Origin of the sequence: Hymenobacter polaris (assembly GCF_012927305.1) — a bacterium.
GTDB lineage: Bacteria > Bacteroidota > Bacteroidia > Cytophagales > Hymenobacteraceae > Hymenobacter > Hymenobacter polaris.
Genome location: NZ_JABBGH010000004.1, coordinates 115,344 through 198,282, shown reverse-complemented (window position 1 = coordinate 198,282; position 82,939 = coordinate 115,344). Strand labels below are relative to the sequence as shown.

The window sequence follows — 82,939 nt, the reverse complement described above, 5'->3', positions numbered from 1 at the left end:
TAGGGACATATATGTCCCTAATTGCCCGCCCGGCCTTAGCTTTGTACCTATTGCCGTCTTTTCCACTTCCCCCTGACTCCAGCGGCCACCGCTAGTTAGCCTGACTGGTGGTCTGAGCCAGGACCCCACACCTTCTACCGTCGCCATGATAACTGCTGATTTGCCAGCGCTGCCCCCGGGGGCTGGACGCATCCCCTTCGCCTTGGCTTCCGCGCAGCAGGTGGTGCAGGCGCTGGCCTATGCCACGGAGCGGCTAGCCGCGCACTTTCCGACGCTGGACTGGGCCACGTGGAATGACACGTTTCGGCACGTTCAACCCGAGCTAGTCGTGCACGGGCCGGCGGTGTGGCTGGAGTGGCCGGCCCTGGCGCGCTTAGTTCAACAGCTGGCCTCGTCCCTAGCCTGCTCCCTGCTCGACCCGCCCGGGTACAGGCCGGCCGTCACCGAAACGGCAGTGTTACTCACCGCCTATCAGAGCTTGGCCCGGCAGGCCCTGACGCAGTCAACTGAAACCCCGGGGTGTACCCCGCTCCTCGACGAGTTGGCCCCAATGCTGGCCAAGGGGCACGCTATCGCATCGCGGGTCTGTGCGGCAACCCCCGAGCCAGCGGACGAAGCGCCACGGCCGGACCCGCTGGTGCCCGACCAGCAGCCCGCGTCGGCCGCTCCGGAACCACCGACCGTTGGCCTCTCCGCCGAGGAGGCGATAGCACCAAATCCGCCGATGCCCCCAGCACCGGCGCCAGCGTCCGAAGACAGTCCATCAACTGCCCGCCGCACCTTCCGCGACATCGTGCAGCATCACCCGCGGGCCAATGGCAAAGTGGGCTTCACGGTGCGCGAATTATGCCGGGCGATGCGTATCAGCGCGGCCTCGCTGCAGGAAGCCCACGCAAACCCAGGCCGGCTCTCGCTGACTGCGGTAAGTGCCTTAGCCACCTTGATGCAGGAGTCTTTGCTCTCAGTGCTGGCTGACCTGATGGCGGGCGCGGGTACCAGAAAAAAGAGGCGAAATAGAGGACGTGTCCAGTAGGGGTAATGGCTGCCTCCAGCGGGGAGTTAACACGCTAGATATGGGCGCGTGGCCTAGTCAAGCAACTCTTGGTCAACGTCTAACAGGGTAGGTTACTGACCGAACGGGGGCAGTCAGCGCCAGCATACTCGTCTGCTAAAGCAAGGAGCCTTCAGTAGTCGCTTCAGCCAGGTAAAACGCGCACTTATCCTTGTTGTCGAGGCTGATAAGCGTTTTGTAATGCGTCCAGCTGAATTGTGTCCGCATTGCGGACACAATGGGGAAAGTCCGGTAAAACTGCACGTACCAATACAGCTGCCGCCGCGAAAAGCCGCTGCCGAACTGCGGCTGCAACGTGTCGGCTAAGCCTTGCATCAGAAACGTGCCGTAGGCCGCCCGGTTGGCTCCCTGCTGCTCTTCTTCCACTATCATCCGCCCGATGTGCCAGTACAGGTGCACCCGCTTGGCATCGACGGCCTGCACCGCCTCGGCCCGCGCCTACGTGATGAGGTCGCGCACGGCGACGAGTAGTTCCGGTTTAAGAAGCATGCGGCAAAGGCTTGGTGGGGGGACTGCCCGTGGGGTGGTCCACTAGCAACGGGTAAGGCGCTAAAAGTAGGTTGAGTTTGCAGTCGCACCCCGCGTGGCGAGGAACAGGAGTAACCGTAGTCGACCAAAGAGGGTATCCACTCGGTCCTCGCCCGCGGCAAAATGAGTTGCTACCGGATAAGAACTCGCTTGCGAGGGGGGCACCGCGGGCTTTGGGCTGCGCGCTGCGAATTACCTAATCAGCTTTGGTAAGTGCTACTTAACCAAGTTGCTCGTAAGCAGAAGATTGTCAAACAAACCAGGCGGAAAGTTTAGCGTCGGATACTTTCGCCTGGTTTAGTTTACAATCTCCTGTCTTATTGGCTGGTAAGCTTATGAAATAAGCTGTTGGAGCAGGTACTCGACGACCAGGCTACCGGGCGCGGGGCCCCCACCGGGGATGCCCGGGGGTAGTCGGGGGCTGCTAGGTAAACCCCAAAGCTGGGCCTGCACCACCTGCTCGGCCAGCGGGTAGGGCCGGGCGAGGCGTCGTAGCAGCGCCCCGAGGTGAGGACCGCAACGAATGTTCAGCGTGCCGGCCAACTCAGTGAGCGCACTTACCACTAGCTCGTTGGTATGCAGAATGTACTGGGCCAACTGCAGCGCCGACCAACCGTAGAGGGGCGGGTCGAGGACCGGCAGTTCGGGAGCGTTGCCCAGGTACTGAACCAGCTGAGTCAACTCAAGGTGGGTGAACGATACCTGCGTCCCGGTGAGCAGCAGCGTAGGGCGACACTCCGCCAGCGTGCGGACGAAGAGGCGTTCGGGCAGGGTCGGAAAGTGGCGTTGCAAGCGGGCTTGCAGGTAGTGCAGGGCCTGGGCTTGTTGGGTCGCCGTGGCCTGCGCATAGGGCAGGAGCAAGGCAGTGGGGGAGAACATAGCGTAGTAATAAGAGAAAGTGGATGGGGCACGCGGGGGCCAGCCGCTGGGTAGCCAGCAGCGGTAAGGCAGTTGCAGAAGTGGGGGAGCGCCTAGGGCAGGGAGGACCCGGCGGCCGGGGCTGGCTGGTCGCGCAACTGCTCCTCATCCAGCCAGATAAGCAGGAGTTGCCGGGCTTTAGCTTGCAGGGCTTGGTGGCGCTCGTGCAAAGCATCCCGGAGCGTGTCCGTAAAGGGGGCACCCGTGTCGGAGGCGAGGGTAATCGTCACTTGCTGGGCATGCGCGTGGAGCGTGACGGCGGTCAGGCCGGTGAGCTCCAACTTGTCGAGTTGGCGCAGCTGACGCTTCGCCTGTTTCTGGGCGCGGCGCAGGTACTTGAGGTCGCGACGGTAGCTCATCGTGTGTGACGGCTAAGCAGGGTGACTAGCTTCAGCGTATCGGCTGATTGGAAGCGAGCGGCGGCTAGGCGGTCGAAGGTGCCCGCCCGGCGGTCGGCCCGGTCGGGGAAGCAAGCACCGGGTACCCAGCTCGGGGCGGCCTGGCGCAGACGGGAGCGGTGACTGCGGAAGCTGATGGAACCCAGCTGACGTAATGTGGTACCCGTGGCGAGGTCGCGGCGCTGGCGGGCAGCTTCAGCTTGACGCCGGGCGATTTCGGCTAGGACGCTTGCGCTCCAGCGGGTGAGACGGGCGATATCCTCGCTTTCGTGGACGAAATGGTTGGCCCGTAGCTGCTCAGCTTCGCTGAAAAGGGGGTTGCCGATGAGGGGCAAAAGGACGTGCTGGCGAAGCTCGCCAAGAGAAGATGAGAGTACGCTCGTAAGCATACTTATCCCAGTTACATGGTTTGCCATGTATTTTTGAAGTAAGGTTTGTAAGAACCCAACCGTAGTACCTGCGCAAACAGGTGCTATATCGGAGGTCAGTCGTTAGCGCGGCTGACCTCTTTTTGCTTACTAGGGTAAGTTGTTCAACTTGAACAATACAAATGTACCATAAAATTACCATTAAACCGTTTTGCTGGCCTATTATTTTGTGGCGATACGCTAGTGCAACTGGGGTATATTTGCAGTATGAGAGCCGAAAAACAGGAAGCTACAGGCAAGAAACAGCTCAGTGTAGTATTGGAGGCAATTGAATTGGAAACAGCTAAGAAGGTTGCCAAAAAGCGTGGTGTAAGTACATCTTCCTTAGTAAGGATGCTTATTCTCGACGAAGCTCGTCGACTTGATATTCAGTAGCACTACTTCTGTAGACATAAGAAAGCCCAACCGATTGGTTGGGCTTTCTTATGTCTACAAAAATAATACGTTGATTATGGGGCCTTTATTGGAGTATTTTCTATTGATAATCAGTATGTTGTTTAGAAAAAATCGTTTAATCAGTCATGCTGAACAGGAGATTGGAACAGGTTGTTTTTTGTAGTGATCGGGTCGCAGTTGCTTACCGTGACTAGATAAAAATGGTGCGTTAGGTCGCGGCTATGAGCTACCCGCTACTACCCACACAACCTGCTTAAAAACCCCGAAGCTGCTCGTGTCGCTGGCGCTTCAAAAAATAGTAGCCGAAGAAGCCCAAAAAACGGCGTTTTCAGGGTTCGTTACGCACGCGCTTCAGCCCCCACTACTCGGTTCTTTTTGAAGAACGACGTTACCTGTTAGGTTTTTGAGCCACGAGGCGCACGAGGCGTAGGGTCTCTTTCGAAAAGTCGGCGGGGGCGAGCGGCTCTTCGTAACGCACAATCTTTAACCCGGCAGCGCCATAGAGCTTGGGCAGCTCGTTGGTGTTGAAAAACACCCGGTAGTCCCCGTCCGTGACGGGTAGGCGTGTGGTAGCTTCCATGTGAAAGGCTTCCAGTACGACGAGGCCCCCAGGCTTCAAGGCCTGCGCCACGCGCGCGGCGTAGTCGCGGCCGCCAGCATAGCTGAGCACAATCAGGTCCCATTTGCTGGTGCCCCAGTCATAGGTGGCCATGTCGTGAACTTCTATAGTGAGAGGGACGTGCAATTGGTGCGCTCGCTGCTGGGCAAAGGCCAAGGCCTTCTCTGCGATATCAACCCCCGTTACTTGCCAGCCGTGTTGGGCCAGGTAGAGGGCGTTGCGACCTTCGCCCATGTCGGCATCCAGGGCCGTGCCAGGGGAAAGGCCCTGCACCGTCTCTACTAGCAGCGCATTGGGGGCCGTGTTGAAGACCTTGGTGCGCATCAGCGAATCGGTGAGCAGGTAGTTCCAGCGCTGGCGCGTGCGCTCGGCCAGCTGGCGAGCATAGGCGGCCTTTTCGGCCGGCGTGGCCTGGGGCGAGAGCACGGGGGCCGGCCCCAGGCCCGGGGTGGGCGGCAGGCTTCGCGTGTCGGGCGCGGCTGGTTGCTGGGCCCACCCGGGCGCAGTAGCCAGCAGCAGAAGCAGCAACCAAGCACGCCACAGCAGGACAGGTGAATGCGCAGGCATGATAAGGTAAGTATATGAAATATAGTTAGCTACAAGATAAACAATTTCCAGTCAACTCGCCTTTCCAGAAAACTAATCCACTTATATAACGAACCAAGAAGACGTAACGCTGCTTCCTCAGCGGTTTGCCCGCACGTGGCGGGGCGTGCTGCTGGGCGGGTAGCCAAAGTGGCGCGAAAAGCTGGTGGAGAAGTTGGCCGGGTTGCTGTAGCCTACTTGGTAGGCTACTTCCGCTACGGTGGCCGCGCCGCTGGCCAGCAGCTCGTGCGCCCGTTGCAGCCGCACGAGGCGGATAAAATCGCCGGGAGCTTGGTCGGTGAGGGCCTTGAGCTTGCGATGCAGCTGGGTGCGACTCAGGCCTAGTTCCCGGCTCAGGGTTTCCACGTTCAGGGTTTCGTCGTCGAGAAAGCGCTCGACTACTCGTTGTACTTTCCCAAGGAAGGCTTGCTCCATAGACGGTGGGCCGGGGGCGGGCGGGCCAGCCACGCCGCGCCGGTACGCTGCCTGGAGCTGCTGGCGCCCGCGCAGCAGGTTGCGCAACTGGGCGAGCAGCTCGGCCCGCAGAAAAGGCTTGGTCAGGTACGCGTCGGCCCCGGTGTCCAGCCCTTGCAGCTTACTGGGCAAGTCGGTCTTGGCCGTGAGCAGGACGAGGGGGATGTGACTGGTGCGTTCGTCTAGCTTCAGCGCCCGGCACACGCCGTAGCCATCCAGGCGCGGCATCATGGCGTCCGTCAGCACGAGGTCGGGTAGGCGCTCGACGGCGAGCGCAAGGCCGGCGGCCCCATTTTCAGCTTCCAGCAGCTGGTAGTCAGCGGCCAGTATCGTGCGTACATAAGCCCGCACGTCGGCATTGTCTTCTATTACGAGTAGTAGTGGGGCGACTGGTGGTGAAGGAGTTAAGTCGGGCTCCGAGTTGAACGCTGGCGCTAGGCTGGCTGGCTCGCTGGTGGGCGCTTCGGCTGGGCTGCCGCTGGCCGGGGCCAGTGGCAGCCGCACCACGGCCGTGGTGCCGTGGCCCACTTCGCTGGTCAGCCCGATGGTGCCGCCGTGCAGCTCGACCAGCTCTCTCGTCAAAGCCAGGCCAATACCGGTGCCTTCCTGCTCGCGGGTGTCGGAGCTATCGACCTGGTAGAACCGGTCGAAGACGTGCGGTAGTTGCGTAGGGGCGATGCCGCTGCCCGTATCGCGCACCGTCAGCTCTACCCACCTGGGGCTGGTTGGCTCGGGGGACGTTTCCGCGCGCAGTTGCACGGTGACCATGCCGGCGGGCGGCGTGAATTTAAAGGCGTTGGAAAGCAGATTGACTGCTATTTTTTCCAGCTTGTCGGCATCAAAATCGACGGGCAGCGCGGGTGGGTTGGCCTCGAACGTGTACTGGATGTCGCGCTGCCGGGCTAGCGATTCAAAGGAGCCCACCAGCCCGCGCACAAAGCCGACTACCTCGCCCGGCGCTGGGTGGAGCACTTGCTGGCCGGCTTCGAGGCGGCTCAAATCCAGGAGTTGGTTGATGAGGTGCAGCAGGCGCTGGGCGTTACGCTCCACCAGTTCGGCCTGCTGGCGGGTAGCGGGCTCGCGGGTGTCGGCGGCAATTTGGGCGGCGGGGCCCAGCATGAGCGTGAGCGGCGTGCGAAACTCGTGGGTGATGTTAGTGAAGAAGCGGGTTTTTTCCTGGTCCAGTACCCGTAGGCGGTCGGCCTGGGCCAGTATCTCGTCGCGCTGGGTGGCCAGGGTATGGTTTTGCCGGCTGATTTCCGCGGTGCGCGCGTGCACGGTGGCTTCGAGCTGCTCGTTCTGGGCGCTGATGAGCTGCCGCCGCTCAGCTTCCTGGGCCAGGTTTTGGGCGGAGAGGTGCTCGACTTGGTGCAACTGCACTTCGAGGCTGCGGCGCGTGGCGGCAAAGTCGCGGGCCAGGTACACCGACATGGAAAACGGCAGCAGCAGCGCGCAGCCTTGAATGGTGAGCTGCGCGGCCAGAAAATCGGGGCTGTCCAGCCCATGAATGACGTGGAAGGCGCTGCTGGTAGCAAACGGCACCAGCAACGCCCCTAGCGTGCCAAGAATAAGTAGCCCAATGCCGGGCTGCCGCCGCCGCAGGGCTAGGCCTAGTACCCGCAGCATATCAAGCCAGGCGAGTAGAAACACGCCTAGCACCACGGTCGGCACCTGGTTGCCATCCAGGGGCTGGGCCAGCCACCACGCCACTTGCCCCACACTCGTCAGCGCCAGCACCCCTAGCCAGGCCCTGGGCAGGCGGGTATGGCAGATGGTATAGATGAACAGGAGCAGGAGCCCGCTGGTCAGCGACGTGCCCACCTGAAACCCCAGTTGCGTCCACCAGCGCGCCCCTTCGTCCGAGAACGTAGCGCGCAAAAACACCATCAGAAAGGTGCCCGCGGCTACGGCCATGCAGAAGCTAAAATACAGGTTGGCACGCTGGGACCGGTAAAACCAAAACAAGCAAAAGTGCAGCAAGGCCAGCACCGTCGCGCTGGTGACGGCAATAAGGCTGAGGGTATCGGAGCGGGCCTGGCGCACGCGCTCGGCCACCAGGCGCTCGGCCGGGGCCACCCACAAGGCAATGCCCCCGTAGGGCAGGGGCCAGGTAGCGAACCGGGCGTAGCGCACGGCCAGTAAGTGCGGCCCCGGCGCAGTGAGCGTGAAAGGCAACAGGCAGTAGCGCGGCCGCACGGCCTGGGTAGTAGAACCCGACGTGCCAATTTTGCCATAATAGCCCAGCAGGCGCCCGTCGAGGTAGATTTCGGAGGCGCCATCCTGCGCGACGTACAGCCCGAGCGACTTGCCCAGCAGGGCCGAGTCGAGGGTGAACCGGAGCCGGAAGCAGCCCGTGCCGCGCCAGCCCGGCGGTTCTTCCCCCACCCAAAATCCTGGGTTGGCTAGCAGCCAGTCGCGGTCATTAATAACGGCGGTGGCCCAGCCGGCCGGCGCGCCCGGCCGGTAGCGCCACCGCCGCGTGCCCCCTAGCCGCTGCATCGGCTGGGCATCGACTTGCGCGGCCCGCACGTGCACCAGCGCGCTATCGGGCGAAGCCGAAACAAGGGCCGGCCCAGGGCCGGGCTTGGCCCAGGTAGCTGGCCCGCTGAGCAGGCAGCAGCATAGAAGGACAAGGTAGCGGCTAGTCATCGGCAGCGGCGCAACAGCGGCGGGTGTGAGGAATAACGCAGCAGAACAAGCACCGGCGTTTCCCAATATACAACTTATCCCATTGGCTGTATTGGCTTTACCTGCCAGGCGGGCGGCGGCCGACGCGATTTTACCGCGTTGGCCACCGGAAAATTTGCGTGGACAACCTCCGCAAACACCTTTGCCACAAAGGCAAAAGCGCGGGCTGCATCGGCAAATGATTTTGCAACGTGCGCAAAGGCCGCGCCAGGCGACCTACGCTTCCTTTGTAACCGCTTCGGCGCTTCAAATTACGCTAGTTGCCAGCTCCCTACAGTCACTAGCCATTCCGGCGAATGAGCCGGTGGCCCCCGCCCAGTCGGCCACCTTCGGCCTGCCCGCCCACGCTCCTGCTAGTAGTCGCTAGCCCCGCATTTGCTTTCCTCCTTACCCGCCTTCGCTATGGAACACGCAGGTCACTTTCCACCGGCCCTCGGCCGGGTCTTCTACTATGTGGTGCTGGTCGCCTTGGGGCTGCTCGTTCTGCTAGGAATTGCTGGGCTAGCGCAGCTACCGGTCAGCACCGATTCGGTGTGGTGCCTACGTACTCCCCCCGGCAGGCTACTGGCATGAAGCCGCCCGTGCTTACCCGCCTGCTGCTAGGGGCCGCCGCCGTGGGCTGGGCCGGTATCGTGGCCAGCAGCTGCGCCGATAAAGCAGATGAGCCGGCCCCCACCACGGTTGTTAGCCGCCAAGGCATCACGCCGGCCAACGTGAGCTACGACAACTACATCGGCCTGCTGCTCAATACGCGCTGCAAGACCTGCCACAACCCAGCCTCCAGCCTCAGCACCAAGGCCGCCCTCGACGCCTGGACCAACGAGCACACCTACCGCAACGCCGCCGACCATAGCCTCAAGATTGTGGCCTCCATCGAGCAGGATAACATGCCCATCGCCCGGCCCATGGTGGCCGAAGAGAAAGCCTTGCTGCAAGCCTGGCTCGACCGAGGCGCGCCCGAAAAGTAGCGCCGTTTTTTCATAACTCCTTCTCATTTAGTGAGCTTGCTATGCATTGCTTTTCCCTCTTATTGCTTGCCTTGTTCGGGGCGCTTGGCCAGTTGCCCGCCGCTGCCCAAACCCTCTTCGTGACCCGCTCGGCGCAGCTCGCCTTCTTTTCGAGCACGCCCCTGGAAAACATCGACGCGAAAAGCAGCCGGGCCATGTCGGCCCTCGACCCGAAAAACCACACCGTCTATTTTAAGGTGGATAACACGTCGTTTGAGTTTCCGCGCAAGCTGATGCAGGAGCACTTCAACGACAACTACATGGAGAGCGCCAAATACCCGTTTTCGGAGTTTACGGGGCAGTACACGGGGGCCGTGGATACCGAGCACGACGGCAGCTACCCGGTGCTGGTGACCGGTAAGCTGAAGCTGCACGGGGTGGAGAAACCCTACCAAGTGCCCGGTACGATAACGGTGAGCAACCACCAGCTAGCTGTCGCGGCCAGCTTTACCATCGCGCTCAAAGACCATCACATCGACATTCCCACGCTGGTAGTAACCAAGGTGGCGGAGCAGGTACAGGTGACCGTAAAGGCGGTTTACGAGTCTAAACCCTTGGCCTCTAAGCTGTAGCTGCCATGAGTACTTTCCGTTTAGCGGGGCTGGTGGGCGGGCTTATGCTGGCCGGCCTGGGCGCGCAGGCCCAAGACCAAGACCTGAGTAAGCTCTTTGCCGGGGCTTCCGATTCGCTGGCGGCGGCCCGCCAGCCGGTGGCGGCCACGTTCAAGTCGCCGCGCATCGTCAACCTGCGGTCCAACGAGTCGATTGCGCGCCACGAGCTTGACTTTCAGGTCATGCACCGCTTCGGCGATATTGCCGGCAAGGACGGCGGCATCCGGACCTTTTACGGCCTGGATTTTTCGACTGATATCCGTATTGGGTTCGACTACGGCCTCACCGACCGCCTGACGGTGGGCCTGGCGCGGGCCAAAGGCAACACGGCCCAGCGGGAGCTGTACGAAGGAAGCCTGAAGTACAAGCTGCTGGAACAGAACCGGGGCGGCAGCCGCCCGGTGGGCGTCGCGCTGTTTGGCAACGCTGTCGTGTCGGGCATGACGGCCACCACCGACGAGTCGCTGGCCAGCACGTTTCGGCGGCCCGCCGACCGTTGGAGCTTCGTGGGGCAGGTCATCGTCACGCGCAAATTCAACGACCGGCTCTCGCTGGCGTTGCTGCCCACCGTAGGGCACCGCGTGCTGGTGGAGCAACACGACGATAATACGGTGCCCGCCCTGGGGGTAGGCGGCCGGTTTCGGTTTACCCAGCGCCTGAGCTTGATTGCCGACTACGTGCTGGTGCACCGCAGCAGCGCAAGCCGCGCCTACTACCGCACCTTGGGCGTCGAGTTCTACAACCCGCTGGGCGTGGGCCTGGAAGTCGAAACGGGCGGGCACGTGTTCGCCCTGACGTTCACCAACTCGGCCGCCATTCTGGAAAACCAGTTCATTCCCGAAACGCGCGCGTCCTGGACGAAGGGCCAGTTTCGGTGGGGGTTCACGATTTCGCGGCGCTTTGCCCTGGGCAAACACAAAAAATGAGGGCGGCCCGCTGTTGAAAAGCAAGCGTACGCTCTGAGAATTACCATAAATCCACTTTCCTTCAGCCACTTATGAAAGCCTTTTTTGCCACTCTCTGCCTAGCCCTGCTGGCCCTGCCCGGCATCGCCCAACCCGCCCGGCCAACACCTGGCCTGGCCAGCACGGCCGAAGTGCGAGCCTTCACCGCGCAGCTAACCCAAGTGGCCACTGCGGCGCAAAAGCGCGACACCGCCGCGCTGCACCGCCTCTTCGCCACCGAGTACCGCCATTACGCGCCCGACAACGAAGTCATGAATCGCAAAGCAGAGCTGGCGTATGTCAGCTCCAAGGAGTGGCCCTTCGCAACAGTTGCCGTGGCGAGCCCGGTAACGGTGAACGTCTACGGCCCGACGGCCGTGACGGTAGCCGCCGTGAAGTTTAGCGGCCCGGGCCAAGCTGGCAAAGTGTTTACCTCGACCCTGCAAATACTGGCCGTGTGGGTGCAGCGCGACGGGCGCTGGCAAGTGGCCGTGATGCACAGCAAGGAGCTGCCCGCCAAGCGAACCGCTAAAAACTAGCCGTTATGAAAACTGCCCTTCTGGTCCTATTGGGTAGCAACTTAACCTTCGGGGCGGCGGCGCAACAAGGCGATACGCTCACCGCCCGAGCGGCTATCCAGGCCGTACTCGCCCAGTATGAAGCAGCCTGGAACCGGCATGATGCGCTGGGCTTGGCGGCTCAATACCAGATAAACGCGACCTGGGTGAACTGGTTTGGGGCTTACTCTAAAGGGCAAGCCGCCATTCAAGCCCATTATGCCACCGTACATGGTTCTTACTTCAAAACGTCGCACTTTACCACTCGGGCCGTGGAGGACATCAGCTTCCTCAAACCCGATGTTGCGCTGGTGCACGTGCGCACGGCCCTGACCGGCGATACGCGCTACCCCGGCCAAACTTTTGAATTCCGCCGCACCCTCGTCTTCACCCAACGCGACAGCGCGTGGCGCATTAGCGCGGGCCAGAATGCCAAGCTAGAAGCGGGCGTCAAGTAATCGACTAGGCACTGAAAGTCGGCTACTCCGGCTAAAGCCGGTAGGTGCCAATTGGTAGGAAGAACAGGAACTGAACGCCCCAAAACCGCATGAAAAAGCGCCCCTTCGCTCGCAACCTACTCGGCGTACTGGCGTGGGCACCGCTGGCGATGCCGGTGCTGGCCCAAAGCCAGAAAGACGCCCCGCTGCCCGCTACCAACCCAGGTCCCAGTCAGGCCGAGCTAACGGAAGTGGCCACCCCCGACGAAAACCATCAGCTGCTCGCCAGCCTGAGCGGCACCTGGGCGTTTGTGGGCCGGCATACATTGCCTGGCCCGGCGAAAAGAACCTTCGAGTTTAGGGGCACCGTAGTCCGGACAGCCCTGTTGAACGGCCGCTATTTTAGGACGGAAACGACCGGGGCCCCCTTAAAAATGGCGTGGTCTGCGGGCGAGCTGGTGCCCTACAGTGACGTCACCCTGGAAGGCTATGATAAGGTGAAGAAAAAATTTGTGACCGCCAGCTTTAGTAACGAGCTGGATACCGGTATTATCACGACGGAAGGCACCTACGACCCCGCGACCAGGACGATTACGTACGCGGGCGAAACGGTGTCGCATATCCACCGGGATATGCCACTAGGTACGAAATTCACGTTTCAGGACACCGTGCGCATTACCGACCACGACCATTTCGTCTTCACCCGGCACGAGTTCGTGGCCGGGCAAGAGGTGATTACCACCGAGTTGACGTACACCCGCACGAAAAACCAGTAGCTGCAAGGTAGGCGAGTCAGGCTAGGGCTTTCGCCTCTAGTAGGGATGTTCTCAGAAAACGGAAAATACAGCACATTAAGCTATAGCAGTTCGCTCATCACGAGTTAGTTACTGCAAAGCAAAATGACCGGTTTGTGAAGCTTTTACCTGCTGTAACAGGTGGTTTAGCACGGGTGACAAATTAGCATAATATACCAACGATGAGGCCCTTATTGGAGTATTTAATGTTGCTAGTCAATTGATTGCAATCAATGACTTTACTTATCTCATCCGCACTAGAGCACGAACAAAAAACAACGCTGAGACTAGGGAGTCGAATTCCGTCGAGGCGAGGTATTTCAAAAAACGTGGGTATGAACGAGGGAGTAAGGGTTAGTTTAGAGAAAGAGCTTGTAGTTGCTGGAAGTTTAGCAAGTAGCTAAACAGCAATGCGGCGCTTTTTTACTGGTTGCCTGCCGGGGCCGAATTGAAAAAACCCGTCATCTGCGTCAGGCGCCCGTCATCGCCAAAGCGGGCGTAACTCGTGCCGGTCGCCAGCGTGGCCCCGTCCACGCCGCGCATCGTCCACCAGGAGAGCGCTTGGTCGTGATGCACCAGAAACTTATCGTTTTGGAACGTCGCGCCGGGCCGTTGCTGCTGCGACTGTTCAATATGGGCCATGAGCGCGGTCCGGCCCTGGCATTCGGTCGTGGGGTCGGCGTACGTGGCGTCGTCGGCCACGCTACGGGCTAGCAACTGCTCCCGCTCTGCGGCGCTGCTGCCGGCCCAGGCGGCCTGGTAAGCGTTCCAGGTGGCCAGTTGCGCTTCGTTTTGCAAGGGGTTCTTGGGCGAGGGGAAGAAGCCGGTCATGCGCGTGAGCCGCCCGTCGGCCCCGTAGCGGGCGTAACTGGTGCCGGCCAGCTGCTGTCCGTTGGCCTCGAACATGGTCCAATCGGCCAGGCCGTGCCCGTGGTGTGTAGCCAGCCGCTGGTTTTGAAACCAAGTGCCGGGGTAGTCCCGCTGAAACTTATCCAGGTAGGGCATCAGCTCGCCGTAGCCGCTCAGGGGCCGCGTGTCCGGGTCAGTGTAGACGCAGTCGGCGCCCACGCTACTGGTCAGCAGATAATGTCGTTCGCCCGCGCTGATATTGGACCAAGCGGCTTGGTAAATAACCCAAATGGGTAGGTAGGCATCAAATGAAGTAGGGGTGGAAGTTGCCATGGCATATGGGTTAATGAGTAGATGAGCCGGCCGGCTCGGGACAGATATGACCCGGAAAAGCCGCGCAAAACTGGCGGCTGGGACCCGCTACGCTCCTTAAACTAGTTTAAGAAATTAAACCTGCCGGCCGCGCAGCGTGCTCAAGAACTCGGGGGTAATCCCTAGGAAGGAAGCAATATGCTTGAGGGCCACGCGCTGGTGCAGTTGCGGGTAGTGGCGGCAAAAGCGGGCGTAGCGCGCCTCGGCAGAAAGGTGGGCGCGGGCGGTGAGGCGGCGCTGGGCCAGCAGGTAGCCGTTCTGAAACAAGAGCCGAAAGAAGCGTTCAAACTTGGGCACCTGCAGGCAGAGCTCCTCCAATTGGTCGAGGCGCAGCAGCAGCACCTCGGTGTCTTCCAAGGCTTGCAGACTCAGGTAGGCGCGCGGGGCGGACAGGGCGCTGGTAAAGTTGCTGCTCCACCAGCCTTCGGGGGCAAAGGCCAGCACGTGTTCCCGCCCGCGGGCATCCGTGGTGTAGGTGCGCACGCAGCCCCGCACCACGAACGCCAGGTAGCGGACCGGGGGGCCAGCTGGTTGAAGCAGGCCGTGGCGGGCCACGTGCTGCGGCTGGAGCTGGTTTGTAAACGCCTGCTGCTCGGCGGCCGTTAGCGCCACGTAGCGAGCCACGTTGGCTAGAATGGCGGTGTACATAGCTTTCTCGACTAATTTGCTACAAATAGTCAGGTGGGCGAAATGCGCTGCTACCGTAGTTGTTACGTGCGTCGCCGCTCTTAGTGAGCAGTCAGCGCGGCTGGCGTGGCCGCCTGGGCCGCCGCCTGCCGTAGGGCCCGCACAACGGCGCGCCGGGCCAACTCAATCTTGAAGGTATTATGCTCGTAGCCCACCGCGCCGGCCGTGAGTCGGGCCGCTATTTCCGTAAATAATTCCCCGGATGCCGGCTGGCCGGCCAGCAACTGTTCGGCTTTCGGGTCGCGCCAGGGCTTGTGGGCTACGCCGCCCAACGCCAAGCGGGCAGTTTTGATGGTGTTGCCGTCCATCTCCAGTCCCACGGCCACGCTCACCAGGGCAAAGGCGTAGCTGGCCCGGTCGCGCAGCTTAAGGTAGGTGCTGTGCGGCGCAAAGCCGTTGGCGGGCAACTCAAGCGCCGTTATCAGCTCGTCGGGCCCCAGGTTAGTATCCTGCTCGGGCGTGTCGCCGGGCAGGCGAGGAAAGTCTTCGAACTTGATGGTGCGCTCGCCGGCCGGCCCTTGCACGCGCACCACCGCCTCGAGCGCGGCCAGGGCCACGCACATATCCGAGGGGTGAGTCGTGATGCAGCTTTCCGAAGTGCCCAAGATGCCGCAGACGCGGTTGTAGCCGCCCAGGGCGCTGCCAGGTCGTAGAATGCCAGGTCGTAGAAGTAGTAGCAGCGGGTGCGCTGGAGCAGGTTGCCGCCGTTGGTGGCCATGTTGCGCAACTGCGGAGAGGTCCCAGCCAGAATGGCCTGGCTCAGCAGCGGGTATCGGGCCTGCACGGCAGGGTGGTAAGCGGTTTGGGCGTTGGTGGCCAGCGCCCCTAGCCGCAGCCCACCGCTAGGCAGTTCCTCGATGGCGGCCAGCGGCAGTTGGTTGACGCTGATGAGGTGCGGGGGGCGGGCCATGTTTTGCTTCAGCAAATCGACGAGGTTGGTGCCCCCGCCCAGGTAGGCGGCCCCGGGGTGAGCAATCTTCTGCTGCAAGGCCGCCGCCACGGTAGGCGCTTGGGCAAAGGTGAAGCTGTTCATTAGTAGCTAATTAGAGAGTATGAAAAAGGAACCTGGTGGACGAGGGCCAGCCGCTGGCGGAAGGGGTAGAGTGCTTAGCCGTTCGGCCGGCTAGCTGCTTATGCCTAATTCCTTACCCGCTACTTCCAGCACGGCGGCCAGAATGCCTTTGTAGGCCCCGCAGCGGCAGAGGTTGCCGCTCATCAGCTCCCGCACGTCGGCGGCGGTGCGGGCGTGGCCTTCGTGGAGCAGGCCCTGAACCGAGCAGAGCTGCCCCGGCGTGCAGTAGCCGCACTGAAAGGCATCGTGGTCGATAAATGCCTGCTGCAAGGGATGCAGCTGCTGCTCGCTGCCCAGGCCCTCCACGGTCTGGATGGCGTGCCCCTCGTGCAGCACGGCCAGCGACAGGCAGGAGTTGATGCGCACGCCGTCGATGAGCACGGTGCAGGCCCCGCATTGGCCGTGGTCACAGCCTTTTTTGGTGCCCGTCAGGTGCAGGTGCTCGCGCAAGGCGTCGAGCAGCGTGGTCCACGGGGCCAGGGGGAGGGAGTACGCTTGCCCGTTGACGCGCAGCGTGAGGGGTAGGGCGGGGGCCAGCGTGTCCGCCGCAGCCAGCGGATGAGTCACGAGAAGGTACATTTAGAAACTATGGATTGACAAAGCAATAATTTCAGTTGCCTGGCTAAATCAACGAGTTCTGCCTAATTGCCTGGTCCGCCGCGCCTACTGCCAGCCGCGCACGGCGTGGCCGCCGAAGATGCTGCGGTTGACCTCGGGCGTCGCAATCTGGTAGGGATGCACCAGCTCCAGCGTGCTCACTTGGTCGAGGGCGCGCAATTGCTCGGCCGTCAGCTTGATTTCCAGCGCGGCCAGATTGGCGCGCAGCTGCGCTACTTTGCTGGCCCCCAGCAGGATGGAGCTAACGCCCGGCTGGGCCGCCACCCAGGCCAGGGCCACCTGCGGCAGCGGGCGGTCCAGCTGCCCGGCCACGGTGCGCAGCACGTCGAGCACCCGCCAGTTTTGGTCGGTAAACTTGGTGTCGCCCAGCGGTGAGGGGCCGCTGAGCCGCCCCTCACCGCTGCCCTTATCCGCGTCTTGCCGCGCGTATTTACCCGCCAGAAAGCCGCCCGCCAGCGGGCTCCAGGGCACCACGCCCAGGCCCAGGGCGCGGGCGGCGGGCACGTGCTCGCGCTCGATGCTGCGCTCGGTGAGCGAGTACTCCGGCTGCACGGCAATGGGGCCGGGCACGCCGTGGGCCTGGGCCAGCACCGCCACTTGGGTCATAAACCAGGCCGGGACATCGGAGAGGCCGAAGTAGCGGATTTTGCCGGCCCGCACCAGGTCGCCGAAGGTTTGCAGCAGCTCCTCGGCGGGCGTCACCACGTCCCAGGCGTGCAGCCAGTACACGTCCACGTAGTCGGTTTGCAGGCGGCGCAGGCTGCCTTCCAGGGCGCGGTAAATGTTTTTGCGCCCGCTGCCGCCCGCGTTGGGGTTGCCGCGCGAGGCGTTCCAGGTAAACTTGGTAGCCAGCACCACCTGGTCGCGCAGCTGGCGCTGGGCCACGAAGCGGCCCAGCAGCTCCTCGCTGTGCCCGCCGGCGTAGATGTCGGACGTATCTACGAAGTTGCCGCCTGCATCCACGTAGGCGTTGAAGATGGCTTCGCACACGTCATCGGGCGAGCCCCAGCGGGGCGTGCCGAAGGTCATGGTGCCCAGCGCCAATGGGTTGACGATGAGGCCGGAGCGGCCAAGCGTGCGAAAATTGGTAAGGGGCATAAGGGGAAGAATTGAAATTTCAGGAGGGGGTAGGCTATACTTGCGGTAACCCCACTCACTCCCGGGCCTCCTCCCCGAAGGATTCCGCGCAGCAAGCGGCGAGGGGCTGGGGAGGGGGACTACACGTTGAATAACCCACCTTACAACAGCTTATCAGCCGTAATGGGCAGGTCGCGCACCCGGATGCCGGTGGCGTGGTACACGGCATTGGCCAGGGCGGCGGCCGAGCCCACGATGCCGATTTCGCCCACCGGCTTCACGCCTAGGGTCATGTGCGGGTCGGGCAGGTTGAGGAAATGCACGTCGAGCGCTGGCAGGTCGGCCTGCACCGGCACGTGGTACTCGCCCAAGTCCGGGTTCATGAGCCGGCCCGTGCGCTCGTCGTAGGCCGACTCCTCCATCAGGGCCATGCCCAGGCCCATCACGATGCCACCCTGAATCTGGGAGCGCGCCGTTTTTGGGTTCACGATGCGTCCGCAGTCCATGACCGTCACGAAGCGGCGCACCCGCACCTCGCGGGTGTCGGCGTGCACGCCCACCTCGCAAAAGTGCACCCCGTAGGAAGACATTGAGTACTTCGCGCCCTCGGTCGGGGGCGGCGACGAGCCTTCAACCTCGAAAAACGGCTTGTCCTGCCCGGCCAGCAAATCGGCGTAGGCAACCCCGGTAGTTGGGTCGCTGGTCAGGTAGAGGCCGCCGGTGCGCAGCGCCACGGCACCCCGCTCGGCCTTATGCAGCGGCGAATCTTTATCCGCCTGCGCCAGCTTAAACAGCTCGTCGGTCAGCTTATCGGCCGCTGCGCGGATGGCCGCGCCCACGGAGGCCGTAGCCGCCGAGCCGCCCATCGCCCGCCACTGGGGCAGGTCGGTGTCACCCTGCACGTAGTGGGCGCGCTCGAAGGCCACGCCGAAGCGCTCGGCAATGTGCTGGGTTTGGATGGTGGCCGCGCCGACCCCCATTTCTACCGACGAGGTGAAGACCGTCACGTCGCCCGCGGGCGTGAGGCGGGCGCGCACCGTGGCCGGCAGCGGCTGCACGGGGTAGTAGCAGCCGGCCACGCCGGTGCCCACCAGCCACTCGCCCCGCTGGGTGGTGCCGGGGGCGGGGCGCGCGGGGTCCCAGCCGAAAAAGCGGGCGCCCTGGTCGTAGCATTCCAGCAGGTGGCGGCTCGAAAAGGGCGTGTCCTCGGTGGGGTCCCGCACCGGCTCGTTGCGGCGGCGCAGCGCCAGTGGGTCCATCTTCAAGGCATAAGCCAGCTCGTCCATCGCCGATTCGAGGGCGAAGGAGCCGGGCGTTTCGCCGGGGGCCCGCATGAAGGAGTTCTGCACCCGGTCCAGCTCCACCACGCGCTGAAAGGAGTGAATATTAGGCGCGGCGTACTGGTGGCGGGCCATGACCGAAAACTGCTCGGCGTATACGTCCGGGGTGCACATGGAGTAGCCCGAGTGGATAACGGCTGTGAGCTGCCCGTCGGCCGTCGCGCCCAGGGCCACGCGCTGCTCGGTGGTGGTGCGTCCGCCCACCAGGTAGTTGACCGAGGCCCGCGCCAGACTCAGCTGCACGGGCCGGCCCACGAGCCGGGCGGCGGCGGCGGCCAGCGGCGTATTCTGCCACATGGCTACCTTGCCGCCGAAGGCCCCGCCCACGAATTCCGTGATAACCCGCACCTCGCTGGTCTTCAGGTCAAACACTTCCATCAGGGCCTCCTGCACGCCCACGGGGTACTGCGTGGAGTCGTACACCGTCAGCCGGCCCGCCGCGTCCCACTTGGCCGTGGTGGCGTGGGGCTCCATTGCGTTGTGGTTCAGGTAGGGCGTGGTGTACAGGTTATCCACGCGCACGGGGGCTAGCGGCAGGGCGGCCTCGGCATCGCCCTTGGTCACGTCGGCCGGCAGCAGTACCACGTGATCGGGCTTAAACGCCTGGTCCTGGTGGTGGGCCAGCGTCAGGCGCGGGGTCTCCACCTCGTAGCGCACGTGCACTAGGCTGGCTGCGTACTGGGCCAGGGCCAGGGTTTCGGCCACCACCACGGCCACCGGCTGGCCGTTCCAGGTGATGGCGGCCGACTGCATGATGGGCAGCGTGGTGGTGGAGCCGGCCAGCGGGTTGGCCATGCTCACCACGTAGGCGTAAGAAGGGGTTTGCAGGCGCGGGGCATTCAGGTAAGTCATCACCGCCAACACGCCCGGCACGGCCTCGGCCGCCGCCGTGTCGAGGGCCGTAATCTTGCCCTTGGCAATGGGGCTGTGCACCAGCGCGGCGTAAGTCAGCCCGTCTACTGGGAACTCGGCGCTGTAGCGCGCGCTGCCGGTCACCTTCAGGCGGCCATCTACGCGGGGGTAGGGCTGGCTCACGAACTTATCGGCGTGCAGCAGCGGGTCCGGCTGCAGGTCGGGCGTGAGCTTCATGGCCTTGCCCGCCAAGGTGGTAGCGGCGTTGAGCAGGGTGCCGGTTATAGTTGTCATGCGCAGGGGCTGAGCTAAAATGATGGTGGGAGCGGCGGCAGGAGCAGCGAAGCCGGCAAGCAGTGCTTGCTTGGCCACGGGCAGGGGTACAAAGGACATTGCTACGCCTGCGCTTATCCAGCACTATTCAAGCAATTTCTTGACTTATTCAACCAAGTTTGTCGGTTTGGCTAGCTACTTACTTAACCGGCCAACTGGTCAGGCACCCGCTAGTTCTACTGGCTGGTTGCTGGCCAGGTAGCTGCCGCGCAACCAGCGGCTAACTCGCTCCTGGCTTTCCCGTACTGGGTAGCCGTGACCAGTGCTTCCCTAATCCCCGACCGGCTGGACTACGACCAGTTTACAGTGCAGGCCTTCGATACCACCACGATGACGGCCAGCCAGTTGGCGATGCCCTACCGGCAGCGCAGCGCGTATAAAATCAGCCTCTACACGGGGGGCACGGCGCTGGTGCAATACGCGGGGCAGACGCTGACCATCGGCGGCGCTGACCTGCTGTTTTTCAATCCGCTGCTGCCGTATTCGTGCCAACAACAAACCGGCCTCACGGGCTTTTACTGCGAATTCACCAACGCATTTCTGTCCGGCGTTGACCGCTCGGCCTCGCTGCAGGAGTCGCCTTTGTTTCGCCTGGGGGCCAATCCGCGCTTCCACCTAGATCCCGACCAGACTGCCTGGCTAAGCGAGACTTTCCGGCGGATGCTGGCCGATTTAGCCTCGGGCTACCGCCACAAGTACGAGCTGCTGCGTACGCACGTGCAGCAGGTGGTGCACGTGGCCCTGCGGCTGCAATCTAACCAGGACCCGCCCCCGCCACCCGGCCCGGCCACTCGCCTGGCGGCGCGGTTTCTGCAGCTGCTGGAGCGGCAGTTTCCAGTGGCCTCGCCCACGCAGCCCCTGGCGCTGCACAGCGCGCAGGCGTTTGCCGCGCAGCTGGGCGTGCAAGTCAACCATCTGAACCGGGTGGTGCGCGCTGCCACCGGCCGCACAACCAGCGGCCATTTGGCCGAGCGCATCGCCCAGGAAGCGCAGGCGCTGCTACGGCATACCGACTGGCCCATCGCCGATATTGCCCAGGGCCTGGGCTTTGCGGAGGCTACGTATTTCAATCGCTTTTTTCGCAAGCAGACCGGCATATCACCGAAGGCATTTCGACAGCAATGCTAATAAGGCCTTTATTGGATTAAATATTATTGATAATCAATAACTTATATAGTGTTCATAGGAAAGAGAAGCGCTTAAGCCGCGCGCCTTGTGCTGACCGTACTGCGTTAGGGGATAGGCTGTAGCACTACCCGCCGATTGCGGGGGCGTTGTGCGGGCTCCCGGTTGTCAGCCACGGGCTGCGTATCCCCGAACCCTCGGGGCTGCAGGCGACTAGCGGCAATTCCGTGCGCCGTCAGGTACGTGCACACGGCTACGGCTCGTTGGTAGGAGAGGTGCTGGTTTAGCAGCGCGTCTCCCTGGTTATCGGTGTGACCTTGCACCTCCAGGCGCAGGTGGGGGTACTGCCGAAGTACCCCCACCAGGGTATCCAGGCTAGCCGCCACGGCGGGCAGGAGCGTTGCCTGCCCTTGGGGGAAGTATAAGGCGTGCCAGGTAACCGCCACTCCCGAGGCTAGCTGGCGCGCCAGCGTGTCGCGCGCGTTCGCGCGCGGAGCACTAATTAATTGGACTACGTGCGTGCGCTTCACCAGCAGGGGTTCGGAGGGGGTACGCGGCTGAGGCCGGGGCAGTGTCGGGGCTGGTCGCGCGCGGCGTTGGCGCAGGTTTGTCACCAGCTTAGCGGGCGGCCTCGTGCCAGGCCGCGGGCCGACGAGCGGGCGCGGGGCCGGCGACCAGTTGGTAACAAGCGCACGGGCAGGTACTACTTCGCGATAACGGCTACTCAGCAGCTCCGTTGTGAGTCCCCACAGGGTATGCCACGAAGCCGGGGCCTCCGATTGGCGCGGGCGCTCCCAGCTTAGCAGCAGCCGCGTAGTGGCCGAATACTGACAGTAATCCAGCCGCAGGGGGTAGGCATGCCCGGCCTGTAAATCAATGGCTACCTGATACACGCTTAGATACTGGCCCCGCCATTCATTCAGTAGCAGGCGCTGGTCCAGCCAGAGGCGCACGCCATCGTCCACCGTGAGATGCAGGATATACCGGCCCGTTACCGGCGGGACCAGCCAGCCCGTCCAGCGGACGGTAAACGATGTGGCGGGCACCCCCGGCACGGGACTTTGCTCGTGCCAGTCGAAGTCGAGATGAGCATCGCGCTGGGTATGGACCAGGTGCTCAAAATTCAGCCCCTCGTAGTAGTCGCCCCGTAGGCCTGGGCGTAGCCCGGCGGCAGTTTGCGCGCAGCTGAACTGCGGCCCGAGACTGAGCACGCTCAATACTCCTAGTGGCCAAGCCAGCCGTCGCGCGGCGAAGTTGACCCAGTCCACAAGGAAGTAGCTGCCTAGGCGAGAACGTAAGCAGCGTGGCCGCAGATGGGGCCACCCGGATGAGGCAACTGGCAGCAGGGGCATAGAGAAGAAGGTAAAAGGACCGACAAGAGTTGTGGCGTCAACTCCACCTGAGCCACGAGCCACAGCTAGACAGGCACGTCTAAGTAATTGGCGCGGCTGCCCCGGCCGGGCAGCGCGGCCACGGAGCTGGTGTGCCGCTGGCGGCGCAGCAGCTTGCCTATCAAGGCCACGCGCCCACAAAAGCGAGCCGCTACCTGTACTTGTCGGCACCCGGCACAGCACACGCCCGCCCTGCTGCTGTAAAGCCGAAGAATCGGCTCTTAGAGCAACTCCTGCGAAAGCAACGCAAGACCAGCAACATCACTCGCTAATCCGCTCTAGGGCGGGCGCTTCTTACTGCGCTAGCGACTTCCCATCGTAAAAGGCGAGCACCTTTCGGCGGAAGATAAACGTGTACTTGGCTTGCAGCTGGTTGGAGATAGCAAAATTGAGGTTGTTCTTGGTCACGTTAAACTCCGTACCGCTAAGCAGGCCGTTGTTGAAGCGGATTTCGGCGTTGCGCTGCGTAGTGGTGAGGGCAGCCACCTGACGGGTGGCAGCGGCGTACTGCAGCTGGGCGGCGCGGGCGTCGGCGTAGGCTTGCTCAATGCTTTGGCGCAGCGTGAGGCGGGCCTGCTCGGCTTGCAACTGCACCTGCTGGGCGTTGATAAGGGTGCGCTGCACATTGGTGCGCACTTGCAAGCCGTTGAGAATCGGGATGCTGAGGGCGAACTGCACCTGCTGGCCCAGGTTCTGACTGAGCTGGTCCCAGTAGTTCTGGGGCAGCGCGCTGGGCTGGTAGGTAATGACGTTCAGCGGCGTGAGTGCCCCACCGGGCGTGGTAGGGTTTGGCACGTAGAAGGTAAGGCGCTGCGCCGTTGAGTCGCCGCCACTCTGCGGCACCGTACGCGCCGACGAAAAGCCGCTGAAGATGCTCCCGGCCAACAGCAGGCGCGGGTAGTAAGCACCGCGGGCTAGCTTCACGCTGCGGCCGGCGCTGAGCACCCGCAGGTCGGCGGCCTTGATTTCGGGTTGGCGGGTGGCCGCGCCCTGAAACAACTCGCTGGTATTCAGTGCCAGAACGCTTTCTTCGTCGGGGTCGGGTAGGTTGGGCACCTCTAGCTGAAAATTAGGATTGGCAGCTGGGTCCAGATTAAGCAGCTGCAGCAGATTCAGGCGAGCGATGGTGGCCTGGTTTTGGGCATTGACGACGTTCAACTCGTCGGTGGCCAGTTGGCTTTGGCTATCGAGCAGGGTACTTTCCGGAATGCTGCCGGCTTGCAGCAAGAGTTTAGTGCGGGCAATCTGCTCTTGGTCGCGCGTCACGTAAAACTGGTTGGCGCGCACCAGCTCCTGGGCCAGCACCGCCTGCAAGAAAGCCGAGGCTACATTGAGGCTTAGGTCGTTACGTGCCTTCTCTACATCGGCCTGGCTGGCTTGCAGGTCGAGGGCGTTGCGCCGAATGGTATTGCGCAGCTGAAAGCCCTGGAACAGCACCAGCTGCGAGCTGCCCGAGAAGTTGTTCGAGCGCACCGTCTGGAACTGAAACACGAACGTGAGCGGGTTGACGCTGGTACCGTACTGCCAGGCTTGAGTGGCGCTGAGGTTGGCCGTGGGCAGCAGCGCGGCCTTGCTTTGGCGCAGTACCTGAGCATTGCTCTGCACCGTCAGTTGGTTGAGGCGCACCCCAATATTATGCTCCAGGGCGTAGTCGATGGCCCTCTGCAAGCCCCAGGGGCCGGTGGCCGCCGTGCCGGGCGTGGCCAGCGCCGCTGCGGGCGGCGAGGCCGGACGCGCCGGCTGGGGCGCGATTTGAGCCGCCAAGGGCTGAACGGCCAGCAGCATCGTTAGTGCGACCAGCGGAACACCGCCGCGCCGGCCTAGGATACTTGGTGCAGTCACAGCAGAGAAAAGGGCAAGAAAAGGTGGGGTAATCACTTGATTTTCGTTAAAACCAGACCTGTTTGGGGTCGTCACTAGTGTAAAAGCAGAAAATGTCACCAGGCCAATCTATTGAGCGACGCTTCCCGATTAGGGAGGGTGCACGATGAGCGAAGTTGCCTCGCAACAGTGGCCTTGAGAAGGGTGCAGTCAGAGCGTCCAACTAGCTTCCCCTCACTCAGCCCGTAGGCTGAGCACGGGGTCGCGGCGGGCGGCGCGCCAGGCCTGCACGCTCACGGTGAGCCAGGCCACAAGCAGGGCCCCCAGGCCGGCGGCGGCGAAGTACCACCACTGCCACGCCACGCGGTAGGCAAAGCCTTCCAGCCACCGTTCCAGCAGCAGGTAGCTCAGGGGCAGCGCCAGCGCGATGGCCCCAACCACCAGCCAGGTCAGGCTGCCGGTCAACAGCCACACGATGCCCAGCTCACTCGCGCCCAGGGCCTTGCGGATACCAATTTCTTTGCGCCGTCGCTCGGCCGTGAAGGCCGCCAGGCCCAGCAGGCCCAGGGCGGAAATGAGGATGGCCAGCCCAGCGAAGTAGCGGGCGAGTACCGCCACCCGCCGCTCGGCTACGTACTGGGCCTGGTAGTCGGCATCCAGAAATGAGTAGTCGAGCGGAAAGCCGGGGTTGTAGGCGGCGTACAGCTGCCGCAGCCGCGCAAGCGTGGCCTGCTCCGCGCCCGGCTGGAGCTTCACCAGCACCGTATTTATCGAGGGGTCGAGCTGGAGGAGCAGGGGTTTGATTTTTTCGTGCAGGGACTCGAAGTGAAAATCGCGGACCACGCCCACGATGCGGCGCCCGTCGAGCTGTTGGCCCACGGGGTCGGGCATTCCCAGGCCGGCCACCAGGGTTTGGTTGACGAGGATGGCGGCGCTGTCGGCGCGAAACTGCGGCGCGAAGCTGCGGCCGGCTACCAGGTGCAGGCCCATCGTTTCCACCAGGTCATAGTTGATTAGCATTGTTGCCACGGGCAGGCGCTTGCCCCGCCAGCTCATCTCCTCCACGTGGTGCCCCCCCAGGAAACCGCCCAGGACGCTGGACGCCTGCCCGACGCCGGGCAATTTTTTCACCTCGGCCAGAAACGCTGCCTGCTGGCGCGCCGCCTTGCCGCCCGTATCAAAGCGGAGCACGTGGGCCTTATCGTAGCCCAGCGGCTGGCGCTGCACAAACGCCAGCTGCGCGTTGACGACCACCACGGCCACAATGAACAGCACCGAGAGCGTGAATTGCAGCACCACCAGGCCCTGCCGCGTCCACACGTCGCCGGCCCGGGTCGGCAGCTTGCCTTTCAGCACGGCCGCCGGCTGGAAACCCGACAGGTAGAACGCGGGGTAGCTGCCCGCCAGCAGCCCCGTGCCCAGCGCCAGGGCCAGGCTGGCGGCCACCAGCGGCCACTCCCAGCGCAGGGCCAGCGGCTTGCCCGTCAGCGCGCTGAATTGCGGCAGCACGAGCTGCACCAGCCCCACGGCCACGACCAGGGCCAGCAAGGCCATCACCACGGACTCAGTCAGATACTGCCCCACCAGCGCGGCGCGGCTCGCCCCTAAGGCCTTGCGAATGCCCACTTCCTTGACCCGCCGCGAGGCCTTGGCGGTGAACAGGTTCATGAAATTGATGCTGGCAATCACCAGAATGAGGGCGGTAATCAGGGCAAACAGCCGCACGTAGACAATGCGCCCCCCGGTGGCGACGCCATTTTCGTAGGTGCCGTGCAGGTACCCCGCCGCGAATGGCCGCACAAACAGCGTGCGCCCCTGAGCCTGGGCCTGCGCGCTTTTGGTTTTCAGCAAGCCCGCCAGCTTAGCTTGAAACTGCGCGGGGTCGGCCCCCTGCTTCAAGGCCAGGTAGGTGGTGAAGGGGCCGTCGTCGTCCCACTTGATGACCTCGCCCATCTGCATCTGGTCCTTGAAGGCGGCAAAGGGCAGCACGCAGTCAAACTGCTCGGACGAATTACGGGGCACTTCGGCAAACACCCCGGCTACCAGGCAGGTCTGCTTGCGGTCGGCCATTTGCCATTCCACGGCTTTGCCCAGGCTGTTCTGCGGCGAGTGGAAGAGCTTGGTAGCTAGGGCTTGGGAGAGCACAATGCCGTTTTTATCCCGCAGTACCGTGGCGGGGGTACCCACCAGCAGGGGGTAGGAAAACAGCTGGAAGAAGGCCGGGTCCGCGTACTTGGGGACGGCATTGAGGTGCTGGCCGCCCGCCGCCAGCGTGAAGCCGGGGAAGAACGGGACCGGCGTAGTGGTAGCCACGAACTCAAGCTCCGGCATTTCCCGCCGCAGGACCTCGGCCAGCAGCGGGTTGGTGCCGGTTTGGGTCTCGATGCCGGCGGCCGTGCGGCGATTTTCCAGCACCTGGTAGAGCCGGCCGTCCAGGGCGTGGTAGCGGTCGAAGCTGCGCTCGTCGCTACTCCACAAGTAGATGAGCAGCGCGCAGGCCAGGCCGGTCGAGAGGCCAAGCAGGTTGATGAAAAACGTGCTTTTGAACCGCTTAAAGTTGCGGTAGAGGAGCAGCAGGGGGTAGGGAAGCATGGCCGAAAGAGGAGGAGTCGGTTAGAATTGGCTGCGGCTGTGTTCCAGCACCACCTGCCCGTCGAGCAGGCGGATGACACGCCGGGCATACCGCGCGTCGTGCTCGGAGTGCGTGACCATGAGCACGGTGGTGCCCGCCTCGTTCAATTCGGTCAGCAGGCCCAGCACGTCGTGGCCGCTGGCCGAGTCGAGGTTGCCGGTGGGCTCGTCGGCCAGCAGCAGCGGCGGGGCATTGACCACGGCGCGGGCCACGGCCACGCGCTGCTGCTGCCCGCCCGAGAGCTGCAGCGGAAAGTGGTTGCGCCGGTGCAGCAGCTGCATTTTCTCCAGCACCTGCTCTACCCGCTGCCGCCGCTCGGCGGCCCCCACGCCGAGGTAGCGCAGGGGCAGCTCTACGTTCTCAAACACCGTCAGCTCGTCAATCAGGTTGAAGCTCTGAAACACGAAGCCCAGGCTGCGCTTGCGCAGCTCGGCCCGCTGGCGCTCGGAGTAGCGGCTGGTTTCGGTGCCCAGCAGTTGCAGGCTGCCGCCGTCGGGCTCGTCGAGCAGCCCTAGCAGGTTGAGCAGCGTCGATTTGCCGCAGCCCGAGGGGCCCATGATGGCTACAAACTCCCCCTGCTCCACCGTCAGCGAGACGTGGTTGAGCGCCTTGGTTTGCACCTCTTCGGTGCGGTACACCTTTTCCAGGTTTTCGGTCTTAATCATGAGATTTACTTAATTTCTGGTAGTTGTTATGTTCTAACTGGTCTCGTGAGGCGACCCGTCAGGGGGCATCAGGTTGGCGGTTGTCTAGCACCAGTTCTTGTTGGTCAGCGTAGCCTTCGTAACTGGACGTCACGACCCGGTCGCCGGGCTGCAGGCCCGCCAGCACCTCGTAGTAGTCGGGGTTCTGCCGCCCTAGCCGGATGGCTACCCGCTGGGCCCGGGTGCCGTCGGCCGTTAGCTTGAACGCCCAATTGCCCACGGTTTGCTGGTAAAAGCCACCTTTGGGCAGCAGCACCGCCGGGGCCTTCGCACTCAGCGCCAGCCGGATGGGCAAGGTCTGGCCCCGCCGCAGGCCCGGTGGCGGGGTACCGGTAAAGGCCAGGTCGATTTGCAGGCCTTTGGTTACTTGGGCGTAGATTTTGGTCACGCGCAGGGCATACGCCTGGCCATCCACCACCACTTCGCCCACCTGGCCGGCCGCGATGCGGGCAATGTAAAACTCGTCCACCGCGGCGTGTAGTTTCACGCCCGCCAGCGCATCAATCTGCCCCAGGCGCTGGCCCCGGGTTTTGGCCTCGCCCACTTCCGCCGCCAGCGAGCTGAGGCGCCCACCGATTGGGGCCCGCAGCAATAGGTCGTCCAGCTGGCGCCGCATCAGGGCTAGGTTGCTGGTCATGCGCTGCACCGATTCCTGCATGGTGCCCAGCTGCTGCTGCATGGCTATTGAGTCCTGGCGCAGGGTCTGCTGCGTGAGCTGCCGCCGGCGCAGTTGGTAGCGGTAGGCGTTTTGGCTTTGCAGGTAGTCCTGCCGCGCAATCACCTTCTGGTCGTAGAGCACTTTGTTGGTGTTGAACACCCGCCGGGCCTCGGCCAGCTGGAAGTCGATGTCCGCCAACTGGTTTTGGCGCAGGATGCGGTTTTGCAGCAGCTGGGTGCGGGTGTTGCGCAGGTTGTTCATCAGCTCGTACACGGCCGTTTCGCGGTTCACCATTTCCAGTTGCAGGTCGGGGTTGGCCAGCCGGAGCAGGGGCTGGCCCGCCGTGAGGGTCGTGCCTTCTTCCACCAGCACTTGCTGCACCGTACCGGCCTCCGCCGCGTCCAGGTACACGGTGCGCAGCGGCTGCACGACCCCGTCGATGGCCGTAAACTCCTGAAAATTGCCCCGCGTAACGGGGCTGATGGTCAGCCGGCTGGCCGCGACGTGCAGCTGCTGGCCCGGCCTAGGCCAGTAAAGGCCGGCCGCGCCCGTGCCCGCCAGCACCAGGACCCCCAGCCACCACCAGCGGGCAACAAACGACCATTTCTTTTTCGGTATCAGAATATCCATTTGGTTCAGCGCAGGCACTAGCCGCAAAAAGCTATGGACCAGAGATGCCAAGAACGGTGCCTTTATTGCAACGCATTGCTAATCAATAGCCTGCGCCTAAACCTTGTTTATTAGCCGCCATTAAGCGTCCGGTTCTGATATAGTTGACCGTTCGGTTCTGATACAGTCCGAAGCTGTTGCTGGGTCGTGAATAGCCTAGTAAACTGAAAATTAGTATTTTCCAAGGCCAGCACGGTTTATGTGGCCTGCATGGGGCGGGTACTTGCCAGCCCCGACTTTTACGTTTTACCTAGCCGCTTTTTCATGAATCTTAAACACGCCCGCATCCTGGTGGTAGACGACGAGCCCGACGTGCTATTCGCGCTCAAGCTGCTGCTGAAAACCGAGGTGCGGGAAGTGGTGATGGAGCGCAACCCGGAGCTGCTGCTCTCTCTACTCCGCCAGCAACATTTCGACGCCGTGCTGCTCGACATGAACTACCGCAGTGGCCAGGCGACGGGTAACGAGGGCTTCTACTGGCTAAGCCGCATCTTGGAACACGCTCCCACCACGGCCGTTATCCTGATTACGGCCTACGGCGACGTGCGCTCGGCCGTGCGCGCCCTCAAAGCCGGGGCTACCGACTTCCTGCTCAAGCCCTGGCACAACGACCAGCTGCTGCAAACGCTGGCCGCCGCCCTCCAACCCAAGCCCGGCAGCAAAAGCGAGGGCAGCCCGAAAAAACCAGCCGGGCTGGCTGCGGCTACCATGCTCCTGGGCGAGTCAGCCGCCATGGAGGAAGTGCGCGCCATCATTGAAAAGGTCGCCCCGACCGAAGCCAACGTGCTGCTGCTCGGCGAGAACGGTACGGGCAAGGAACTGGTCGCCAAGTCCCTGCACGAGCAGTCGCGCCGTGCTGCCCGGCCCTTCGTAGCTGCCGACGTGGCTGCGCTCAGCGAGGGGTTGTTTGAAAGCGAGCTGTTCGGGCACACCAAGGGCGCGTTCACGGATGCCCAGAACAGCCGCGTGGGCCGGTTTGAGGCGGCCAGCGGCGGCACCTTGTTTCTGGATGAGATTGGCAACATTGCCCTGCCGCAGCAAGCCAAGCTGCTTACGGCCCTGCAAAACCGCCAAGTGGTGCCCGTGGGGAGCAATACCCCCGTCCCGGTGGATATCCGGCTCTTGTCGGCCACCAATGCCCCGTTACACGCCCTGGTGGCGCGCGGGGCTTTCCGCCAGGACTTGATGTACCGCCTCAATACGGTCGAAATTACCCTACCCCCTCTGCGCGAACGGGCCGACGACGTGCCTCTGCTGGCCCAGCACTTCGCGCAGGTGTACGCCGCCTGCAACCGGCAACCCGTGCCGGAATTCAGTGCCGCTGCCCTGCGCAAGCTTCGGGAGCACCCCTGGCCCGGCAACGTGCGGGAACTGCAACACGCCGTGGAGCGGGCCGTTATCCTAGGGGCCGGCCCCGTATTGCACCCGGCCGATTCCCCGTTTCGGAACTCCGAATCGGCCGCTGCTTCTGCGACGGCAGCGCCCGCTATAGCTAGCGCGGAGAATCCGCTCCAACTGCTAGAAGTGGAAAAAAATACCATTCAGCAGGCCATTGCGCGCCACCAAGGCAACCTCACCAAAGCAGCTAAGGAATTGGGTCTTACCCGCACCGCCCTCTACCGCCGGCTCGACAAGCATGATATTTAATAGCCTAGACGTGCGCCTGCTGGGACGGTTGGTACTGCTGGTGGCCACGCTGGCCGGGGGCGGGTACGCCGCGCAGCACCACGCCTATGGGCTAGCCCTGGGAGCCCTGGTGCTACTGTTAGTACTAATTCTGGACCTGGCCCGCTACCTGACGCGCGGCCACAAGGCGCTGGCCGACTTCACTCTGGCCGTCAAGTACCGGGATTTTTCGCGGCAGTACCCGGCGCAGGCCGTCCCGGCGTCGCAGCGGCCCTTGCACGAGGCCTTCAACCAGGTGAACGCCACGTTTCGGGAGCTGCGAGCCGAGCGGGAAGGGCAGTTTCAGTATCTGCAAACCATTCTGACGCTGCTCGATACGGGCATCGTGTCCTACGACGTGGCGGGCACCGTAGCCTGGGTGAACGAGGCGTTCAAGCAGACGCTACAGCTACCGTACCTGAAAAACATCCGGGCGCTGCAAGCCCGCCAGCCGGTCCTCTATGAGGCTATCTGCCGGGCGGTGCCTGGCCAGCCCGTAGTGGTAAAGCTAACGGTAGGTCCCCAAACGGTGCAGCTGCTCGTGTCGGCCACGCAGTTTAAGCTACGCGGCGAGACGTTTACCCTCCTCGCCTGCAAGAACGTGAGCCAGACCCTGGCCGACACCGAAACGGCCGCCTGGCAGCAACTGCTGCGGGTGATGACGCACGAAATCATGAACTCAGTTGCCCCCATTGCCTCGCTGGCTGATTCGCTGGGCCGCCACGTGCAGCGCGCCCGGCAACAGGAAGTTCCCGGTGAGTTGCTCGACGACGTGGGCACCGGCATTCACATCATCCAGCAGCGCAGCGAAGGGCTGCTGCGCTTCACCCAGGTATACCGGGACTTTAGCACCCTGGCCACGCCGCAGCGCACGACTCTCCATGTGCTGGAATTGCTCCAGGCCACCCGACAGCTACTAGCGGAGCAACTGGCCGCGCAAGGCATTACGGTTACCTTCAGCGTTCGGCCCGCGCACCTCACCCTGCACGCCGATGGCCACTTGCTGGAACAAGTGCTTATCAATCTAGTACTCAATGCGGCGCAGGCACTCGCTCAAATTTCCGACCCCCACCTTAGCCTGTTAGCCTGGTCCGATGAGCAGGAGCGGGTGATTATCGAGGTAAAAGACAACGGGAGCGGTATTCCTGCCGACGTGCTAGACAACATCTTTATTCCTTTTTTCACCACCCGCCCCAACGGCTCCGGCATTGGATTGAGCCTAGCCAAGCAAATTATGCAGCTGCACCAGGGCAGCATTCAGGTTCATTCCGTGGAGGGAGCAGGTAGTGCGTTTCAACTGTGGTTTCCCCCTCGATTGCTTGCCAGGGGCCAGACCGAAAATGAGATAGTCGGTCTTCCTATTAATCAGGTGTCAGGAAAACGGGAATGAGTAACGAGGCCCTTATTGGAGTATTTTGACAAGGGCATTTCCAGCGCGTAAAGGCACTTTTTTCGGGCGTATTTCACTGACCCTTATTGGAGTATCTTCAGGGCATGACAACCGTCGCCCTTTACGCTCGTGTCTCGACCAAGGATAAAGGTCAGAGCACTGAGAATCAGTTGCCCGAACTGCGGCGCTTTGCGCAGGCCTACGGCTACACCGTCTACAAGGAGTACGTGGAGCACGAGTCGGGCGGCACGGGCAAGCGCTCGGAATTTCAGGCGCTGTTTGCCGATGCGCACCGACGGCGCTTTGACTTGGTACTGTTCTGGAGCTTAGACCGCTTCAGCCGCGAGGGCGCGCTGCCCACCTTGCAATACCTGAACCAGTTGCAAGGCTGGGGCGTGGGCTATAAGTCACTCACGGAGCAGTATTTGGATTCAGTAGGGCTCTTTCAGGAGGCCATCATTTCTATTCTTGCCACACTGGCTAAGCAGGAACGCATCCGACTGAGCGAGCGCACCAAGGCGGGCATGGCCCGACGCAGGGCAGAAGGGGTGCAGATAGGGCCGCCCGCCAAAAGTGCTGCCGTCATTGCGCATATACGGGAGCTAAAAGCGACTGGCATCTCTAACTATGCCATTAGCAAGAAGTTGCGTCTCTCAGCCAGTACCATAGCAAAATACGTAGCTTAACCTCCTACAACTACCACGCCGCTCTAACTCTACCCGTTCTACTTGCGGCGGCGCAAATATGTAGACTATCGGCTTGAGCTGCACCGCTGCGCGAGCAATCCGTACTTTGTGGGATGACGGCGGAAAACATAGAACGGCTGCTTCGACAAGGAGAGGGCATCAGCATTGAATTCAAACAAGCGCGGCGGGGGCTACCACGCGATGTATTTGAAAGCGTGTGTGCTTTTTTGAATCGGCAAGGAGGACACCTGATTTTGGGTGCTCGCAACGACGGCACACCGACTGGCGTGGAGGAAGCCGAGGCAGACCACTTGCAGCGGGATTTTGCAGCCTTGAGTAACAACCCAACGAAGCTGCAGCCGCCGTTTCTATTGGAGTTGGAGCAGGTACGGGTCGGCGAAGCAATACTCTTGTACGCCTACGTGCCGCAAAGCTCGCAGGTCCACCGCACGGACGGCTTAGTCTTCGACCGCGGGCATGAAGGCGACTTTCGCGTGGTGGACAACGAGCGAATCAGTCAGCTCTACGCCCGCAAGAGCAATTACTATTCAGAAGGACGCATCTTTCCGCGCCTACAACTCACGGATTTTAAGCCGGGTCTCCTTGCTAAAGTGCGGGCACTGCTAGGGGTCGCACTTGAGTTCGAACAGAAAACCCCGCTAAGGAAATGCACTGAACTGTAAAATGCTACTAATCAATATTTAGCAATTTACACGAAATAGGCAAGTGATTAGCCATTCCCAGTTTTATACTCTCTCCATGGCCGCGCGTACTGCTTGTAGAGAGGGCTGATAGCTTTTACAGCAACGCATTTTGTTGCCGCAAGCGGCTTAACGGGGTTTTCTGTTCGAACTCTAGTGCGACCCCCAGTAGTAAAATATAGTACCGTTTGGTAGAAATTTGACCAGCTGGCGCTAGCAAACCAGCTAATGGTAGCGCGACTATTCTCCTGCGCTTGTGCAGCACGCTGCAAGTAGCCCGCAACGGCGACACGAATGGCGCGGGTGGCAAGCTCGACCAGCCCTCGGAAGTGCTGCTGAAAGGCAAGCAATTGATTGTGACCGACTACGACGACCCGGTGAAGCACTTCGTGAATACCAAGGCCGACGCCCCGCATACCGAGTCGGTGCTGGATTTGCCGTAACTTATTTAACCGTAGCCGGTTTAACCGTAACCGGGTTTGGCAAGCATTTTTTTCGTTCTTACTAACGCTAACGTACTATGAATCAACTAGAGAAATTAGCCGCTAAAGGCCTGGAAGTAGTTGGTGCCCACCAGCGCGGCGCGGCGCTGGCCGTGGCTGATAGCGACTTGGCCCGGGCTGCCGTGCGCCAGCTGCTGACCAGGGGCCTGCACCACCTCTCGGCCGCGCACCACCAGGGGGCCGGGCAAGCCGCCCGCAACCGCGACTTGGCTACTAATACCGACTTGCGCGAAACGTTGCAGCAAGGCGTGGAAGCAAACCTGAACCAAGCGCTCCGGCTGGAGAAGGTATTTGCCAGTACCGGCCTCCCGCCGGGCGCCGCGCCCGACCAGGCCATGCAGGGTATCATCGACGACAACCAGGCGGCTAATGCCGAAGCGACTGGGTTGGCGCTTGACTTGCAGCTGGTTTCCTCGGGTCAGCTAGCGGCCTACCTCTATATTTCCACCTACGGCACCCTGCGCAGCTACGCTCAGCTGTTAGGCTTCGGCGAGGCGGCTGACTTGTTGCAACAAACCATCGACGAAACACTACTAGTAGACGCCAACTTTACCAGGCTAGCGCACCAAGTAATCATTGCGGCAGCGTAAAGGCGGGCGTTAAGTTAACTAAAAACCGCCCACTTAGCTGGCGTCCACTTGTCCCCGATTCGACAAGTGGACGCCAGCTAAGTGGGCGGTTTTCATGGAGTGAGGTGGTCTAGACTAGGCGCACAGAAGCAGGACGTATATTTCCTGAGTCATGAGCGCAGAAAAGAGCAAGAAAACGCCAGTTAAACGGCGCAAATACGATGATGCTTTCAAAGCCGAAGCCCTGCGCTTGGCTTCAGAGAGCCGTAGCACGCAGGCCGCAGCCCGGCAGCTGGGCATTAGCCCTAAGCTGCTGTATCGCTGGCAAGAGGCCAAGCTCGTGGCCGAAGTGGGCAGCGTGGAAGTGGCCCGCGACCCGGAAGTGCGCCAGCTGCGCGCCCAGCTCAAACGGGCCGAGCAGGAGCTCGGTATTTTAAAAAAAGCCTTGGTCATCTTCGGCCAGCTGACCCGGTGAGCACCTACCGCTACATCGCCCAGCGCCAGGCGCACGTACCCGTGCGCCAGCTTTGCCAGACGCTACGCGTGTCGGCTAGCGCGTACTATGCGTGGCAGCGCCAGCAGTTGCCTGCCCCGGAGCCAGCTTGGCAAGTAGCTGTCCGCGCAGAGTTTAAGTGGCATTCGGCGCGCTACGGCACGCGTCGCCTGCGGGCCGAGTTGCACGCGCAAGGCTACCAAGTAGGCCGTTGGCGCATTCGACGGGCGTTGGCGGCCGCGGGCCTGCGCGCGCAGCAACCGCGCTCATTTGTGCCCCGCACCACCAATTCCGACCCCAGTGTACGCGCCGCGCCGAACTTATTGCTGGGCCAACCTGCGCCCACGGCGCCTAACCAGGTTTGGGTGGGCGATATCACCTACTTGCCCAAACAGGGCGGCGGCTGGCTCTATCTAGCTACGTGGCTCGACCGTTACTCGCGTAAAATCGTGGGCTGGGACGTGCGCGAATCCATGCCCGAAGCGCTGGTAAGCGAGGCGCTGCGCCGCGCGTTGGCCGTACGCTATCCCCCAGCTGGGCTGGTCGTTCATTCCGACCAGGGCAGCCAGTACTCGGCCACCAACTTTAAGGACTTAGTAACTCGTCACCAAGCCGTGCAGAGCATGAGCCGGCGCGGCAACTGCTACGATAATGCCCACGCTGAATCGTTTTGGAGCCGACTCAAAACCGAGTTACTCGACGGCGGCAGCTTCCGCAACCTTACCGAAGCTCGGCTGGAAATCAGTCACTATCTGGCGTATTATAATAATGAGCGTCGGCATTCAGCCCTCAGCTACCTTGCCCCCAACCACTTCAAAACCCAATTTCAAACTACGTCCCAACTCTGTGCGGCTTAGCTAGACCACCTCAGTGGATTTACCCGTCTCCGCCTTACCCGTCAAAAAGATGCTTCGGTTGGTATTCTCAATTAAATCCAGCGCAAGCTGAAACTCCCGGTTGTCCAGGTCCAGCATCGGTAGGGCTGGCTTTGGTCGGGGCATCGTCGGCTGTACCGGCGCGTTCGGCGCTTGCAGCGCTACCCCCCGCTGCAACAGCGCAAACAGGCACCGGGCACAGGCCGCTACATCGGCCTCCGCCCGGTGCGCTCCCGTCATCTCCTCCGCAAATAAGGTGGTATGCAATTCATGCAGCTTAGGGGGCTTACTACTGCGCTTGTCGGCTGCCGTACCCATGCGCATGGTGCAAACCAGTTGCTTACCCGTCCCAAACTCGGCCCTCCCCAGTCGGTGTAGTTCTGCTCCTATGATAGCGAGGTCATACTCCAGGTTGTGTGCAACCACGTATTGACAGTCAGTAGCCGCCGCTGCCATTCGCTTCAGCACCTCACTCAAGCTAACTCCCTGCGCGCTGGCCATTTCCGTTGTAATACCGTGTACCCTTACTGCCTCCGCCGGAATAGTGAAGCCTTCCGGCCGCACCAGCAGTTGCCCGGTGCTGCGCTCTTGCCCATCTTCTTCATAGATACCCCAGGCCAGCTCCACCAAACGCGGCCAGTTGGCACTGTCTGTTAGGGGGGCGCTGAAGCTGGCGGGTAGCCCAGTCGTTTCGGTGTCGAAAACTAAGTACATAGAAGGCGTGAGGCAGGGAATAATTTTGCCAAATTGCTGGGCGCTTGGTTAAACGCTAGCTTGCGCTCCGGCCCCACCTAGCCGCGTCGCCAGCAGATGCTTAAACCACAGCCGCTTCAACTGCGCGTTGGCTTTATCCTCGCTTAATTTATTGAATAGGTCTAGCTTCTGGTTATATTGGTCAATGCCAAATTCAACTAAGGCCTGCAAAGCCTCATCCACTACTTCGTTGAATTTAGACTCTATATTCTGTACTGAATTTTGAGGCGTGAAGTAGTTCGCCAGGTTGGCGTTCGTTTCAACTGACTTCTTGACCTTCTGAAATTCCTCCAAATCCTCTTCTGTCAAGCCGATACCAAACGTATTGTTCAGCGTTTTGATGATAGCCGAGAGGTAGTCGTATTGCTCCTCCTTGCCATTACCGCTGCCCCCCGGCTGCTGGCCGTATAGCTCACCGTCTTCGCTGACTAGGGTCAGCTTCTGCGTGCCCTGCTCGTGAATCTTGTAGGCATCCAGCTTCACATCGTTCAGCACCTCCTGCGGCAGCTTCGAGCCGGCCACCGGCAATTTCTTTACTAGGTGGTTCAGCAGGTAGTACAGCTTGGCCAGGTCCACGTCCTTGAACGTGAGCAGTTGACTCAGAAACCGGTACAGCCGCACGTAGTCGTTGGCCGCCGCCCGAAAGGCATCCTGCTCCGCCTCCTCCAGCCCCAGAAAGCGTCCCACGCAGCCATCCAGAATCGGCTGCAGCAGGTGCATATTGTCGTGCTGGCTTAGGTAGATGGCCGCAAAGCCGTCCAGGTCCTGCTCCCGCACCACGCCCAGTGCCTGCACCGTGTCCTGCACGTCGTACAGCGCATTCGGGTCGGTTTGCTGGTCCTCGGCCATAAAGTTGTTCTCGTAGTAGCCTTGGAAGTCCTCCTGCACCTGCGCCGGGTCATTCACGAAGTCGAGCACCAGCGTGTTGTCCTTATGCTTGGCAGTGCGGTTGAGGCGGCTCAGCGTTTGCACCGTGCTGATGCCGCCCAGTTTCTTGTCCACGTACATGGTGTGTAGCAACGGCTCATCGAAGCCAGTCTGAAACTTGTTGGCCGCGATGAGCAGCCGGTACTGCGGCAGCTTCAGCGCTTCCTCAATGCTGGCTTTGCCGTCCAGCCCATTCATGCCCACTTCGGTGTAGTCCTCCCCGGTCTCAGAGTCCGAGACGGTACCCGAAAACGCGACCAGCGCCCGGTAGGGCAGGTTCAATTCCTTCATCACCTGGTCAAACTTGCGCTTGTAGCGCACCGCGTGCAGCCGCGAGCGGGTCACCACCATGCCCCGCGCCCGGCCCTTCATGGCCTTCTGCGTGTGCTGCTGAAAGTGCTCTAGCATCAGCCGGGTTTTCAGCTCGATAGCGTGGTCGGTCAGGTCCACGAACTGGCTTAGCAGCCGCACGGCCGGACCTTTCTCGTACTCCTTGTCTTCCGCTACCGTAGCCTTTGTAGCCAGCTTGTAGTAGCGCTTAAAGCTGGTGTAGGAGCCTAGCACGTCTAGGATAAAGCCCTCCGCGATGGCCTGCCGCATAGTGTACTCGTCAAACGGCCGCTTCTCGCCCCCGCCCGCCGGCGCGGTGCCAAACAGCTCGATGGTCTTGTTCTTGGGCGTGGCTGTGAAGGCGAAAAACGACACGTTCGGCTGCGGGCCAGTCTTGGCAATATCGGCCAGCACCAGGTCTTCCACGGTGGGCTCGTCGGCCTCGTTTTGCTCAGCTTCCTCCAGGCTTAGGGCCTTTTTAAGGTGACGCGCCCCCTCGCCGCTCTGGCTGCTGTGGGCCTCGTCCATCAGCACGGCGTAGCGCCGGCCGGGCACCTGCGCGATGGTGGCCGATATCACCGGAAACCGTTGCAGCGTGGTCAGTATCAGCCGCCGCCCGCTCTCAATGGCCTCTTTCAGCTCGCTGCTGGGCGTTTCGTTCTTTACCTGAAACACGACCCCCTTAGTTTGCTCAAAGCCCTTCACATTATCGCTGAGCTGCTTGTTCAGCAGTCGGCGGTCCGTGACCACAATCACCGAATCAAATAGCGGCTGCGCGTCGCTGGGGTGCTGGTAGAAGCCCGCCAGCCGGTGCGCCAGCCACGACAGCGTATTGCTCTTGCCCGAGCCGGCTGAGTGCTTGATGAGGTAGCGCCCGCCCGCCCCCTCGGCCTGCACCGCCGCCAGCAGCCGGCGCACCGCCCGCCGCTGATGGTAGCGCGGAAACAGCAGCCGCGTGGCTTTCTGCTCCACCAGCTCGCCCTTGGCCTCGCTGTACACCAGCTCGGTGGTGGTTTGCTCAAATACGAAGTGCTGCACCAAATCCAGCAGCGAATCCGTGGCCCACACGTCTTCCCACACGTAGGCCGTGGCAAAGCCCGCCGGGTTGGCCGGGTTCTTCACGTCCTGGTTGAAGGGTAGGAAGCGAGTCGCCTTGCCATCGAGCCTGGTGGTCATGTACGCCAGCTCGGTGCTCACGGCAAAGTGTACTAGACAGCGTCGGTACTGAAACAGCGGCTCCTGCGAGTTGCGGTCTTCCTCGTACTGCCGGATGGCGTCGCTGATGTACTGGCCCGTCAGCGCGTTTTTCAGTTCGGCCGTCAGCAGTGGCAGTCCATTCAGCGTCAGCACTAGGTCCACCGACTTGTCGGCATCCTTCTTCACGGTGGCGTAGCGCACCTGCCGCAGCACCCCGAAGCGGTTTTTCTGGTACAGCACCTCGTGCTCCGGGTTGAGGCCGCTGGCGGGTCGGAAGTACACAAGGTGCAGCTTTTGCCCGCTGTCCTTCAGACCCTCGCGCAGCACCGGCAGCAGGCCCTTGTCCTGCACCTGCTTGGCTAGGCGCTGCAAGATGCGCTCGTCCGTCTTCGCGCCGTACTGCGCTTGCAGAGCTTTGTAGGCCGCTAGCTGCGTTTTCTGAATGAAAGCCAGCACCTCTTCCGGTACCAGCCCCAGCGCCCGGTCGTAGCCCTGCGGCGCCACCCGCTCATAGCCTTGGCCGGTGAGGTAGTCTTCGATGTGTTGCTCCAGGTCTTTTTCCTGGGTGCCGGTGGTGGCCATGCGGGCGGGCTAGGAGGTAGGGAGAGAGGAACTGAATGAAGGTTGCGCTAAAACAAGCCAAGCTGCCCCACCGCCACCGGGCGCGCCGGGGCCGGCTGGCTAGCCTGCCTGGTGGGCGAGGGGGTAGAGGCTGTGCCCGCTAGGGCCTTGGCTTCTGTGCGCACGTCCACCTTGCCCGTCACTACTTCCAAAATCAGCGACTGGCGGTAGGCTTTCAGGGTTTTGATTTGAGTAAGAATGGCAGCTGTTGCTTCATCCAAAATGTTAGACTTTTTATGTAGTTCCAGCATAATCTGCTTTTGCTCTTCAAGAGAAGGAATAGGCAGAACAACTTCTTTCAAAGTGCCACTATAGATAACATCGATTACTGTTGAGTTGCTTTCCATCTTAACCCCTTCGACAAAATAGGAGCTGTCATTAACAAAAGCTAACAACCATTCTTGGCTTAATAAATCATGATTAATAGTCGCTTTAATTAAGCATGGATGCAAGATGGCGCGCTCAGATAGCAGGGGCATAACGGCTGCTTTACCGATAGTCCCACGAGTTGTGAAAAGAATATCTCCAGCGTCAATTAAAAAGCTTTTAAGACTTTCGAATTTTTCCTCTGATACAAAACTTAGCCCTTTTTCAAAGTCATTATCAAGTACATTTCGCTGTGTAACGACTTTGATTTCTCCATCATCGCTAAGGTCATCGGCTTTTAATTGAGAACCAAATGGGCCTGTTTTAATAGCGTATTTATCATTGCTTAGCAAGTGCTTCAACCGTTTTACCTCCCAATGCGCTGGCACGTCACCCAGCCATGCCACTCCCGACGGCTTGCGCGGGGCGCCCGGGTCCAGCCCCTGTGTCAAGGCCTCGTTGATGAGGGCCTGCCGCTTCTGTTGCAGCAGCTGAAGCAGTGTTTCCTTTTGGTCCAGCAGCGCGTCGAGTTGGGTGGTTTTGTGGTCGAGGTAAGCGGCAATGGCGCGTTGCTCGGGTAGGGGAGGAACAGGGATGGCTAGCTTTTGAAGACGGTCCGCTGAGAGCCCTGGTTGCGCCGCAGCTTGAGAGTACTGTCCTAGATTCATTGACCGTAGCAATTCGCCTAGCCAAGTAGTTGCAAACTCAACTTTAGGTGTAGCAACTAAAGCATGTTCAGAAGCGAAGAAAGCACCCTGTGCGTAATTGATATTACCACATAGCGCACCTTGCCTGCCAATCAAGACGAAATGGCCTTCATGGGTAAGGGAGTCGGTGTAGCCTCTTAATCCATTACCTCCAAACACAGGATAAGGGCCTTCTGGGTGAATAGTTTCTGCGGTAATAGAATCGCCACTATTCAAGCCAACAACATGCTTTAGTTTTTTGACTTCCCAATGAGCAGGTACGCTACCCAGCCACTCAAGCTCGACGGACTTATAGTTCTCGTATTTCTTCATCCGCTCTAATCAGCTAAGATTTCGTGTAACAATCCCTGAATAGACTCCTCTAGCTTCAAAATTTGAGTTTTGAGGACCTGCGAACCTTTGGGTTCTTTGTATTGATAGAAGTACTTGGTGAAGTTGATTTCGTAGCCAATGCGCGTCTGGCTCAGGTCGGGGTAGGCATCGGGCACGTGGGGCAGTACCTCCTGCGCGAAGTAGGTGCGGATATCCGTTGTGAGTGGGATATTCTCGTAGTCGCGCTTCTTCTTGTCGGGCTTGAGGCGGCCGGTTTTCTTATCCAGCACCACTTTCCCTTTTATGTCGTACTCGGGCTGCTCGACCACTACTTGGTAATAGCCAAAAAAGTCGTTCGGGAAAATCTTCACCAGTGGCCCTTCTTCAAAAGCCGTGTACAGCCGCGTAACCTCCCGAATTTGGTCGTCCGAAATCTTTTTGCGTTTGTTGTTAAGACTCGGCCTCATAGCCACGTGCTGCTCGCGGGCATCAATAAGCTGCACCTTTCCCCGGCGCGTTTCCGGCTTCTTATTGCTCAGTATCCAGAGGTAAGTAAAAATGCCTGTATTAAAGAAGATTTCCGAAGGCAGTGCCACTACTGCCTCTAGCCAGTCGTTCTGAATTATCCAGCGTCGAATCTCGCTCTCGCCCGAGCCCGCATCGCCCGTAAACAGCGGCGAGCCGCTTGTAACGATGCCAATGCGCGAGCCGCCCTGCGCCGGGTCTTCCATCTTGCTCAGCATGTGCTGAATAAACAAAAACTGTCCGTCCGATGAGCGCGGCAGCCCCGCCGAGAAGCGCCCGTCGGGGCTCAACGCCTCGTGCTTCAGGTACAGCTCGTCGCGCTTCCAGCTCACACCGTAGGGCGGGTTGGCCAGCATGTAGTTGAAGCGCTGCCCCGCAAACCGGTCCTCCGTAAAGGAGTTGCCGTGTCGGATGTTGTTCGGGTCCTCCCCCGTAATCAGCAAGTCCGACTTGGCAATGGCATACGACTGCTCATTTATCTCCTGCCCAAAAATGCGCAGCTCCGCCTTCCCCTTCAACTCCTCCTGAATAAATAGCTTTGACTGCGTCAGCATCCCGCCCGTGCCGCACGCCAAGTCATAAATCGTCCGAATGTGGTGCGGGTCGCTCAGCTCCTCCTTCTCCGTACTGAAGATGATAGAAGCCAGCAGCTTAATCACTTCCCGCGGCGTAAAGTGCTCACCTGCCGTCTCATTGCTCTGCTCGTTGGCAATGCGTATCAGCTCCTCGAACACGTAGCCCATGTCGTGGTTGCTCACGGCACTCAGGCGCAAATCCACCCGGCTAATAGCCTGCACCAGCTGGTACAGCAGCCCATTCTTCACCAGTCGCGCCACCACCTTATCCAGCTGGTAGTTTTCCAGAATGTCCTGTACGTTGGGGCTAAATCCATTCACGTAGTGCCTGAAGTTTAGCTCCACGTTGCTAGGGTCTTCCGCCAGCTTGCGCAAGTCATACGCCGAGCTGTTCCAGAACTTCTGCCCCGCCGTCTTCTCCAGTATCGGCCCCAGCTTATCCGGCGCCACCTTGTCCTCAAACTGCTCAAACGCCGCCCGCACCGCCGCCTTCTGCGGCTCCAGGATGCAGTCCAGCCGCCGAAGCACCACAAATGGCAGCATTACGTCGCCTATCTCGTTCTTCTTAAACGTGTTCCACAACACGTCATTCGTGATGCGGTACAGGAAATCTATATTCGGTCGTTGGTCACTCATGTAATAGCGCGGACTCTACGAGTTCGCAAATAAGTTGGGAATAGCGCGAAATAGTTCGCGTATTCGAGTTAAGATACTAGCTCGAGCAGACGGTTATCGCAGAAGCCGAAGACGAGTTGAGTAGGGTCATCGTAGCCAGTTGACGGGTTACGAAGCTTTCGATTCTTATCGCGCTGAATGCGAACCGCTCGCAATTCATCATGCATACTTATCCAGGGCACATCAAAGCCTGGGGCCGCTATGCCGCTGAATAAGCCACTTACCAATAAGTCATTAGGCCATTGAGGTTGGTGGCCTTTGAAACAGGCAAATCCATGGTGGCTGGCTCCGAAATAGTAGTTGCTGACCAATACTCGGCGGTGCTCTGGAGCATCGTCGCGAGTAATTACCCCAATTTCTATTTGATAAGGCCGGTGCAATGCCCTACGCACATCATCAACTAAGCGGTTAAGGTTACGCGCCTTTAAAAAGGCTTTTTCATTATTAGTTACCAGTAGTAAGTGAAAATCAATACTTAGCGTAGGTGGTAGTAGCGTATCTAGTAATGAAATTAAATTTTCTATTCCAAGCGCTAGTTTATCGCCTTTATCGCCAAGTAAATAATTATCTACAATTACCAATGAATTGAGTGGTGCTGTTTGCCATACTTGCAGCCGCGGACTTAAAGCTGAATACCAGCCTAAACGCTCCACGCCGCCTAAAGTGCTTCGGTAACTTTTCGTTATTCTGATTTCTTTCCGAGCTAGCTCTTTAATTAGGTATTCTGCTGCCGCAGGAGCTTGTTTTGATACTATGCATACGCCATAATCAGCACTCCACTGGGCACAAGTTGCCGGGCCATCATCCACCACGAACACGGTGCCAGCTAAATCAGCGCTGGCAGTCATAGCAACGGTTTGCTGATATGGAGTGGAACTATTACTCAAATCGTAGCCCTTGCGTGTACTTGCACGTTTGGCGAAATAACGCAAGCATTCATTGACTGCTAGCTGCGTTTCAAACTCTTCATCGGGCATATTAACGCATATGTGATGATGCGTTTCCAGTAATTGGTGAAGCGTGTCGTAAGGCTGTTCATCTTGAAAAGCATAAACTTCCTCTAGTGCTTCGAGCGAACAATAGGCTTGGCGCATCATAGCTGAGAAGAGGGAGATTGGATACGAGCAGCTTTTTTCTGAGCACGGAACAATTGCATAGCACTATCATCGGCCTCATCAAAAAAACCTGGCCCAAACATCTCGCTCAATTTTCCGTCAGTAAGTATGGTTATTCGACGTGAACTTGGCTGGTTCATATAATGAATAAGTACATTCTCAGATGGCTGGCTGCCTTGCGCAACTAATAATTGCAATTTCCTTATTAGGTATTCAGAATGCGTTTCAATAATGAACTGAAATGGTAGAGCTTGATTTATTCTCGTTCGACGTAGCGTAGTAGTTGGTCGGCGTGTTGACGACAAGTAAGGCTCTGGCTCCATAAATAACTGAGCTAGTAGAGACTGTAAGCGTGGGTGCAGATTAGCCTCTGGTTCTTCTATTAATACAAGAATAGGCCCGTAAACGAGATTTCGGTCTACAAATCGGCGTGCTTCTCTTTGTTGAAGAATAGCAGCTATTTGTAATAGAATAGTCAAGACTTGTCCTGCACCATAACCAAGCTCAACTAGATTTATCTCGCGTTTGCCTTGGGTAACTATCACTTTAAAGGCAACTCCTTCTACCTTTTCAACCGATACAATATCTCCTATTTCGAAAAGTGGTAGCCAATGACTTAAAAACATTTCTGCTCTGCCTCGACTGAAAAAGCCTTTCTCCAAAAAAGGGGCAACAATCGTAGCAAGTTCGCTTCCTTGATACTGATTAAAAATTATTGGGACTTGATAAGTACGATTAGCGCCCAAATGGAATGGCGCAAATCGCATCTGTATATCTAAGGCCTGCTGAAGTCGAAATAAAACCTGTCGTCCAGTAAGATTAGGCTTTGTGATACGAGCCCCCTTTTTGTTTTGCTCTTCGTATGAAAATAGAGCTTGTGTGACTAAAGACGAAATGGTGAAACCACTATAGTTTTTTTCGCCAGCTGTTATTTCACTCTCAATGGGGGCAGTAGTGCTTCTTTTCTTTAAAGCGGCGCGCATCTGCTCAACCTGCTCTAAGCGCTTCGTGATTTCTTGACGCTTTGTAATCAATAATTGATACTGAAGTTTTTCGCCTAGTGGTTGTAGTTTTTTACTCGCTGCATTAGCTAACTCATCTTCTATTGCGGATAGCTCAGCTTTTAATGACTCTCGCTGTTTAGCTATTTCTTTGTCTTCAAAATCAGGTGTCCATTCAATGCCTGGAGTGCCGAAATAATTGATAAAATCTTGGTGCACTGTTAGTTTATAACTTGGCCCACGATTTTGATATTTACTATCAAGTGCAAAATCTATCTCTTCAATCTCAGATAACGGGCTGTCAAGTAATTGTCCTCTCTCTACTCTTGTGAATTTCAAGCACTCATTTGTTGCCAATAGAGTAGCTTTGAATTCAGCTAGTGAAGCAAGCGTTGAGTCCTCATGCTCATCAAATGTAAAATCAAACGATATCAACTCATTTTTAAAACTAAAGGCCACCCGCTGAGCGTAGTCAGCGTCCCAATTATGCAATGCATCATATGAAGTGATTTTATGCTTTGTCGCGCGGCGGCCATCTAATCGCAGTACCGTCTGGTCTTCCTGCTCCAAATAGTCAGCCAGCACTAGAAAAGCCTTAAGCAGCGACGACTTCCCCGAGTTATTCTTTCCTGTCAGCACAGTCACTGGCGCTAGGTCAAAAGTGGCCGGCGTGCCAAATACCCGAAAGTTGTCAAGCGTAATACGTTGCATCGGTAAGGATTTTGCCGCAGTCATGCAGCATGGTAAAGGACATCTTGCCAGAAACAGGCCAATTGGGGAGAACCGCTAATACAACTCGCTGAGGCACTTTATCTGGTTAAGGTACTAGCAATACCTGCGGTAAGCATAGCAAAGCTTGCTATAAATTTGTCTCCGTCAATTGCTCGTAGCTGCGCAGTTTGGCGGCCAGCGTTCGCTCATCAATACCCAGCGCCAGCGCCGCTTGCCGCTTCACATTGTTTTTCAGTGCCAGTACTCGCAGCAAGTGTTCCCGCTCCACGTCAGCTAGCCGCAGCGAGTTGCCCGTAGCAGCCGGCTCGCGCAGCCGCAACGGCAAGTCCCCCGGCTCAATCAACCCTTCGGCTGGGTGAAACACATACAGCGTCTCCAGCAGATTCTCCAGTTCCCGTATGTTGCCCGGAAACTCATAAGTCAGCAGCTGCTGTCGGGTAGAGGAGGCTAGGGTTAGCACCATCGGCCGAGCTAACTCCTCGCGCTTGGCATCCAGCAGATGATTGAGCAATGCCTCCCGCTCCGGCCGGAGCCAGGTACGTAAGGGTGGCAGCTCCAGCTCGGCCACCGCCAGCCGGTAATATAGGTCCCACCGAAACCGCCCCTCGCGGCAACGCGTTTCCAGCGGCGCGTTGGTTGCCGCTACTACCCGCACGTTCACTTTCTGCGGCGGCCCACCCACCGGTTGTATCTCGCCTTCCTGCAGCACCCGCAGCAGCGCCACCTGCACCGCCGGCGACACGTCACCTATCTCATCCAGCAGCAGTGTGCCGCCCTCCGCCAGCTCAAATACCCCCGGCGTAGTCTTCTCCGCTCCCGTAAAAGCTCCCTTCTGGTAGCCAAATAGCCGCGATTCTAACACGCTGTCCGTTAGCGCCGCGCAGTTCAGCGCCAAAAACGGCTTGCCCGCCCGCGCCGAGCGCTCGTGCACGTAGCGCGCCAGCTGCTCCTTGCCCGTGCCACTCTCCCCACGAATAAGTACCGTCACTCGGTCAGTTTGCGCAACCAGGTCAGCCCGCTCGTACACCGCCCGTAAAGCCGCCGGCAGCAGGTGTCCCTGGTAGCGAATAGAATCCGCTGCCCTCGTCGCCAGCCGATTCTCTCGGATAATAGCCGTAACCGGCGTGGCCGAGCGCTCTTCCTGTATTTCCGTTAGCCCGCTCTGGCCCGCCGCCAGGTGCTTAGCCGCCCGAGTCTGTAGTAACCGCGTGTGCAGCCCTAGCGTCGTGTGGCAGATATACCACGCCAGCTGCATAATGCCCGTGCCCGGCGAGAAAAATAAGGCCAGTTCATGCTCACGGTGCGTCAGCAGCCAGGTTTCCACCTTCGTCTTCACCTCTCCCAAGTCAATTACATCGCTCAGCGGCAATAGCTCGGTGCCAATCTCGCGGCCTGGGTGCTGCCGCCGCAGGTAGTTGGCCAAATGCTCGGCGTGGTTCTCCTGCCTGGCGTCCGCATACAGCAGCGTATGCTTCTGTAAGCCCTCTGCCTCAAAATAGTGCTGGTGGAAGTCCGCGTTCGGCCCGTCTGGGTTTACACCGCCAAACCCACCTTTCTCATTCCTCAGAAAATCATTATTGTACGCAATCCATGAAACGAGTAAGCGAGTCATATTCTTAAAACAACCAGGTCCGAGCCTTCCGTAGCCGCCGTGCATTGTCCCACAAGTATAACGCCGAGATAATTATGGCGAGGGTTAGGCTGCAATAAACCTATTGGATTACCATATTAGTAAAAATTGCTTGCCGGATGCTAATTTACTTGGTAAGTTTGAGCGCACTTAATTTTCATTTTGTTCTCGTCATGGCCAAACGTAAAGACTACCAGCTCCGGCTCCAAAATCTGCGCAATCGTCGCTACGATGTGGCGCTCAGCAAAGCCATTGTTTCTGAATCGTTCAGCCGCGAAGCTCGGGCCAGTGTCAAGTACGTGTATGAAACGATGGAGTCTATTGCCGCCAGCTACACAGCCAAAACATACGACGAAGCAAAACGGGTGCAAGCTCAGATTGACACGCTGCCGATGTCTTTTCAGTTTGATTACCAAGGGTCAGTGCCACTGAATACGCACATCAGATTGCACAGTGACCTTGATATTTTGGTAGTTCGCACCGTTGCTAACCTCAAAGAAGGATTTACCAGTGACCAGTTGCTAGCAGCTAATAATCTTCTTAAGGATGCTCGTACTAGCGTAGAAGCCAAATTGCGTAGCGCCTACCCCGCCGCTAAAGTTGATGCTTCAGGCTGCAAATGCCTCAACATCACTGGCGGCTCGCTTAGCCGGTGTTTTGATGTTATCATGTGCAGCTGGTATGACAATGCTACATACACCAGGTCTGGCTTGAAGCAAGACCGTCAAATCTGGCTGCACAACAACTGTAAGTTCGGCCAATTTGATAATCCTTTCAGCCATATGCACCAGGTGAATTTGAAGGATACTCGGGTAGGGGGTGGTTACAAGCGCATCATCCGCCTGCTTAAAACTCTCCGCTCTGATGCTACTCCGCAGATTAAGCTCTCCAGCTTTCTCATTACCAGCGTCATGTATCATATGGCTGATGCGGAATACTCCCAAACCAATTACTCTGTTGCCGCCGCCCGCCGCATGAGTATGCTGGTCAACACCCGTAACCATCTGGATAAGCTGGTCACCAATGAATTGTATCGCCGTAGTCTGAGTAGCCCAAATAATTCCGAGAAGCTATTCGATACAAACGATGCTGCTCATGTTGTTGAGTTGCGCAAGCTGCGGCAGGAGCTTGATGATATTCTAATGGACCTAGCCGAGGAGATTGAAAGCACTTCCTACTTCCAAAAGAGCTTTAGTAGTCCTGCCGAGGCTTTTTCGGCGCTCAACCGGGCTAGTGTTATCTACGGTTAGTCTAATCCAACTATGAAGCCTCGCCTATTTATTGGCTCCTCCGCTGAAGCGTTGCCCACGCTGAATCTAGTTAAAAATGAATTTGCCGCAGTGGCTGACTGCCGGGCATGGCCAGGCATTTTCGAGCAAAATCAGAGTGGGCTGGCTTCACTGCTCAAAGAGGCCCGCGTGTGTGATTTTGGTATCCTTATCGCGACCCAGGATGACCTGCGCGAAAGTCGGGGCACATCTGAGCGCACTCCCCGCGATAATGTCATTTTCGAGTTCGGCCTGTTTCTGGGTGCCGTTAGCCCCAACCGCGTGTTTCTTTTAGCCGAAAAAGGTGCTGCCTTACCTTCTGACCTTAATGGCATCACAATCAACTCATACACCCTAGAGCTAGGGAAGTATAACTCGTTGCCCACAGTTTGTGAAGCACTTAGTCAACGTATTCAGGCGTTGGCTAACCAAAGTGAGTTGGGCTTTCTACCTTCAACAGCGTTGGCCGTTGGCTATTATCACAATTTTGTGCGGCCGCTCTGCAAATACCTGCATCACGACGGGCGCGTGTACTTGCAAAATCAGGATAAACTGATGCACGTTGAGAAGTTTAAGCTGAACGTGCTATTACCAGCTGACCTAAGTAGCAACGGAGTAGATGACTTTGTAGCCCGTTACAATCGTCATCATAAGCTGCAAGCGGCAGCTACAGAACTAGCGAGTTCACAAAAGCGTGGCTATCCCTTCCATTTTCGTATTGACCCTCCCGACCAAGACCTTACCCGTAAAGTAGAAGTGCAGCTTTTCGACGTGCCAACTACCCTCACCACTATTGCAAAATCAATTGACCTTTGTTTGGATTCATCGTCTATCGGTAAAGACGAAAACAAGCAATACCTGAAGACACGCGAATTAGCAAATTTTGCAAACGTGCTGCAAACGCTTGTAGATGATGATGATAATGCGAAGAATAGTGTTGAAATCGCTCTGAATATTCGATTGTGAGGTATACTGAATTCCTTAATAAAATACAGTTATTCTGAGGTGGTCTGACTAGAGCGGACAGAAGAAGTCTTAACTTTCCCTGTCGATGCCCGAAAAGAAAGCAACTGATGGTCAGCCCGTACCTCGCAAAAAATACACGCCCGCTTTCAAAGCCGAATGCGTGCGCCAGGTAGCGGCCGGAGCTAGACCATTCGACGTGGCCCGTGCCCAGGGTATTTCCCCGCCCTGCTCGGCCGCTGACAACGCGTAGCCCTGCAACAAGCCGTGCCCAGCAGCGCCGAACGGGAGGAAATTTAAGCGCCTACGCGCTGAACTAAAGCGCGTGGAAACCGAGCGCGATATGTTAAAAAAAGCGGTGACCATCTTCGCTATGCCTCAGTCGTGAGTAAGTACGTGTTTATCAAGGCAGAGACTGGCACTTGGACGGTCAGCGACCTGTGCCGGGTGCTGGGCGTGAGCCGCAGCGGCTACTACCAGTGGCGGGTGGCCGAGCCGCCGGCTCCGGCCTGGCAGCCGGCCGCCCAGCAGGCGTTTCCGCGCCACGCCGGGCGCTACGGCACCCGCCGCCTACGAGCCGAGCTGCGAGCCGAGGGCTACCAGGTAGGGCGCTGCGCACTGCAGCGCTGGCTGCGGACCAGTGGACAACGGGCGCTCAGCACCCGGCCCCGGCGCCCACGCACCACCCAGCCCGACCCGGCCGCCGTGGTGACCGAAAACCGGCTGCTGGGCCAGCCCGCGCCCACGCGCCCGAACCAGGTCTGGGTGGGGGATATCACCTACCTGCCGCTGGTCGGCGAGCGCTGGGACTACCTGGCCACCTAGCGCGATGCCTGCTCGCGGCGGGTCGTGAGCTGGCACCTGGCCGCGCAGATGCCCACCGGGTTGGTGCTCACGGCGCTGGAGCCGGCTTTGACGCTTCGCCGGCCCGCGCTGGGCCTCATTATCCATGCCGACCGCGGCAGCCAGTACACTAGCGGGGCCTGCCGCCAGCGCATCGCCGACGCGGGAGCCGTGGCCAGCTACGCCCGGCCGAGCAACACCTCCGACAACGCGCAGGCCAAAGTCGGGTGAAGTACCTTGAAAACCGAGTTGCTGCTTCACGTCGGCGTGTTTACCAGCTTAGCAGAAGCTCGGCTGGAAGTAGCTTACTCCCTCGACACCTACTTCAACCTCGACCGCCGCCACTCCGCGCTGGGCTACCGCTCGCCCCACCAATTTGAAGCTGACCTGTTTCATCACCTATCTTGGCTCCCTGTCCGCCACGAGTAGACTGACCCAGTAGTGGCCAAGTTGGCCAAGTTGGCCAACTTGGCCAACTTACTCATTGCTTTAACTGGTAACTGCCATATCGGGTACCAGCTTCAATTAGCCCTGTTTGACGCAGTAATTGCAAGTCGCGTCGAACTGTACGCTGTTCCACCTCTAGCTGAGTTGCTATCTCTGTTGCGGTTAGAGCCTGTGCTACACTAAGTAGTTTAAGCTCTCGCCGTAACCGCTGCTTTACTGCGGCGGTCATTTTTAAGTCAGCTACCATCGCTAAAGTCTCGGCCAGTGTAGGCACGGCAGGACTAGCTACCATATTGCTCACTGGTAAGGGCACGATAGTTCGAAAGACATCCTCTTCTATAAACTCAGCGCTACCTCCCGGCCGGTAAGCCTGCAGGTAGCGCATCACATTGCGCACGCCTGAGCCTAGCTCCTCTACCCTACCCAATTGGGCGAAAAATCGGGCTAACGTCGGGTTTTTAGGAAAAGGCGCGAACCCACGTGGGTCTAGTGGCCCATGGCTGACCGCGTGGTTGGCATTATCCACCTCTACCCGGTCCGCATAAATGATAAAGCGCGCCGATCGGCCATTCAAGTACTCGCGGTGCACCAACAAATTGGCTACAATCTCTCGGAAAATCTTCTCGCGCAAGCTTATCCGCACCTGGCCTTCTAAATGAAAGGGGTCCGGCAAGTGCTTAGCGACAAAATCCATTAACTGGTCATAGGCCTCTATCAAGTTACCGCGAATGTCTACTCGGTCATCGTAGCGGTCCAGGTCCTGCCGCCGTACCAGCGCGTCAATCCGGTAAGCGGGTAGCACGGCTTGTAGCAACTGGTCACTCCCCAGCAGCAACACGGCTGCTAAGGTGTAGCCTTGCTCACCAGTTAGTGGGTCAACTTGGTAGAGGCCGGCACTGCGCAGCATTTCTTCGTCACTGAGCAGTAGCCACGGATGGTCAGCCCGGCGCGCTCGTAGCAGGGGTCGCACTAGAGTTCGAACAGAAAACCCCGTTAAGCCGCTTGCGGCAACAAAATGCGTTGCTGTAAAAGCTATCAGCCCTCTCTACAAGCAGTACGCGCGGCCATGGAGAGAGTATAAAACTGGGAATGGCTAATCACTTGCCTATTTCGTGTAAATTGCTAAATATTGATTAGTAGCATTTTACAGTTCAGTGCATTTCCTTAGCGGGGTTTTCTGTTCGAACTCAAGTGCGACCCCTACTAGTGCTAGTAGACAAAGCAATCAGTGCTGCCTACAGTCCAAGAGCCTGCGCGGCATTGTAGGCAACCACATTGTTAAGCTGGGTGTAGCGCTCAATCATAGCATCCGTTTTTTGCTTGGTCTGATTCTTAATGGCCTTGTGGGACTGGCCGTTGAGTACGGCTACCGTCACAAAGGACACGCGCAGCGAGTGGGCCGAGTAATCTGACCCGAGGCGCTTTTGCACCAGCTTATTAATAGAAATGTCCGAAAGCCGCTTGTCCGAGGGAACCGCCAGCTGCCCGGAGGCCGCCCGCGGAATCTTCACGAACAATGGCCCTGACGTCCGGCCCACCAGATTGAGCCAAGCCCGCAAACAGCGCACAGGGCAGTAGTCGGCGTTAGGCGCATAGAAAATGGCTTTATCCTCGACCGCGCCATACTGGTTGGTTTTGCTTTTGGCTAGGTGGACCAGCAACGCCCGCTCGGTAAACTCCAACTGCTCGATGTTCAGGCCCACGAGCTCGGAGCGCCGAAAAGCTCCCGCAAAACCTAGCAGCAGCAGCGCCCGGTCGCGCAGGCCTGCCGAGGTTTCCAGGTCGAGACAGCGAATGGCCTGCTTCAACTCCTCGACCGTGAACGCCGGCGCTTGGTCCTGCCTCTTGCCCAGGGTCCGGGCAATGCCTTCCATCACGATGTTGAGCGCATCCAAGGTGGCCGGCAACCGGTGACCGGCAAGTTGGTGGGCTTTGCGGATGGCGGCCAGGTGGCGCTTGATGGTGGCCAGCGCGTGCGGCCCGGTGAGCGGTTGCTGGCCTTTTTGCTTCTTCAAATTTTCCCCGGCAGTGGGTGCCGGTTTCTCCGAGGCCAAGTGCGCGACGTACTCGGTGAGCGTGTCCACGTCGGCCGGCACCGCCTGCAACTCATGCTGCGCGCAAAAGGCCACGTAGCTTTTCAGGTCCGACGTGTAGGCGCGCTCGGTGTTGGCCGCGCCCTGGAGACCGACCTCCAGAAAACCCGCGACCTTGGCGGAGGCCCGCGCCAGCTGCGCGCTGACGGTTTGGGTACCGGTTAAGACTGGAACAACAGAAAGCTCTTCGCTCATGAGTAGAGGGTTGAGAGGTGACTTCCGCGAGGTAAACCAAGCGGGCCAGCACTCCTTATATAATAGGCTGCAAAAAGCGGTCAAAAGCTCTCCTTTTTTGCCTTCAAAGATAAGTTATGATAAGTGAAGGTTATCATAACTTAAAATTCCGTCTGTTCAAAAAGACTATTTACTAACGAACGCCTCTTGCGGACCTTGTTTCAACCGGCAACTGGTATACCAGCGGTGTGAGCGTTCCTCCTTACGCCAACGACTGCGAAATGCTTATCTTTCTACATAGGCTGTTTTTGTAAAACCGTCCCAGAACTATCCATTTGGGATTTTACTGGGCCCAAAGCAAATGCGTGCATGAAAGCCTCGTAACCAACTTCCTGTTTAGAGAAGGCCAAACATTAGTCTTCGAGAAATAAAAGCTTTTTGCCTTCCGCATCAACTTGCACATAGCTGAGTGGAAAATGCAGCTCTTGTTGCAGCCGCTGCAGATAGCGACGGGCAGGTAAGGTGAGGGGGTGGGCCGTCGCGATAAGGAGCCGTTGGGCAGTCGGTGGCGACGGGGTTTCCCAGTAGGTGTATTCTAGTAGTTGACCCAACGCCTCTCGAATACATTTGTCGAGCGAGGATAGGGCCTTTATTTCGAAGAAGGTGATGCGGCCTTCGCTGTCGGTAGCCACCATATCAATTTCATTAGAGGCTTTGCCCGGTCCATAATCGATGAGACAGCTGCGCTTCACTTGAGTAAATCCATAGTTAGGTAGCAGCGATTGCAGCAGGTTGCTGAGCCGGCGGTGCTCGTCGTTCGCTTCTAACTCGCGCTGGGCGATGTCGAGGGGAATTTTGCCTGTTCTAAGGGCATCGGTTTTGCCTGGGCCTACTTTAGCGACTTGCTGCCTGGACTTGCCACTTTCCGCCCAGAGCTGATGTAGGACAGATTCGTGCTGCGTAAGGAAATCTACGCTTTCCTGAAGGAGACGAGGCCAAGAGTAGGAAGCTAGCTCGTTGAGGCCGATGCGGCGCCAGCGGGAGGAGAGAGGTAGCTCATCGACCAGGATTCTGCCGGTCTGGCGTGCTTCGGGAGGCAGTGCACTATCGTCCGCTGTATGCACATCTACTTTCAATAGCAGAGCTGGGCCAGCAGGCACGAGGCGCTGGGCAATCAACGCCTGGACCCGCTCCGTTTCACCGGAGTCGACACCTAAAGTGATGTAGAATCCTTTGTCTGGGTACCCTTGTAAAAATATCCGGCCCCAAGAGTAGCGGCGGAAATACTGACCTTGTTCCCACTGCTGGCGCACGACGTGGTGAGTGGAGAAGGGTAGGCGGCTGACTACTTGTTTCACCCAGTAGCCGGTGGGAGCGAAGATGCCGGATTTTAATTGGGTAGCGATTTGAGTGTCAGCTTCGGGGTTGTATTTCGGATTGGTGTGGAGGCGCTGCTGAAAGGCATCGAGGTCGGCGGAGCGGAAGAAGGGGGGAGATTCGGTAAAGGACTCGGCGCGTAGCTGCTCGGCTATGACAAAGGCCTGGAGCAGTTGGGTTAACACGAGGGTTTTGAGTTTCTGGCGGCGGGCGCGGGGCGCGGTCGGGGTCAGGTCTGCCAAAAAGAGACGCGCTAGTGTCAGCCATTCGCCCTTTATAGTTGGATGGGCGAGAGGCGGGTTAAAAAATTTCTGGTGTAGGGCCTGGCGGAGGTCAATGCTGAGTTGCTCTGTGCGGGCTACGCTGCGCGTTTCTTCGGCGCTGCGGGCCCGGCCAAACCAACGGTTTTTGCCGCCTTCCCCATTGCCCAGCTTAAAGCTGAGGTAGAGGTACTGGTCGTCCTGGGGCAGCAGGTAGAGGGGAAAGCCTACAATGCGAGGCTGTTGTGCGGTGCCGAGCATTAGAAAGGTATTGGGCTGCTCTTGACTGGCGTGGGTTCCCCAGGTAGTGAAGTCAAAGCGTAAGGGCTCGGTCTGCGCCTCGTGTTCGTAGTAAAATTGCAGTGGGGACTGGTCAGCCTGATTGCGGACGACGAAGCTGCCGGCCTGCACGACAAGGTTTCCTATGGCTAGCTGGTCGTCGGCTAACAAAGCTTTGAGCTGGGCGAGGGCAGGGGGCTCGATGAGGCGCAACATATGGTGAGAACGGAGCTGTATGCTTGAGGTTAGGGTGAGGGGGCCCAGCTGGGCCGGACAGGTTGAGGTCTCAATCGGAGATAAAAGAAGGCGCTTCCTATACGTGAGGTATTCACCTAGCTTTTGCGGAGACACTGTCAAGTAAGGCCATAAACAGCCGAGTTTATAACCTTAATCAATCCAGCGTTTATGGCACGTTAAAATATTGACTATCATTAAATTGATAGAGTAATATTAAAGCGGTCATGTGACCATACTGCGCACCAATCGTTGTTCGCCACCTATGTCTACATCTAGACGAATAAGCTGTGGCAGCTAAGATGTTAGCGTACAAGCGACTAGTGTGTCACTGCATGGTTTTGCCCTGTTTGTACTTGCCTAGGCCTTTATTACTGGCTAGCTTTCGACATGCCTACTTTGCCCCACTTGGTTCAACTACCGCGTTCCCGACGGTTGCAACGGCGTCGGCGACGTCAACGCCTGTTCTGGGCGCTACTAGCGGGCATCGTCTTCGCCAGCGGGGCTTATTGGCTGCACTAGGCCATATCGGCCAAGCAGCACACCACTTCTTTTTTCACCCGGCCTACAATCCAGCAGCCATGAGCGTAATTGATAAACTGGCGTGGCTAGAAATACAGGATAACCGTATTCTGCTGACTAAAAGCTACGGTAAGGACAAGTTTTACATTCCGGGTGGCAAAAGAGAAAGTGAGGAAACGGATGAGCAAGCCTTGATTCGAGAAATTCAAGAAGAGCTGACTGTCCTTATTGATAAAAGCACCTTGCAGTTTATCGGCATTTTTGAAGCGCAAGCGCACGGACAACCGGAAGGGATTCTAGTACAAATGACGTGTTATACGGGATGCTATCAGGGGCAATTAAAAGCAAGTGCGGAAATCGAAGAAATTACTTGGTTTAGCTACGCGGACAAAGACCAAGTGGTGGGTGTTGATAAATTGATTTTTGACCACCTAAAACAACAGGGCTTATTATTCTAATAATATTTAAAAAATACAGCAAATGCACAACCGGAAGATAAATTTATCTTCCGGTTGTGCATTTGCTGTATTTTTTAATAACTAATTACTCGCTTAATTATAAATCAATTAGGACGCTGCTTTAAGAAGTAAACGCTGGATGCCCATGGGATGAAAAGTTTTCCCCTGCCGGGTGCGGTACCCAGATTGATTAAGTTGGTCGGCAATGGCGCGCAAAGTCGTCCCCGTTGCTCTTAATAACGTAGCGAGCTGCGCGGCCTGCCGATTCTGCAGATTCGCCTGCGCATTCTCCCGCATGGCGACCCAAGACTTCTCTCTTGCTGCTTGGGTCAAATTAGAAGGCGTGCCTAACTGCGCCCCGCGCGCCTTCTTGGCGGCGAGGGCATCGCGGGTGCGGGTGGAAATGGCCGATGCCTCTTTCTGCGCGACGGCCGCCATAATATGGAGGGTAAACTCATCGGCCGCCGGCAAGTCGACGGCCTGAAAGCGCACCCGACTTTCCATCAGGGTCGCGAGGAAAGCCACGTTGCGCGCGAGGCGGTCCAACTTCGCCACCAATAGCACCACTCCCTCCTGCCGGGCCCGGGCAATCGCCGCCGCTAACTGGGGCCGCTCGTTTTTCTTGCCCGACTCGACTTCCGTGAAGGTGGCCACGAGTTGCGCGTCATTGCGCAGGAAGTTTTGCACGGCGGCTTGCTGGGCTTCAAGCCCGAGACCGGATTGGCCCTGGCGGACGGTGCTCACCCGGAAATAGGCGACATAGCTGGTCATCGAGGCAAAACTACCCCCGTTTGGGTGTTTGTCACAAAAGTTAAACGTCCGTTTAACAACTGACTATACCCCCTACCTTTACCTAAAATCCTCCCGCCTTTCTGTCATGCCCGCCTATTTTGCCTACTACCGCGTCTCGACCCAGAAGCAAGGGACCTCCGGTCTGGGGCTCGAAGCCCAGCAGGCGGCCGTGGTCAGCTTCCTCAAGGGCGGCCAGCCGCAAGGCGAGTACGTGGAGGTGGAGAGTGGCAAGAAGAACCAGCGGCCGCAACTGCTCGCCGCGATGGCCGCGGCTCGCGCCGCGGGCGGGGTGCTGCTCATTGCCAAGCTTGACCGACTCAGTCGCAATGCGAGTTTCATCCTCACGCTGCGCGACTCGGGTGTGGATTTCGTCTGCTGTGATATGCCCGACGCGAACACCCTTACCGTAGGCCTTTTTGCGGTGCTCGCCCAGCACGAGCGCGAGACCACCTCGAAGCGGACGAAGGATGCCCTCGCCGCCAAGAAGGCGCGGGGCGCTCAGCTCGGTACGCCTGCCAACCTCACGGCTGCCGCCCGGGAACAGAGTTTACTCGTGCGACGCGCCCAGCTGCAGCAGCACCCGGGCCTGCGGCAAACGGCGGCTTTTATTGCCTCCCGCCGGGCGCAGGGGGTGAGCTTTCGCCAGCTGGCGGGGGAATTGAATGCGCTCGGCTTTACGGCCCCGCGCGGGGGGACCTTCAATCAAAAGCAAGTGCAGCGTCTGCACGAAAAGCTTCCGCTAGTGGGTAAGCACCCAGACGTCTAGTGACCCCTAATAAGAGAAGTTGGCAATAGAAAGCCCCAGACCTTAGCAAGTCTGGGGCTTTTTCGCGCCCACAATCTCAAGCTACTGGAAGCCGTAGTTCCGCTTGCTAGCGGTACTACTGCCTGCCTTTTCGACGCGACGCCAGCAGCCAGATGCCCCCCGCCACCAGGGCCAGCGCGGCTCCCACAACGGCCGCTGTGGGCCAAGCTGGCGCGGCCTTGGCTGGTTTAGCCTGGGCAATGGCCGCATCGGTGAAGGGCTGGCGACTGGTCACGGCCAGAATCAGGCGAGTAGTTTCGGCGGGCTGGTCCCACTGCGGGAAGTGGCCACAGTGCTCGAACCAATACAGGCGCGCATCGGGGAATTTCGCCAGGGCCAGTTTCGCCTGGCTCGGCCAACACACCCGGTCATGCCGGCCCCAGCCGATGACCAGCGGCCCGGGGATGCTGCCCTGGGGCGCGGGCTGCTGTACTTGGCCGTGCGCCAGCTGGTCGAGCAACTCATCGAAGGCGGGCGAGTGGGCGAAGCTGTGCATCTCGTCGCGGGCCTGCTGCGCATCCACGGCCCAGGGCCGGGCCGAAAACTGGGGCAGCAGCAGCGTGCGCCCCACCGCCGAACCGGCCAGGGCGGGCATCACCGGTTGCAGGGCTTTGACGAGCTTGACCGACACGTCCACCGAGTGGTAGAAAAAGGGAATCTGCCAGCCCTGCCAGAAGCCGCCCGGGTCCAGCGAGACCACCGCGCCGAGCACCCCGCCGCGCCGCGCCAGCTCCAGCACCAGGCGCGCGCCCATGGAGCTGCCTACAGCATCAATGCCCAGCAGGCCGTGCTGGGTGAGAAAGTCCGTCACCGCGTCAGCCAGGGTGGCGATCGAGTTTTCGCCGGCCAGCTGGGGAGTTTCGCCGTGGCCGGGCAGGTCTACGGCAATGACGTCGCGCTCGGCGGCCAGGGCGTCGATGATGGTGTTCCAGGACCGCCAGCTGCCGCCGATGCCGTGAACCAGTAAGAGGGGGCGGCCGGTGCCGCGGCGAACGAAGTGCAGGTCCATAAAACAGGAGAAGGAGGAAGTGAAACCAGAAGCAGCCGCCGGGCGGTACCTACCGGCCCGCCGACCCGGCGGGGCCCGGTTCCCCCTCCAACGCAGAACGGCCCCGCAAGGACGAAAGCAGGGAAAACTACTGCCCTTCCAGGACCACTAGCTGACCCGTCGCGTTTGCTGCTCTTCTCGTACTCCTTATCGTACGGCCGGCTATAGTCGGCTTTACCTAACCTCATCCCCGGCTGGCTATCCCTGTCCGTTCCTAGCTTCTGCCTAATCTCTTTCCGATGGAGTTGGCCCAGCTAGGCCGGACAGTTTAAGGTGTTCACCTAACTTTCGCGGAGTCACCGTCAAGTAAGGCCATAAACAGCCGGGTTTATAACATTTGCGGAGCAGCGTTCAACACTGATTAATTAGCTGATTTAAAATAATTTATAAGCATAGTTATTTTGCCGTTCGAGGCTGCTGAAGCCTTAATTAATCCCTGATAGCTACGCGCTGCACAGAGGCTGCAAAGGCACTTGTTTCGTAAGTATCTAGGACAATGACTTTTACTTGGTAGATTACCGCGGGTTGCTACTTTAAAGCTTGCTAGCGCATTAGCTACTGCCTAGCTTTAAGGATGACCACACTGCCCCACCTGATGCTGCAGCCCCGTTCACGGCGGGCGCAGCGCCGCCGCCGCCGGCGCGCGGTCCTGGCCCTATTGCTCGGCGTGGCCTTGGCGAGTGGGGCGTATCTGGTTCGCTGACCAATTACCTGGCTTCGGCAATACGCACGAGCGAACTACCTACTCGCTTTTTCTTTATCAATCAGCACGTTCCATGCTTGCTCCCTCGCCACATGTACTCGTCGTTGGCGCGGGCATCGTCGGGGCCAGTCTGGCCTATGAGCTGGGGCGTCAACGGGCGCGGGTTACCTTACTAGCGAAAGCGCCTCAGCTGACGACCGTGACTGCCAACTCCTTTGCGTGGTTGACGACCGGTTATGGGCAGGACGAAGCTATTGTAGCCTTCCGCCAAGCGGCCCTCGGGGAGTGGCACCGCGTGGAACAGGAGTTGAGTGGCCGTTTAGCCATCGAGTGGTCGGGCGCCTGACGTTGGTTTACGGGCTCCTCCGCCACGGAGCGCTTCGCGAACCGCCTGTTAACGGCAGGCTATCCGGTGCACTTGCTTGCCCCTGCCCAGGTGCGCGCGTTGGAGCCCCAGTTGCAAGCGGTGCCCGCGCACGCCTTGTTTGCGCCCGAGGAAGGCGCGCTGGATGCGCGCCGGGCTACCGAGGTGCTGCTGCAAGCCGCGCAGGCAGCGGGCGCCACGGTGCAGCTGGGCAATGAGGTACGCGCGTTGCTGACCAGCGACTCGCGCGTAGTAGGGGCGGCGACGGCTAGCGGCCCCTTGCGCGCGGACCTGGTCGTGCTCGCCGCGGGGGCTGCGAGCGCCGAACTGACGCACACCCTCGGCTTGACCCTGCCCTTAGCCGCGTCGCCGGCAATCCTGCTGCGGTTGCACACCCCACAGCGCTTCGTGCAGCGGGTGGTCTCCACGCCGGAATGGGAAATCCGGGCAGCTTCGCCCACGCAACTGCTCGCGGCGGCTGACTACGTCGCGGCATCAGGCGCTAATAGCCCGTCGGCCATTGCCCAGCGCACCTTGCGCAACCTGCAAGCCCAGTGGCGCGGGACCGAGCACCTACGCCTGGAGCAGGTAGCGGTCGGCCAGCGGCCCATGCCGCAGGATGGCCTGCCCATCGTGGGGCACGTGGCGGGCGTAGACGGGCTGTATCTGGCCGGCCTGCACGCGGGGGTGACCCTCGCGGCGTTGGTCGGCCGCCTGGCTGCGACGGAAATTGTCCAGCAGCAGGAACCAGCGTTGCTCGCCCCTTATCGGCTGACTAGGTTTACCTGAGTGGACTTCCTGGGCAACGGCATTGGTTTAGTTCACCAAAAATGACAGCAGGTACCCAAAAATTGGCGCAAAAGCCATTTTACAATTTACTACCGATAATTAAGCCGCTTTTTATCAGTACTAAGACCCTTTCACAAACCTAGTTCCTTCGCCGAGTTGTGCTGCCGAACGTTGTCGAGGCGGGTATAGCGGCGAATCATGGCGCTGGTCTTATGCTTAGTCTGGTTCATGACTTTGCTGTCGTCGGCCCCGTTGAGCTTGGACACCGTGACAAAGGAAGCACGCAACGAGTGCGCTGTATACCCGCTGCCGAGGTACTGCTGGGTAATCAGATTTATGTACTTGGTAGTCATGCGCCGCGTGGTCACCTGCTGGTTTTTGCGCAACGAGACGAACACACACCCTTCTGTTCGGTCGAGTACCCGCAGCCAGGCCTGGAGCGAGCGGATAGGACACAGGGCCGGGTCGGGCGAGTAGAAGATAGCTTTTTCCTCCGCTTGGCCCAGTTGGTTGGTTTTGCTGTGGTCGAGCGAGACGACCAAGCCTTCCTCATCGAAAGTTAGGTGCTCGATGTTGAGCGCTTCGAGTTCGGAGCGCCGGAACGCGCCGGTGAAGCCCAGCAGCAGCAAAGCTCGATTGCGCAACCCAGTCGGCGTACTCACATCGATACTTTTGATGGTGCGCTTAAACGTGGCCAGGGTAAAGGCAGCGGCCTGCTTGATGCGCGTTTTCTTTTCGCGGGCGATACCCTTAAGGAGCACCTTGATTTTCTTGTCGGCCGTGGGTGAGTCCAGCCCGGCCAACTCATGGGCTTTGGCGATGGCGGCGGCGTGGCGCTGGATGGTGGCCACCTTCTTGCCCGCGTCGGCCAACTCGGTGAGGAAGCCGGCTAGCGCCTCGACCGGCGCGGGCAGCGAGTCGAGCTGGTTGACTTGACACCACGTCGTGAAGCGTTGCCAGTCACCGGCGTAGGCGCGGATGGTATTAGCCGCCCCGCGTAGGCCAGACTCAACATAGCGGCTGGTCGAGTCGACGAGGTGCGCGGGCACCTGCGCAGCGGGCGATGACGAGACAACGAGGTGACTGCTCACGGTAGCTATATAATAGAGGAGTAAACCGCCGAAAATAAGGTCTACTTTCGGGTGACAAGATAAGGACCGATAAGAGAAGGTTATCAGTCCTTATGCAGAAGCTTTGGGAGTACGACACTTTATTAATTGCTCCTTATATAAGCCGACGATAATAGCGACGTGCGTCGCCTCCTTGCTCGTTGCGCTAGCAAAGAACAAACTCACCGCACGAGCGCCTCCCGAAAAGCGCCACCCTCGTAGTACCCGCTCAGCCCGATGCTCACTGCGTGCTTCGTCCTTTGGTCGGCGCGCAGTCGCCCCTGACAAGAACGTTGCGTAAACAAGTATCTTCGCGGCCCAGTTCTGAACTGATAGGAGGACTACATGCACCATCTTATTTACCTGAGTCAGGCGACGCGGCCGCTGTCGGCTAAGGCCTTGACGTGCTTACTCGACCAAGCACGGCTGGCAAACGAACGGCAGCACCTCACTGGGGCCTTGGTTTATGGCGACAGGCGCTTTATCCAACTATTGGAGGGCGAGCCGGCCGTCCTGGAGCAAGCCTATGCGCGTATTATCCGAGACCCGCGGCATCAGCATCTGAGCAGGGTGGCCGATTACCCCATCACAACCCGTCAGTTTGCTGACTGGCCCCTGGCTTTTCAGGCCCTCTCGCCGGCCCAGTTTACCCACTTAGCAGGCTATCTGGCGCCTACCAAGTCAAAGCAACACTTCCCGGGCTACGGTTCTGTTGCGTCCTTATTCGTTGAAGCTATGCGAGCACTTGTGCAGCCGCCCACTGGCTTCACTACGTAGTCAGCGGCCCGTCTGGCCCGCGAGCCAGCTAGGGAGCAGCAAATGCCTAGCAAGTTTGCCAAGTATATGAAAGGCCGCTGCGGCTTTTCCAGCTTCGCCAGCACAATGAAACTCACGCAAAGGCCCCAGCCCTGGGCAGGGCGCTACCAGCAGCAATTACAGGCGTACGTCGGTGAATATTCCCCCACTGATAGTGCTTATGTCCGGGGCTGTAACGGCACCGGCGAACGAACCTGAATAACCACCACCGCTAGTATTCACCAGCGTATAGCTGGTGGGGCTATAAGTAGTATACTGAGCCCCATTGCGCACCAGTGTGCAGCCTTCTAAATAGAAACTCGACGCTTTTGTAACGCCGGGGGTACCATAATAATTAACGTATAATACTTCCGAACCAATAGCTGGCTGGGGAATGGTAGTGAGGACTACTTCTAAAATATCGTAATAGGTCATGCCTTGTATGGATGGCATACGCACAATCGTCGCCTGGCAGTTGACAGTTTGCCCATCGCGCTGGTAAGTAGCGGTACCAGCTGTAGGGCCAGGCTCAGGCGCCGGTCCTTCCTTCTTCGAGCAGCCGGCAAGGGTAGCAACCTCTCCAATAGCCAATAACAGGTGTTTCATGCCCGCTAAATTAAGAATAGATGAGCTTAAATAAGCGACCCCACGAAAAAGCCCCACCGCTGCGGGGTGGGGCCTAGGGCCACAGAATAACATCCCTTTACAGCGCGGCTTTAATAGCAGAATCCAAATAATCCGCCGAGTTGGTCATGTACGCAATCCGACCGTCTCGCCCCACTACCACGTGCGTAGGGTAGCCGTTCACGCGCAACTTCTCTTGGATTGGATATACTCCCTGGTATGTGGTATCACTGCGTACTGCAAAGGCTGTTGCTGCAAAAACTTCCGTAAGGGGGTAGCCTCGTCGGTAGCGAGGCTAAGGAAAAGCACCTCCTTATTGGAGCGGTAGGTAGCGGCTAGCGCATTCACCTCTGGAAACTCTTTTACGCAGGCTACGCAGTGAATAAACCAGCATTTCACTACCAGGACTTTGCCCCGGGTGCTAGCTGGCGTATAGGAGTTGCCTTGCAAGTCCGTGAAGTGAAAAGCAGGGAGGGGCTTGCCTACTTGGTCCACGAAGAACAAGGCCGCCTGAGCCAGTTGCTGACTGACGCTGCGGAGTTGCGCATCCTTGCCGGCGTAAGCGTAGAGTTGATAAACGGGCTGTAGTGACGCTCCTACATTAGCCAAGGCTACTACCTTACCTGTTACGAGCTGCTGCAAGAAAGTCTTTTTAGTTATCGGTCTACCTGCCTGGTCAAGGGCTTTAAAATCGCGAGTGAGCGGCACGTGGTAGTAGGCGTAGCTGTACCACGTCGCATAATCTTTGGTAAGCGCGTTGACCTGAGCGGGCGTCAATACGACCTGCGCCTGCGCTTGTGCCCCTAGGGCCAGTAGCAGCCCGGCGGCGAGGAGGAGGTGTTTCATGGGTGGCGAAGATAGACAGCGCTTATACTGACTGCCGGCGCTTACGCGCGTAAATAGCCAAGTTTAAGGCGGCTATAGCGGCCGCTAGGCCTGCGTATTCCAGCCGATGGTTGTGCCAGGCAAGCGCGGCGGTGGCTAACCAGAGCAAGCCGATAAGCAGGTATAGTCGCGGATTTTTCATGCCCTCCAAGTTAGAACTAAACCTACCCGCTACCTGCTGCCCACCCGACTGGGGCGCCTAGTGGGGCCCGCGCACCAGGCGCCCGGCGGCGATGTCGTGGAGGACGGACTTCTCTCCCTACTCAGTTCGTCGGCCCCGTATCGGTCTTACTTTCCAGCTGGGCCTGCAAGCTGGTCGAGAGCGCCGAGAGTAGGTCTAGGCCCGTCGCCGCCTCCAGAGCATCAACGCTGGTGCGGTAGCCGCCCCAACTCGAGCTAAGCGAGTTGCTGTTGGGCGTGTTGACAGCTATCACGCGGGTGTTGCTGGTGATGCGATTCACATCGTTACTGCCCACGGGCAGCACCACCACCACTTTCCAACAGTTGCTAGGCACCGTCACGCGCCCACCAGCAATGGTAGAGGCGGGCCCGTTGCTACCCGTGCCGCCCCGGCCATAGCTGCCGCAAATAATGTAGAGTTCGTTGCCCGCGTCCACCAGCAAGCGGCAGTAATTCTCCAGATTGGCCCAGGTCTGCTGGTTGTTGTTCGGGGCCTGGGGCATCATGTTGCTCATCAGGAACGTGGCCGAGTTGTCGGTCACCGAGCCGGTGCGGTCCGCGCTGGGGCAATGGTGCCCGCGGTCGAAGCCGTAGCCAGAGTAGTCGCTGGGCTTGACCTGGTACCAGCCGCCGGGCAGGTCCGGGTCGGCGCGAAAGTCATCTTGCCGAGGGGCGCTGCCTTCCCAGGCGCTGCTCAAGTGCCAGCTCACCCAGTTGGGCTTGCCCTGGTCGCGGTTATAGCTGAGCGTGTACTGGTCTTTGACCAGCAGGTAGTTGGTGGGGCTGCTGGTGCTGGTGACCGCCCCACTGGGATTGCCCAGCGCCAAGTTGTCGTCGCGGCCGGCCGGCGCCGTGGGCGTCGCGTCTTCGGTTTTGGTGCAGGCCGCGGCCAGCAGCAGCAGCAGGCCGGCGCTCGCGCAGCGGGGAAGGTAAGGGGTCATGCCAGGCAAGTAGGCCGCAAAGGTCGGGCGCTAGGCCGTTGCCCACTACAGGCTCGGAAGCGCCTGCTGCAGTTGCCGTTGAACGTGCTGCACGTCGGGCCGAAAGTCCGCGTCATCCAGCAGGCGTTGCAATGGCAGCCAGTGCACCACGTCGACTTGGCGGGTAGGCGAGCGCACCCGGAAGGTCAGCAGCTGGTACTGCCAGCCCGCGGGCTGCCGGCGTACTTGCCCGGCGAAGCGCAGGGCCACGCCCGTGTGCCTCCCAGCCAGTTCGCCTTGGTAAAGCTGCGTAGAATCGGCCTGGGTTTGCCATTCCACCCACTTCGGGCAGGTGCGACTGAGCCAGGCGCGCAGGTGCTCGGCCTGCCACAGCGCGGGGGTGGCCGGGCGGCGGGTGGGCCCGCGAAAGACGACGGTGCCCGTCGGCTGGTCGAGGGGCCAAATGGGACTCGCCGCCGGCGGCGCCTGCTCCGCCGTGGGGCGCTGGGCTAGCGCGGGGCTCGCCAGCAGCAGTCCTAGCAGCCAACCCAGGCGCGTGCGCTTCATGCCGGCGAAGGTAGGGGACTAGCTGCACCTTTGCGGCCATGCTTCGTTTCCTGCTGCGCTGCCTAATCCTAACCCTAGGTCTAGCGCCCCTCCCTCCCGCGCAATCCTCCCACGCCCCGGTACCCCTGGTGTCCGTGCCGTTTGAGTCGGTGGGGGGCATTTTAGTGCTGCGCAACCTAGCCTTCAATGGGCTACGCGGCGACTTCATCCTCGATACGGGTTGTACCTACGCGCTGGTGGTGGAGCAAGCGGCCTTTCCCAGCCAACTACGCCCGAGCAAGTTTTCCGGGCTCAGCGCGGTGGGCGCCATTGCCCAGTATGAGTTGCCCGTCACCCAGTTCGAGTTCGGCGCCGTGCGCCCGCCGCAGGTGGCGCAGGCCACCTCGCTGGCCGCGCTGCGCCCATTGGTGGGCCCGCGGCTGCTGGGCCTCGTCGGCACGGGCCTGCTGCGCCGCTTTGAGGTGGTGATTGACTACGCCCACCGGCGCCTGAGCTGCTATGAGTTGGGCCCGCAGGCCTCCTCGGCGCGGCTGTTTACGCGCCGCGACTCGCTGGCCTTCACCCTCGTCAAGGGCTGGCCAATCACCCAGGCACGCATTGGGGCCGTGCCCGTCTCGCTGCTGCTCGACACGGGCGCCCGCGAGAACCTGCTCGATGCGGACCTGGCTCACGCTTTACCCGCCGCCGTCCGGCCGACGGGCACGCAGTTGGAGACAGTCGTCGGGCCGGCGGGGCGCACGCGGGCCCAGCGCGCCGTGTTGCCCCGGTTGCAGCTTGGTCCCATCGAGTGGCGCAACCTGCCCGTACTGCTGACGGCGCCCGTGCGCTACCAGAGCGGGCGGGCCCTGCCCTACCAAGGCCTGCTGGGCCGCACCTTCCTGGGCCAGGAACCGCTGGTCAGCTTTCACTTCGGTCGCGGTTACCTTTATTTTCTCAGGCCTCGTCCGTAACACGCCATCCTGGCGCGTAGCAGGTAGCACAGAGGCAGAAGCCCTAATAGTGGACAGCGGCAAGCTAGTTACCTGGTGCGGATAGGTCTGGCATGAAGCCTACTTCTTGCCGACAGTAGCTTACCCAGCTACCCAACCAGGGAAGCGTCAGCTATCTTCCCGCATGGCTACGTCAATCACTGCTCGCCTGTGCCACCGTGCTCCCTGGCTGAGCGTGCTGTTACTCGGTTTTTTAGGGAGTCAGTGCGCCGCCCCCTCCCGCCAACTACGAACTACCCGCCAGGGCCGGGCGACGGCTGCCACCCCACCCCAAATGGTCCGCAGTACCGAAGCGACCGAAGTCCAGCTTAACCTGGCCCACAAGCAAGGCTATGCCGAGGAGCGGGCTGAGAAGTGGTACCTTACCCACGCCGCGCCGGCCGCCCACCAGCAGCCGGCTGGCGAATACATTGTAGCCTACACCCTGAGCGCCCCCGAGGGCTGGTACGAGCTGGCTGGCCAGGCCTTGGTCTGGCACCCGCCCGCCCCCGATGCCACGGCCCACCTGCGGGTGTTCGTACGCGACGGGGCCGACGACCGGCCCTTGCCCGGCCTTACGGTGCAGGCCACCTTCACGCCGGCCGGGGGCGGGGCGCGGCCGGCCCAGGCGGTGCCCGCCGGCTGGTACCCGCTGGCCAGCGCCTACGGCACCAACGTGGCCTTACCGCCCGGCCGCTACCAGTTGCGCCTCGACCTCTCCCGCCTGCCCTTCCGCCGCCACGACCCCTACAACGGCGACCGCCTCACCCACCCCGTGGTGGTGGAGTTCGACCAGGTACCCCTCGCAGCCACCCTGGCTGCCCAGCCCCCTCTTTCCGACTTGGCCGCTGCTGACACCGAATTGGCCCAGGCCCAGGGCGATGTGGAGCACCAGACGCTGGATGCGCTCTACGAGGACGTGAACTCCGGCGGCGCCCAGCGTACAGGCGACTACCTGGTAGGCTTCGCCGTGGACTACGCACTGGCTACCTGGAATTTCGACGAAAAGAAAAACAAGTTCACCTACGAAATCGACACCGAGGAGAGCGCCCAGCTCAACGCCCACGTGGAAGCGACCGTGCAGGAGGCCCGCACCGGCCGCTTCGTACCCGGCCTGCACCTGACAGCCACGCTGACCGGGCCGGATGGCCGCGACTTGGGCACCCAGGAACTGCCCTTCGAGTGGCACCCCTGGGCATTTCATTACGGCCAGAACTGGCGGGTAGCGCGGTCCGGCGACCGCTACCGGCTGCGCCTACGGGCCGAAGCGCCCACCTTTCGGCGCTACGGCCGCACGCTGGGGCGGGTATTCGAGCGGGGCTTCGACGTAGGGTTCGACTCGGTACGGGTGGTAACGGGAGCTAAATGAGCGGCTGTATGCGAAAATTTCTACTCCTGCTGCCGGCCCTGGCTTTCAGCCTCGCGGCGCACGCCCAGCGCTCGTTTTACCGCGTGTACCAGTACGAGCAGCCCCTCAAGGGTTGGTTGGAGGCGACGCTCTGGACAACCGTAGTGCCTAGCAGCCGCCTTGACTACGAGCACTTCGGCGAGGGGCTGAGCCGCAACGGGCTATCGGCGCATTCGCTCGAATTCGAATATGGCCTTACCGACCAGTCCACTTTCGGGGTGTATCTGAATGCGGAGAACCCCGGCGGGGCGGGCTTGCAGGTGTCGCAGTTCCAGGCCGTGTACCGCTACCGACTCGCGCGGCGCTACGAGCATTTCATCAATACTTCCTTTTACCTAGGCTATATCGTGCCGCGTCAGCGCTACGATAACACCCAGGAACTAGAGGTACGCACGGTGCTGGAGCACGATTTCAATGATTTACGGGTGGTGCTTAACCCCACCCTGAGTAAAGCCATTAGCGGGGAGGAGGCGCGATTTTGGCCCACTACCCGGCTCGACGCGGGCGTGTACTACCGGCGTTTCTACCACCTGCAACCGGGCGTGGAGCTGTACAATGAGTTCGGCGAGCTGGGCGTGTTCCGGCAGCCGCACTACCACCAGCTCTTCCCCACCCTCGACCTGCGCGGCTTCGGCTTCGACCTGAATTTGGGCCTGGGCCTGCCTCTCACCTCCAGCGACGACCGCCTGGTCGTGAAAGCGTTGCTGGTGTATTCGCTGGGCGTGGTACGGCCGGAACTGCTGTTTCACCGGGGCCAGCGCTCGACGGCCAACCAGTAGCCGCTGTCTACTGAGCCAATTAGTTTCTTATCAGGTTCATGACTTATGGCGTAGGGACCATGACCTTATCGAGGACTACCTGGTAGGCGTCTGCACTCACGCTGACTTCGCCCAGGTAGGGATGGTCGAGGGCAGCAATGACGAATACCATGACCCCCACCATCAAGGCCAGCAGCCCCGTAAGCACGGCGTGTAGTCGCAGACTCACCACGATAAAGCCGTAAGAAAAGGCAATTGTAATCAGCGCGCCGATGAGCACCGCCGCCCATAATACGCCAGGCACGCTAACGCTAATGCTCTCGATGCGCTGGCGGCGCAGCTCCACCAGTTTATTAAACGTCTCGATTGCTTGGCCATGTAGCACTTGTTGACTCAAGGAAGAAACTTCTGTGTGTAGTAATTTATCTTGGAACTGCGTGAGCAGTACGCGCTCTTGGTCATTGGCCAGGCCGCGGCGCTGGGCTGGCCAGGATTACTGCACAATGTTGATTGTGTAAGTGCGCAGTTGCTGCTGCAAGGGCTGGCCCACGCCGGCAATGATGGCGGGGCATACCCGACTGCCCTAGCAAGGCCAGGCGCAGTGGCAGTCGCCGGCCTTTACCACGCGCTTGGAGGATTTGCTGAGGGTGAACTAAGTAGACTTCGCTTAGGCTGTAAGGGGAGGGCGGTTGATACAGCCTACCGACTGATGGCTAGCAAGCCCAAGAGACTAAGGGCGTAAAGACACAAGACGAGAAGTGAGTCAACCCCCATTCGAGCAATTTGCCAGCGTGGGCGAAAAAGCAGGCCATAGAGATACACGCAGGTGAGCAGCATCCCCACGCCTGTCAGGTAGAGGTCAGTCTTGCCAGCGTGGGGCAGTACCGCCTGGCCCGATAGCACGCTGGCCACCAGAAACAGTACCGGCAGGAACGCGTTGCCCCCGAAGATATCGCTGATGGCTAGCTGGTAGTCGCCGGCCTTCATAGAGGCCAGGCCAGTCGATATCTCGGGCAGGGAGGTAGCCGCGGCCAGCACTGTAGCCCCGAATAAGAGTCCGCTCATGCCCCAGTGCGTGGCCAGAGCATCCCCGCTGCGCTCCAGCACTACACCCGCTACGAGCGTGACCAGCGCCGACGCCAGGAAGATCAGCCCTGTGCGCGTCGTGCTAGCGTGGGGCTGCTGAGTTGATGCCTGGGGAACATGCTGGTGCGAAGGCTGCTGATGCCTAGGGGCTGGGCTATCCACTACTTGCCAGGGCAGCCCTTGCTGGGCTTTGCCAATCAGCCACACCCCTGTCACCCACAGTAGTAGTATCAACAGGCCCGCCGGCGGCACCCGCGCTATGAGTAGGGACGCAGGCAGCTGGCTACCTAGCAAGGCGGCGGTCAGGACGGCCAACACCAAAATGCCTTCGAGCACCAGGACTAGCGAGCCCGCCCGGTAGGTGAGTGCCGCCTTGCCGCCTAGCCCCACGATATCCAGCACGACCAGCACCAGCGTCTGCATGGCAATGCCGCCTAAGATGTTGCCAGTGGCCAGTTCTAAGTGCTGACTTCGAGCGGCGCTAACCGTGATGGCTAACTCGGGCAAGTTCGTGACCACGGCGAGCAAGAGTAGCCCGCCTAATGCCTGCCCCAATCCGAAACGAGTGGCCAGTGCTGATGTCGTGTTGGACAGGTAGATGCCGGCTACCCACACGGCAGCCCCAGCGGCCGCAAAGACGGCCAGCAGTAAAGGAATAGCTAAATGGGCGAACATAGCGCAGCAGGTCGACGAAAGAAACTGCTACGCGAAAGCCCTTGCCTAGGCTGAGTCCGTTATTAAAACTACGTACCCGATGTGTAGTGCGAGAGCATAGTAAAACCTGAGCTGGCCAGCGGAACGCGTACAGCTGGTGGGCTGGGTGCTGTACGTAGTGCTGGCCCTAGGGGGCGGCGCCTAGCTACTTGCTAAGTAGGACAGTAGATGAATGTTGCAATAAACTCTGGTATAAAAAGGCCCTTGTCACTGCTGGCAAGGGTCTTTTGCATTTAACTGCTTTTTTATTGCTGTACTTATTATCAGAGCTTTGCAGAATTTCTTTCACCCCTTTGTTATGAACCTGCGGCATCTCTGCTCTGCCCCCCATGTACACGTACATTTTGATACCTGGAACAACTGGCTTTATTTGGAGTGGGAGGGCGAGTTAACCCTAGCTGGGGTACAGGAGGCGTGCCTCGCAGTGGCCCACTGCTTCGTTTCCTACAATTATTCGCGGGTGTTCAATAATAACACCAGTCTTACCCACGTGGATTACGACGTGGCCCCTTGGCTGGCCCAGCATTTCTTCCCCAACCTAGGCCTGGCGGGTGTGCAGCAACTAGCCTGGGTATACGGCCCTGGCCTGCGGGCTCGGGAGCTAGCCGAATACGTACTGCGCTCGCTGGATGGGTCGGTGAACGTAGCCTTATTTGGCGATGCCGAGGATGCCGTTTCTTGGCTGCAGCAAACTCGGCCTGACTACGTTAGCGGCTGCGCTCTGCTACCCCGCGCAGCCCAACAAGACGCCAAGCTTACGCACATCATAGGTAAGTTCGAACAGGATGTGGCATCTACCCGGGTTGAGTCTGCCGGGTTACTTACCTAGCACGAGGCACTTGCGTAGCCAGCTCTGACGCCGCTTACCTAGTTAGCGCTAGTTTCACGGCCGTGAGCTTCTACGCCTTCCGCCTGCTCTCGCCCGTGGTACAAGTGTACTGGGTGCTCAAGCATGGCACCTTTCTGGCCCAGCGCTGGGAAGACCAAGGCGGAGTCAACCTCTACCACTGCCTAGACGAAGGACGCGGCTTCTTTGTAGAGGTCGGTATCGAGGACAAGAAGCCCGTAGTGCTGCGCAGCTTTGTGAGCGCGGTGCCGCTGGAGGACTACAGCCACTACGTTAAGCTGCCAAGATTTTAGGGGATACGACGGCGAAATACGTACCGGGTTTCATAGGTTGCGGTACTACTCAGGGTATAGGCGTTGGCCACGTTTTGGGTGCCGGTACTGGTACTGCGTAGCTCAGTGGATACCGGCGTCACTGTCAGCAACTCCCACCGGTGCCGACCTAGGTAGTTGAGCATGTCGATAATGGAACGGGACTGGCTGATGTTCTTGGCCATCTCCGCCATCTCCGGGTCGGCCACGGCACCCGGCGCGGCCTGGCCATAGTCGAGGTAGGGCCTATCCGGCGCATTGAAGTAGCGGTCGCTCACAATCAGGGCACAGTAACGGTAAGTAGCCACCGCCTCCGTAGTGGGCGCGGTCTGTGCGTACGTAGCTGTGGTACCGAGCAGGCCGGCCGCTAGCAGGAACCATTTCATAAGGTAGGGTTGAGAAGCTGGTTTATTAAATCCCCCTGCACGTGCTGCTCAAGCGTAGTATGGTCGAACCAACGCAGCTTCTAGCTCGTGCCAGTAGCCATCCCGCAAAGTCGCGCTCTTCCCAGACGAGTTTAGCTAGGGTAGCCTACAAGCACGCAAGGCACTGCTGATGGTCAAGCGAACGAGGCAGGCTCAGTTGTCCACTTTAACGCACTGGCCTCCCTGTGGTTAGCCGCAGCACCGCTCCTCATGCGCCAGCGCTACACTACCCGTAACTCGTCCTCGCGGTAGCAATCCCAAAAGCCGTCCGCAAGGCGATACACCGGCACCCGGTGTAGCAGGCCCGTGTCTGGGTGGCGCTCCTTTAGGTACCCGCGCCAGACAATGGGGTACGACTGCTCTTGCGTCATGGGTAGTACGGCGCGGCCTAACACGTAGGTAAAGCCCCCCGCCTGCGGGCGCTGCGTGACTGGCGCGGGGGCTTCGGCTGCTTTCTCTGCGGTGACTGGCATTAGCCCCGCTACTTCGTCCCCGTAATCAGGGTCCGCTATGTCGTCATATGCTACCTGCCCGGTATCGTCGTAATCGGGGTCAGCCGCCAGCTCGTAGTCCGCGTCCACCACTTCGGGGAAGTCACCGGGCGGCGCTTCCTCATATTCCGTATCGACGCTTGTTTCCCAGGTGGCCGGGTGCTGGTCCTCGTCGATAGCATAGCGTAATTTTTTAGTAGTGGCCATCTGGTCGTGATAGGGCAATTGGCGAAATCAGCTTACTAAGCTACGTGGTACAGCCTAGCCTTGTCAAGTTGCCCCGGCAACTATTCCACTCACGGCGAAGGCTTTGTACTGCTGCTGAGCTTAACGCTAAAAAGTATTTACGGCTGATTGTCAAGCACTCATGCTAACACGAATAGTTGCCTAATAGCCTAATGCGATTAGCAGTCGTTTACTTTGGGGTCCGCTCCCCTTTAGCTGCTAGCGCCTTATGCACGACGTTTTGCTCATTCCGGTGCAGGAAGCGCCCCTGCCTGGCGCTTACCTGCCCGTCTTTAGCTGCCGGATATCGGCCGGCTTTCCTTCGCCGGCCACCGACGAGCTGGAAGGCCTGTTTGACCTCAACAAGCTACTGTTTCGTCACCCCGACGCGACCTACCTGGTGCGCGTGATGGGCGAGAGCATGGCCGGGGCGGAAATTCACGCCGGCGACCTGCTGGCGGTGGACAAGCACTTGACGGCCGACCACGGGCACATCGTGGTGGCGGTTATCGAAGGCGATTGCACGGTGAAGCGCCTAGAGCTGCGGGGCGAGGACTGGTGGCTGGTGCCCGCCAACCCCGCCTACCAGCCTTACTGCGTGCGCGACACGGGCGAGGTGCACATCTGGGGCGTGGTGACGCACGTGGTGCACGAACTCATTCCGGGCCGGCTCACGGCGCTTATACAAAGCTACGATTAGGCGCTATGTTCGGGCTGGTGGATTGCAATAACTTCTACGTGAGTTGCGAGCGCGTCTTTCAGCCCCGGCTTGAAGGCCAGCCCGTGGTGGTGCTCAGCAACAACGACAGCTGCATCATTTCGCGCTCCCAGGAGGCCAAGGCCCTAGGCCTCAAAATGGGGGAGCCCTACTTCCAGGTCCGGGAGCAGTTGCGGCAGCACGGGGTGCAGGTTTTTTCCAGCAACTACGCCCTCTATGGCGACATGTCGCGGCGGGTGATGCACTACCTGGGGCAGACCGTGCCGGGGGTAGAAATCTACTCCATCGACGAGGCCTTCCTGGACCTAGGCGGGCTGCAACGCCACCTTACCCCCTACCTAGGCAAGTTGGACGAACTAGCGAGCGAAATTCGGGCGCAGGTCAAACAGCGCACCGGTATCCCAACCTGCGTAGGGGTGGCCCCGACCAAGACCCTAGCCAAACTTGCCAACCGGCTGGCGAAGAAGGACGCGGCCCTGGGTGGGGTGCTGTACCTTGACTCGCCCGAGCGCCGCCGTTGGGCCCTAGGGCAAGTGGCCATAGGCGATGTGTGGGGCATCGGCCGCCAGTATGCCCACAAGCTCACGGCCGTCGGCATCGACTCGGCGGCGGACCTGGCCAAGGTCAGCGAGGCCTGGGCTCGCAAAATGCTGGGCGGCGTAGTTGGGGCCCGCTTGGTGCGCGAACTGCAAGGCTACCCCTGCGCCGGGCTGCACCCTTCGGAAGACGGCACCCTCAGTCGACAAAGTATCAGTTGCTCGCGCACCTTTGGCCGGCCGCTCACGGCCCAGGCCGACGTACTGGCGGCCGTTACCTCGTTTCTGTCGCGGGCCGCGGAAAAGCTGCGCCGGCAGGGCGACCAGGCTTACGTGCTGACGGTGTACGTGCAGAAGAATCGCTTTGACTCCCGGGTGCCCCCGCCCTATTCGCGCTCAGCCACCCTGACGCTACCAGGCGGCCCTACGGCCGATACGCTGGTGCTGGCCCGTTATGCCGCGCACTTACTAGCGCGGGTTTGGGAACCGGGCACCGTCTACCACAAGGCCGGGGTAGTGCTCGACGGGCTGGAACCGCCCAGTAGTGGGCAGCAGTTGGGGCTGTTTGCGGCACCCGCGGCTGTGGTGGTGCCGCCGGCCCCGGTGCTGGTCACCAAGCGGGCCGACTTGATGGCCCAGGTTGATGCCCTGAATGCCCGCTACGGCCGCGGTACCGTGCGGCTAGGCAGTACCGTGCCCGCGCTAGCCGTCATGGCGGGACATACGCGCGCGCCTTGGCAGGGGCAAGCACACTGGCAGTCACCGGCGTTTACGACGCGGTTAGAAGACTTGCTGACCGTGCGCTAGTGCTCGGTTAGGTAGTTCGGTTAGTTGGCAGAGGCCGCTTGGGAGCTGGTTGTCGGCTCGTCTACCTTTGACCACCAAGCTGACACGGGCGCCCCTCTTTTCGCCATCGTCTTTTTTCTTATCCTGTACATGGTTACTACGTTCCTACAGCTGCTGGTGCTCCTGCTGCTTAGCGGGTGGGCAGGACGGGCGCAAGACCTCTCGTTCGTGCACGCCAACGTGGTGGACGTGGCCACGGGCCAGATTCAGCCCGACCAAACGGTGGTGATTAGGGACCGGCGCATTGTGCAGGTGGGGCCGGCCACCCGCACCGCGCCCGGCAAGGGGCACGTAGTGGATGCCCGGGGGCAGTACCTGATTCCAGGGTTGTGGGACATGCACACCCACGTCTACTTTGACGGGACGGCGAGCGCCGGCACCCAGCTGATTCTGCCCCTGCTGGTGGTGAGCGGCGTCACGGGGATTCGCGACATGGGCAGCGAGTTGGATTCTATTTTGTACGCCCGCGCCGCCGTGGCCGCTCACCAGCTGCTCGGACCCCGCCTGGTGGTGAGCGGGCCGATGCTCGACGGGCCGAAATCGCCCTACAAAGCGTCGATAGCCATTGCTACGGCCGAGGACGGGCGCCGCGCCGTGGCGATGCTCCAGCGCCGGGGCGTGGACTTTATTAAAATTCAGTCGCTGGTGCCCCGCGCGGCCTATTTTGCCATTGCTCACGAGGCCCAGGCCCGCGGGTTGCCGTTCGAAGGGCACGTGCCCGACGCCGTGCGGGCCCGGGAAGCGGTGGCGGCCGGCCAGCGCAGCTTCGAGCACCTGATTGGCGTGTTTGAGGCGAGTTCCACCGCGGAAGACCAGTTTGTGGCGGGTGGGGCCAAGCTGCCGGCCCGCCTGCTGGCCACCTACGACCCGGCCCGCGAAGCGGCGTTCATCCGGTGGCTGAGCCAGCAGCGGCCACCGGTGTGGCAGTGCCCGACGCTGCTCTGGGAGCGCGGCCAATGGCTGGTCGATAGCCTGGCGTGGCGGCAGGACCCCGACCTAGCCTACGCGGGGCGCAGTTGGGTGCTGCAGCGCTGGCCCAAGGCCCAACTCGGCATCGCCCGCAGCCTAGATACGGACCCGCTGGCGGTGCGCGCCCGGTTTGTGGACCACGAGTTGGGCCTCGTGCGCAAGCTGCACGCCGCGCACGTGGGTTTTCTGGCTGGGACGGATATGCCGGCGGGCGTAGACTTAATTCCCGGCGTGAGTTTACACCTAGAACTGCAGCGCTTTGTGGCGGCTGGCTTTACCCCGCTCGAGGCCTTGCAAACGGCGACGCTTAACCCCGCCCTGTTTTACCACCGCCAGCAGGACTTTGGGGCGGTGCAGGCGGGCCGGTTAGCTGACCTGGTCCTGCTCAGCGCCAATCCCATAGTCGATATTGCCAATACGCGCCGCATTGTGGGCGTCGTGGCGGATGGGCGTTACCTCTCGCCGGCCGCCTTGGACAGCTTGCGCCAGCACTTGCAGCAGGTCGCTACCACGAAGTAAGCACTGGGCGAGCTGGCTCAAGGCCTGGCCAGCCTGCTACCCCACGTCCTGGTCAGCCGCGGTAACCCGCGACTAACTGCCAACACGACCCTTTTGGGTAGACCTAGGAGGCGACCTACCGAAGGCGTCTGCCACTTCCGTCACGCGGCGATACCGCCGACTACTCCGCCGGCTTGGGCGCTGGGTAGCTTACTTTGCCGCCACCTAACGGGCCCCTGCGGCGGCCCCGCCCTCGCCTATGCTTCCTTCGGCTTCCGCTGCGCCCGCCCCCGCCTTCCCGACGTCGGTGCCCTTCCTCATCGGCAGCGAAGTAGCCGAGCGGTTCAGCTACTACGGCATGCTCACCATCCTACCCACGTTTCTGGTGGCGCATTTCTTCAACCCCACCCACCACACGCCCTTCACGGCCGGGGCCGAGGCCCGCGCCAATGAGCTGGTGCATTCGTTTGTGGCGCTGGGCTATGCGCTGCCAGTGGTAGGGGCCCTGCTGGCCGACTGGGTCCTGGGCAAGTATCGCGTTATCCTCTATCTGTCCCTGTTGTACTGCGGCGGGCACGCGCTGCTGGCCGCTTTTCACGCCAACCTAACCGGTTTCCGGCTGGGGCTGCTGGTGGTGGCGGTGGGCATGGGCGGCATCAAGTCGAGCGTGACGGCCAACCTCGGTGACCAATTCACCCCGGCCAACGCGGTACTGTTGCCCAAAGCCTACGGCTGGTTTCAGCTAGCTATCGACATGGGGGCGGCACTGGCCACGGTGCTCACCCCATTGCTCTATGCTCACCACGGGCCGGCGGTAGCTTTCGGGGTGCCGGGGCTACTGATGGCCACGGCGACATTCCTCTTTTGGCTGGGGCGGCGGCGCTACGTGCGGGTGCCACCCACCGGCCTGCGGGCCGGCCTGCGCCAGACGCTGGGGCCGGGCGGCCCTGCGCCGCATCGGCGCGGTGTTCGTGCCCGTGCTGTGGATGCTCAACGAGCAAAGCGCCTCGGAGTGGGTCTTACAGGCCACCCACCTCAACCGCGAATTGTGGCCGTGCTTCACGCCGCTGGCCGAGCAGCTGCAGCTGGCCGGCATTGTGTTCGGCATTGGGCTGAACCCGCTGCTCACCTATGGCCTCTACCCGGCCCTGGCCCGGCGCGGGGTGCGCGCCACGCCGCTGCGGCGCCTGGGGGCGGGCATGGTGGTGGCGGCGTTGGCGGTGGGCATCGTGGGCGCGGTGCAGCGCCGCGTCGACGCGGGTGCTCACCCCTCGGCCTGGTGGCAGGTGCTGGCCTACTGCGTGCTGGCGAGCGGCGTCATCACGGTGGCCATCACGGGCTTGGAGTACGCCTACACCCACGCGCCCAAGGCCCTAAAAAGTCTCACCACGGCCCTGTGGGTGCTCACCATTGCGGCGGCCAACCTGGGGCTGAGCTTGCTCAACGGCAGCCTGGCGCGGGGCGGCTGGCTGGCGGGCCTGCACGGGGCTAATTTCTACTGGTTTTCCGTGGCCCTGATGGCGGTCAACGTCACCTTATTTGCGGTAGTGGCCGCGCGGCTACCCGAGCGGGTGTTCGTGGGGGGCGCCGCCCGCTAAGGGAAGCTAAGCTGGTCGTCTGGGTCTTGGGCGTTTGGCTGGCCTCGCTCGCTAGCCGCGTCAGGGCTCAGCTGCGCAGGGGCTGCCAGCTACCTGGCCTAAAGCCAGGCCTACTTTAGAATGATTTGCTACCCTGAGGAGCGCCTCCGCTGCATTTCTAAGCACCGCACGCCAATAAACCAGCCCCCCGTACCGCGCTTTTTTTCGACTCTTTGCAAGGTATTGTTACTAATAAGGGGAACCCCCAACTCGGTAGCCCAGCAGCTTCTCTGCTGGTGATAAGGCCGCGAAGGGGGCTAATTATACATAGCCCTTACTGCCATCGAATGAGGCTAGCAAGGAGGGCCTACTAGTCGGTGTAGCGCGTAAAGACAGGCAAAAAGCAAATCCCTGAATCGCTGAGCTTATAACGTCAAGTAATCGTGGGTTCAATAAACGTTATAGGCCCCTCTTTTACATTCTAGATACCGTGGACTGCAACACGTAAAACGGGTTATTCGGCCTATTATAAGCTGGGTGTTACTCTTTCAAACACCAGAGTTCGTTGCCCCCGGTGGGAATGTAGAGCTTCCTGTTTGCCACGAGCGGGTCTGATAGGCCGTAGTTAAAAGCCTCCTTGAAAAGAAGCTTACCGGTCTGGCTATCCAGGCAGTACAAATTGCGAGCCGTGGTACCAAAATAGATGCCTTGCTGGAAGCGACAAAACTGAGTAGCTACCTCTTCTTTCGGTTGTAATTTAGTGACCCACAACAGCTTTCCCGTGCTAGTACTCAGACAAACCACTTGTTCATCGTACGTAGCCACAATAACTTGACTGTCTTGCACAAGCGGTTTGAATAGAGCCTCACACTTCAAAGCCGTATTCCAGATTTCTTTGCTGCTCGCATAGTCGAGTAATTTAACTTGCCCGCCCTTGTAATATCTATCGTTGCATACCACCAATCCTTCGGGTGAGGCGACGGGGTCCGAACTAGTATAGTTCGGATAACTAATGGCCCACTCTAGCTTACCTGTTTTGCTATCTACTGCTACTAAGCTGTCCGACAGTCCCCACATACCAACGTAAAGTCTATCGGCTCGCAACAGAGGCTGGTTGGTTGACAAGCTTACGCTGGGTTGCGACAAGTGCCAAATAGTCTCGCCAGTACGCGCCTTTACTGCCCACAAGCCATCATGGCGGACTGGAATGTACAAGATGCTATCTCGCGCAAGCAGCTCATTCTTAACGCGGCTAGCTGTTTTCCGCTTCCAAACTAGCTTGCCCGAGGAATCGAGGCAGTACACGTTTAAGTCAAAGCTGGAGAAGTATACTCTATTCCCGGAAATAACGGGTTGATAGTATGGGGCATCCCCCGTTTTAAAAGCTAATTTGAGTTTGCCATCGGCTAGATTAGCCGTGCAAAACGCGTTGTCGAAGCTTCCAAAATAGAGCAGACTATCCTTCAGAAGGAGCGAAGAAGTTACCCAATTGAGGCTAGGGTTTCGCCAGAGCAGTCTCACATGCTCTCGGCTGTCATCGACTGGTTTGCGGTCGGCAGAGCAGGCTACTAGGAAGAATATTAAATAGATAAGTACCGTCTTGCCAGTCATAATGAATGCTCTTTGGTAGAGATGGTTCTCCGCCAAAGTACTATAATTTGCAGCTAGTGCCATTGAGGGTAAAAACGCACATATTCCAAGGTTTGTCCGAGAAGAAAGATTATGTTATTCAACTATTCCCAGGAGAAGAGCGAGAAAAGAGCTACTTGTCATTGTGCCTAAAGTCCTATCTTCTTACTCCTAAAGGGGGTGCTTAATTCCTAGTTGATGTCGTTTGCGTTCAGCGTAGCGATACTGGCTATCGCAAAAGGTAAACGAGTGCGAGAAATCAACGCCCTAATAGCTGGTGGAAGCTCTGTGAGCAAGAGTGGCCTAGCCGGGTAAGCGACCAGATGATAGTAATTATCGTAATCAGCTAGGTCAGTTTTATCAAAAACGAATAGCCCGCGCTTAGCGGAAGTAGCGTAGGCCTGGATGTAGCGATTATAGGCGTGACTATCTGATAAGCTTGGTACTACCACTGGTAGGTTAGGGTTAAAATGGGCCGTGGTAGTTTCCGTGGATAGGGTGAGGAAGTAGTGATGCAACTGGGATAGGGCCTCACTGGATGAAGCAACCGAGCTAGGCAGGGTGCCACCACAGGAGGAAAACTGCACGAGATAGCCGTTTGGGTCTACCGCGTACCAATCAAAATCCGTTATTTCCTGGTCAATGCTACTGATTTCCATAAGGGGAGACAACTTGAAGCTACTAAGCTATGGGTGAGGTCTAGCAGATGTTTAGTGCCAAGCCTTATTAAATCATTGGTATCAATTACTATCACCGAGCTTGTCACATTTCTTAAACGAACCTCTTAAAATGTGACAGGTTCAGGATAGCCTTCTGCTGTATTCGTTTAGGCCACCGGTCCATACAGACAATAAGACGCGGTGGCCCCAATGCGGATAAACGCCTCGTCGTCAAGCCCAAGCACCAGATGCACAGGCCCACTGCCTGGCTGCGGCATAAACCATGTCATATCCAACTCCTGTGGCTCTTTGAAGCCGATGTATTCGAGACCGATAGGAAAGTGCAACCCCTCACTGAGTTGCAGAAAGGTGGTCTGCTCAAAGACGAGGGTTATGTACGCGGGCTCGGTCGGCTTTACCCACTCGCCCGTTAATTTGGCGAAGCCTACGTAACACGTTGTCGCCGTGCGGTGCACCCGCACCACGTCGTAGCAGTTATGCAAATCGAAATAGCCCGCTGCCGTATCGAGGGCAATTAATTGGTCAATGCTGTAGGCAAGCTCCATCGTTTTTTGGTCCGCAAAAGAGGGCTAAGCGGGTGCTGCTACTAAGTATTTATGCATGGTAGCCACCGGCACGCCAGTGGCCAGCTGAATCTTCTTGAAGCTGAGACCTTCCCCACGCAAGCGCCGCAATTCGGTCACCACCTCGTCGGCCAGCGCTGGCCGGCCAGGAGCCTTACTACTGCGAGCCTGGCCAGCCTTGATGCGCTCGGAAAAGCGCACGCGCTCCTGCTTGGCGATGGCCGCTAGAAAGCCGATGATGGCCTCACGGAACATCCCCGTACTGTCGAGGTACTGTTCCGTAAAGGACTTGAACTGCACCCCGGCCGCTTGCAGCTTCTGCAAGTGGTTAAGCGTTTCGGTCACGCCCTCGCGGCTGAAGCGGTCGAGGCTCCAAAATAGGACCACGTCGAAGCGCCGCTGGTGGGCATCGACAAAGAGTTGCTGAAACTGTGGCCGCTCACTGCTACCGCCGCTTTCCTTGTCGCAGTACTCCTGATAGGGGGTGTAGCCTAGGCGCTCGGCAAAAGCGCGCAGCTCGCGGAGTTGGTTTTCGTTGGTCTGGCCTTTGTCTTTAGTCGAGATACGAGCATAGATGGCAGCGGTCATGATGCGGGCTTCGTAAGATAGACCGTGAAATCATTGAATGGCTCAACTAGCTCACCATCAATAAAAGTCTGTGGGTAGTCAAATTCGCCGTCTATCAGGACGGATACTGAATCTGCTTCATAAAAGACCACGAAATAGCCGCCCTTTAGTTCAGGTGGCTGCGTCAAGGTCAATGTTTCTCCTTGACGCAGGTAGGATACCTCTGCCCACGGCTCTAGCTGCACCGCTAGCTTAGGGTGAATCTTATTCTCTAAGTGAAAGACGTTCATCGTTCGCAAACCTACTGTTTTTCGAACGGCTTTCCTACCCACGCCAAAGGCCCCGAAAACGCAGGTTTTTGGGGCCTTTTTCAAGAGGGTTTTTCGAACGCCTCCAGTGTGAGGCTTACCTAGTCAAGCCTAGGGACGTTTTACAAACTGTAGTCTGTCTGCTCCGGGCTTGCTATAGTTCGAAGCATTTATACCACATTGGTCGGATCAGCCGTACATGCAATCCATCCACTTGTGTATCATCAAACTCCCAAATCACGTTCTCGTTCAGCCCACTTGGTACCATGCGATAGAAATAGCGCTTTGGGCTCGCCAGTAGTGGCTGAAGGTAGGCTCTCGTTTTGGCATCTAAGAGGGTCTTGTAATTGGCGTGGGTGAGGCGTCGATGCGGCAAAAGCGCGTCAAGAAAGGTAGTTAAAAACAACGACCGATCGCGTAAGACTAAGCCATTCAAAGCAGCATTCAACGGGCGGGTAACCACCAAATCTGTCTGGAAAAACGTTGTATCTGTATTGGTCTTTTCCCCTAGTCTCGTTTCGTCGCAGAACGGCACGAACCATTTTTTACTCCCTTGGCGAAGCACAATAAATCGGTTCTTGTCACAGTAGTGTCGTCCTGGCCATCCATGCAACTCCACATGCACGTGATTGACCGAATCCCAGCGCTGGCTCCTCACCTGACAGATATCGTGTACGTTGCGCAAACTATCGCGCCAGTAGAAGCGCGTGCCAAAGCAATACTGCCCCGAATAAACCTGCTTTAAGATAAAATCCCTCTCCGCCTGCTCAGATTGTAATTTGGTCACAGGTGGCCTTTCGTCGCCCTTTGAACAGGCACTCAGCCCATAAAGCAAAGTAGCAAAGCATAGGAGCAAGTTCTTAAAAGTGGAGGGCAATAGAACTAGAGGTGAACGCAAGCAAGAAGGGTTGAAGTGGCTTGCTAAAAGTAGTTAATTATCCCACTTACTGCTTTTCACCTAGGTTAGTCAACAGGCACCCTGCGGGGGTTCAGAAAGTCCATTTCCGCGCAAGTGGCTCAGAAAGTCCTTGCTAAGTGCATTCCTAGCGTGTGGAGGGGCTTCAGTAACTCCAAAACTGATGCGTCAGGAAGGTGCGCCTTTTTTAAGTAACATCCTTTTCCTAGCTATTAGCTAGCCGATTCCTAATAGGGGGTCAAGCGCGTTGCCTGGCCAAAGGCCGCATAGGCGCTCGCCTTAAACTGGTAGAGCTGACTGGGACGATGCGACACGTTGGTTTCCAGCTCGGCCAGGGCCTCCACATAGGGCAGGCCTTTCACCCATTTGCGAAAGTTGCGGTTGTCCAGTGGCGCT

The 82,939-nt window shown here is 59.5% G+C and carries 76 protein-coding genes and 6 pseudogenes (1 of these 82 running past the window's edge); 37 read left to right on the top strand and 45 right to left on the bottom strand.

What is annotated here, in order from left to right:
• Window positions 1–145 precede the first annotated feature (145 nt).
• The gene (locus HHL22_RS22610) at window positions 146–1,033 is read left to right on the top strand and encodes a hypothetical protein (RefSeq protein WP_169533702.1); all 888 of its coding nucleotides are present in this window, start codon (window positions 146–148) and stop codon (window positions 1,031–1,033) included.
• Between the two features lie 135 nt (window positions 1,034–1,168).
• Here HHL22_RS22610 and HHL22_RS22605 read toward each other — a convergent pair.
• From HHL22_RS22605 to HHL22_RS22590, 4 genes and pseudogenes are all read right to left on the bottom strand, one after another.
• A pseudogene (locus tag HHL22_RS22605) lies at window positions 1,169–1,498 on the bottom strand (DUF1016 N-terminal domain-containing protein); the annotation flags it as partial.
• Between the two features lie 435 nt (window positions 1,499–1,933).
• Complete coding sequence (locus HHL22_RS22600) at window positions 1,934–2,479, bottom strand: hypothetical protein (RefSeq protein ID WP_169533700.1); 546 nt, start codon at window positions 2,477–2,479, stop codon at window positions 1,934–1,936.
• A gap of 92 nt (window positions 2,480–2,571) precedes the next feature.
• Window positions 2,572–2,877: a hypothetical protein gene (locus HHL22_RS22595; protein WP_169533699.1), complete on the bottom strand. Its 306-nt coding sequence runs from the start codon at window positions 2,875–2,877 to the stop codon at window positions 2,572–2,574.
• Entirely contained in the window at window positions 2,874–3,305 is a 432-nt protein-coding gene (locus HHL22_RS22590; protein ID WP_169533698.1) for a hypothetical protein, read from the bottom strand. The genes HHL22_RS22595 and HHL22_RS22590 overlap by 4 nt, the downstream gene beginning before the upstream one ends.
• A 246-nt stretch (window positions 3,306–3,551) precedes the next feature.
• Here HHL22_RS22590 and HHL22_RS22585 point away from each other — a divergent pair, with 246 nt between their 5' ends.
• Complete coding sequence (locus tag HHL22_RS22585) at window positions 3,552–3,719, top strand: hypothetical protein (RefSeq protein WP_169533697.1); 168 nt, start codon at window positions 3,552–3,554, stop codon at window positions 3,717–3,719.
• Window positions 3,720–4,128: 409 nt separating this feature from the next.
• Here HHL22_RS22585 and HHL22_RS22580 read toward each other — a convergent pair whose 3' ends face one another.
• Window positions 4,129–4,887, bottom strand: coding sequence for a class I SAM-dependent methyltransferase (locus HHL22_RS22580; RefSeq protein ID WP_169533696.1), 759 nt, complete (start codon window positions 4,885–4,887; stop codon window positions 4,129–4,131).
• Window positions 4,888–5,043: 156 nt separating this feature from the next.
• Entirely contained in the window at window positions 5,044–8,067 is a 3,024-nt protein-coding gene (locus HHL22_RS22575; protein ID WP_169533695.1) for an ATP-binding protein, read from the bottom strand.
• Window positions 8,068–8,675: 608 nt separating this feature from the next.
• Here HHL22_RS22575 and HHL22_RS22570 point away from each other — a divergent pair.
• The 6 genes from HHL22_RS22570 (at window position 8,676) to HHL22_RS22545 (ending at window position 12,438) form a co-directional block, all read left to right on the top strand.
• Window positions 8,676–9,074, top strand: coding sequence for a hypothetical protein (locus tag HHL22_RS22570; RefSeq protein ID WP_169533694.1), 399 nt, complete (start codon window positions 8,676–8,678; stop codon window positions 9,072–9,074).
• A 41-nt stretch (window positions 9,075–9,115) separates the two neighbouring features.
• Window positions 9,116–9,685, top strand: coding sequence for a YceI family protein (locus tag HHL22_RS22565; protein WP_169533693.1), 570 nt, complete (start codon window positions 9,116–9,118; stop codon window positions 9,683–9,685).
• A 5-nt stretch (window positions 9,686–9,690) separates the two neighbouring features.
• The gene (locus HHL22_RS22560; RefSeq protein WP_169533692.1) at window positions 9,691–10,650 is read left to right on the top strand and encodes a DUF5777 family beta-barrel protein; all 960 of its coding nucleotides are present in this window, start codon (window positions 9,691–9,693) and stop codon (window positions 10,648–10,650) included.
• A 71-nt stretch (window positions 10,651–10,721) separates the two neighbouring features.
• Window positions 10,722–11,207, top strand: a complete 486-nt coding sequence (locus HHL22_RS22555; RefSeq protein ID WP_169533691.1) for a nuclear transport factor 2 family protein — start codon at window positions 10,722–10,724, stop codon at window positions 11,205–11,207.
• Window positions 11,208–11,212: 5 nt separating this feature from the next.
• Window positions 11,213–11,683 (top strand): SgcJ/EcaC family oxidoreductase, encoded by a 471-nt coding sequence (locus HHL22_RS22550; protein ID WP_169533690.1) that lies wholly within the window; start codon window positions 11,213–11,215, stop codon window positions 11,681–11,683.
• Between the two features lie 89 nt (window positions 11,684–11,772).
• The gene (locus HHL22_RS22545) at window positions 11,773–12,438 is read left to right on the top strand and encodes a DUF1579 family protein (protein ID WP_169533689.1); all 666 of its coding nucleotides are present in this window, start codon (window positions 11,773–11,775) and stop codon (window positions 12,436–12,438) included.
• Between the two features lie 441 nt (window positions 12,439–12,879).
• On the opposite strand, the gene HHL22_RS23790 is transcribed toward HHL22_RS22545, so the two are convergent.
• From HHL22_RS23790 to HHL22_RS22515, 6 genes and pseudogenes are all read right to left on the bottom strand, one after another.
• Window positions 12,880–13,638 (bottom strand): nuclear transport factor 2 family protein, encoded by a 759-nt coding sequence (locus HHL22_RS23790; RefSeq protein WP_206680762.1) that lies wholly within the window; start codon window positions 13,636–13,638, stop codon window positions 12,880–12,882.
• 114 nt (window positions 13,639–13,752) lie between these two features.
• A complete protein-coding gene (locus HHL22_RS22535) occupies window positions 13,753–14,325 on the bottom strand; it encodes a Crp/Fnr family transcriptional regulator (protein ID WP_169533688.1) in 573 nt (190 codons plus the stop codon).
• Window positions 14,326–14,405: 80 nt separating this feature from the next.
• A pseudogene (locus HHL22_RS22530) lies at window positions 14,406–15,397 on the bottom strand (FAD binding domain-containing protein).
• A 90-nt stretch (window positions 15,398–15,487) separates the two neighbouring features.
• Window positions 15,488–16,015: a (2Fe-2S)-binding protein gene (locus tag HHL22_RS22525; RefSeq protein WP_169533687.1), complete on the bottom strand. Its 528-nt coding sequence runs from the start codon at window positions 16,013–16,015 to the stop codon at window positions 15,488–15,490.
• An 84-nt stretch (window positions 16,016–16,099) separates the two neighbouring features.
• Window positions 16,100–17,152: an aldo/keto reductase gene (locus tag HHL22_RS22520; RefSeq protein ID WP_169533686.1), complete on the bottom strand. Its 1,053-nt coding sequence runs from the start codon at window positions 17,150–17,152 to the stop codon at window positions 16,100–16,102.
• A gap of 140 nt (window positions 17,153–17,292) precedes the next feature.
• Window positions 17,293–19,695 (bottom strand): xanthine dehydrogenase family protein molybdopterin-binding subunit, encoded by a 2,403-nt coding sequence (locus tag HHL22_RS22515; protein ID WP_206680761.1) that lies wholly within the window; start codon window positions 19,693–19,695, stop codon window positions 17,293–17,295.
• A 216-nt stretch (window positions 19,696–19,911) separates the two neighbouring features.
• Between HHL22_RS22515 and HHL22_RS22510 the strand changes: the two genes are divergently transcribed.
• Complete coding sequence (locus HHL22_RS22510) at window positions 19,912–20,784, top strand: helix-turn-helix domain-containing protein (RefSeq protein WP_169533685.1); 873 nt, start codon at window positions 19,912–19,914, stop codon at window positions 20,782–20,784.
• Window positions 20,785–20,888: 104 nt separating this feature from the next.
• On the opposite strand, the gene HHL22_RS22505 is transcribed toward HHL22_RS22510, so the two are convergent.
• From HHL22_RS22505 to HHL22_RS22485, 5 genes are all read right to left on the bottom strand, one after another.
• Window positions 20,889–21,992, bottom strand: coding sequence for a PA14 domain-containing protein (locus tag HHL22_RS22505; RefSeq protein WP_317172734.1), 1,104 nt, complete (start codon window positions 21,990–21,992; stop codon window positions 20,889–20,891).
• Window positions 21,993–22,466: 474 nt separating this feature from the next.
• Window positions 22,467–24,014, bottom strand: a complete 1,548-nt coding sequence (locus HHL22_RS22500) for a TolC family protein (RefSeq protein WP_169533683.1) — start codon at window positions 24,012–24,014, stop codon at window positions 22,467–22,469.
• A gap of 213 nt (window positions 24,015–24,227) precedes the next feature.
• A complete protein-coding gene (locus tag HHL22_RS22495; RefSeq protein ID WP_169533682.1) occupies window positions 24,228–26,585 on the bottom strand; it encodes an FtsX-like permease family protein in 2,358 nt (785 codons plus the stop codon).
• A 21-nt stretch (window positions 26,586–26,606) separates the two neighbouring features.
• Window positions 26,607–27,290, bottom strand: coding sequence for an ABC transporter ATP-binding protein (locus tag HHL22_RS22490; protein WP_169533681.1), 684 nt, complete (start codon window positions 27,288–27,290; stop codon window positions 26,607–26,609).
• 58 nt (window positions 27,291–27,348) lie between these two features.
• The gene (locus HHL22_RS22485; protein ID WP_169533680.1) at window positions 27,349–28,617 is read right to left on the bottom strand and encodes an efflux RND transporter periplasmic adaptor subunit; all 1,269 of its coding nucleotides are present in this window, start codon (window positions 28,615–28,617) and stop codon (window positions 27,349–27,351) included.
• Window positions 28,618–28,920: 303 nt separating this feature from the next.
• On the opposite strand from HHL22_RS22485, the gene HHL22_RS22480 reads away from it, so the two are divergent.
• The 8 genes from HHL22_RS22480 (at window position 28,921) to HHL22_RS22445 (ending at window position 35,520) form a co-directional block, all read left to right on the top strand.
• Window positions 28,921–30,303, top strand: coding sequence for a sigma-54-dependent transcriptional regulator (locus HHL22_RS22480; RefSeq protein WP_169533679.1), 1,383 nt, complete (start codon window positions 28,921–28,923; stop codon window positions 30,301–30,303).
• A complete protein-coding gene (locus HHL22_RS22475) occupies window positions 30,293–31,711 on the top strand; it encodes a sensor histidine kinase (RefSeq protein WP_169533678.1) in 1,419 nt (472 codons plus the stop codon). Before HHL22_RS22480 ends, HHL22_RS22475 begins: the two co-directional genes overlap by 11 nt.
• 104 nt (window positions 31,712–31,815) lie before the next feature.
• The gene (locus tag HHL22_RS22470; protein WP_169533677.1) at window positions 31,816–32,397 is read left to right on the top strand and encodes a recombinase family protein; all 582 of its coding nucleotides are present in this window, start codon (window positions 31,816–31,818) and stop codon (window positions 32,395–32,397) included.
• A gap of 113 nt (window positions 32,398–32,510) precedes the next feature.
• A complete protein-coding gene (locus tag HHL22_RS22465; protein ID WP_169533676.1) occupies window positions 32,511–33,080 on the top strand; it encodes an AlbA family DNA-binding domain-containing protein in 570 nt (189 codons plus the stop codon).
• 272 nt (window positions 33,081–33,352) lie between these two features.
• On the top strand, window positions 33,353–33,541 hold the full coding sequence (locus HHL22_RS22460; protein ID WP_169533675.1) for a hypothetical protein: 189 nt from the start codon (window positions 33,353–33,355) through the stop codon (window positions 33,539–33,541).
• A gap of 77 nt (window positions 33,542–33,618) precedes the next feature.
• Window positions 33,619–34,191 carry a DUF892 family protein gene (locus tag HHL22_RS22455; RefSeq protein ID WP_169533674.1) on the top strand — a complete coding sequence of 191 codons (573 nt, stop codon included), beginning with the start codon at window positions 33,619–33,621 and terminating at the stop codon, window positions 34,189–34,191.
• Between the two features lie 151 nt (window positions 34,192–34,342).
• Window positions 34,343–34,645, top strand: a complete 303-nt coding sequence (locus HHL22_RS22450; protein ID WP_169533673.1) for a transposase — start codon at window positions 34,343–34,345, stop codon at window positions 34,643–34,645.
• On the top strand, window positions 34,642–35,520 hold the full coding sequence (locus HHL22_RS22445; RefSeq protein ID WP_169533672.1) for an IS3 family transposase: 879 nt from the start codon (window positions 34,642–34,644) through the stop codon (window positions 35,518–35,520). Before HHL22_RS22450 ends, HHL22_RS22445 begins: the two co-directional genes overlap by 4 nt.
• Here the strand turns inward: HHL22_RS22445 and HHL22_RS22440 are convergent, their stop codons facing one another.
• The 7 genes from HHL22_RS22440 to HHL22_RS22410 all read right to left on the bottom strand — a co-directional run bounded on the left by HHL22_RS22440 (window position 35,521) and on the right by HHL22_RS22410 (window position 46,986).
• Window positions 35,521–36,252, bottom strand: coding sequence for a 3'-5' exonuclease (locus HHL22_RS22440; RefSeq protein WP_169533708.1), 732 nt, complete (start codon window positions 36,250–36,252; stop codon window positions 35,521–35,523).
• 48 nt (window positions 36,253–36,300) lie between these two features.
• The gene (locus HHL22_RS22435; RefSeq protein WP_169533671.1) at window positions 36,301–39,327 is read right to left on the bottom strand and encodes a type I restriction endonuclease subunit R; all 3,027 of its coding nucleotides are present in this window, start codon (window positions 39,325–39,327) and stop codon (window positions 36,301–36,303) included.
• Window positions 39,328–39,374: 47 nt separating this feature from the next.
• Complete coding sequence (locus HHL22_RS22430; RefSeq protein ID WP_169533670.1) at window positions 39,375–40,751, bottom strand: restriction endonuclease subunit S; 1,377 nt, start codon at window positions 40,749–40,751, stop codon at window positions 39,375–39,377.
• Between the two features lie 5 nt (window positions 40,752–40,756).
• Complete coding sequence (locus tag HHL22_RS22425; protein WP_169533669.1) at window positions 40,757–42,487, bottom strand: type I restriction-modification system subunit M; 1,731 nt, start codon at window positions 42,485–42,487, stop codon at window positions 40,757–40,759.
• A gap of 68 nt (window positions 42,488–42,555) precedes the next feature.
• Entirely contained in the window at window positions 42,556–43,623 is a 1,068-nt protein-coding gene (locus HHL22_RS22420) for a hypothetical protein (RefSeq protein ID WP_169533668.1), read from the bottom strand.
• Window positions 43,620–45,377, bottom strand: coding sequence for an AAA family ATPase (locus HHL22_RS22415; RefSeq protein ID WP_169533667.1), 1,758 nt, complete (start codon window positions 45,375–45,377; stop codon window positions 43,620–43,622). The genes HHL22_RS22420 and HHL22_RS22415 overlap by 4 nt, the downstream gene beginning before the upstream one ends.
• A gap of 124 nt (window positions 45,378–45,501) precedes the next feature.
• Entirely contained in the window at window positions 45,502–46,986 is a 1,485-nt protein-coding gene (locus HHL22_RS22410) for a sigma 54-interacting transcriptional regulator (RefSeq protein WP_169533666.1), read from the bottom strand.
• Between the two features lie 191 nt (window positions 46,987–47,177).
• On the opposite strand from HHL22_RS22410, the gene HHL22_RS22405 reads away from it, so the two are divergent.
• The 6 genes and pseudogenes from HHL22_RS22405 to HHL22_RS22380 all read left to right on the top strand — a co-directional run bounded on the left by HHL22_RS22405 (window position 47,178) and on the right by HHL22_RS22380 (window position 50,507).
• A complete protein-coding gene (locus tag HHL22_RS22405) occupies window positions 47,178–48,254 on the top strand; it encodes a nucleotidyltransferase family protein (RefSeq protein WP_169533665.1) in 1,077 nt (358 codons plus the stop codon).
• A gap of 12 nt (window positions 48,255–48,266) precedes the next feature.
• Window positions 48,267–49,238 (top strand): STING domain-containing protein, encoded by a 972-nt coding sequence (locus HHL22_RS22400; protein ID WP_169533664.1) that lies wholly within the window; start codon window positions 48,267–48,269, stop codon window positions 49,236–49,238.
• Window positions 49,239–49,323: 85 nt separating this feature from the next.
• Window positions 49,324–49,488 carry a transposase gene (locus tag HHL22_RS24550; RefSeq protein ID WP_169533663.1) on the top strand — a complete coding sequence of 55 codons (165 nt, stop codon included), beginning with the start codon at window positions 49,324–49,326 and terminating at the stop codon, window positions 49,486–49,488.
• Between the two features lie 131 nt (window positions 49,489–49,619).
• Window positions 49,620–50,060: an IS3 family transposase gene (locus tag HHL22_RS24295; RefSeq protein WP_169533662.1), complete on the top strand. Its 441-nt coding sequence runs from the start codon at window positions 49,620–49,622 to the stop codon at window positions 50,058–50,060.
• 15 nt (window positions 50,061–50,075) lie between these two features.
• Window positions 50,076–50,309 (top strand): annotated as a pseudogene (locus HHL22_RS22385) (DDE-type integrase/transposase/recombinase); the annotation flags it as partial.
• Between the two features lie 6 nt (window positions 50,310–50,315).
• Window positions 50,316–50,507: an IS3 family transposase gene (locus HHL22_RS22380; protein WP_317172730.1), complete on the top strand. Its 192-nt coding sequence runs from the start codon at window positions 50,316–50,318 to the stop codon at window positions 50,505–50,507.
• Between the two features lie 52 nt (window positions 50,508–50,559).
• Here HHL22_RS22380 and HHL22_RS22375 read toward each other — a convergent pair whose 3' ends face one another.
• From HHL22_RS22375 to HHL22_RS22365, 3 genes are all read right to left on the bottom strand, one after another.
• Window positions 50,560–51,432, bottom strand: coding sequence for an ATP-binding protein (locus HHL22_RS22375; RefSeq protein WP_169533659.1), 873 nt, complete (start codon window positions 51,430–51,432; stop codon window positions 50,560–50,562).
• Window positions 51,433–51,760: 328 nt separating this feature from the next.
• Window positions 51,761–52,813 carry a tyrosine-type recombinase/integrase gene (locus HHL22_RS22370; protein ID WP_169533658.1) on the bottom strand — a complete coding sequence of 351 codons (1,053 nt, stop codon included), beginning with the start codon at window positions 52,811–52,813 and terminating at the stop codon, window positions 51,761–51,763.
• Window positions 52,814–53,205: 392 nt separating this feature from the next.
• A complete protein-coding gene (locus HHL22_RS22365; protein WP_169533657.1) occupies window positions 53,206–54,924 on the bottom strand; it encodes a hypothetical protein in 1,719 nt (572 codons plus the stop codon).
• A gap of 374 nt (window positions 54,925–55,298) precedes the next feature.
• Between HHL22_RS22365 and HHL22_RS24170 the strand changes: the two genes are divergently transcribed.
• Entirely contained in the window at window positions 55,299–55,922 is a 624-nt protein-coding gene (locus HHL22_RS24170; protein ID WP_241738239.1) for an NUDIX hydrolase, read from the top strand.
• A 108-nt stretch (window positions 55,923–56,030) separates the two neighbouring features.
• On the opposite strand, the gene HHL22_RS22355 is transcribed toward HHL22_RS24170, so the two are convergent.
• On the bottom strand, window positions 56,031–56,693 hold the full coding sequence (locus HHL22_RS22355) for a recombinase family protein (RefSeq protein ID WP_169533656.1): 663 nt from the start codon (window positions 56,691–56,693) through the stop codon (window positions 56,031–56,033).
• Between the two features lie 106 nt (window positions 56,694–56,799).
• Here HHL22_RS22355 and HHL22_RS22350 point away from each other — a divergent pair, with 106 nt between their 5' ends.
• A complete protein-coding gene (locus HHL22_RS22350; RefSeq protein WP_169533655.1) occupies window positions 56,800–57,480 on the top strand; it encodes a recombinase family protein in 681 nt (226 codons plus the stop codon).
• Between the two features lie 115 nt (window positions 57,481–57,595).
• Here HHL22_RS22350 and HHL22_RS22345 read toward each other — a convergent pair whose 3' ends face one another.
• On the bottom strand, window positions 57,596–58,528 hold the full coding sequence (locus HHL22_RS22345) for an alpha/beta fold hydrolase (RefSeq protein ID WP_169533654.1): 933 nt from the start codon (window positions 58,526–58,528) through the stop codon (window positions 57,596–57,598).
• Between the two features lie 815 nt (window positions 58,529–59,343).
• Between HHL22_RS22345 and HHL22_RS22335 the strand changes: the two are divergent.
• A pseudogene (locus tag HHL22_RS22335) lies at window positions 59,344–60,423 on the top strand (NAD(P)/FAD-dependent oxidoreductase).
• Window positions 60,424–60,554: 131 nt separating this feature from the next.
• On the opposite strand, the gene HHL22_RS22330 reads toward HHL22_RS22335, so the two are convergent.
• Window positions 60,555–61,514, bottom strand: coding sequence for a tyrosine-type recombinase/integrase (locus HHL22_RS22330; RefSeq protein ID WP_317172729.1), 960 nt, complete (start codon window positions 61,512–61,514; stop codon window positions 60,555–60,557).
• 363 nt (window positions 61,515–61,877) lie between these two features.
• On the opposite strand from HHL22_RS22330, the gene HHL22_RS24545 reads away from it, so the two are divergent.
• Window positions 61,878–62,309 (top strand): BLUF domain-containing protein, encoded by a 432-nt coding sequence (locus tag HHL22_RS24545; protein ID WP_169533651.1) that lies wholly within the window; start codon window positions 61,878–61,880, stop codon window positions 62,307–62,309.
• A gap of 156 nt (window positions 62,310–62,465) precedes the next feature.
• Here the strand turns inward: HHL22_RS24545 and HHL22_RS22320 are convergent, their stop codons facing one another.
• The 4 genes from HHL22_RS22320 to HHL22_RS22305 all read right to left on the bottom strand — a co-directional run bounded on the left by HHL22_RS22320 (window position 62,466) and on the right by HHL22_RS22305 (window position 65,503).
• A complete protein-coding gene (locus HHL22_RS22320) occupies window positions 62,466–62,933 on the bottom strand; it encodes a hypothetical protein (protein ID WP_169533650.1) in 468 nt (155 codons plus the stop codon).
• A gap of 198 nt (window positions 62,934–63,131) precedes the next feature.
• Complete coding sequence (locus tag HHL22_RS22315; protein WP_169533649.1) at window positions 63,132–63,797, bottom strand: TlpA family protein disulfide reductase; 666 nt, start codon at window positions 63,795–63,797, stop codon at window positions 63,132–63,134.
• Between the two features lie 302 nt (window positions 63,798–64,099).
• Entirely contained in the window at window positions 64,100–64,957 is an 858-nt protein-coding gene (locus HHL22_RS22310) for a DNA/RNA non-specific endonuclease (protein ID WP_169533648.1), read from the bottom strand.
• Window positions 64,958–65,002: 45 nt separating this feature from the next.
• Window positions 65,003–65,503, bottom strand: a complete 501-nt coding sequence (locus HHL22_RS22305; protein ID WP_169533647.1) for a hypothetical protein — start codon at window positions 65,501–65,503, stop codon at window positions 65,003–65,005.
• Window positions 65,504–65,541: 38 nt separating this feature from the next.
• Between HHL22_RS22305 and HHL22_RS22300 the strand changes: the two genes are divergently transcribed.
• The 3 genes from HHL22_RS22300 (at window position 65,542) to HHL22_RS22290 (ending at window position 68,658) form a co-directional block, all read left to right on the top strand.
• Window positions 65,542–66,453 (top strand): retropepsin-like aspartic protease, encoded by a 912-nt coding sequence (locus HHL22_RS22300; RefSeq protein WP_169533646.1) that lies wholly within the window; start codon window positions 65,542–65,544, stop codon window positions 66,451–66,453.
• Between the two features lie 313 nt (window positions 66,454–66,766).
• Entirely contained in the window at window positions 66,767–67,840 is a 1,074-nt protein-coding gene (locus HHL22_RS22295) for a hypothetical protein (protein ID WP_169533645.1), read from the top strand.
• Between the two features lie 8 nt (window positions 67,841–67,848).
• Window positions 67,849–68,658: a hypothetical protein gene (locus HHL22_RS22290; RefSeq protein ID WP_169533644.1), complete on the top strand. Its 810-nt coding sequence runs from the start codon at window positions 67,849–67,851 to the stop codon at window positions 68,656–68,658.
• A gap of 43 nt (window positions 68,659–68,701) precedes the next feature.
• Here the strand turns inward: HHL22_RS22290 and HHL22_RS22285 are convergent.
• Window positions 68,702–69,118, bottom strand: a pseudogene (locus HHL22_RS22285) (bestrophin-like domain); the annotation flags it as partial.
• Window positions 69,119–69,336: 218 nt separating this feature from the next.
• Window positions 69,337–70,398 (bottom strand): sodium:calcium antiporter, encoded by a 1,062-nt coding sequence (locus tag HHL22_RS22280; RefSeq protein WP_169533643.1) that lies wholly within the window; start codon window positions 70,396–70,398, stop codon window positions 69,337–69,339.
• Window positions 70,399–70,735: 337 nt separating this feature from the next.
• Here HHL22_RS22280 and HHL22_RS22275 point away from each other — a divergent pair, with 337 nt between their 5' ends.
• Together HHL22_RS22275 and HHL22_RS22270 are read left to right on the top strand one after the other, a co-directional pair.
• Complete coding sequence (locus HHL22_RS22275; protein ID WP_169533642.1) at window positions 70,736–71,266, top strand: hypothetical protein; 531 nt, start codon at window positions 70,736–70,738, stop codon at window positions 71,264–71,266.
• Window positions 71,267–71,328: 62 nt separating this feature from the next.
• Entirely contained in the window at window positions 71,329–71,577 is a 249-nt protein-coding gene (locus HHL22_RS22270) for a hypothetical protein (protein ID WP_169533641.1), read from the top strand.
• Here the strand turns inward: HHL22_RS22270 and HHL22_RS22265 are convergent.
• Together HHL22_RS22265 and HHL22_RS22260 are read right to left on the bottom strand one after the other, a co-directional pair.
• Window positions 71,574–71,981, bottom strand: coding sequence for a hypothetical protein (locus HHL22_RS22265; protein WP_169533640.1), 408 nt, complete (start codon window positions 71,979–71,981; stop codon window positions 71,574–71,576). The two genes, HHL22_RS22270 and HHL22_RS22265, sit on opposite strands and share 4 nt — an antisense overlap.
• Before the next feature lie 260 nt (window positions 71,982–72,241).
• On the bottom strand, window positions 72,242–72,718 hold the full coding sequence (locus HHL22_RS22260; RefSeq protein ID WP_169533639.1) for a hypothetical protein: 477 nt from the start codon (window positions 72,716–72,718) through the stop codon (window positions 72,242–72,244).
• A gap of 247 nt (window positions 72,719–72,965) precedes the next feature.
• On the opposite strand from HHL22_RS22260, the gene HHL22_RS22255 reads away from it, so the two are divergent.
• The 5 genes and pseudogenes from HHL22_RS22255 to HHL22_RS22235 all read left to right on the top strand — a co-directional run bounded on the left by HHL22_RS22255 (window position 72,966) and on the right by HHL22_RS22235 (window position 77,901).
• Complete coding sequence (locus HHL22_RS22255; protein ID WP_169533638.1) at window positions 72,966–73,436, top strand: LexA family protein; 471 nt, start codon at window positions 72,966–72,968, stop codon at window positions 73,434–73,436.
• A gap of 5 nt (window positions 73,437–73,441) precedes the next feature.
• A complete protein-coding gene (locus HHL22_RS22250) occupies window positions 73,442–74,797 on the top strand; it encodes a Y-family DNA polymerase (protein ID WP_169533637.1) in 1,356 nt (451 codons plus the stop codon).
• A 129-nt stretch (window positions 74,798–74,926) separates the two neighbouring features.
• On the top strand, window positions 74,927–76,324 hold the full coding sequence (locus HHL22_RS22245; protein ID WP_169533636.1) for an amidohydrolase family protein: 1,398 nt from the start codon (window positions 74,927–74,929) through the stop codon (window positions 76,322–76,324).
• Window positions 76,325–76,562: 238 nt separating this feature from the next.
• Window positions 76,563–77,159: pseudogene (locus HHL22_RS24540) on the top strand (POT-type proton-dependent oligopeptide transporter); the annotation flags it as partial.
• A gap of 109 nt (window positions 77,160–77,268) precedes the next feature.
• The gene (locus HHL22_RS22235; RefSeq protein WP_169533635.1) at window positions 77,269–77,901 is read left to right on the top strand and encodes a POT-type proton-dependent oligopeptide transporter; all 633 of its coding nucleotides are present in this window, start codon (window positions 77,269–77,271) and stop codon (window positions 77,899–77,901) included.
• 519 nt (window positions 77,902–78,420) lie between these two features.
• Here the strand turns inward: HHL22_RS22235 and HHL22_RS22230 are convergent.
• The 7 genes from HHL22_RS22230 to HHL22_RS22200 all read right to left on the bottom strand — a co-directional run.
• Window positions 78,421–79,554 (bottom strand): PQQ-binding-like beta-propeller repeat protein, encoded by a 1,134-nt coding sequence (locus HHL22_RS22230; RefSeq protein WP_169533634.1) that lies wholly within the window; start codon window positions 79,552–79,554, stop codon window positions 78,421–78,423.
• Between the two features lie 146 nt (window positions 79,555–79,700).
• The gene (locus tag HHL22_RS22225; RefSeq protein ID WP_169533633.1) at window positions 79,701–80,168 is read right to left on the bottom strand and encodes a hypothetical protein; all 468 of its coding nucleotides are present in this window, start codon (window positions 80,166–80,168) and stop codon (window positions 79,701–79,703) included.
• Between the two features lie 167 nt (window positions 80,169–80,335).
• Window positions 80,336–80,734 (bottom strand): hypothetical protein, encoded by a 399-nt coding sequence (locus HHL22_RS22220; RefSeq protein WP_169533632.1) that lies wholly within the window; start codon window positions 80,732–80,734, stop codon window positions 80,336–80,338.
• A 24-nt stretch (window positions 80,735–80,758) separates the two neighbouring features.
• A complete protein-coding gene (locus HHL22_RS22215; RefSeq protein WP_169533631.1) occupies window positions 80,759–81,340 on the bottom strand; it encodes a recombinase family protein in 582 nt (193 codons plus the stop codon).
• Entirely contained in the window at window positions 81,337–81,609 is a 273-nt protein-coding gene (locus HHL22_RS22210) for a hypothetical protein (RefSeq protein ID WP_169533630.1), read from the bottom strand. The genes HHL22_RS22215 and HHL22_RS22210 overlap by 4 nt, the downstream gene beginning before the upstream one ends.
• Window positions 81,610–81,781: 172 nt before the next feature.
• On the bottom strand, window positions 81,782–82,504 hold the full coding sequence (locus HHL22_RS22205; protein WP_169533629.1) for a hypothetical protein: 723 nt from the start codon (window positions 82,502–82,504) through the stop codon (window positions 81,782–81,784).
• Between the two features lie 266 nt (window positions 82,505–82,770).
• A protein-coding gene (locus HHL22_RS22200; RefSeq protein WP_169533628.1) for an NUDIX hydrolase crosses the window boundary here: on the bottom strand, window positions 82,771–82,939 show its 3' end. 503 nt of this gene lie beyond the right edge of the window; 169 of the gene's 672 nt are visible here — the last part of the coding sequence; the start codon falls outside the window, past its right edge — the gene reads right to left on this strand; it ends in the stop codon at window positions 82,771–82,773.

Bases quoted from the DNA above. Each gene is read 5' to 3' on its own strand.
- HHL22_RS22355 (WP_169533656.1), bottom strand. From the start codon at position 56,693: ATGACCAGCTATGTCGCCTATTTCCGGGTGAGCACCGTCCGCCAGGGC.
- HHL22_RS22280 (WP_169533643.1), bottom strand. From the start codon at position 70,398: ATGTTCGCCCATTTAGCTATTCCTTTACTGCTGGCCGTCTTTGCGGCC.
- HHL22_RS22230 (WP_169533634.1), bottom strand. From the start codon at position 79,554: ATGGCACTAGCTGCAAATTATAGTACTTTGGCGGAGAACCATCTCTAC.
- HHL22_RS22260 (WP_169533639.1), bottom strand. From the start codon at position 72,718: ATGGCCACTACTAAAAAATTACGCTATGCTATCGACGAGGACCAGCAC.
- HHL22_RS22470 (WP_169533677.1), top strand. From the start codon at position 31,816: ATGACAACCGTCGCCCTTTACGCTCGTGTCTCGACCAAGGATAAAGGT.
- HHL22_RS22600 (WP_169533700.1), bottom strand. From the start codon at position 2,479: ATGTTCTCCCCCACTGCCTTGCTCCTGCCCTATGCGCAGGCCACGGCG.
- HHL22_RS22455 (WP_169533674.1), top strand. From the start codon at position 33,619: ATGAATCAACTAGAGAAATTAGCCGCTAAAGGCCTGGAAGTAGTTGGT.
- HHL22_RS22585 (WP_169533697.1), top strand. From the start codon at position 3,552: ATGAGAGCCGAAAAACAGGAAGCTACAGGCAAGAAACAGCTCAGTGTA.
- HHL22_RS22290 (WP_169533644.1), top strand. From the start codon at position 67,849: ATGCGAAAATTTCTACTCCTGCTGCCGGCCCTGGCTTTCAGCCTCGCG.
- HHL22_RS22295 (WP_169533645.1), top strand. From the start codon at position 66,767: ATGGTCCGCAGTACCGAAGCGACCGAAGTCCAGCTTAACCTGGCCCAC.
- HHL22_RS22575 (WP_169533695.1), bottom strand. From the start codon at position 8,067: ATGACTAGCCGCTACCTTGTCCTTCTATGCTGCTGCCTGCTCAGCGGG.
- HHL22_RS22590 (WP_169533698.1), bottom strand. From the start codon at position 3,305: ATGCTTACGAGCGTACTCTCATCTTCTCTTGGCGAGCTTCGCCAGCAC.
- HHL22_RS22405 (WP_169533665.1), top strand. From the start codon at position 47,178: ATGGCCAAACGTAAAGACTACCAGCTCCGGCTCCAAAATCTGCGCAAT.
- HHL22_RS22225 (WP_169533633.1), bottom strand. From the start codon at position 80,168: ATGGAAATCAGTAGCATTGACCAGGAAATAACGGATTTTGATTGGTAC.
- HHL22_RS22565 (WP_169533693.1), top strand. From the start codon at position 9,116: ATGCATTGCTTTTCCCTCTTATTGCTTGCCTTGTTCGGGGCGCTTGGC.
- HHL22_RS22490 (WP_169533681.1), bottom strand. From the start codon at position 27,290: ATGATTAAGACCGAAAACCTGGAAAAGGTGTACCGCACCGAAGAGGTG.
- HHL22_RS24550 (WP_169533663.1), top strand. From the start codon at position 49,324: ATGCCCGAAAAGAAAGCAACTGATGGTCAGCCCGTACCTCGCAAAAAA.
- HHL22_RS22545 (WP_169533689.1), top strand. From the start codon at position 11,773: ATGAAAAAGCGCCCCTTCGCTCGCAACCTACTCGGCGTACTGGCGTGG.
- HHL22_RS22555 (WP_169533691.1), top strand. From the start codon at position 10,722: ATGAAAGCCTTTTTTGCCACTCTCTGCCTAGCCCTGCTGGCCCTGCCC.
- HHL22_RS24545 (WP_169533651.1), top strand. From the start codon at position 61,878: ATGCACCATCTTATTTACCTGAGTCAGGCGACGCGGCCGCTGTCGGCT.
- HHL22_RS22485 (WP_169533680.1), bottom strand. From the start codon at position 28,617: ATGGATATTCTGATACCGAAAAAGAAATGGTCGTTTGTTGCCCGCTGG.
- HHL22_RS22345 (WP_169533654.1), bottom strand. From the start codon at position 58,528: ATGGACCTGCACTTCGTTCGCCGCGGCACCGGCCGCCCCCTCTTACTG.
- HHL22_RS22210 (WP_169533630.1), bottom strand. From the start codon at position 81,609: ATGAACGTCTTTCACTTAGAGAATAAGATTCACCCTAAGCTAGCGGTG.
- HHL22_RS22535 (WP_169533688.1), bottom strand. From the start codon at position 14,325: ATGTACACCGCCATTCTAGCCAACGTGGCTCGCTACGTGGCGCTAACG.
- HHL22_RS22450 (WP_169533673.1), top strand. From the start codon at position 34,343: ATGAGCGCAGAAAAGAGCAAGAAAACGCCAGTTAAACGGCGCAAATAC.
- HHL22_RS22550 (WP_169533690.1), top strand. From the start codon at position 11,213: ATGAAAACTGCCCTTCTGGTCCTATTGGGTAGCAACTTAACCTTCGGG.
- HHL22_RS22475 (WP_169533678.1), top strand. From the start codon at position 30,293: ATGATATTTAATAGCCTAGACGTGCGCCTGCTGGGACGGTTGGTACTG.
- HHL22_RS22215 (WP_169533631.1), bottom strand. From the start codon at position 81,340: ATGACCGCTGCCATCTATGCTCGTATCTCGACTAAAGACAAAGGCCAG.
- HHL22_RS22310 (WP_169533648.1), bottom strand. From the start codon at position 64,957: ATGACCCCTTACCTTCCCCGCTGCGCGAGCGCCGGCCTGCTGCTGCTG.
- HHL22_RS22520 (WP_169533686.1), bottom strand. From the start codon at position 17,152: ATGCCCCTTACCAATTTTCGCACGCTTGGCCGCTCCGGCCTCATCGTC.
- HHL22_RS22320 (WP_169533650.1), bottom strand. From the start codon at position 62,933: ATGAAACACCTGTTATTGGCTATTGGAGAGGTTGCTACCCTTGCCGGC.
- HHL22_RS22570 (WP_169533694.1), top strand. From the start codon at position 8,676: ATGAAGCCGCCCGTGCTTACCCGCCTGCTGCTAGGGGCCGCCGCCGTG.
- HHL22_RS22255 (WP_169533638.1), top strand. From the start codon at position 72,966: ATGCACGACGTTTTGCTCATTCCGGTGCAGGAAGCGCCCCTGCCTGGC.
- HHL22_RS22595 (WP_169533699.1), bottom strand. From the start codon at position 2,877: ATGAGCTACCGTCGCGACCTCAAGTACCTGCGCCGCGCCCAGAAACAG.
- HHL22_RS22365 (WP_169533657.1), bottom strand. From the start codon at position 54,924: ATGTTGCGCCTCATCGAGCCCCCTGCCCTCGCCCAGCTCAAAGCTTTG.
- HHL22_RS22610 (WP_169533702.1), top strand. From the start codon at position 146: ATGATAACTGCTGATTTGCCAGCGCTGCCCCCGGGGGCTGGACGCATC.
- HHL22_RS22420 (WP_169533668.1), bottom strand. From the start codon at position 43,623: ATGATGCGCCAAGCCTATTGTTCGCTCGAAGCACTAGAGGAAGTTTAT.
- HHL22_RS22220 (WP_169533632.1), bottom strand. From the start codon at position 80,734: ATGGAGCTTGCCTACAGCATTGACCAATTAATTGCCCTCGATACGGCA.
- HHL22_RS22415 (WP_169533667.1), bottom strand. From the start codon at position 45,377: ATGACTGCGGCAAAATCCTTACCGATGCAACGTATTACGCTTGACAAC.
- HHL22_RS22350 (WP_169533655.1), top strand. From the start codon at position 56,800: ATGCCCGCCTATTTTGCCTACTACCGCGTCTCGACCCAGAAGCAAGGG.
- HHL22_RS22400 (WP_169533664.1), top strand. From the start codon at position 48,267: ATGAAGCCTCGCCTATTTATTGGCTCCTCCGCTGAAGCGTTGCCCACG.
- HHL22_RS22480 (WP_169533679.1), top strand. From the start codon at position 28,921: ATGAATCTTAAACACGCCCGCATCCTGGTGGTAGACGACGAGCCCGAC.
- HHL22_RS22375 (WP_169533659.1), bottom strand. From the start codon at position 51,432: ATGCTGCGCAGTGCCGGCCTCTACCAAGTTGACCCACTAACTGGTGAG.
- HHL22_RS22440 (WP_169533708.1), bottom strand. From the start codon at position 36,252: ATGTACTTAGTTTTCGACACCGAAACGACTGGGCTACCCGCCAGCTTC.
- HHL22_RS22275 (WP_169533642.1), top strand. From the start codon at position 70,736: ATGAACCTGCGGCATCTCTGCTCTGCCCCCCATGTACACGTACATTTT.
- HHL22_RS22300 (WP_169533646.1), top strand. From the start codon at position 65,542: ATGCTTCGTTTCCTGCTGCGCTGCCTAATCCTAACCCTAGGTCTAGCG.
- HHL22_RS22495 (WP_169533682.1), bottom strand. From the start codon at position 26,585: ATGCTTCCCTACCCCCTGCTGCTCCTCTACCGCAACTTTAAGCGGTTC.
- HHL22_RS22410 (WP_169533666.1), bottom strand. From the start codon at position 46,986: ATGACTCGCTTACTCGTTTCATGGATTGCGTACAATAATGATTTTCTG.
- HHL22_RS22425 (WP_169533669.1), bottom strand. From the start codon at position 42,487: ATGAGTGACCAACGACCGAATATAGATTTCCTGTACCGCATCACGAAT.
- HHL22_RS22465 (WP_169533676.1), top strand. From the start codon at position 32,511: ATGACGGCGGAAAACATAGAACGGCTGCTTCGACAAGGAGAGGGCATC.
- HHL22_RS22525 (WP_169533687.1), bottom strand. From the start codon at position 16,015: ATGTACCTTCTCGTGACTCATCCGCTGGCTGCGGCGGACACGCTGGCC.
- HHL22_RS22265 (WP_169533640.1), bottom strand. From the start codon at position 71,981: ATGAAATGGTTCCTGCTAGCGGCCGGCCTGCTCGGTACCACAGCTACG.
- HHL22_RS22315 (WP_169533649.1), bottom strand. From the start codon at position 63,797: ATGAAACACCTCCTCCTCGCCGCCGGGCTGCTACTGGCCCTAGGGGCA.
- HHL22_RS22430 (WP_169533670.1), bottom strand. From the start codon at position 40,751: ATGAAGAAATACGAGAACTATAAGTCCGTCGAGCTTGAGTGGCTGGGT.
- HHL22_RS23790 (WP_206680762.1), bottom strand. From the start codon at position 13,638: ATGGCAACTTCCACCCCTACTTCATTTGATGCCTACCTACCCATTTGG.
- HHL22_RS22560 (WP_169533692.1), top strand. From the start codon at position 9,691: ATGAGTACTTTCCGTTTAGCGGGGCTGGTGGGCGGGCTTATGCTGGCC.
- HHL22_RS22435 (WP_169533671.1), bottom strand. From the start codon at position 39,327: ATGGCCACCACCGGCACCCAGGAAAAAGACCTGGAGCAACACATCGAA.
- HHL22_RS22245 (WP_169533636.1), top strand. From the start codon at position 74,927: ATGGTTACTACGTTCCTACAGCTGCTGGTGCTCCTGCTGCTTAGCGGG.
- HHL22_RS22370 (WP_169533658.1), bottom strand. From the start codon at position 52,813: ATGAGCGAAGAGCTTTCTGTTGTTCCAGTCTTAACCGGTACCCAAACC.
- HHL22_RS22250 (WP_169533637.1), top strand. From the start codon at position 73,442: ATGTTCGGGCTGGTGGATTGCAATAACTTCTACGTGAGTTGCGAGCGC.
- HHL22_RS22305 (WP_169533647.1), bottom strand. From the start codon at position 65,503: ATGAAGCGCACGCGCCTGGGTTGGCTGCTAGGACTGCTGCTGGCGAGC.